Source organism: Bradyrhizobium genosp. SA-4 str. CB756, assembly GCF_000473125.1.
GTDB lineage: Bacteria > Pseudomonadota > Alphaproteobacteria > Rhizobiales > Xanthobacteraceae > Bradyrhizobium > Bradyrhizobium arachidis.
This window is the reverse complement of the sequence record NZ_KI421499.1, coordinates 1-115,343: the sequence shown is the minus strand read 5'-3', so window position 1 is coordinate 115,343 and position 115,343 is coordinate 1. Positions and strand designations below refer to the sequence as shown.

General features: G+C 62.9%; 97 protein-coding genes and 5 pseudogenes (1 of these 102 running past the window's edge). 38 read left to right on the top strand and 64 right to left on the bottom strand.

Annotated elements, in window-relative coordinates; translation table 11 throughout:
* From BRAGE_RS0100575 to BRAGE_RS0100545, 7 genes are all read right to left on the bottom strand, one after another.
* Window positions 1-530, bottom strand: partial view of an ABC transporter ATP-binding protein gene (locus BRAGE_RS0100575; protein ID WP_051378397.1) — the 5' portion only. It extends 277 nt beyond the left edge of the window; 530 of the gene's 807 nt are visible here — the first part of the coding sequence; the start codon lies at window positions 528-530; the stop codon falls past the left edge of the window.
* Window positions 509-1,264, bottom strand: coding sequence for an ABC transporter permease (locus BRAGE_RS0100570; protein WP_027564088.1), 756 nt, complete (start codon window positions 1,262-1,264; stop codon window positions 509-511). Before BRAGE_RS0100570 ends, BRAGE_RS0100575 begins: the two co-directional genes overlap by 22 nt.
* A gap of 5 nt (window positions 1,265-1,269) precedes the next feature.
* A complete protein-coding gene (locus tag BRAGE_RS0100565) occupies window positions 1,270-2,232 on the bottom strand; it encodes an ABC transporter substrate-binding protein (protein ID WP_027564087.1) in 963 nt (320 codons plus the stop codon).
* A gap of 47 nt (window positions 2,233-2,279) precedes the next feature.
* Window positions 2,280-3,008 (bottom strand): GntR family transcriptional regulator, encoded by a 729-nt coding sequence (locus BRAGE_RS0100560; RefSeq protein WP_027564086.1) that lies wholly within the window; start codon window positions 3,006-3,008, stop codon window positions 2,280-2,282.
* 88 nt (window positions 3,009-3,096) lie between these two features.
* Window positions 3,097-3,906: an N-acyl homoserine lactonase family protein gene (locus tag BRAGE_RS0100555; RefSeq protein WP_027564085.1), complete on the bottom strand. Its 810-nt coding sequence runs from the start codon at window positions 3,904-3,906 to the stop codon at window positions 3,097-3,099.
* An 11-nt stretch (window positions 3,907-3,917) separates the two neighbouring features.
* A complete protein-coding gene (locus tag BRAGE_RS0100550; protein ID WP_008557256.1) occupies window positions 3,918-4,307 on the bottom strand; it encodes a carboxymuconolactone decarboxylase family protein in 390 nt (129 codons plus the stop codon).
* 28 nt (window positions 4,308-4,335) lie between these two features.
* Window positions 4,336-5,712 carry an MmgE/PrpD family protein gene (locus BRAGE_RS0100545; protein WP_027564084.1) on the bottom strand — a complete coding sequence of 459 codons (1,377 nt, stop codon included), beginning with the start codon at window positions 5,710-5,712 and terminating at the stop codon, window positions 4,336-4,338.
* A 226-nt stretch (window positions 5,713-5,938) separates the two neighbouring features.
* On the opposite strand from BRAGE_RS0100545, the gene BRAGE_RS0100540 reads away from it, so the two are divergent.
* From BRAGE_RS0100540 to BRAGE_RS47580, 13 genes are all read left to right on the top strand, one after another.
* Window positions 5,939-6,832, top strand: coding sequence for an NAD(P)-dependent oxidoreductase (locus tag BRAGE_RS0100540; RefSeq protein WP_027564083.1), 894 nt, complete (start codon window positions 5,939-5,941; stop codon window positions 6,830-6,832).
* A 30-nt stretch (window positions 6,833-6,862) separates the two neighbouring features.
* Entirely contained in the window at window positions 6,863-8,254 is a 1,392-nt protein-coding gene (locus BRAGE_RS0100535) for an MmgE/PrpD family protein (protein WP_027564082.1), read from the top strand.
* A 79-nt stretch (window positions 8,255-8,333) separates the two neighbouring features.
* A complete protein-coding gene (locus BRAGE_RS0100530) occupies window positions 8,334-9,269 on the top strand; it encodes a branched-chain amino acid ABC transporter permease (protein WP_027564081.1) in 936 nt (311 codons plus the stop codon).
* A 2-nt stretch (window positions 9,270-9,271) separates the two neighbouring features.
* Entirely contained in the window at window positions 9,272-11,044 is a 1,773-nt protein-coding gene (locus BRAGE_RS0100525; protein ID WP_027564080.1) for a branched-chain amino acid ABC transporter ATP-binding protein/permease, read from the top strand.
* Entirely contained in the window at window positions 11,031-11,738 is a 708-nt protein-coding gene (locus BRAGE_RS0100520; RefSeq protein WP_027564079.1) for an ABC transporter ATP-binding protein, read from the top strand. Before BRAGE_RS0100525 ends, BRAGE_RS0100520 begins: the two co-directional genes overlap by 14 nt.
* Before the next feature lie 34 nt (window positions 11,739-11,772).
* Window positions 11,773-13,008, top strand: a complete 1,236-nt coding sequence (locus BRAGE_RS0100515; protein ID WP_027564078.1) for an ABC transporter substrate-binding protein — start codon at window positions 11,773-11,775, stop codon at window positions 13,006-13,008.
* A 35-nt stretch (window positions 13,009-13,043) separates the two neighbouring features.
* A complete protein-coding gene (locus tag BRAGE_RS0100510) occupies window positions 13,044-14,282 on the top strand; it encodes an ABC transporter substrate-binding protein (RefSeq protein WP_027564077.1) in 1,239 nt (412 codons plus the stop codon).
* A 39-nt stretch (window positions 14,283-14,321) separates the two neighbouring features.
* Entirely contained in the window at window positions 14,322-14,702 is a 381-nt protein-coding gene (locus BRAGE_RS0100505) for a carboxymuconolactone decarboxylase family protein (RefSeq protein ID WP_027564076.1), read from the top strand.
* A 7-nt stretch (window positions 14,703-14,709) separates the two neighbouring features.
* Window positions 14,710-15,489, top strand: coding sequence for an SDR family oxidoreductase (locus tag BRAGE_RS0100500; RefSeq protein WP_231164110.1), 780 nt, complete (start codon window positions 14,710-14,712; stop codon window positions 15,487-15,489).
* Window positions 15,490-15,513: 24 nt separating this feature from the next.
* Window positions 15,514-16,254 (top strand): SDR family oxidoreductase, encoded by a 741-nt coding sequence (locus BRAGE_RS0100495; RefSeq protein WP_027564074.1) that lies wholly within the window; start codon window positions 15,514-15,516, stop codon window positions 16,252-16,254.
* Window positions 16,255-16,277: 23 nt separating this feature from the next.
* A complete protein-coding gene (locus tag BRAGE_RS0100490; protein ID WP_051377659.1) occupies window positions 16,278-16,994 on the top strand; it encodes a GntR family transcriptional regulator in 717 nt (238 codons plus the stop codon).
* Window positions 16,995-17,017: 23 nt separating this feature from the next.
* Window positions 17,018-17,992: a tripartite tricarboxylate transporter substrate-binding protein gene (locus BRAGE_RS0100485; protein ID WP_027564072.1), complete on the top strand. Its 975-nt coding sequence runs from the start codon at window positions 17,018-17,020 to the stop codon at window positions 17,990-17,992.
* A 1,388-nt stretch (window positions 17,993-19,380) separates the two neighbouring features.
* Window positions 19,381-21,939 carry an arylsulfatase gene (locus BRAGE_RS47580; RefSeq protein ID WP_084334945.1) on the top strand — a complete coding sequence of 853 codons (2,559 nt, stop codon included), beginning with the start codon at window positions 19,381-19,383 and terminating at the stop codon, window positions 21,937-21,939.
* Window positions 21,940-22,679: 740 nt separating this feature from the next.
* Here the strand turns inward: BRAGE_RS47580 and BRAGE_RS0100470 are convergent.
* The 9 genes from BRAGE_RS0100470 to BRAGE_RS0100430 form a co-directional block, all read right to left on the bottom strand.
* Window positions 22,680-23,618, bottom strand: coding sequence for an SMP-30/gluconolactonase/LRE family protein (locus BRAGE_RS0100470; protein ID WP_027564071.1), 939 nt, complete (start codon window positions 23,616-23,618; stop codon window positions 22,680-22,682).
* A gap of 12 nt (window positions 23,619-23,630) precedes the next feature.
* The gene (locus tag BRAGE_RS0100465; RefSeq protein ID WP_027564070.1) at window positions 23,631-24,368 is read right to left on the bottom strand and encodes an ABC transporter ATP-binding protein; all 738 of its coding nucleotides are present in this window, start codon (window positions 24,366-24,368) and stop codon (window positions 23,631-23,633) included.
* A complete protein-coding gene (locus BRAGE_RS0100460) occupies window positions 24,361-25,146 on the bottom strand; it encodes an ABC transporter ATP-binding protein (RefSeq protein WP_027564069.1) in 786 nt (261 codons plus the stop codon). Before BRAGE_RS0100460 ends, BRAGE_RS0100465 begins: the two co-directional genes overlap by 8 nt.
* Entirely contained in the window at window positions 25,143-26,117 is a 975-nt protein-coding gene (locus BRAGE_RS0100455; protein WP_231164111.1) for a branched-chain amino acid ABC transporter permease, read from the bottom strand. The genes BRAGE_RS0100460 and BRAGE_RS0100455 overlap by 4 nt, the downstream gene beginning before the upstream one ends.
* Window positions 26,110-27,006 carry a branched-chain amino acid ABC transporter permease gene (locus BRAGE_RS0100450; protein ID WP_027564067.1) on the bottom strand — a complete coding sequence of 299 codons (897 nt, stop codon included), beginning with the start codon at window positions 27,004-27,006 and terminating at the stop codon, window positions 26,110-26,112. The genes BRAGE_RS0100455 and BRAGE_RS0100450 overlap by 8 nt, the downstream gene beginning before the upstream one ends.
* Window positions 27,003-27,908 (bottom strand): NAD(P)-dependent oxidoreductase, encoded by a 906-nt coding sequence (locus BRAGE_RS47575; RefSeq protein WP_035729227.1) that lies wholly within the window; start codon window positions 27,906-27,908, stop codon window positions 27,003-27,005. The genes BRAGE_RS0100450 and BRAGE_RS47575 overlap by 4 nt, the downstream gene beginning before the upstream one ends.
* Before the next feature lie 4 nt (window positions 27,909-27,912).
* Complete coding sequence (locus BRAGE_RS0100440) at window positions 27,913-28,662, bottom strand: SDR family NAD(P)-dependent oxidoreductase (RefSeq protein ID WP_027564066.1); 750 nt, start codon at window positions 28,660-28,662, stop codon at window positions 27,913-27,915.
* Window positions 28,663-28,764: 102 nt separating this feature from the next.
* Window positions 28,765-29,970 (bottom strand): ABC transporter substrate-binding protein, encoded by a 1,206-nt coding sequence (locus tag BRAGE_RS0100435; RefSeq protein ID WP_027564065.1) that lies wholly within the window; start codon window positions 29,968-29,970, stop codon window positions 28,765-28,767.
* Window positions 29,971-30,050: 80 nt separating this feature from the next.
* A complete protein-coding gene (locus BRAGE_RS0100430; protein WP_027564064.1) occupies window positions 30,051-30,857 on the bottom strand; it encodes an HpcH/HpaI aldolase/citrate lyase family protein in 807 nt (268 codons plus the stop codon).
* Window positions 30,858-30,969: 112 nt separating this feature from the next.
* Between BRAGE_RS0100430 and BRAGE_RS47570 the strand changes: the two genes are divergently transcribed.
* Window positions 30,970-31,653 carry a GntR family transcriptional regulator gene (locus BRAGE_RS47570; protein ID WP_051377657.1) on the top strand — a complete coding sequence of 228 codons (684 nt, stop codon included), beginning with the start codon at window positions 30,970-30,972 and terminating at the stop codon, window positions 31,651-31,653.
* The gene (locus tag BRAGE_RS0100420; RefSeq protein ID WP_027564063.1) at window positions 31,650-32,225 is read left to right on the top strand and encodes a cysteine hydrolase family protein; all 576 of its coding nucleotides are present in this window, start codon (window positions 31,650-31,652) and stop codon (window positions 32,223-32,225) included. Before BRAGE_RS47570 ends, BRAGE_RS0100420 begins: the two co-directional genes overlap by 4 nt.
* A gap of 59 nt (window positions 32,226-32,284) precedes the next feature.
* Here the strand turns inward: BRAGE_RS0100420 and BRAGE_RS0100415 are convergent, their stop codons facing one another.
* The 9 genes from BRAGE_RS0100415 to BRAGE_RS0100375 form a co-directional block, all read right to left on the bottom strand.
* Window positions 32,285-33,304: an ABC transporter substrate-binding protein gene (locus BRAGE_RS0100415; protein WP_084334943.1), complete on the bottom strand. Its 1,020-nt coding sequence runs from the start codon at window positions 33,302-33,304 to the stop codon at window positions 32,285-32,287.
* Window positions 33,305-33,342: 38 nt separating this feature from the next.
* Window positions 33,343-34,134 carry an ABC transporter permease gene (locus tag BRAGE_RS0100410; RefSeq protein WP_051377656.1) on the bottom strand — a complete coding sequence of 264 codons (792 nt, stop codon included), beginning with the start codon at window positions 34,132-34,134 and terminating at the stop codon, window positions 33,343-33,345.
* Window positions 34,131-34,958 carry an ABC transporter ATP-binding protein gene (locus tag BRAGE_RS0100405; RefSeq protein WP_027564060.1) on the bottom strand — a complete coding sequence of 276 codons (828 nt, stop codon included), beginning with the start codon at window positions 34,956-34,958 and terminating at the stop codon, window positions 34,131-34,133. Before BRAGE_RS0100405 ends, BRAGE_RS0100410 begins: the two co-directional genes overlap by 4 nt.
* Window positions 34,959-35,026: 68 nt before the next feature.
* Window positions 35,027-35,878, bottom strand: a complete 852-nt coding sequence (locus BRAGE_RS0100400) for an FAS1-like dehydratase domain-containing protein (protein WP_027564059.1) — start codon at window positions 35,876-35,878, stop codon at window positions 35,027-35,029.
* 23 nt (window positions 35,879-35,901) lie between these two features.
* On the bottom strand, window positions 35,902-37,092 hold the full coding sequence (locus tag BRAGE_RS0100395) for a CaiB/BaiF CoA transferase family protein (RefSeq protein ID WP_027564058.1): 1,191 nt from the start codon (window positions 37,090-37,092) through the stop codon (window positions 35,902-35,904).
* The gene (locus tag BRAGE_RS0100390) at window positions 37,089-38,288 is read right to left on the bottom strand and encodes a CoA transferase (protein ID WP_027564057.1); all 1,200 of its coding nucleotides are present in this window, start codon (window positions 38,286-38,288) and stop codon (window positions 37,089-37,091) included. The genes BRAGE_RS0100395 and BRAGE_RS0100390 overlap by 4 nt, the downstream gene beginning before the upstream one ends.
* Before the next feature lie 88 nt (window positions 38,289-38,376).
* A complete protein-coding gene (locus tag BRAGE_RS0100385) occupies window positions 38,377-39,582 on the bottom strand; it encodes an FAS1-like dehydratase domain-containing protein (RefSeq protein ID WP_027564056.1) in 1,206 nt (401 codons plus the stop codon).
* A 35-nt stretch (window positions 39,583-39,617) separates the two neighbouring features.
* Entirely contained in the window at window positions 39,618-40,508 is an 891-nt protein-coding gene (locus BRAGE_RS0100380) for a succinate--CoA ligase subunit alpha (RefSeq protein ID WP_027564055.1), read from the bottom strand.
* Window positions 40,505-41,641 (bottom strand): ATP-grasp domain-containing protein, encoded by a 1,137-nt coding sequence (locus BRAGE_RS0100375; protein WP_027564054.1) that lies wholly within the window; start codon window positions 41,639-41,641, stop codon window positions 40,505-40,507. Before BRAGE_RS0100375 ends, BRAGE_RS0100380 begins: the two co-directional genes overlap by 4 nt.
* Before the next feature lie 492 nt (window positions 41,642-42,133).
* On the opposite strand from BRAGE_RS0100375, the gene BRAGE_RS0100360 reads away from it, so the two are divergent.
* A complete protein-coding gene (locus BRAGE_RS0100360) occupies window positions 42,134-42,643 on the top strand; it encodes a hypothetical protein (RefSeq protein ID WP_027564052.1) in 510 nt (169 codons plus the stop codon).
* Between the two features lie 77 nt (window positions 42,644-42,720).
* Here the strand turns inward: BRAGE_RS0100360 and BRAGE_RS0100355 are convergent, their stop codons facing one another.
* Window positions 42,721-43,233: an Lrp/AsnC family transcriptional regulator gene (locus BRAGE_RS0100355; protein WP_051377655.1), complete on the bottom strand. Its 513-nt coding sequence runs from the start codon at window positions 43,231-43,233 to the stop codon at window positions 42,721-42,723.
* A 32-nt stretch (window positions 43,234-43,265) separates the two neighbouring features.
* Here BRAGE_RS0100355 and BRAGE_RS54145 point away from each other — a divergent pair, with 32 nt between their 5' ends.
* From BRAGE_RS54145 to lpdA, 5 genes are read left to right on the top strand one after another with little or no spacing between them, the layout of a single operon-like run.
* Window positions 43,266-43,634 carry a hypothetical protein gene (locus tag BRAGE_RS54145; protein WP_141263155.1) on the top strand — a complete coding sequence of 123 codons (369 nt, stop codon included), beginning with the start codon at window positions 43,266-43,268 and terminating at the stop codon, window positions 43,632-43,634.
* Window positions 43,619-44,890, top strand: coding sequence for a 3-methyl-2-oxobutanoate dehydrogenase (2-methylpropanoyl-transferring) subunit alpha (locus tag BRAGE_RS0100345; protein ID WP_051378394.1), 1,272 nt, complete (start codon window positions 43,619-43,621; stop codon window positions 44,888-44,890). The genes BRAGE_RS54145 and BRAGE_RS0100345 overlap by 16 nt, the downstream gene beginning before the upstream one ends.
* A 3-nt stretch (window positions 44,891-44,893) precedes the next feature.
* Window positions 44,894-45,907, top strand: coding sequence for an alpha-ketoacid dehydrogenase subunit beta (locus tag BRAGE_RS0100340; RefSeq protein ID WP_027564048.1), 1,014 nt, complete (start codon window positions 44,894-44,896; stop codon window positions 45,905-45,907).
* Between the two features lies 1 nt (window position 45,908).
* The gene (locus BRAGE_RS0100335) at window positions 45,909-47,183 is read left to right on the top strand and encodes a dihydrolipoamide acetyltransferase family protein (protein ID WP_027564047.1); all 1,275 of its coding nucleotides are present in this window, start codon (window positions 45,909-45,911) and stop codon (window positions 47,181-47,183) included.
* Between the two features lie 4 nt (window positions 47,184-47,187).
* Window positions 47,188-48,582: a dihydrolipoyl dehydrogenase gene (lpdA, locus tag BRAGE_RS0100330; protein WP_027564046.1), complete on the top strand. Its 1,395-nt coding sequence runs from the start codon at window positions 47,188-47,190 to the stop codon at window positions 48,580-48,582.
* Window positions 48,583-48,967: 385 nt separating this feature from the next.
* On the opposite strand, the gene BRAGE_RS0100325 is transcribed toward lpdA, so the two are convergent.
* The 12 genes from BRAGE_RS0100325 to BRAGE_RS47555 all read right to left on the bottom strand — a co-directional run bounded on the left by BRAGE_RS0100325 (window position 48,968) and on the right by BRAGE_RS47555 (window position 61,355).
* On the bottom strand, window positions 48,968-50,446 hold the full coding sequence (locus BRAGE_RS0100325; RefSeq protein WP_027564045.1) for an aldehyde dehydrogenase: 1,479 nt from the start codon (window positions 50,444-50,446) through the stop codon (window positions 48,968-48,970).
* Between the two features lie 83 nt (window positions 50,447-50,529).
* Window positions 50,530-51,330, bottom strand: a complete 801-nt coding sequence (locus tag BRAGE_RS0100320; RefSeq protein WP_027564044.1) for an N-acyl homoserine lactonase family protein — start codon at window positions 51,328-51,330, stop codon at window positions 50,530-50,532.
* Window positions 51,331-51,338: 8 nt separating this feature from the next.
* Complete coding sequence (locus BRAGE_RS0100315) at window positions 51,339-52,298, bottom strand: Bug family tripartite tricarboxylate transporter substrate binding protein (protein ID WP_063617230.1); 960 nt, start codon at window positions 52,296-52,298, stop codon at window positions 51,339-51,341.
* A 73-nt stretch (window positions 52,299-52,371) separates the two neighbouring features.
* Window positions 52,372-53,265: an NAD(P)-dependent oxidoreductase gene (locus BRAGE_RS0100310; RefSeq protein ID WP_027564042.1), complete on the bottom strand. Its 894-nt coding sequence runs from the start codon at window positions 53,263-53,265 to the stop codon at window positions 52,372-52,374.
* A 32-nt stretch (window positions 53,266-53,297) separates the two neighbouring features.
* On the bottom strand, window positions 53,298-54,005 hold the full coding sequence (locus tag BRAGE_RS0100305; protein ID WP_027564041.1) for an ABC transporter ATP-binding protein: 708 nt from the start codon (window positions 54,003-54,005) through the stop codon (window positions 53,298-53,300).
* Complete coding sequence (locus BRAGE_RS0100300) at window positions 53,998-54,759, bottom strand: ABC transporter ATP-binding protein (RefSeq protein WP_027564040.1); 762 nt, start codon at window positions 54,757-54,759, stop codon at window positions 53,998-54,000. The genes BRAGE_RS0100305 and BRAGE_RS0100300 overlap by 8 nt, the downstream gene beginning before the upstream one ends.
* Window positions 54,756-55,742, bottom strand: a complete 987-nt coding sequence (locus BRAGE_RS47565; protein WP_141263157.1) for a branched-chain amino acid ABC transporter permease — start codon at window positions 55,740-55,742, stop codon at window positions 54,756-54,758. Before BRAGE_RS47565 ends, BRAGE_RS0100300 begins: the two co-directional genes overlap by 4 nt.
* A complete protein-coding gene (locus tag BRAGE_RS0100290) occupies window positions 55,739-56,608 on the bottom strand; it encodes a branched-chain amino acid ABC transporter permease (RefSeq protein WP_027564039.1) in 870 nt (289 codons plus the stop codon). Before BRAGE_RS0100290 ends, BRAGE_RS47565 begins: the two co-directional genes overlap by 4 nt.
* A gap of 68 nt (window positions 56,609-56,676) precedes the next feature.
* The gene (locus BRAGE_RS0100285; RefSeq protein ID WP_027564038.1) at window positions 56,677-57,834 is read right to left on the bottom strand and encodes an ABC transporter substrate-binding protein; all 1,158 of its coding nucleotides are present in this window, start codon (window positions 57,832-57,834) and stop codon (window positions 56,677-56,679) included.
* A 104-nt stretch (window positions 57,835-57,938) separates the two neighbouring features.
* The gene (locus tag BRAGE_RS0100280) at window positions 57,939-58,919 is read right to left on the bottom strand and encodes an MmgE/PrpD family protein (protein WP_027564037.1); all 981 of its coding nucleotides are present in this window, start codon (window positions 58,917-58,919) and stop codon (window positions 57,939-57,941) included.
* Window positions 58,920-58,930: 11 nt separating this feature from the next.
* Window positions 58,931-60,448, bottom strand: coding sequence for an FAD-dependent tricarballylate dehydrogenase TcuA (tcuA, locus tag BRAGE_RS47560; RefSeq protein ID WP_035729220.1), 1,518 nt, complete (start codon window positions 60,446-60,448; stop codon window positions 58,931-58,933).
* Between the two features lie 202 nt (window positions 60,449-60,650).
* Window positions 60,651-61,355, bottom strand: coding sequence for a GntR family transcriptional regulator (locus BRAGE_RS47555; RefSeq protein ID WP_051377652.1), 705 nt, complete (start codon window positions 61,353-61,355; stop codon window positions 60,651-60,653).
* 249 nt (window positions 61,356-61,604) lie between these two features.
* Between BRAGE_RS47555 and BRAGE_RS0100265 the strand changes: the two genes are divergently transcribed.
* Both BRAGE_RS0100265 and prpB read left to right on the top strand, forming a co-directional pair.
* A complete protein-coding gene (locus tag BRAGE_RS0100265) occupies window positions 61,605-62,783 on the top strand; it encodes a 2-methylaconitate cis-trans isomerase PrpF family protein (protein ID WP_027564036.1) in 1,179 nt (392 codons plus the stop codon).
* Between the two features lie 21 nt (window positions 62,784-62,804).
* Entirely contained in the window at window positions 62,805-63,725 is a 921-nt protein-coding gene (prpB, locus tag BRAGE_RS0100260) for a methylisocitrate lyase (protein WP_027564035.1), read from the top strand.
* Between the two features lie 574 nt (window positions 63,726-64,299).
* On the opposite strand, the pseudogene BRAGE_RS55645 reads toward prpB, so the two are convergent.
* The 3 genes and pseudogenes from BRAGE_RS55645 to BRAGE_RS47540 form a co-directional block, all read right to left on the bottom strand.
* Window positions 64,300-65,797 (bottom strand): annotated as a pseudogene (locus tag BRAGE_RS55645) (CoA-acylating methylmalonate-semialdehyde dehydrogenase).
* A gap of 42 nt (window positions 65,798-65,839) precedes the next feature.
* Entirely contained in the window at window positions 65,840-67,354 is a 1,515-nt protein-coding gene (locus tag BRAGE_RS0100250; RefSeq protein WP_027564033.1) for an ABC transporter ATP-binding protein, read from the bottom strand.
* Window positions 67,355-67,394: 40 nt separating this feature from the next.
* Window positions 67,395-68,325: pseudogene (locus tag BRAGE_RS47540) on the bottom strand (ABC transporter permease).
* Window positions 68,326-68,900: 575 nt separating this feature from the next.
* On the opposite strand from BRAGE_RS47540, the gene BRAGE_RS0100235 reads away from it, so the two are divergent.
* From BRAGE_RS0100235 to BRAGE_RS47530, 5 genes are all read left to right on the top strand, one after another.
* Entirely contained in the window at window positions 68,901-70,337 is a 1,437-nt protein-coding gene (locus tag BRAGE_RS0100235; RefSeq protein ID WP_027564032.1) for an ABC transporter substrate-binding protein, read from the top strand.
* 121 nt (window positions 70,338-70,458) lie between these two features.
* Window positions 70,459-71,322: a carbohydrate ABC transporter permease gene (locus tag BRAGE_RS0100230; protein ID WP_027564031.1), complete on the top strand. Its 864-nt coding sequence runs from the start codon at window positions 70,459-70,461 to the stop codon at window positions 71,320-71,322.
* Window positions 71,319-72,158, top strand: coding sequence for a carbohydrate ABC transporter permease (locus tag BRAGE_RS47535; RefSeq protein WP_051377651.1), 840 nt, complete (start codon window positions 71,319-71,321; stop codon window positions 72,156-72,158). Before BRAGE_RS0100230 ends, BRAGE_RS47535 begins: the two co-directional genes overlap by 4 nt.
* Before the next feature lie 10 nt (window positions 72,159-72,168).
* Window positions 72,169-73,269 (top strand): ABC transporter ATP-binding protein, encoded by a 1,101-nt coding sequence (locus tag BRAGE_RS0100220; protein WP_027564030.1) that lies wholly within the window; start codon window positions 72,169-72,171, stop codon window positions 73,267-73,269.
* Between the two features lie 31 nt (window positions 73,270-73,300).
* The gene (locus BRAGE_RS47530) at window positions 73,301-74,191 is read left to right on the top strand and encodes an SMP-30/gluconolactonase/LRE family protein (RefSeq protein ID WP_035729217.1); all 891 of its coding nucleotides are present in this window, start codon (window positions 73,301-73,303) and stop codon (window positions 74,189-74,191) included.
* Between the two features lie 68 nt (window positions 74,192-74,259).
* Here BRAGE_RS47530 and BRAGE_RS47525 read toward each other — a convergent pair.
* The 5 genes and pseudogenes from BRAGE_RS47525 to BRAGE_RS0100190 form a co-directional block, all read right to left on the bottom strand.
* Window positions 74,260-75,753, bottom strand: a pseudogene (locus tag BRAGE_RS47525) (TRAP transporter large permease subunit); the annotation flags it as partial.
* Window positions 75,750-76,775, bottom strand: a complete 1,026-nt coding sequence (locus BRAGE_RS0100205; RefSeq protein ID WP_027564028.1) for a TRAP transporter substrate-binding protein — start codon at window positions 76,773-76,775, stop codon at window positions 75,750-75,752. The pseudogene BRAGE_RS47525 and the gene BRAGE_RS0100205, both read right to left, overlap by 4 nt.
* Window positions 76,776-76,953: 178 nt before the next feature.
* Window positions 76,954-77,964, bottom strand: a complete 1,011-nt coding sequence (locus tag BRAGE_RS0100200) for a transketolase family protein (RefSeq protein ID WP_027564027.1) — start codon at window positions 77,962-77,964, stop codon at window positions 76,954-76,956.
* Window positions 77,961-78,800, bottom strand: coding sequence for a transketolase (locus BRAGE_RS0100195; protein WP_027564026.1), 840 nt, complete (start codon window positions 78,798-78,800; stop codon window positions 77,961-77,963). Before BRAGE_RS0100195 ends, BRAGE_RS0100200 begins: the two co-directional genes overlap by 4 nt.
* Window positions 78,801-78,824: 24 nt before the next feature.
* Window positions 78,825-79,574, bottom strand: a complete 750-nt coding sequence (locus BRAGE_RS0100190; protein WP_027564025.1) for an SDR family NAD(P)-dependent oxidoreductase — start codon at window positions 79,572-79,574, stop codon at window positions 78,825-78,827.
* 109 nt (window positions 79,575-79,683) lie between these two features.
* Between BRAGE_RS0100190 and BRAGE_RS0100185 the strand changes: the two genes are divergently transcribed.
* Both BRAGE_RS0100185 and BRAGE_RS56580 read left to right on the top strand, forming a co-directional pair.
* A complete protein-coding gene (locus BRAGE_RS0100185) occupies window positions 79,684-80,580 on the top strand; it encodes a LysR substrate-binding domain-containing protein (protein ID WP_027564024.1) in 897 nt (298 codons plus the stop codon).
* 2,479 nt (window positions 80,581-83,059) lie between these two features.
* Entirely contained in the window at window positions 83,060-83,527 is a 468-nt protein-coding gene (locus BRAGE_RS56580; RefSeq protein ID WP_231164112.1) for a S1/P1 nuclease, read from the top strand.
* Between the two features lie 27 nt (window positions 83,528-83,554).
* On the opposite strand, the gene BRAGE_RS56575 is transcribed toward BRAGE_RS56580, so the two are convergent.
* The gene (locus BRAGE_RS56575) at window positions 83,555-83,719 is read right to left on the bottom strand and encodes a hypothetical protein (RefSeq protein ID WP_231164113.1); all 165 of its coding nucleotides are present in this window, start codon (window positions 83,717-83,719) and stop codon (window positions 83,555-83,557) included.
* 423 nt (window positions 83,720-84,142) lie between these two features.
* On the opposite strand from BRAGE_RS56575, the gene BRAGE_RS56570 reads away from it, so the two are divergent.
* The 6 genes from BRAGE_RS56570 to BRAGE_RS0100140 all read left to right on the top strand — a co-directional run bounded on the left by BRAGE_RS56570 (window position 84,143) and on the right by BRAGE_RS0100140 (window position 92,234).
* Window positions 84,143-84,952: an effector protein NopP gene (locus BRAGE_RS56570; protein WP_283808052.1), complete on the top strand. Its 810-nt coding sequence runs from the start codon at window positions 84,143-84,145 to the stop codon at window positions 84,950-84,952.
* Between the two features lie 2,259 nt (window positions 84,953-87,211).
* Window positions 87,212-87,421 carry a hypothetical protein gene (locus BRAGE_RS56375; RefSeq protein WP_028146171.1) on the top strand — a complete coding sequence of 70 codons (210 nt, stop codon included), beginning with the start codon at window positions 87,212-87,214 and terminating at the stop codon, window positions 87,419-87,421.
* Between the two features lie 45 nt (window positions 87,422-87,466).
* On the top strand, window positions 87,467-87,607 hold the full coding sequence (locus BRAGE_RS56370; protein ID WP_181411720.1) for a hypothetical protein: 141 nt from the start codon (window positions 87,467-87,469) through the stop codon (window positions 87,605-87,607).
* Window positions 87,608-87,625: 18 nt separating this feature from the next.
* Complete coding sequence (locus BRAGE_RS47500) at window positions 87,626-90,355, top strand: DUF5695 domain-containing protein (protein WP_051377650.1); 2,730 nt, start codon at window positions 87,626-87,628, stop codon at window positions 90,353-90,355.
* Between the two features lie 836 nt (window positions 90,356-91,191).
* Complete coding sequence (locus tag BRAGE_RS47495; RefSeq protein WP_027564021.1) at window positions 91,192-91,386, top strand: hypothetical protein; 195 nt, start codon at window positions 91,192-91,194, stop codon at window positions 91,384-91,386.
* A gap of 524 nt (window positions 91,387-91,910) precedes the next feature.
* Window positions 91,911-92,234, top strand: a complete 324-nt coding sequence (locus tag BRAGE_RS0100140) for a hypothetical protein (RefSeq protein ID WP_027564020.1) — start codon at window positions 91,911-91,913, stop codon at window positions 92,232-92,234.
* 752 nt (window positions 92,235-92,986) lie between these two features.
* Here the strand turns inward: BRAGE_RS0100140 and BRAGE_RS56565 are convergent.
* From BRAGE_RS56565 to BRAGE_RS0100080, 9 genes and pseudogenes are all read right to left on the bottom strand, one after another.
* Window positions 92,987-93,803: pseudogene (locus BRAGE_RS56565) on the bottom strand (integrase arm-type DNA-binding domain-containing protein); the annotation flags it as partial.
* Window positions 93,804-94,160: 357 nt separating this feature from the next.
* Window positions 94,161-95,063 carry a terpene synthase family protein gene (locus BRAGE_RS0100110; RefSeq protein ID WP_027564017.1) on the bottom strand — a complete coding sequence of 301 codons (903 nt, stop codon included), beginning with the start codon at window positions 95,061-95,063 and terminating at the stop codon, window positions 94,161-94,163.
* Window positions 95,060-96,610 carry a hypothetical protein gene (locus BRAGE_RS0100105; protein ID WP_027564016.1) on the bottom strand — a complete coding sequence of 517 codons (1,551 nt, stop codon included), beginning with the start codon at window positions 96,608-96,610 and terminating at the stop codon, window positions 95,060-95,062. The genes BRAGE_RS0100110 and BRAGE_RS0100105 overlap by 4 nt, the downstream gene beginning before the upstream one ends.
* A gap of 279 nt (window positions 96,611-96,889) precedes the next feature.
* Complete coding sequence (locus tag BRAGE_RS0100100; RefSeq protein ID WP_027564015.1) at window positions 96,890-97,888, bottom strand: polyprenyl synthetase family protein; 999 nt, start codon at window positions 97,886-97,888, stop codon at window positions 96,890-96,892.
* Window positions 97,889-98,009: 121 nt separating this feature from the next.
* The gene (locus BRAGE_RS0100095; RefSeq protein WP_027564014.1) at window positions 98,010-99,353 is read right to left on the bottom strand and encodes a cytochrome P450; all 1,344 of its coding nucleotides are present in this window, start codon (window positions 99,351-99,353) and stop codon (window positions 98,010-98,012) included.
* The gene (locus BRAGE_RS0100090) at window positions 99,353-100,198 is read right to left on the bottom strand and encodes an SDR family oxidoreductase (RefSeq protein ID WP_027564013.1); all 846 of its coding nucleotides are present in this window, start codon (window positions 100,196-100,198) and stop codon (window positions 99,353-99,355) included. Before BRAGE_RS0100090 ends, BRAGE_RS0100095 begins: the two co-directional genes overlap by 1 nt.
* A complete protein-coding gene (locus tag BRAGE_RS52315; protein ID WP_084334933.1) occupies window positions 100,185-100,493 on the bottom strand; it encodes a ferredoxin in 309 nt (102 codons plus the stop codon). Before BRAGE_RS52315 ends, BRAGE_RS0100090 begins: the two co-directional genes overlap by 14 nt.
* Window positions 100,481-101,782 carry a cytochrome P450 gene (locus BRAGE_RS0100085; protein ID WP_027564012.1) on the bottom strand — a complete coding sequence of 434 codons (1,302 nt, stop codon included), beginning with the start codon at window positions 101,780-101,782 and terminating at the stop codon, window positions 100,481-100,483. Before BRAGE_RS0100085 ends, BRAGE_RS52315 begins: the two co-directional genes overlap by 13 nt.
* 93 nt (window positions 101,783-101,875) lie before the next feature.
* Window positions 101,876-103,078, bottom strand: a complete 1,203-nt coding sequence (locus BRAGE_RS0100080) for a cytochrome P450 (protein ID WP_027564011.1) — start codon at window positions 103,076-103,078, stop codon at window positions 101,876-101,878.
* 1,199 nt (window positions 103,079-104,277) lie between these two features.
* On the opposite strand from BRAGE_RS0100080, the gene BRAGE_RS0100060 reads away from it, so the two are divergent.
* Together BRAGE_RS0100060 and BRAGE_RS0100055 are read left to right on the top strand one after the other, a co-directional pair.
* Entirely contained in the window at window positions 104,278-104,907 is a 630-nt protein-coding gene (locus tag BRAGE_RS0100060) for an FMN-binding negative transcriptional regulator (RefSeq protein ID WP_027564010.1), read from the top strand.
* A gap of 916 nt (window positions 104,908-105,823) precedes the next feature.
* Window positions 105,824-106,729 carry a TauD/TfdA dioxygenase family protein gene (locus tag BRAGE_RS0100055; protein WP_027564009.1) on the top strand — a complete coding sequence of 302 codons (906 nt, stop codon included), beginning with the start codon at window positions 105,824-105,826 and terminating at the stop codon, window positions 106,727-106,729.
* A 185-nt stretch (window positions 106,730-106,914) separates the two neighbouring features.
* On the opposite strand, the gene BRAGE_RS52310 is transcribed toward BRAGE_RS0100055, so the two are convergent.
* The 8 genes and pseudogenes from BRAGE_RS52310 to BRAGE_RS0100025 all read right to left on the bottom strand — a co-directional run bounded on the left by BRAGE_RS52310 (window position 106,915) and on the right by BRAGE_RS0100025 (window position 114,867).
* On the bottom strand, window positions 106,915-107,157 hold the full coding sequence (locus BRAGE_RS52310) for a DUF2274 domain-containing protein (RefSeq protein ID WP_084334931.1): 243 nt from the start codon (window positions 107,155-107,157) through the stop codon (window positions 106,915-106,917).
* Window positions 107,158-107,169: 12 nt separating this feature from the next.
* Window positions 107,170-108,372 (bottom strand): TrbI/VirB10 family protein, encoded by a 1,203-nt coding sequence (locus tag BRAGE_RS0100050; protein ID WP_027564008.1) that lies wholly within the window; start codon window positions 108,370-108,372, stop codon window positions 107,170-107,172.
* The gene (trbG, locus tag BRAGE_RS0100045) at window positions 108,369-109,403 is read right to left on the bottom strand and encodes a P-type conjugative transfer protein TrbG (RefSeq protein WP_027564007.1); all 1,035 of its coding nucleotides are present in this window, start codon (window positions 109,401-109,403) and stop codon (window positions 108,369-108,371) included. The genes BRAGE_RS0100050 and trbG overlap by 4 nt, the downstream gene beginning before the upstream one ends.
* Complete coding sequence (gene trbF, locus BRAGE_RS0100040) at window positions 109,400-110,083, bottom strand: conjugal transfer protein TrbF (RefSeq protein WP_027564006.1); 684 nt, start codon at window positions 110,081-110,083, stop codon at window positions 109,400-109,402. Before trbF ends, trbG begins: the two co-directional genes overlap by 4 nt.
* Before the next feature lie 93 nt (window positions 110,084-110,176).
* Window positions 110,177-111,274 (bottom strand): P-type conjugative transfer protein TrbL, encoded by a 1,098-nt coding sequence (gene trbL / locus BRAGE_RS47485; protein ID WP_231164115.1) that lies wholly within the window; start codon window positions 111,272-111,274, stop codon window positions 110,177-110,179.
* A pseudogene (locus BRAGE_RS56560) lies at window positions 111,196-111,492 on the bottom strand (SAM-dependent methyltransferase); the annotation flags it as partial. The pseudogene BRAGE_RS56560 and the gene trbL, both read right to left, overlap by 79 nt.
* Before the next feature lie 178 nt (window positions 111,493-111,670).
* A complete protein-coding gene (locus tag BRAGE_RS55640) occupies window positions 111,671-113,788 on the bottom strand; it encodes a ParB/RepB/Spo0J family partition protein (protein ID WP_027564005.1) in 2,118 nt (705 codons plus the stop codon).
* Window positions 113,789-113,916: 128 nt separating this feature from the next.
* Entirely contained in the window at window positions 113,917-114,867 is a 951-nt protein-coding gene (locus BRAGE_RS0100025; protein ID WP_027564004.1) for an ArdC family protein, read from the bottom strand.
* Between the last annotated feature and the right edge of the window lie 476 nt (window positions 114,868-115,343).

Genomic DNA, 115,343 nt, shown 5'->3' with positions numbered 1-115,343 from the left:
GGCTCATCCATCAACAGCACCGGCGGATCCTGCACCAGCCCGCGCGCGATCGAGACGCGCTGCTTCATGCCGCCGGAGAGTTCATGCGGATGGCGTTTGCCGAAACCTTCGAGCCCGACCAGCTTGAGCGCATCTTGCGCCTTGGCCCGACGCTCCGCCTTGGGCACGCCGCGCAGCGCCAGCGGAAACTCGACATTGTCTTCCGCCGTGAGCCACGGAAACAGGCTGGCCTCCTGGAACACCACGCCGACCCGGTCGGGGTCGGGCTGCGGAATCGGCGCGCCGCTGATGGTGATGGTGCCTGACGTTTGCTGGCGCAGGCCGGCCATCATCATCAGGAGGGTCGACTTGCCGCAACCGCTCGGCCCGACCAGCACGACGAACCGTCCCGGCTTGATCTCCAGCGAGACGTCGTCGAGCGCGACGACGTCCTGCGACCGGGTCTTGAACACCTGGCCGACATTCTTCACCTCGATCGCGCCGGCCCGCGCGGCGGGTTTCAATGGGGTCACGTTCGCCAATGGCTGCATCGCGTTTCCACCCATCTGACAAGTTCGTTGAAGGTCATGGCAATCGCCGCCACCATCACCACGCCGGCGAGGAGCTGCTTCATCTGGAAATTCTCGCCCCAGGTCGCGATCTGGTGGCCAATGCCGTCGCGCGAGGCGTACATCTCGGCAAGGATCACCCCCGTCAGGTTGAAGATCATGGAGATCCGCAAGGCCTCCAGCAGCACCGGCAGCATGCTCGGCAGATAGACACGAAACGCCGTCTGCCATGGCGTGGCACCGTAGGAGCGCGCCACCGTCAGATGCTCCACCTTGACCGACTCCACCGCCGTCGTCGTCGACATGATCACGATGAAAATAGTCGAGAAGAAGCCGAAGCCGACCTTCTGGGCAAAGCCGACGCCGAACACCAGGATGAACATCGGCAGGAAGATCGACTTCGGGATGCTGAAGGCAAAGAACAGCAGCGGCTTGGCGACATCCGCGAAGTAGCGGTTCTCGGCGACCAGGAAGCCGATCACTGCCCCGAAGGGCACGGCCAGCGCGAACGCGGCCAGCACCTCGGTCGCGGTCACCATCAGATCCTTCTGGACGGCCGCGCGCTGCAGGAGATCGCCGAGCGTCACGAACGTGTCGGACGCCGACGGCAGCAGGCGCGGATTGACGATGCCGGTGCGCGACAGCATTTCCCATAGCGCCAGGATCGCGACGATGATCGCGATCCGCGCGAGGTTGATGGCGAGCGAGCCCTGCATCGCTGCTACTTGGTCGGGACGGGTTTGAACTTGGTCGAGATGACGTCCTCGACCGGCACGATGTCCTTGAGGCCACCGAGCTTGGCGAGATCGAGCGACAGCTGCACGGCCGCATTCACGCCAGCGGCGCCCATATCACCGCTGGTCTCGAGCTTCATGATCGTGTTGTCGTATTCGAGCGCGGCGATCTCCGGCGGCATTTCGTAGAGCTCGGCGATCAGCTTGACCGTGACGTCGCGGTTGGCACGCATGAACGCGACCGCGCCATAGAGCGCGTTCACCGCCTTCTGCACCAGCTGGGGCTTTGCATCCGCGAATTTGTCGAGCACGATCCACCCCGCCGTGAGGTTCGGCGGAACCGCGGTCGCGTAATCGAGGATGGTCCTGGCTTCGCCGGACTTCGAGATCTGAAAGCTGAGCGGCGAATAGACCACGGCCGCCTCGACGTTGCCGGCCAGCAGGTTCGGCACCAGGCCACCGCCGCCGACGGGAACGCGGGTGAAATCGATCTTCTTGTCCTGGATGGTCCACAGCGCGAGCAGGTCGGATCCGGAGCCGGCCGCGGTGATCGCCACCTTCTTGCCGTTGAGATCCTTGACGTCGAGCGTCGATTTGGTTGGGACCATCAGCTGCCACCCGAAATTGCCCATCGCGGCATTGGCGACGATGCGCGACATCACGCCCTTCTTGCGGCCGGCGGAGACCAGCGACGGCGGATCGAGGATGATGTCGGCAGCGCCCGCGGCCATGCCTTCGAAGGTCTCGGCGCCGCTACGATAGATGGTCAGCTCGGCCTGGATGCCTTCCTTCTCGAACAGCTTTTGCCGCACGGCCGTCTCGGCGATCGTCGTCGGCCAGTACGTCTTGGTGGGCAGACCGACGCGAATGGTGTCGGCGGCGCTCGCAGGGCCGGCCAGCATTGCGGCGGCAACGAGCGACATGAACGCATGACGGCGATTGATCTTCATTGTTTCCTCCCGGACTGTATTTTTTTGTGCCGAATTTCTAGGGATCGTCAGGACGAGCGGCTCACCTCCGCAATGCGCGAGGCGGCGAGCTCGACGAATTCTTTGGTGATGCCAAAATGCTTTGATAAGGCGCGAACTGCCGCATCCGCGTCGCGCTTCACCACGGCGGCGACGATCGCCTTGTGCTCGGCCTCGACGTCGCGCGGCTTACTGCCGAGCTCGCGACGGATCGAGAGCCGTCGATAGCGCTCACTCTGTTCATGCAACACATCACGGAAGCCGAGCAGCCACGGCGAGCCGCAGGCATTGACCAGCGCACGATGGAAGATGCGGTGACGGATCACCCATTCCTCGTAGTGCACGGTGGGATCATCAGGATAGTGATAGGGAACGGCCTTGAGATCTACCCAGGCGGATTTGACCGACGCGAGCCAGGCATCATCGCCGCGCTCGATGGAGCGGCGGAGCGCAAGGCCCTCGATGTCGATGCGCGTCTGCGTCACGTCGGCGAGATCGGCGAGCGAGACCGGGCTAACGCGAAAACCGCGCTGGTCGGATGCCTGCACGAGACCGTCGGCGACGAGACGCGACAATGCCTCACGCACGGCGGCAAGGCTCACGGAAAACTGCTTTGCGAGGCCTGCGATATGCAGCTTCTGCCCCGGCAGCAGCCGCGTCGCCAGGATGTCGGCGCGCAGGCGTTCGTGCAGCGCCGACGTCAGGCTGCGCGGACCATCTCCGGGGCTTCCGGACAACTGGAACTGAAGCGGACCCATGCCGGGATGATTGCAAGGGAGGGCGTGCGGGTCAATAGAAAATCGAAAATCGATTTTTTGGTCGTTCCGCTATCGCGTGCTCGACGTCCTAGGAACGAGCGGCTCCGGACGGCGCGACGTCGAGGCGAACGGCGACACCGTTCAGCTCAGGGCTGGGTGCCGGGTAAAGCTTCATGACCAGCGGATCGTGGCCGGGGATGATGTGGTCCGCGCTGGACGCTGCGGCGCGCAGCTTGTCGAATCCAACCAGCATGTCGCCGACATGAAACGCCGTCGTGAACGGACGCTCGCTGGTCATGTTCTCGTAGAAATGACTGACATCGGAGGCGAGCACGACGGGGCCACGTCGGGTGTTGACGCGGACGAACTGAAGGCCGGCGGAATGGCCGCCGGCAGCATGAACGCTCAGTCCGGGCGCGATCTCGGCGTCCCCGTCGTAGAACAGCACCCGCCGCGCGTAGTTCAGCCGCACGATTCCGCAGATATCCTCGACCTCGAAGGAATGCGACAGGCGCGGATAGTGCATATAGCGCCCGGTGGCGTAGGCAAGCTCGCGCTCCTGGAGATGAAAGTGCGCATTCGGAAACCGGTCGAAATTGCCGGCGTGGTCGTAGTGCAGATGCGTGAGGATGACGTCCTTGACGTCGGCGACGTCGACATCGAACGCGGCCAGCGTCTCCACGGGGCAACGCAGGAATGTCCGCCTGCGCTGCTTTGCGATTTCGCTGTTGAACCCGGTGTCGATGACGAAGGTGCGCCCGCCGCCCTTGGCCAGCCACATGAAATAGTCCATCGGCATCGGCCCGTCATGCGGGTCGCCACCGATGAAGTGCTCGCTCCGCTGCGCATCGCGGGTGGCATAGCGGATGGCGAAGAGCTCGTATTCCGGGTCAGCCATGGGGCTCTCGCTCAGGAACCGGCCGCGTCGACCTCGTTAAAGGCCTCGCGCGCGTTGCGGAAGGCGTCGATGCCGGCGGGCACGCCGCAATAGACGGCGACCTGAAGCAGGATCTCCTTGATCTCCTCCTTGGTCAGGCCGTTTTTCAGCGCGCCCTTCACGTGCAGCTTCAATTCGTGCGGACGGTTCAGCGCGCCGAGCATCGCCAGATTGACGATCGAGCGCGTACGACGGTCGACGCCGGGCCGCGTCCACAAGGCACCCCAGCAGAACTCGGTCGACCATTCCGCCATCGTGCGCGTGAACTCGTCGGCACCGGCGATCGACTTGTTGACATAGTCCTCGCCGAGCACCTCCTTGCGAACCTTGAGGCCTTTTTCGAACAGTTCGGTCTTGCTCATGATCGTCCCTTTCAGGTCTTGAGAGAGTCTAGTTGGAAGTTGTTCGGCGCGTCGCCGGCGGCGGGCGCAGCGATCGCAGGAGTTCACCGACGTCATCAACCGCATCGAGCCGCCAGACAGCGTCGATGACGCGGTCCGGATCCCAATCGCTTCGACCAGTCCGTACGCCTTCGCGCAGCTTCTCCTCGATGTCGCGGTCCGACAGCGGCGCAGCCTGGCTGCCGCGCGGCGACGTCACGGTCTCGGTGAGCACCTCACCGGACGACAGGCGCAAGGCGACGCGCGCCGCGCCGTCCGGCATCTGAGCATCGAGCTCCGCCCTCACCTTCCGCCGCATTCGCACGATATCGGGCCGGACCACGGTCTCGTGCATGAACTCGGCCACGCCCGCCGTGCCGAGCAGCAGTCCGCAGGCCACACAATGATGGATGCTGACGCGCGCATCGCGCTCGTTGTTGACGGGACGATCGCCGCGCGCGAGCAGCAGCGCCGAGCCCTGCACGGTCACCGCCTCGACCTGATCGACGTTGCGGCCGATCCGCTCGCGCAACATGAGGCAGGCATCGATGACCGAATGGAACACGATGCCGGCGGGATAGGGCTTGTAGGTGTTTTTTGCGATTTCCCAGGTCTTGCCCAGGCCATCGAGCAAACGCGCAAGATCCGGCTCGTCGCCCATGGTGCGCGCCCAGCCGAGCGGACCTTCGATGGCGTGCGGCGCGGCCTCATAACCCTGCTGGGCCAGCAGCGCCGCGAACAATCCGTTACGTGCGGCATTGCCGACGCTGACATTCTTGGCGGCGCTCGGCAGGTTCTCGACATTGCCGGCCGACTGGCTCGCCGCAACTCCGATCGCGTTCGCAATGTCTTCCGCAGGCAGGCCCAACAGCTTCGCGCTTGCTGCGGCGGCACCAAAGATCCCGCAGGTGGAGGTGATATGCCAGCCGCGCGCATAATGGCGCGGCGAGACTGAATTGCCGATGCGGCATTCCACGTCCACGCCGAGAATGAACGCGGTCAACACCTCGCGCCCCGACAGTTTTCGCGTCTCCGCAAGCGCGAAGATGCTAGCTGCGACCGGGGCGGCCGGATGAATGATCGTCTCGAGATGGGTGTCGTCGAAGTCGAGCAGATTGGCCGAGATGGCATTGAGAAACGACGCGCATAGCGCGTCCATCGGCTCGGAGTGACCGATGACCGTCGATGTCGCGGCACCGCTGAACGGCGACAAGGTCCGCATCGCGGCGACGACCACCGGATCGCGCGCGGAGCCGAGCGCGGTCGCAAAGAAATTGAGGATCGATCGCCGTGCCTCGACGCTCTGCGCCTGCACGTCCGCCCATGACGAGGTCGCGACGAAATCGGCGAGCGTCCAGCTCACACTCGGAATTGGATCTTGCGGCACGCGGGGCGTCTTCCTCGTTTTCCCGGACCATAGGACGATCCGCGGCAAACTGTCGATCCCAAATGTTATGCTTGACAGCTTGTCTGACAATCATAACAATCCGGCCGCTGGCGCGGGATCCCGCTGCCACGACGACGGCGGCCGACAAGGCCAGCCGGCGAGAGCGTTCGACCAACGAGATCAAGAAGGCGCATCCGGTACGGGATCGCGCGACAGGGAGTAGACGATGGCGGGAGAGATCCTCGGCGTAATCGGCACGGGCCGCATGGGCGGCCCCATGGCGGGGCGATTGATCGACGCGGGCTATTCGCTCGTCGTCTACGACACCCAGGCCGACGCAGTGCAGCCGCTGGTCAAGCGCGGCGCGCAACTCGCAAAGTCGCCGGCCGACGTCGCCTCGCGCGCCGACATCGTGCTCGTCAGCCTGCCGACGCCCGACATCGTCAAGGCGGTCACACTCGGCCAGGACGGCATCAGCAGCGGTAACCGCGCCAAGATCGTCATTGATCTCTCGACGTCCGGTCCCGGCGCAGCGAAGCTCGTTGCGGAAGGTCTGAAGGCCAAGGGCATGACGCTGGTCGATGCGCCCGTGAGCGGCGGCATCAAGGGCGCCGTCAACGGCACGCTGGCCGTGATGGTGTCATGTCCGCAAGCGACCTACGACACCGTGCAGCCGATCCTGAAGAATTTCGGCAAGCTGTTCTACACCGGCGACAAGCCCGGCGTGGCGCAGACCGCCAAGCTCGCCAACAATCTGATGGCGGCTGCCGCGCTCGTGATTACTTCTGAAGCGGTGGCAATGGGCGTCAAGGGTGGCGTCAACGCAAAGGTCCTGATCGACATCATCAACGCCAGCAGCGGCCGCAACAGCGCCTCCGAAGACAAGTTCCCCCGCGCGGTGCTGCCCGGCACATTCGATTTCGGCTTCGCCACCGGACTTTCCTACAAGGACGTCCGGCTCTGCGTGGACGAGGCCGAGGCGATGGGCGTGCCAATGGTCTGCGGCGCGGTGGTGCGGCAGATGCTCGCAATCACCAACGCCAAATATGGCGCCTCGTCCGACTTCACCTCGATCGCAAAGGTGCTCGAGGAGTGGGCCGGCGTGGAAATGCGCGGCTGATCGCGCAAGCCTCGAGGGAGAGCGATTGCGATGACGATCGGCCCGACCGGATCAGGCAAGGTCTCGCTCGCGCGCCAGATGGCGCGGAGCGTGCTTGCGCTGGACCTCGGTGATTTCGGGCCTGACGTCGTCGCCAAGGCAAAGCTCTGCCTGCTCGATTTCCTCTCCTGCGCGTTCGAGGCCGGCCAGCATCCCTGGAGCCGCCAGGCCGTTGCGGTTGCACAAGGCGGCGGCAACGCGACCATCATCGGAACGTCGCAACTCTCCTCGCCGGCCGATGCCGCCTTCGCCAATGCGGTGATGGGGCACGGCCTCGTCCGTGAAGACATGCACGCGGCCAGCATCGCGCACCACGGCGTCGTGATCTGGCCGACATTACTCGCGCTGTCGGAACAGGCGCCGCTGCACGGCGCAAGGCTGCTCGCCGCTGCCATCATCGGCTATGAGACCGGCGCACGGATCGGCCGCGCGTTGCTGACCTCCGATCTCGCCCGCCTCTATCGTCCGACCGGGCTCGTGGCCCCTCCAGGCGCGGCGCTCGCCGGAAGTTTTGCGCTTGGCCTCTCCGAGGACGCAGCAACCAGTGCTATCGCGATCGCGGCCAACACGTCCAGCGGGCTGAACGAGTGGCCGCATGCCGGCGGCTCGGACATGTATTTCCATCCGGGCTTTGCGGCCAGCAACGCGATCAAGGCGATCGGCCTGGCCGCGGCCGGCGCGTTCGGCTCGGAAACGATCCTCGAAGGCGAAGCCGGCCTGTTCGCCGCCTATCGCCGCCAGGCCGCGCCGGACAGCATTGCGCTCTTCCCGGATGGCGAGTGCGAGATCATGGCCGTCTACAACAAGCCTGTTCCCGCCTGCAACTTCGCGCAGACCGCAGCACAGGCCGCGCTTCGCGTTTCGCTTGAGCTCGCCAGCGCTGATGAGATCGACCGCGTCGTCATTCGCGCGCCGGATGCGGCCGTGCGTTATCCCGGCTGCGATTCGATGGGACCCTACCGCAACGCGCTCCAGGCCAAGATGAGCATTCCCTTCAGCGTCGCCGCGACGCTGGCGCGGGGCGAGATCGAGGAAGAGAATTACTCTGAGCCCGACGATGCCGACATCATTCGCCTCGTCGCGATCACGGATCTCGAGGCCGATCCCGGCTTCACCGCCGCCTTCCCCGGCAAGCAGGGCGCCGACGTGAGCGTGCATCTGCGCAGCGGCCGGGCCATCCGGCACGCGCTGCCCGACGTCATCGCGGCTACGCCTTCAGAAATTCGCGCGCGCTTCCGCGCTGCCGCTGCCGGAGTCCTCGGTGAGGATCGCGCGCACCGGCTCGAGCAACTCATCGACGATTGCGAGCAACTCGGCAGTGCCGGCGCCATCGCCGCACAATGCCGTCTGGAGACGGAACGGGTCTTACGATCGGCATCATAAGAAATGCCGGAGAGTACGGGGGAAACATGGTCGACTTGGAGGCCAGTCTAGCATCGTCGGCAGCGCGGAGGCGTAGCTGATGGAAGGATTTCTGCAAGCGCTCGCCGCGGGCCTGCTGATTGGCGCCGTTTACGGCCTGATGTGCGTCGGGCTCGGCCTGATCTTCGGCGTCATGCGTGTCATCAACTTCGCCCACGGCGATTTCATGATGCTCGGCATGTACACGGCCTTCTATCTCTTCACCGCCGCCGGTGTGCAGGCGATGTTCGGCAATACCGTCGGACCGTTCGTCTCCATCCTGCTGGCCGGGCCCGTGCTTGCCGTGTTCGGCTATTTCGTCCATCGGACGCTGATCTCGCACGTCTCCGGCACGCGCACCGCTTCGCTCGAAGGCGAAGGCCATTACGCCCAGCTCATCCTCACGCTCGGCATCGCGCTGATCCTGCAGAACGGCGGCCTCATCGTGTTCGGCTCGGTGCTGGCCTCGATCCGCACGCCGCTGTCGAGCTCAGCCTGGGAGCTCGGCCCGTTCTTCGACATGAGCATCTTCCTTAACAAGGCCCGCAGCATCGATGCGGTCGTGTCGCTCGCGATGATGATCCTGCTCTCGCTGCTGATCACGCGCACGCGGATCGGCAAGTCGCTGCGCGCGGCCGCCGACAATCCGACCGCAGCGACCTATATGGGCATCGACGTCGACCGCGCGCACCGCACCGCCTTCGCGCTCGGCTGCGGCATCACCGCGATTGCCGGCGGCCTGCTCGCCACCAACTATCCGTTCCATCCCTTCGTCGGCCTCGAATACGTCATCGTCATGTATGCCGGCGTCGTGCTCGGCGGCATGGGCAGCATCATCGGCGCATTCTGGGGCGGCATGACGATCGGCCTCGTGCAGCAGATGTCGACGCTGATCCTGCCGACGCAATTGCAGAACGCCGCGATCTTCGCCGTCTTCCTCCTCATCATCTTCTTCCGTCCGCAGGGCTTCTTCGGGCGCATGGTGGAGAGGACGTGATCATGCTCCGGATGCGTTCCTTCCTGCCGCCCCTGCTCTTCACGCTCGCTTACGCCGGGATCTCGCTCGGCGTCACCAACTCCTACTACCAGCTGATTCTGACGCTGGTTCCGGTATGGGCGGTGTTCGGCCTGTCCTGGAACCTGCTCAGCGGCTACACCGGGCTGATCTCGTTCGGTCACGCCGCCTTCTTCGGCATCGGCGCCTATGCGACCGCGCTCGGGCAGATCTATTTCAACATCTCGCCCTGGCTGCTGATCCCGATCGCCGCCATGCTCGGCGGCATTGCCGGGCTCTTGATCGGATTTCCGACCTTCCGCCTGCAGGGCCACTACTTCGCGCTGGCGATGCTCGCCTATCCGCTCGCCATTCTCTACGTGTTCGAATGGCTCGGCTTCCAGGAGGTGACGCTTCCGATCAAGCGCGACGCGCCGATTGCCTTCATGCAGTTCACCAATCCCCACATCTACACGCTGCTGGGGCTCGCCATCATGCTGGCCACCATCGTGCTGACGCAGGTGATCGAGCGCTCGCGCTTCGGCATGGCGCTGCTCGCGATCAAGCAGAACGAGGCCGCGGCCGAAGCGGCCGGCATCAATACCCTGGCCTGGAAGTTGCGCGCCATCACCCTGAGCGGCGCCATCGCCGCCGCCATCGGCGGTTTCTACGCGCAGGTGCTGTTGGTCGTGACCCCGCAATCGGTGTTCGGCATGCTGGTGTCGGCGCAGGCGCTGACGGTCGCGATGTTCGGCGGCGTCGGCACCGTCTGGGGTCCGGTCATCGGCTCGGTGATCCTGATCCCGCTCGCCGAGATCCTCCATGCGGAGGCCGGCGCACGCATCCCCGGGATTCAGGGCGTCATCTTCGGCATCGCCATCGTCTGCGTCATCCTGCTGGCGCCGGAGGGCCTGTTCTGGAAATTGCGCGATCTTCTGCGCAAGCGGAACGCATCGACGGCAACCGTCAGTGACGCGACGGAGGCAACGACCACCAACGTCACATCGCTGAAGCCTGCCGCGCGGCAGCGCGCCGCGACCGGCGAGGTCGTGCTCGAGGTCCGCAATCTCTCGCGCTCGTTCGGCGGCCTCAAGGCCGTGCAGGATGTCAGCTTCAAGCTGCACCAGAACGAGATCCTCGGCATCATCGGCCCCAATGGCGCCGGCAAGACGACGCTGTTCAACCTCCTCAACGGCTTCCTGAAGCCGAGCCAGGGCGAGGTCCTGATCGATGGCCGCAACATGTCCGGGCAGCGGCCGCACGTGATCTGCGAGGCCGGCATCGGCCGCACCTTCCAGGTGATGCGGCCATTCCTGCGCATGTCGATCCTCGACAACGTCGTTGTCGGTGCCTATGTGCGCGCACGTTCCGACGAGGAGGCCCGCAGGCTGGCCGCCGACGCGGTTGCGCGCGTCGGACTTTCCGCTGTGGCCAGCCGTGTCGCTGGCGAGCTCTCGACCAAGGAGTTGCGGCTAATGGAACTGGCTCGCGCGATCGCCGGCCAGCCGCGCATCCTGCTGCTCGACGAGACGCTCGCGGGCCTCGGCCATGGCGAAGCCGACGAGGTCGTCGCCGTGATCCAGCAGCTCGCGCGCGACGGCATGACCATCGCGATCATCGAGCACACCATGCAGGCGATGGTCCGCCTGGTCGATCGCTTCCTCGTGCTCGACCACGGCGCCGTCATCACCGAGGGCCTGCCGGAAGTGGTGACGCGCGACGACCGTGTGATCGAGGCCTATCTCGGCAAGAAGTGGGTGGGCCATGCTGCGAATTGAGGGATTGAGCGCGGGCTATTCCGCAAAACCCGTCCTGAATAACGTCTCGATCAATGTCGGCGCCGGCGAGTTCGTCGCGATCGTCGGGCCCAACGGCGCCGGCAAGACCACCCTGTTCAAGACGATCTCCGGCATCGTGAAGCCGAGCGGCGGGGCAATCACCTTCGATGGCGTCGATCTCCTCGCCGTACCGCCGCCGCAGCGCGCCCATCTCGGCATCGCCCACGTCCCCGAGGGCCGCCAAGTGTTCCCGTCACTGACCGTGATGGAGAACCTGGAGATGGGTGCGATGACCGAGAGCGGCCGGCGCGACTGGCGGGCCAATATCGAGCGGATCTTCGAATGGCTGCCAGTGCTGAAGGAGCGCCGCAACCAGTTCGCAGGCACGATGTCGGGCGGCCAGCAGCAGATGCTTGCGATCGGCCGCGGCCTCGCCTCTTCGCCGAAGCTGCTGATGCTGGACGAGCCGTCGATGGGCCTCGCGCCATCGACCGCGGACTTCATCTTCGATCGTCTGATCGAGATCCGCCGCCAGTCCGGGCTGACCATGCTGCTGGTCGAGCAACGCGTCGCGGAAGCGCTGGAATCGGCCGACCACGGCTACGTCCTCGAAGCCGGACGCGTCGTGCTCGAAGGCAACAATGACACGCTGCGCGCGGACGACCGCGTGCGCAAGGCCTATCTCGGCATGTGACCAACATAAGAACAAGGACAAGGGAGAGAACACAATGAACAAGACAGCGAAGGGACTTTCGCGCCGGACCGTGCTGTCCGGGGCCGCCGCCGTCAGCCTTGCCGGCGTGGCACGCGCGCAAGGACCCGCCGAAGTGAAGGTCGGGCTGATCGTTCCGCTCTCGGGCATCTACACCCGCCCCGGCCAGGTGATGAAGATGGGCGCCGAGATGGGCATCGAGCACATCAACGCGCAAGGCGGCATCAAGACGCTCGGCGGCGCCAAGCTGAAGCTGGTCGTGATCGATTGCGGCGACACCACCGAGAAGGCCAAGAACGCGGCACAGCGCATGGTCGCGCAGGAGCCGGATCTCGTCGCCGCTACCGGCTCCTATCTCTCGTCCTTCACGCTTGCGGTCACTGAGGTCACCGAGCGTGCCGAACTGCCGATGCTGACGCTCTCTTATTCGGACCTTTTGACCGACCGGGGCTTCAAATACATCTTTCAGACCGCCGCGACCGCGAGCCGTCAATCCGAGCTGGGCCTGCCGACATTGATGAAGCTCGCCGAGAAAGCGTCCGGCAAAAGGCCGAAGACCGTGGCGATGCTGATGGACAACACCGCAACCTCGGTCGCCACCGCCAAGGCGCTGAAGGAGAGACTGTTCGCGCAGGAGGGCCTCCAGCTCGTCGTCGAAGAAGTCTGGACCCCACCCCTCTCGGATGCGACGCCGCTGATCCAGAAGGTTCGTTCGGCCAAGCCCGACCTGCTGCTGTTCATGCCGAACGCGGTGTCGGACGCCAAGCTCGGGCTGGAGAAGATCAGCGAGTTCGGCCTCGGCCAGGGCAAGATCCCGACCGTGTCCTTCAGCATCACCATCGCCGAGCCCGACATGCTCCAGAGCGTGAGCCCGGAGATCGTACAGGGCATCATGACCATTGTCGCCAGCTGGGGCGCGAAGGGTCACGAAGCGCTGATCGCCGAGCTCAAGGCCAAGTACAAGGAGCCTTGGGCGACGCAGAACGTCATCTCGACCTATGGCGACATGTGGGTGATGAAGGAAGCGCTTGAGAAGGCCGGCAAGGCCGACCGCAATGCAGTCGCACAGGCCTTGCGGACTCTGGATGCCGGAGATTCGAAATATTATCCGGGCGGCCAGCTCAAATTCGACGAGAAGGGCCGCCGCGTCGGCGCCGGCGTCGTCATCGTGCAATGGCAATCGGGCGTGCCGGTCACCGTTTATCCGCCCGAGCTCGCGCAGGCAGAGCCGTTCTGGCCGAAGAAATCCTAACAGCGTCGCGCGACTTTTCAGGGAGGAGAATTGTCATGACTGCAAAGAGCAAGTTCACGATATCGCGGCGAACATTGCTTGCCGGCGCCTCCGGCACGCTGATCGCATCCCGCGCCGGCTGGGCGCAGCAGCCTTCTGAAGTGAAGGTCGGCCTGCTGGTGCCGATCTCCGGGCTCTATGCCCGTCCGGGCACGGTGATGCGCGAAGGCGCCGAGATGGCGATCGACCACATCAACGCCCAAGGCGGCATCAAGGCGCTCGGCGGCGCCAAGCTGAAGCTCGTCGTGCTCGATTCCGGCGACACCACGGAAAAGGCCAAGAACGCGGCCCAGCGCATGGTGGCGCAGGAGACCGATCTGGTTGCGGCCAGCGGCGCCTATTTGTCTTCGTTCACCCTCGCGGTGACCGAGGTGACCGAGCGCGCCAATCTGCCCATGCTCACCCTCTCCTACTCCGATCTCATCACCGAGCGCGGCTTCAAATACGTGTTCCAGACCGCGGCCACCGCGGGTTCGCAGGCGAAGCAGGCGTTGCCGCAGCTGATCAAGCTGGCGGACACGGCCTCCGGCAAGCGGCCGAAGACGGTCGCGATCCTGACCGACAACACGGGCGCCTCGATCGCCTCCGCAAAGGCGATGCGCGAAGGTCTGCTGTTGGAAAACCAGCTGCAACTGATCGTCGACGAGACGTTCACGCCGCCCTTGGCGGACGCGACGTCGCTGGTGCAGAAGATCCGCTCGGCGAAACCCGATCTGCTGTTCTTCCTGCCGACGGTGATCTCGGACGCAAAGCTGCTGCTCGAGAAGATGAACGAGTTCGGCCTCGGCCAAGGAAAGGTTCCGACGATCTCGTTCGGCATCGCGATCGCCGAGCCGGACATGCTGCAGACCGTCAGCCCCGAACTGCTTCAGGGCGTCTTGACGTGCGTCGCGAGCTGGGGCGCCAAGGGACATGAGGCGCTGATCGCCGAATTGAAGACCCGCTACAAGGAGCCGTGGATGACGCAGAACGCGATCTCCACCTATGGCGACATGTGGGTGATCAAGGACGCGCTGGAGAAGGCCGGCAAGGCTGACCGCGTCGCCGTCGGCGAGGCGCTGCGCACGATGGATGGCGGTCCCTCCAAATATTACCCGCTGGGCGAGATCAAGTTCGACGAGAAGGGCCGCCGGGTCGGCGCCGGCATGACCATCGTGCAGTGGCAGTCCGGCGTGCCGGTGACGGTATTCCCGCCCGAGCTCGCGCTGGCAAAGCCGTTCTGGCCCAAGAACTGACCTGAGTGCTGACGACACCAACAAGAAACGGAGAGCAACATGGACAAGGCGACCTACGACCGCGGCCTCGAAATCCGCAAGAGCGTGCTCGGCAGCGAGTTCGTCGACAAGGCGATCGCGTCCGCCGACGAGTTCAACCGCCCGATGCAGGACCTCACCACGGAATATTGCTGGGGCTACGTCTGGGGCCGCGAGGGCCTGACACGCAAGACCCGCAGCTTCCTGAACCTGGCGATGCTCTGCGCGCTCAATCGCCCGCACGAGCTGAAGACGCATGTCCGCGGCGCGCTCGCCAACGGCGCCAGCAAGGAGGAAATCCGCGAGGTGTTCATGCAGGTCGCGATCTATTGCGGCGTGCCCGCGGGCGTGGATGCGTTCCGCAACGCCAAGGAAGTCTTCGCAGAGCTCGACAAGAAATAGCGGAGCGATGGCTGTGATGAAGGGCAAATGGGCACTCGTGACCGGCGCGACCGCAGGCCTCGGACGGGCCATGGCGGACGGCCTTGCCGGCGCGGGCGCCAACATCGTCCTTCACGATCTCATCGCGCCGAAGCAGGCCGCGGACGAACTGCGCGACCGCTTCGGCGTGGAGGTTATCGCGGCTGGCGCCGATCTCGCCCAGCGCGAGGCGATCGAGACCATGATGGCCGATTTGCTCGACCGCTGCGGCGCCATCGATATTCTCGTCAACAACGCCGTCATCAGGCATTTCTCTGCCATCGAGCAGTTTCCGCCCGAGAAATGGGAACAGGCGCTGGCCGTGAACCTGTCGGCACCGTTTCACCTGATACGCCTGGCGCTGCCGGCGATGAAGCAGCGCGGCTTTGGGCGGATCATCAATTTGGGCTCGATCTATTCGAGCCGCGCGGTCGAGGAACGTATCGATTACGTCACCACCAAGACCGCAATCCTGGGTATCACCCGTGCCGTCGCCATGGAGACGGCCCGCAGCGGCATCACCTGCAACACGATCTGCCCCGGCACGCTGCCGACGCCCGCCATTCTCAACAAGATCGCCGGCATTGCCGCGAATAGCGGCCGTCCGGTCGATGACGTCACGCGCGAATATCTCGGCGAGCGCCAGCCGACGCGGCGCTTCATCGGAATGGACGCGGTCGCCGCCATGGTCGTTTTTCTCTGTAGTCCGGCCGCAAACGACATCACCGGAGCCAGCTTGCCCATCGACGGCGGCTGGTCGGTCGCATGAGGACCTTCGAATGGGAGTGCTGCGATGACTGAACAATCGGGCCAGAGCGTCGTGCTGACGGGCGCCGCCGGCGGCATGGGTCGCGCCATCACCAAGGCGCTGCTGGAGAGCGGCCGCCGCGTCGTGCTGGTCGACCGCGATGCCAAGGCGCTGCAGGAACTGGCGACGACGGGCGGGGACGCGGTGTTTCCGATCCAGCTCGACATCAGCGACGCAAAGGCTGTGGACGGCCTGCCGGATGCGATTCCCGGTCATTTCAAGCCGGTCGACGTCCTCATCAACAATGCCGGACACGATATCGGTGGACGGACCCGCTTCGACATCGGCTCCGCCGACGACTGGTCCAACATCATCCAGACCAATCTGATCGGCCTGATGCGGGTTACCCGCGCGATCCTCCCCGGCATGGTCCTGCGCAATGCCGGCCATGTCGTCAACATCAGCTCGATCAACGCCGTCCGTATCGTCCCTGACATGGCCGCCTACAGCACCAGCAAGGCGGGCGTGCACATGTTCACCGAGACCCTCCGGGGTGAGCTCGCGGAAACCGCAATCAGGGTGACCGAGCTCCAGCCCGGCCTGACCCGGACCAATATCATCCTGACCCGCTACCGCGGCGATACGCGGAAGGAAAAGGACTATTTCGACCAGTTCAGGATGGCGCTCGATCCGGCCGATATCGCCCGCTCCATCGTCTTTGCGCTCGACCAGCCGCCCCACGTTCAAATTGCCGAAATGATGATTCTGCCTGTAAACCGGTACTGACTTTTCCCGAACAGGACCCGGACATGGAAAGACGTAGCGAATTGCAGTCGACACTCCGCATCGAGGACGTCCCGACCGTCCGGGCGATGGTCGCGCAAAAGCTGCGCGAGGCGATCATGTCGGGAACGCTGAAACCCGGCCAGCGCCTGGTCGAGCGCGAGCTCTGCGAGATGATGGGCGTCAGCCGCCCGTCGATCCGCGAAGCGCTGCGCGCGCTGGAGGCCGACGGGCTGGTCAATACCGTCCCGCACCGTGGCCCCGTGGTCTCCACGATCAGCCTGGAGGAGGCCCGGCAGCTCTATGCGGCGCGTGCGGTCCTCGAAGGCTTCGCGGGCCGCGAATGCGCCAGGCTGCATGACCCCGAAGTGGCACGCCGGATCGGGGAGGCCCTGACGCGGCTGAAGGCGGCCGCGGCCAAGCAGGATCTGGTCGGCTGCCTGGAAGCCAAGACCGATTTCTACGCCGCGCTGATCGCCGGCTGCCGCAATGCGTTTATCGAGCGCATGCTCAAGCCGCTCCACGACCGCATCCAGCTGTTGCGCATTACGTCGATGTCGCAGCCGAAGCGGATCAACAAGAGCCTGCGCGAGGTCACCGCGATCTGGCGCGCGATCCAGAGCGGCGATGCGGATCTCGCCGAGCGCTGCTGTGTCGACCACATCAACGCGGCCGCAGTGGCCGCGCTGGACATGATTGAAAAATCGTCGGCGGCCAAGGAGGCGGCGCCTTCCGACGACTAAAAAACGCCGCCAGGGAGTGTTCGATGACGTATCTCGTACGATCGCTGATCCTGTTTCTCCTATTCTCCCCTTGCGGCACCGCGATCGCGGACGACTACCCTTCCCGCCCGGTCACGATGATCGTGCCGTTCTCGGCTGGCGGTCCTGGCGACGTCATCGCGCGCATCCTCGGCAACGCCATGAGTGCGACGCTGAAACAGTCCATCGTCATCGAGAATGTCGTCGGCGCCGGCGGTACGCTGGGTACCAACCGCGTCGCCAAGGCCGCGCCCGATGGCTATACGCTGCTGCTCATGCATGTCGGCCAGGCCACAGCGCCCGCGCTCTACGCAAAATTGCCGTTCGACCCGGTCGGCGACTTCGCCATGATCGGGCTCGTGACCGACGTGCCAATGATTCTGGTGGCCCGGCCGAACTTTCCGGCCAAGGATTTGAGCGAGATGATCGCACGCATCCGCGGCGAGGGCGACAAGATGACCTTCGGCAATGTCGGCCTCGGCTCGGCCTCGCAGCTCTGCGGCCTGATGTTCATGAGCGCCACCAATACAAAGCTCTCGCAGATCTATTACAAGGGGGGCGGACCAGCGCTGAACGACGTCATCGCCGGCCATATCGATGTCTATTGCGATCCCGCGACCGGACCGACGCCGTATATCCAGTCAAAGACGATCAAGGGCTACGCGATCACCAGCAAAGCGCGTGTCGCGACCCTGCCTGACGTGCCGACCTCGGCAGAGGCCGGCGTTCCCGAATTCGACGTCACGACCTGGTACGGTCTCTACGCCCCGCGCGGCACACCGAAGCCGGTGGTCGACCATCTCGTCGGCGCGCTGCAGACGGCACTGAAGGATCCTGCACTGATCAGCCGCTTTGCCGAACTCAGCATGGCGCCGGTCGAATCCAACCGCGCAACGCCGGAAGCCCTTGAAGCCTTCTTGAAATCTGAGATTGGCAAGTGGGGGCGGATTATCAAGGCGGCAGGAATCGAGCCGCAGTAGGCGTGTTGGCGTCGTCGAGGCGATCGCGCGACAGCAGACTCTTTTCAAGCGGCAGACACTTTCAAACAGCAGACACGCCTTCGCGCTCTCGCGGCCCAATCCGCTCGAGCTTTGCTTCATCGCTCCACCCTCGAAGCCAAGAGGGCGCAGGGAAGACCGGGTGCTGACCTCGCACCCGCGGTCCGCTGCGCGAAGATGGTGCGCAAGAGAACCGCACAGCAGCATACAGGTGGAGCCAATCACTCGGCCCTCCCTGCGCAATGGTTGGACGGCTTATGCCGTGCTCTCCCGGGAGCCGAGTTCCCTTTGGCCTCCCTCACTCCCGCGGAAGTCGCCGGCACCGCGCCGGTTGACGCAAATGCCGCATCCGCAAGAGCTTGACCGTAGCAACGACGGCCAGGACCACACGTCTATATTTTGGATCTTGGTGAAACACCGTGAAACTACAAAAACCCTTTAAAACAAGTGCGTTATGCGTAGGCTTGTTTCGGGCTGTTCCTGCGGAGTTCGCCAAATCTAGGGCGGGGACCTAAACGCTTCAGCGTCCGCACGACAAACTGAAAGCTCAAATCCCGGCCCTTTGGTCTCAAGCGTAGGAGCCGAAACCACATGGAGACTACCATTGCCGCTGCCCCCTCGGGCAAGCGGGGCCGCAAGAGCAGCGTCATCCTGACCGACCGCATGTGCGCCCGCCCCCTTTATGCCCAGCCTAAGATTGCACACAACGGTTGGGTGATACAGTAGCCACTCACATCTCAGCGATCCTCCGTCCGGGATCCCCCTGGGGGCCGGACCCTTCGCGGGGTACACGCGACCGCCCGCCTTCGGCATATTTGCAATTTCCGCTTTTCGGGTTTCGTATGCTGAATTCGTTTTTGAGGTTCACGCGAGATGCGGCGCACTGATCTGACTGAGGCAACGTTGGAAGGCTGGGCGCGGCTCGACGCTGCGCAGCACGAGAGATTTTTCCAGGCGTCCCTGGCGGCGGCCCGCGGCTCGACAGGCTTGAGCTGCGAGCTTGGCTTCGCGGCGTCTCAAAAATCCGCCGCTCGCCCCTCCGTTCGATCCAGCTCGCTTGATGTTGGGGGTTGCCGACATCAACCTGGGGACCGCGCGCGAACCTGCCGCCGGGCCGGACAGGGACGGGGGCGATGGCAGCTCGGACAACCGCCATGGCTATTAGCCCAAGGCAGTGAACTCACTTCCGGTTTCGGCGGCATAGTGGTCCGTGCCCAGACTTACCGCTGGCCAACCCCGTCGCGAATGACCCGAAGGCGACGTTTCGGACCTGTGGGCATCGTCTTGATTTAGATCAACAGAAGCGTTGCGGCGTTGTGTCTGGGGTAGGCGTGCAGAGAGTTCTGACATCCGCTAGAGGGGAGGCTCGAATGACCCGTGCCCGCCAGGATGACGATAACTCAAAGCCAGAAAGCCGCTTACTAGACCGCCGCAAATGGCTGCTTTGCGGTACCACGCTCAGCGCCGCTTGTTTGCTGTGCACGCTGGGAACGACCAGTCTCGCGCAACAAACCACTGGCACGCCGGGCTCACCGGGGGCCACCACGACGATAGATGGAAAGTATCTTCCGCCGCCGCCACCGAAGTTCGGCGGCGACATCAACCTTCAAGCCAGCCAGTCCAAACCGTATTGGCCCGCGCGCGTGGTGCCGCCAAAGGGCGCACCCAACGTGCTCCTCATCATGACTGACGACCAGGGCTACGGAGTATCGGGGACGTTTGGCGGCGTCATTCCGACACCTGCGATGGATCGCATTGCGCAGATGGGCGTGCGCTACACCCAATTCCACTCCACGGCCCTTTGCTCGCCGACACGGGCAGCGCTGATTACCGGCCGCAACCACCACTCGGTAGGCTTCGGCACCATCTCGGAGCAAGCGACCGGCTATCCGGGCTACGACAGCGTCATCGGACCGGAGAACGCCACCATTGGCACGATCCTGAAGCAGAACGGCTACGCCACGTCATGGTTCGGCAAGAACCACAACACGCCGAGTTATCAGTACAGCGCGGCCGGTCCCTTCGACCAATGGCCCATCGGCATGGGCTTTGACTACTTCTACGGCTTCATGGGCGGCGAGACCGACCAGTGGACGCCATACCTGTTCCGCAACACCACCCAGGTTTTCCCCTGGGTCGGAAACCCCGGCTACAATCTGACGACGGACATGGCGGACGATGCGATCGCCCACCTGCGACAGCTCAATGCGGCGGCACCGGATCAGCCGTTCTTCCTCTATTACGTGCCCGGCGGCACCCATTCGCCGCATCAGCCGACCAAGGAATGGATCGACAAGTTCAAGGGCAAGTTCGACATGGGCTGGAACGCCCTGCGCGACCAGATTTTCGCCAATCAAAAGCGCCTTGGCGTGATCCCCGCGAACACGCAGCTCACAGCCTGGCCGGACGACCTGCAGAAATGGGAGGCTTTGACGGCCGATGAGAAGAAGCTGTTCGCGAAGCAAGCCGAGGTGTTCGCCGCTTATGTCGCCTACACCGACCACGAGATCGGGCGCGTGATCCAGGAAGTTCAGGATGAAGGCAAGCTCGACGACACGCTGATCATCTACATCAGCGGTGACAATGGCACGAGTCCGGAAGGCACCGCGCGCGGGACTCCGAATCAATACACCGCTTACAACGGCATATTGGATCTTCCGATCGCCGAGCAGTTAAAGGCGTATGACGCTTGGGGCTCGGCCGCGACCTATCCGCACATGGCGGTGGCCTGGTCATGGGCCTTCGACACACCATTCAAGTGGACGAAGGAGGTCGCGTCGCACTTCGGTGGCACCCGCCAGGGCATGGCGATCTGCTGGCCGAACCGCATCAAGGATGCAGGCGGCATCCGCACCCAGTTCCACCACATGATCGACATCGTACCGACCATCCTTGAGGGAACCGGCATTCCGGCGCCGCTGATGGTCAACGGCATCGCGCAGAAGCCGATTGAAGGTGTCAGCATGACCTACACCTTCGACAAGTCGAGCGCCAACGTGCCGTCCGCGCGAACGACGCAGTATTTCGAGATGTGGGGTAATCGCGCCATCTATCACGACGGCTGGATCGCGGCGACAACGCCACCTGCGCCGCCCTGGCTCATGGGCACCGCCAAGCTGCCCGAGGACGTGGTCAACGGCTACAAGTGGGAGCTCTACAACATCGCCGAGGACTACTCGGAGAACAACGACCTCGCGGCGAAAATGCCGGACAAGCTCCGCGAGTTGCAGGAGTTGTTCATCGTGGAAGCGACGAAGTACAATGTGTTTCCGCTGGACAACTCGGTCCTTTCGCGCGTCATAGCACCAAGGCCAAGCGCGACCGCCGGTCGGAATACTTTCACCTACTCGGGTGAGTTGTCGGGTATCCCCACAAGCGATGCACCAAGCATTCTGAACAGGTCCTTTACGATCACTGCGGAGCTCGACATTCCAGGCGCGGGGGGCACCGTTGGGAGTACGGGCTCACAGGACGGCAGCGAAGGGATGATCGTCACCCTCGGCGGCCGTTTCGGTGGCTATGGCTTGTATCTGCTCAAGGGCAAGCCGGTTTTCGTCTATAACTTGGCCGACCTCGAACGCTTCCGCTGGGAAGGCAAGGAGGCGCTCACGCCGGGCAAGCACACCATCGTGTTCGATTTCAAATACGATGGACCCGGTTTCGGCAAGGGCGGCACGGGCGTCCTGAAGGTGGACGACAGGGAGGCTGCGACCAGCAAAGTCCCGCACACCCTTCCATTCATCATGTCAATTGACGAAACCTTCGACGTGGGTGTCGATACCCGTACCCCGGTTGACGACAAGGACTATCAGGTCCCCTTCCGCTTCGGCGGCAAGCTCGACAAGCTCACCTTCAAGGTCGGGCCCGTGCAGCTCAGCAGCGAGGAGCATCAGGTCACTCGGCACGCGCGCGCTGGCGCGAACAACTAATGCCACGGCAAATCCGGCCTTGCGTCCTTTCCTCGGGGCCCGGCCGGACGTTTGACGTGCCGGTATCCAAGCGAAATCCGTCGAACATCAGTGGCGCATCATTTCGGGGCACTGAGCAGGAAGCGCCAGCGCATACGTGTGAAACTAGGGCCTATTGGGGCCCAGCAGGTTCGGACGGTGCCTCTCGCCAGTCCGGCAACAACAGGAATATGCTTTTATCTTAAGGTGCTTACATCGATTTCAACAAGCTAAAAAAATCGGTTGCAGCAAGGACCACACGGTTTTGCCGTACGCACGGCTCGCTTGTTCACCGCAGTTTTCCCAGCCCTGTCGACAGAGCCGGAAACTTACAGGCGAGACGAACCTGTCAGCGCCGTTCGTCACGCGCGGTTTCGGGCTCACGGAGAGCAATCCGCCCTGCCCTCAACCCCTCGCGCCCGACGCTGCCGCGTCCACCGCAACCCCCGCTCGCGAAACGTGACGACCTCACGATCGCCCCTCAAGGATGAGCCGGGATGGGCGACACATACGATATTTCCGAATTTCGGTAAAGTGGAATATTCTTGTGGAGAGGGGTTGACGGGGTAAGAGGTGTGTTGCCCGACGGGCATCAGACTAGAATCCCCCTCGCCCTCTTGACGAGAGCGAGAAAAGGTCGCCCCCACGCGAATCAAACCTACGATTTCTTATCCAGTCATTTGCATAGGAGGCGGCGGCGTTTGTCGGCGGGGTCGGCGCAGCTATCTGCGCGCGGTTCGAGAATCGTTCAGCGCAAGGCCTGGCCGCGGCCATTCCACGGCGATCAACCGTCCGGTGCCGGAGAGCGTGATGAAGGCAGTGCGCATGTCCGCACCGCCGAAGCAGATGTTGGTGCAATAGACCTCGTCGGCTTCGTGGAATTCCACGAGCTGTCCGTCCGGTGAGAACACGCTGATCCCGCCGCGCACGAGCGTAGCGACACAGATGTTGCCGCCGGCCTCCACTGCGAGCGAATCGAAACGCTGATAGCCGGGCAGGCCATGCAGCAGGCGGCCGCCGTTCGGCGACGGCCATGGCTCCTTCGCAACCTCCCCTTCGCCGATGACCGGATAACTCCAGATCCGGCTGGTTTCAGTTTCCGAGACGTAGAGCGTGCGTCCGTCCGGCGAAAGTCCGACGCCGTTCGGCGTCATGATCGGAAAGATCGCTTCCTTGATCATCGAGCCGTCGGTGCGCGCGTAATAGACCGCGCCGCGGTCCATCAGGCGGCCATAGGTCTTGCCGAGATCGGTGAACCAGAAGCCGCCCTTGGCGTCGAACACGATGTCGTTCGGTCCCTTCAGGCTGATCCCGCCGCAACTGTCGTAGAGGGTCTTGAAGGCGCCGGTGTCGAGGTCGACCTGCTCGATGCGGCCCGTGGTGTAGTCCTCGGCCCGGCCGGTCGGGCGGGCAAAGTTGCTTGCGTCCCTGTGCCAGGAGAAGCCGCCATTGTTGCAGACATAGCATTTGCCGTCCGGGCCGATGGCCGCGCCGTTCGGACCGCCGCCGAGCTTCGCGATCACCTCTTTCTTGCCGGATGGCAGCACCCGCGTCAGCCGGCCGCCCTCGATCTCGACAACGATCACGCTGCCATCGGCGAGCGCAATCGGCCCTTCCGGAAAGGCCAGTCCGTTCGCGATTTCCCTGCCTTCGAGGCGCATGTCATCACTCCCTCATGCCGGTGCCGGCTGGCCCGCACCGAGATAGGCGTCCACGACCTCGGCCCGGCTTGCCGCGGTCGCAAGGTCCGCCGCGCTGCGATGGCCCACGATTGCGCCGTTGCGGACGAAATAGAGCTCGTCGGCCACCTTCATCGTCATGCGGAAATTTTGTTCGACGAGCATGATGGCAAGCCCGGTGTCTTGCTTGATCGTGACGAGTCGCTCGAACACGCGCCGGATCAGAAGCGGCGCCAGCCCGAGCGACGGCTCGTCCAGAAGCAACAGCCGCGGCGCGCTCATCAGGCCGCGGCCGATCGCCAGCATCTGCTGTTCGCCGCCGCTCAGCATCCAGGCCGGCGATTTGAGCCGATTCGCGATCTCCGGGAACAGTTCCAGCATGAGGTCGCGCCGCTGCCGCTGCGTGCGCGCGTCGAGAAAATAGCCGCCGAGCAGGAGATTTTCGGCGACCGTGAGCGAGCCGACGACCTGACGGCCCTCGGGGACATAGACGATGCCGCGCCGGACGCGCTGCCGTGCGGCAAGCGCGCTGATATCTTCACCGGCAAAGCGCATCTCGCCTTCCGCCGGCACCAGGCCCGCGACGGCCTTGAGCACCGAGGACTTCCCCGCGCCGTTGGCGCCCAGCAAAGCGACGACACCTCTCTCGGGTACCGAGAGATCGACGTTTTCGACCGCGCGCGCCGCACCGTAGCTGACGCAGAGACCGCGCGCGGAAAACAGCTCAGTCATCGGCATCGTCTCCGAGATAGACGCGGATCACATCCGGATGCGCGCGAATTTCCACCGGCGTACCGTTCGCGATCATCTTGCCGAAGTTGAGCACGTAGATCTGCTCGCACAGCTCCATGATCAGGTCCATGTCGTGCTCGACGACGAGCAGCACGAGATCGGACCGCATCAGGCGCTTCAGCGCGCGCATCAGGTCGCGCGTCTCGACCGCATTCAGTCCCGCCGCCGGCTCGTCGAGCAGGATTGCCCTGGGCTCGCTGACGATCGCGCGTGCGATCTCGGCGAGGCGCAGCGTTCCCGGCGGCAGATCGGACGGCGTCTCGTGAGCGGCGGAGGCAATGCCGAGTTCGTTCAGCGCCGCCATGGCGCGGCGTTCCGCCTCCTGCTGCTCCATCCGCTGCGCCGGGGTCGGCACGAAGGCGCTGAACCAGCCGGAGCGCCGCTTCAGGGTGAGACCAACCAGAACGTTTTCCAACAGCGACAGATCCGGGCACATCGCCAGGTTCTGGAAGCTACGCGTGATGCCGCACGCGGCGCGCTGTGCCGGGCCGAGGCCATTCAACGGCATGCCGTCAAAGCTGCTGATGCCGCGCTGGCCGTGGTAGAGCCCGGTCAGGCAGTTGAACAGGCTGGTCTTGCCGGCGCCGTTCGGCCCGATCAGGCCGGTGATGACGCCGGGCCGCAACGTCATCGAGACGTCGCTCAATACCTGGAGTCCGCCGAAGCCGAGCGAGATGCCTTCCGCGACGAGCCCGTGACTGCCTGCGGCTTGCATCATCGTCCTCTCCTGCGCGGCCGGAAGCGGCGCAGATCGCCGGCATTGGCTATGAGCGTCACGACGACGAGCGCGACGCCATAGAGGATCGGAACCCAGTCACCAGCCTGGGCGAGATAGGTCGGCACCAGGGTGATGAAGGCGCCGCCAACGAGCGCGGCGGGCAGCGACAGCCTGTTGAGACTGACGACCGAGCCGACCAGCAGGAAGACGCCGCTGAAGAAGGTGAAACTGTTGGGCGAGACGGTCGAGGAGGCAAAGCCGGTCAGCGCGCCGGCAAGCGCGGCCAGCGCTGCACTCAAGGTGAAGATCGAGATCCGCGCCCAGCTTCGCGTGATCCCCATCGCTTCGGCCGCGCGCGGCTGCGCCCGCGCCATCAAGAGCGCTAGGCCCTGCGACGACTTGCGGAAATGCGCGAGCGCAAGGCAGACGAGCACGAGCACGAGCAGCGCGATGTAATAGCGCTGCAGCGCCTTGGGGATGCCGGGGATCAGGTCCTGCGCGATGTAGAGCCCTTCGAAACCGCCGGTGAATTTCTCGAATCCGATCAGGATTTCCGGCAGCGCCAGCGCAAGCGCCATGGTCGAGACCGCGAGGTAGATTCCGGACAGCCGCCGCGAGGGGAATGCAAAGACGAAGCCGGCACCGGCGCCGAGCAAGATCGCCAGCGGCAAGCTCACCACAATCGACAGGCCAAGGCGGTGCTCGACGATCGCCACGGCATAGGCCCCGAGCGCCACGAAGAAGCTGTGCCCGATCGACACCTCGCCGCCGTAGCGCACGAGCAGGCTGACCGAGAGCACGGCCAGCGCGTTCGCAAAACACAGCGACAGGCTGTAGAGCAGGAAGCCGCCGGCGATGATCGGCAGCAGCGACAGGGCCACGACCAGCCCGAGCATGGACAGGCGCACAAGATCGAGGTGACCGCCGCGGGCGGACAGGCCGGCCTTGGACGGGTGCGCGAGATCAGACACGGCCACCGATCGCCCTTTCCAGCAGCCCGTTGGGGAAGAAGTTCAGCGTCAGCAGGATGACGCCGAGCAGGAACGTGTTCATGAACTCCGGCGAGACGTAGAACGAGAACAGGTTCATGGCGATGCCGACCAGGATGCCGCCAACCGCGGCGCCCGGCAGGCTCGAGAAACCACCGACCACGGCCGCCGTGAAAGCCTGCAGCATGAAGGACGGCACGGTCGTCGAGCTCAGGAACGTCGTCGGCACGATCAGCAAGGCGGCGACGAGGCCAAGCACGGCGCCGGCAAGCCAGGAGAACAGGTGAACCGAGCGCAGGTTCAGCCCACAGACCTCGCAGGCGAACGGATTGGTCGACACTGCGCGGAAGGCGACACCGAGCCTGGTGCGCTCGATGATCACGAACAGTCCGCCGACGATCGCAAGCGTGACAGTGAGGACGGCGAGATCGTAGGAGGAGATGCGGATTGCGCCGAGACTGAAGCTGAGGCGTGGCACAGGCAAGTCGAGATTGACGATGTCGGCACCGAAGACGAGCTGCACGGCGCCTTGCAGGATCAGCCCGACCCCAAGGGTTGCGATCGTCGAGGCGAGATCGGACTTGAAGACGATCGGCGCGATCAGGACATAGCTGATCACCGCGACGGCGCAGGCGATGCCGAGCGCCAGCGCCACTGCGCTGCCCCAGGACAGGCTGAGCAGGCTGCCGCTGGAGAAGCCGTAGACCACGAAGGCGCCGAGACAGGCGAGATTGCCGTGCGAGAAATTCACCACGCGCGAGCTCTTGAACACCATGACGAGCCCGAGCGCGCCGACGCCGTAGAGACAGCCGGAGATGATGCCGGACCACAGCAGCGGCAGGATGTCCCTGATGAATCCCGCCACGCTCACGCCTTTGTCTGCCCGTCGTCGGGCACGCCGCCCTGCTCGATGAACTCGATCACGCCCGGGAAATAGCGCCCCGAGAGCCCGTGCCGGCACGCAGCGTCGTAGTAGCGGCGCGCAAGCTCGGCGACGCCAGGGCGAACGCCGGTATCGGCGGCGAGCTGGAGCACGTAGTCGAGATCCTTCAGCACGTATTCGGGCGGGAACGCCTTGTCCGGGAAATTGCGCGGCAGCATCGCCTTGGTGCCGTGATTGCGCAGCACGAAACTGTCGCCCGAACCTTTCGACACCGCGCTCAGCAGTGTCTCGGGTTTCACGCCGGCACGTTCGCCGACCACCATCATCTCGGCCAGCGCCAGCGTATGCTCGAACACCAGCGCGTTGTTGATCAGCTTGACGACCTGGCCGCAGCCGACCTCGCCGCAATGCGTGACATCGGACCCCATGTAGTCGAGCAGCGGCTTGACCTTCGCGAACACCGCCGCGTCCGCGCCGACCATGATGCTGAGCTCGCCGCGCTGCGCGGCCTCACGCGTGCGCGCCACAGGCGCGTCGGCGAAGTGGAAGCCTTTCGCTTTCAGCCGTTCGGCGACGCTGCGCGCCAGCGCGACGGGCGTGGTGCTGAGATCGACAATCGTCGTGCCCGACCGCGCGGCCTGCGCGATCGCGGTCGAGACTGCTTCCACCTGCGGCCCGCCGGGCAGCGACAGAAAGATCACGTCGGCGGTGGCAGCGAGTGCCTCGAGTGAAGCGGCCGCCTCCGCCTTGGTGTCGGACAGCGCCGAAACGGCCGCCGGATCGCGATCCAGCATCAGCACGCGGCCGGCATGCTTCTTCGCCGTATTGCGGCACATCGGCCCGCCCATGACGCCGAGGCCGATGAAACCGATGGTCTCTGCTGCGCTCATGGCATCAATCCATCAACATGCCGCCGTTGACGTCGAGCACCGTGCCGGTGATCCAGTTCGACGCCGGCGAGCAGAGGAAGAGAATGCTCTGCGCGATGTCCTCGGGCTGGCCGAACCGTCCCAGCGGCACGTTGCCGTTCGCCGACGGCGCGGCGCGATCGGTGACGGTGGCCCACATCGGCGTCTCGACCGGGCCGGGTGCGATAATGTTGGCGTAGACGCCCTTGGCCGCGCCGTTCTTGGCGACCCATTTCATCAGGCCATGCACGGCGGATTTCGCCGCGACATAGGCGGGCCCCGAAGCGACGCCGCCGATCTTGGCGGCGATCGAGCCGAGCGCCACGATCTTGCCGAAGCCGCGCTCGGCCATGACGGGATAGAGCTTGCGGACAGGATTGACCGTGCCCATCAGGTTGACGGCGAGGATCTTCTCCCACTCCTCGTCGGTCGATTGCGGCAGCGGCGTGTTGGCGATCGTGCCGGCACAGAGCACGAGGATGTCGATCTTGCCGCGTGCCTTCAGCTCGTCGTCGATCAGCTTCTCGGTCGCCACACGATCCGTCACGTCGCAGCGGCGATAGCTGGCCTTTGCGGGAAACTTGCCGCCGTCTTCGACAATATCGGTGGCGATAACGTCGGCACCGGCTTCACAGAACGCGGCGACCACGGCGCGGCCGATGCCGCCGGCAGCTCCGGTGATGAGGGCAGTTTGTCCGTCGAGGCGCGAGGGGCCGCTCAGGGGCGATCCAGCCATGTCGTAGATTCCTTGTTCTTCTTCAGTTTTCTTGTTGGCGTCGGCAATTAACATGAACAGCGGGCGATCGCGTCTTGCGATCACCCGCTGAAGGGGATCGGCTCAGGCCGGCTTGGCGTCGAAGGCCACCGCCGGATAGGGCTTGAAGTCGCGCACCATCACGAAGGAGCCCTGCGCCTGGAGGATCGCCTCCTGGCGCGTGCCGCGGTGATCGGCGCCGGTGAAGGTCACCTTGCGTGCGCCGCCGACGGAAGCATTGCTCAACGTGTTACCTGCCTCGATCAGATTGGCGCGCGTGATCGGCTTGCCGCTGTCGATCAGCGCGCCCAAAATGCTGCCGAACAGGGCGGCGTTGCTCCAGCCGTTGAGGCCGAACACGCCGACCGGATCGTTCGGATAGTATTTCGACACCGCCTCGCGGTAGGCCTTGATCTCCGGCTCGGCGCTGTCGACCGGCAGCAGCCATGAGGAGAAGTAGACGCCGTTGAGGAGATCGCCGGTCAGCTTGTAGGTCGCGGGATCGGCGGTGAAGAACGGCGCAAACCAGGTCAGCTTGACGCCCTGGCGGTCGGCGGCCTTCAGCGCGGCCGCGAGGTTGGCGTTGGAGCCGAACAGGATCGCGGCCTGCGCCTCCGAATTGGCGACGCGGCGGATGTGCGGCGTGAAGTCGGTGGTCTTCACCTCGAACGGGACCGACTCCGCCGGCGTGAGCTTGTTCGCCTCCATGAAGAGATCGAAGCCGCGCTTGGCGGAACGGCCGAGCTCGTCGTTCTCCCACAACAGCGCAATCTTCTTCAGCTTGAGATCGTTGACGGCGAACTCGGCATTCGAGGCCGCCGACCAGCCGTAGTCGGGCAACAGCGGAAAGATATTCGGCTCGGCGAAGAAGGCGCTGGCGCCGCCGATCGGTCCGATCATCGCCAGGCCGTTCTCCTTGGCATAGGGAATGACGGCGACATTGGTCGCGGTGCCGACTGCGGCGACGAGCGCAAAAATGTGGTTGTCCTCGACGAGGCGCCGCACCGCGGCGACGCTGCGGGCCGGATCGTAGCCGTCGTCGAGCGTCACGTAATTGATCTTCCAGCCCTTGATGCCGCCGGCCTCGTTGACGCTCTTGAAATAAGCGTCCGCCGCGTGGGTCAGGATGGCGTAGAACGGGACCGGTCCCGTGATCGGGGTGAACCCGCCGATGGTGATGGTCTTCGCGGCGGCGTCGACGCCGATCTCGTCGGCGCGGAGCGCTGTGCCGGGATAGGCCGATGCGAGCGCGGCGGCGCCCGATAGCTTGAGAAAGTCGCGCCTCTTCATAGGCCCTCCCCGATATTTGTTTTTCTCCGACAATCTTTAGAGGGCGGAACTGACTTGGTCAAGAAAAAATGCATTATGCATTATGTTGCAATACGAACCTCTCCCGCCAGGATCAGCTCGGCGCGACGGATGACAGGAGCATCGATCATCTTGCCGTCCAGCGCCACCGCCGCGCCGGCCTTGGCGACCTCCATCACCCGGCGGGCCCAGTCGAGCTCGTCGGCCGTGGGCAGGAAGGCATCGTTGACCGGCTTGACCTGCGCCGGATGGATGCAGAGCTTGGCGCCGAAACCCAGCGCCTTTGCGCGGCCGACCGCCGCACCGAAGGCCGCAGCATCCGTCCACGACGTCGTCACCCCATCGATCGGCGGCGCCAATCCGGCCAGCCGCGATTCCAGAACGATTTGCAGACGGACCGGATCAAGCTCCTGGGCGGTCTCGGTCACGCCGGCATCGATGCCGAAGTCGAGATTGCCGAACGCCAGCTGCGAAACCAGACCGCTTTTGCCGATGCTGCGCAGCTCGGCATATCCCCTGACGGTTTCGATCAACGCGATGATCTGGCACGGCCGGTCCAGCAACCCCACCACACGATTGAGCGCTCCGGGCTCGGCCTTCGGCAGCATCAGTCTGGTCACGCCGGCGCGGCGGATCATGTCCATGTCGGCGGCGAAGAACGGACCGTCCGCACCATTGACGCGCACGACCGCGTCCGTCCGCCCGCTCCACTGCGCGATCGAGCCGCGCGCCGCATTCTTGTCGGCCGGGGCCACCGCGTCTTCGAGATCGAGGATGACCTGGTGGGCGCCCGACGTCGCCGCCTTGTCGAAACGCTCGGGCCGGCTGGCGGGGACGAACAGGAAGGAACGCGACAAAGGGCTGGACATGCGGCGATGACCTCGATTATGCATGATGCATTATCGTTTGTACTTCTATCCTCCCCGGTGGGCCGCGTCTATGGTAGTCGCGGGGCAATCGGTCGGGGGCAGCGGCATCGACATGGAATACCGGACGAAAGAGGAGCAGGTCGCCGACTATCTCCGCGAGGGCATCATCTCGGGGCGGTTGCCGCGCGGCGCCCGGCTGAAGCAGACCGAGATCGCGCAGGAGCTCAAGATCAGCATCACGCCGGTGCGCGAGGCGCTGAAGCTGCTCGAGGCCGAAGGCTATCTCGCCAGCGACTCCTATCGCGGCGCGACCGTGGCGCCGTTTGACGTCGAAGCCTCCACCGAGATCCTGAAGCTGCGGATCACACTCGAGACCCAGCTGGTCGAAAGCGCCGTGCGCAACATCACCGCCGAGGAGATCGCGGAACTGCGCGAGCTGGCGCGGCAGTTCGAGGAGGCCGCGCTCGCCAACGACAGCACGGCCGCGCGCGGCATCAACTACCGCTTCCACCGCCGCATGTACGATTTCGCGCGGCTTCCGAAGACGCTGCATTTCGTCCAGGTGCTGTGGGCGCAATATCCGTTCGACGTCATCAACCGCATCGGCGGCCGCGCGCTGCGCGCCGCAAGGGAGCACAGCGAGCTGCTGAAGAACGTGATCGAGGGCGATGCCGCAAGCGCGATGCTGACGATGCGTCAGCACATCGAGACCGGCTGGACCGAGCTGCGCAACAGCATGCCGGCCAAGGCCGAGGATCCCGTCAAATCGAAGAGCTCTGAGAAGGAGACGCTATGAAGCCGATGCTGCTCGTCATGGACATGCTGAACGATCTCGTCCACGAGAACGGCAGCGGGGCCAAGACCTACGTCCCGCTGATGAAGGAGCGCGACGTGCTCGGCCGCACCAAGGCTGTCATCGCCAAAGCGCGCGCGGCCGGCGTGCTGGTCGGCTACGTCCGCGTCGGGTTCTCGCCCGACTACCGCGAATGCCCGCCGAACTCGCCGATCTTCTCCCGCGCCAAGGGCGCCGGCCTGTTCAAGCTCGGCACCTGGGGCACCGAAGTGCATCCCGACCTCACCCCGGAAGCGGGTGATTTCGACATCGTCAAGCATCGGGTGAGCCCGTTCTACGGCACCTCGCTCGAGCCGATCCTGCGCGCCCACGGCGTGACCGACCTGTTCCTGTCCGGCGTCTCCACCAACGGCGTGGTGCACACCGGCGCGCGCGAGGCGCACGACCGCGACTATGCCTGCACGGTGCTGGAGGATTGCTGCGCGGGCGGGACGAGCGACGAGCACGACAGCGCACTGCGCTGCCTCGCCCGCTTCGCTGCGATCAAGAACAGTGCCGATGTGAGCTTCGCCTAGCGCTTTCTTCCTTCTCCCTTGTGGGAGAAGGTGCACCGTCTGCAAGGTAAGGATGAGCTCTACGCCCCCAGCCAGCGCGGATTGATCGCTTGCTGATAGGTGACGCCGCGCACGGCTTCGCTGAACTTCAGCTCGAACTCCATGTTGTGCGCGAATTGCTGCTCCGACAGCGTTGGCGGCACCGAGACGGTCATGCGCTGATCCGACACCGTGTGTTTGATCAGCTCGGTCGACGTCTGCTGGAAATACCGGTCATGCAGGATCTGGCCGGCAGCATCGGGATCGCTCCGGATCAGCTCCGACGCCCGGGTCATGCCGCGGACGAGCGCGGCGGCGACCTCCGGATTCTTGTCGAGGAAATCCGGCCGTCCGCACAGCACCGTGTAAAGGAAGTTCTCGATGCCGGGCACCTCGCCATGCGACGGGCGCGCCGCCCAGACCGCAAGACCGTCCTCCACCGCCTGGTTGTTCGCGGGCGCGGTGGTGTTGAAGCCGTCGATCTGGCCGGAGCGCAGCGCCAGATACATCTTGTCGAGCTTGACCACCGTGAGGCTGACATCCTTCTCCGGATCGAGCCCGCCGAGCGACAGCAGATAACGCCAGATCTTGTCGGTGCCGCTGCCGCGGCCGGAGATCGCGAGCGTCAGGCCCTTCATGCGGGCCATGCGCTCCTTCAAGGGCATCTCCGGCACAAGACCGATCTTCTCCGCCGTCTTCCGGCTGATCACGGCGTCGCTCGCATATTGCGACATCAGCGGCGCGAAGGCGTTGATCTTCTGGCCTTTGGCGACCGCCAGGATCACGTCGCTCATCACGAGGCCGGCGACGTCGACACTGCCGCCGAGGATCGCGGCCATGCTGTTGGTGCCGCTGCCGGTGTCGATCAGCGAGACGTCGAGGCCTGCGTCCTTCATGAATCCGGCAGCCGTCGCCACCAGCAGCGGCAGGTAGGCGAAGGTGTAGCCGCCGATCGCGATGGTGACCGGCTTGCCGCCCGCACCCTGCGCCAGGGTCGGCGTGACCGAGCCGGTGAATGCTCCTGCCGCCATACCGCCCAACATCGTTCGACGCGTGATCATGATGTCCTCCCTTTATTCTTGTTTTGACATGGTCTCCGTTAGCGCCAGCGGAAGATCCAGCTCTCCAGCCGTCCGAGCGCTTCGTTCAGCAGGGTGGTGACGACCATCAGCGCGAACAGCGCGGCGAACACGCCGGCGGTGTCGAGCTGGCCCGCCGAGTTCTGCGTGAGGTAGCCGATGCCGGCATTGGAGGCCATCATCTCGGCCGCGACCGCGCCGACGAAGCCGTAGGGCAGACCGAGCTTCAATCCCGTGAACAGCCATGGCAGCGCAGACGGGAAGATCACCATGCGCTGAACCGCGAATTTGCCCGCGCCCATCGTCCGAAGCGCATCGACCATCTTGAGGTCGACCTCCCGCACGCCACGCAAGGTCGAGAAGAACACCAGGAAGAACACGCTGATCGCCGCGAGCACGATTTTCGGCGCGAGCCCGATGCCGAACCACATGATGAAGAGCGGCGCGAGCGCGACCTTGGGCACGCCGTAGACCGCCGTGACGAACGGATCGACGGTGCGATGCAGGGTGTCGTTCGCGCCGACCAGCAATGCGAACGCAACGCCCGCGGTTGCGCCCAGCACGAAGCCGGCGAACGTTTCCTTGAAGGTGATGAGCAGATGATAGGCGAGCTGCCCGCTCGCCGTCCACGCGACCAGCGTCTTGAATACGGCGACCGGGCTGCTCACCCAGAACGGATCGAGCAGCGGGCCGGACGCAGCCTGCCAGGCCGCCAGCATCGCAACCGCGAAGATCGCGCGATAGAGCCAAACACGACTGGATGGACTTAAGGCCGGCTCGGCCCGCGTCTCCGACAGCGCCTGCGTGCTCATGACGGTCGCCTCACGGGGGATTCGAGCGCGGCCCAAAGCCGCCGGTAGTGTTCTTCGAACGCCGGATGGAAGCGCACCTCGTGCACCTCGCGCGGCCGCGGAATGGTGATCGGCTCGTCGAGCCTGATCCGGCAGGGACGCGGCGAGAACACCAGAACGCGATCGGCGAGCGTGATCGCCTCGACGATGTCGTGGGTCACGAACACCACGGTCTTGCGCTGCGCCGACCACAATTTCAGCAGCTCGGCCTGCAGCACCAGCTTGAGCTGGGCGTCGAGCGGCCCGAACGGCTCATCCATCAGCAGCACCGGCGGATCGTAGATCAGCGTGCGGGCCAGCATCGCGCGCTTGCGCATGCCGCCGGAGAGCTGGCTCGGATAGTGCTGCTCGAAGCCGTCGAGGCCGACCTGCGCGATCTGCTCGTGCACGCGCGCCGCGATCTCGGCGCGGTCGAAATTGCGCAGCTCCAGCGGCACTGCGATGTTCTGCTCCACGGTCCGCCACGGCAGCAGGCTGTCGTGCTGGGTGAGATAGCCGATCCCGGTGTTGACCGCAGCAACCGGCTCGCCCTGGCACAAGACCGAGCCTGCGCTCGGCTGATCGAGACCAGCGAGCAGGTTCAGCACCGTCGACTTGCCCGAGCCGCTCGGGCCGACGATGGCGAGAAACTCGCCGTTCTCTAGCGAGAAATCCAATCCGCTGAGGACATCGACCCGGCCGCTGCGCGAGCTAAAGGTCTTGCCGACGCCGCGCAGCTCGACCGCAGGCGCGTGCGGCGCCTCGCAATCCTGCGCAGGGACAACAGACAGGTGCGCCGATCTCATCGCCTTCGCCTCCCCTGTATTCTTCTTGTTCTCGATCCCGCCCTGGTCTCAATCCTGTCCTGGCGTCCTCAGACCTGCGCCGCCGCGCGCATCGCGAGCGCGCCGTTGGCACCGCTGGCCCAGAGGTCGAGCGACTGTGCATCGCCCTTTCCTTCCAGCTTGAGCGCCGAGCTCACGAACAGCGGCGAGACGCCCCTGAATTCGAAAGACTTGAGCGGCTGGCCGGCGCGCCTCTCCGCAAAGCCTTGCAGCAGCGTCGCCGTCAGGGGACCATGCACGACGAGATCGGGATAGTTTTCCTCGGCTCGCGCATAGGCCTGGTCGTAATGGATGCGATGCCCGTTCGACGTCAGCGCCGAATAGCGGAACAGCAGCACCGTGTCGGGCCGGAATTCTTCCGACCACGCCGCATCCTGCGGAGCGGGCGAGGCCGGCGGCGCGGGCGATCCGGGCGCTGCCGCCTCGCGATAGACGATGTCCTGCTCCTCGGTGATGCAGGCCGTTCCATTGCACGTGACGCTGTGGCTGACGGTCACGAAGACGAGCTTGCCGGCGCGGCCGGACTTGGCCTCAACCTTGAGAATGGTGCTTTCGCGCACGCCTTCTCCGCCGATGGTCAGTGGTGCGTGATAGGTGAGCCGCCCGCCGGCCCACATGCGGCGCGGCAGCGACACCGGCGGCAGGAAGCCGCCACGCTTGGGATGCCCGTCGGTCCCGAGCTCATGGCGCGGCACGAAGCGGTTGAAGAAGATCCAGTGCCATCCCGGCGGCAGCGGCGCGCCGGATGCATGGTTTCCCGCGATGCCGAGCGTGGCGCCGAGCGCGGCGACACGGTCCGGTGCGATCAGCTCCCGGATCGTTTCCTTGCGGCCGACCCAGGCGTGCCAGTCCTGTTCGACCGATGCTGCACTCTCGCTCATGGCGGCAACTCCACTTGAAACGGTCAGTAAATCACGCGCTGCTCGATCAGGCTGTCGCGTTCCGCGTGGCTCAAGCCCAGCAGCTCGCTGAACACATAATCCTCGTCCTCGCCAAGCCGCGGCGTGCCGCGTGCCATGCCGACCTCGGATCGCGAGAACCGGATCGGCGCCTTCAGCGCGGCACGACTGCGGCCCGTCGTGTCTTCGACGTCGACGACGGTTCCGCGCGCGCGCAGATGCCGGTCGTGCGCAATGTCTTCCATGTTGCAGGACACATGCGCCGCGATCCCGGCAGCCTGCAGCATACGCTCGGCCTCACCGGCCTCGCAGGACATCGTCCAGTGCTCGATCTCTCCGTACAGCGGCCGCCGATGCTGATGCCGGCTTGCAGCGGTCTGAAACCGCGGATCCGCCAGGAGATGCGGTGCACCGATCAGCTTCGCCAAGCTCCGCCATTCGTCGTCGGAGCGCACCGCGATGGTCAGCCAGCGATCCACCTCGCGGGTCCGGAACACGCCATGCGGTGCCATGCGCAGATGATCATTGCCGATCCGCGCCGGACTTCCGCCCGCCGCGGCGAACAGCAGCGCCTCGCCGACCAGCGAGCAGGCGACCTCGCGCGCGCTGACATCGACATGTCCTCCGCGTCCGGTGCGGCGCAGGCGATACACCGCGGCCACCGCCGCCATCGCCGCATTCATGCCGACGCTGTGATCCATCACATGGCGCATCTCGACCGGCGGTCCGTCTTCGTAACCGGTGAGATAGCCGAGCGCGCCCCAGGCGCCGAACAGCGGCGCATAGCCGGCGAAATGCGAATCCGGCCCGCTCTGGCCCGACGAGGACACCGACACCATCACCACCGACGGCTTCAACGCGGCGAGCGCGGCATAGCCGAGGCCGAGCCGCTCCATCACGCCGGGCCGAAAGCTCTCGCAGACGAGGTCGCTCACCCCGACCAGCTTCCTGGCCAGCGCAATGCCCTTGGCGTCCTTCAGGTTGATGCGCACCGAGAGCTTGTTGGAGGCAACCTGGTCGAAGCTCGCAGGTCCCATCCGGCCATAGACCGGATGCGGCTTGCGGAAGATGTCGGGGCGCGCCGCGCTCTCGACCTTGATGCACTCGGCGCCGAGCTGCGACAGGATGTGGGTGCAGAACGGACCCGCCGCATGCAGCGTGAAATCGGCGATGCGAACTCCGGCAAGCGGTTTCATGAGGCCTCCGCGGCGACGAGCGGCTGGTCGCGGATGCGCCTGGCCGTGAGCAGGTGCTGATGTTCGCCGAGCCGCGGCGGCCCGGCTCGCAAGCGCAATGCCGCGCCATCGACATGAAGCGGCGCCGACAGCACCGGCAAGGAGCCGCGGCCGGGGATCTCGACCGGCTGAAACAGCTCCCGCGCGCGTTCATGCGCGCCGGCCAGCACCTCGGCGGGGCTCACATATTTCGCCATGGGGACGCCCAAGGCCTGCGCGCGCGCGACGACGTCCGCCGTCTGCTGTTCGAGCGCCCAGGCGCGAATGGCGCGATTGATCTCGGCACCGCGGCGGCTACGCTCCAGCGAATCCGCGAGCGCGGGATCGAGCATCCAGTCCGGGCGGCCCATCAGTTCGACCAGGCCGCGCCATTGCCGCTCCTCGAGAGTCAGCAGCTCGACATAGCCGTCGGCGCATTCGAGCACGCCACCATATTTGAACGAGCGGGTGTGGCGATGCTCGAGCGAGCCGTCGCCAAGGCGCTGCAGCGCGAATGCACCCACCGCAAGCGCGGCATCCTGCACCGAGACGTCGACGCTTTCGGCACCACCTTGCTCACGTCCGATCAGCGCCGACAACGCGCCGAGCGCAGCTACCACGCCGCCCTGATATTCGGCGAAGTGCCCGTAGACCTTGATCGGCGGACGATCGGGAAAGAGCTCGGCGGCAAGGCCATTCGGCAGCAGGAAGCCTTCGCCGGATGCGTGGATCAGGTTGATCTCCTCGCCCTGCCAGCCGGCCTTCGGTCCGACCGCGCCGAAGGGCAGCACCGAGACATCAATCAGTTTCGGATAGCGCAAGCTCAGAGTCTGCTCGTCCAGATCGAGGCTCGCGCGTTCGTCAGTGCGAAGGTCGTGGATCAAGATGTCGGCGGCCGCCAGCAGCACGGACAATGCCGCCCGCCCCGACGCCGTCTCGACATCGCATGTGACGCTTTTCTTGCCGGCCGCCAGGAAAGCGAACAGTGCGCTGGCTTCGCCCGACGGCGGAAGGAATGGCGGCTCACGGCGAAGCGGATTGCCATCCGGCGGCTCGATGAGAACCGTCTCGGCACCGAGGGTGGAGAGAAGCCGGCCGGCATGGCTCGCCGCAACACCGCGCGAGATCTCGACGACGGTCACTCCCGCCAGCAGCGGCGCAACGGCCCCGTCCATCATGGCAACGCTTCCCCTTATTGTTCTTGGTCTCGTCCGAGGCGTGGTGCGCCAACGCGCACCACGCCTCGGTTGTTGGCTCGGGCTGCCGTTAGCGGATCGTCGGCAGTTCCAGCTCGAGTGCCGATCCGTCGAAGAACACGCGATTGTCCACGTTGCGCGATGGCAGCATCACAGTGGCGAGGCCCGGCGTGGTCAATTCACCGCGCTGGTTCTCACCCCAGATCTCGAGATCGACCAGCGCAAAACCGTCCTTGACGTATTTCTTGCTGACCTTGCCCTTGCACCAGGTGGAATCACCCATGGTGTTGAAGCGCCGCATCTCGGTGCGCACGCGCTTCAGGAACGCCGCGTCGCCCATCCAGTTGGTGACGAGGCTCGCGAGCCACGACGAGCGCTGCGGGCCGTAATCATAGGTGCCGGGAACGCCGACCTCCTTGGCGACCGACTCGCGGTGATGGCCGATGCCGGTATATTCGATGCCGCCGCCGGCCTCCGGATTGCGGAAGAAATGGCCGGGATGCTTGACCGCGGATTTCAGCACGATGCCGTGGGTGTGGCCGCGGCCGCAGCCGACCAGGAAGCCCATCGTGTCCATCAGCGAGAGCGGGCCGCGGACGATCGGCGGCAATTCGTCGCCGACATTGACATCCTCGAAGTAGCGAACAGCGGTCCCCTGCATCCGCTCGTCTTCCTTCAGGATCGCTTCATCGAGCGCCGCGAATTCGTCCGCGGTGTATTCGTAGGGCTTGACGTCCTTGTACTTTCCGGCGTCGCGCGCGGCCTTGCGCTCGTGACGTGTGCAGGTGCCGAGCGCGCGGGCCACGAGGTCGCCGCGCTGGTTGGAATAGGTCGCCTCGACATATTGCAGCACGAGGCGTCCGGAGAACTTGCTCTCCTTCTCCTCGATGCCGACGACGCGCTCGATCGCGGTGATGCGGTCGCCCGGACGGATGTGGCGGAACAGCTCCCAGTCGTTGCCGGCGTAGAAGCCGTGCACACCGGGCAAGCCCCAGCGGGTGCGGCCGATCCAGCCGAACGCCATCGGAAACATGGGATGGGCGACATTGGTGCCGTAACGGCTCTGGCGGCCGTGCTCGGCGTCGCGATAGAGCGGATTGAGATCGCCGATGCCGTTGCAGAAGTTGCGAATGGTGTCTTCGGTCGCGTCCTGGAGATACGGCCCTTCGGGGCGAAGCTGCAAACCGATCATGCCGCGCGCCTGCGCGATCGCCTCGTCGGTGATCTTTCCTTCCGCCGGCGCGTGACCGACCTCTTTTTCCATGACGTCTGCCATTGTGGTCTCCGTTCCCTGTATGAGTTGAGGTTTTTCTAGGCTGCGGGTTTCATGGCGCGGGCCAGTGCCGATGCTGCCGCAGCCGCAAGGCCATCGAGGTCGCGCGAGATCACGACGCCCGCGCGATCGAGTGCCTCGACCTTGGCGGCCCAACTCTCGGCGTAGGAGCCGATCATCGCGGCCGCATGTCCCATCTTCTTGCCGGCGGGCGCGGTCCGACCAACCAGAAGCGCCGCCGAAGGCTTTGCATCGGGTCGCTTGGCATATTCGGCGAGCGCGTATTCTTCCGAGCCACCGATCTCACCGAGATAGATGATGGCGCGCGTCTCCGGATCATCGTGGAACAGCGCGATGGCCTCGGCGGCATTGACGCCGCGCACGGGATCACCGCCGATGCCGACGACGCTGGTTTGGCCGAGGCCGGCCTGCGAGAGGCGGAAGCAGGCCTCATAGGACAGCGAGCCGCTGCGCGAGATCACACCGATCGGACCCGGCGTGTAGCAGAACGACGGCATGAAGCCGAGCTTGGCCTTGCCCGGCGAAATCAGGCCCGGCGAATTCGGTCCGACCAGGTGCGCGCCGTGCTCGATCGCCGCCGCGCGCATCTCCATCGCATCGAGCACAGGCAGGCCGTCGCCTGGATAGGCGATCAGCGGGCAGCCGGCCTCGATCGTCTCCAGCACCGCATCGAGTGCGACCATGGCCGGCACGTAGATCAGCGCCGCATTGGCGTGCGTTTCCTGCATCGCGGCCGCGACGCTCGAGAACACCGGGATGCCCTCGATGGCCTGGCCGCCGCGCCCCGGCGCGACGCCGGCCACAACGCGGGTGTGGCTCTGCGCGAGATCCTTGACCGAGAAGGTCCCGAACTTGCCGGTGATGCCGACGATCAGCACGCGCACGTCGGAGTCGAGGAGAATGCTCATGACCGCGCTCCTGCAACCTTCTGCACGATGTCGGCGACGGCCAGCTCCAGAGTCGCATGGTTGCGATGGCCGGCCTCGCCGAGAATGGTTGTCGCCAGGTCGCTGCGCGTGCCATTGAGGCGGACGGTTACCGGCTTCGGGGACGCTCGCTTCGCCAAGAGCTCAACGAGCGTTTTAGCCACACGATCCGTGTGCAGCCCGCCGCCGAACATGCTGACCAGAATGCCCTTCACGTTCGGTGCGCGGTCGAGGAGATCGAAGGCGAGCCCGAAGCCTGCGGGCGTCGGATTACCGCTGACGTCGAGAAAGCAGGCCGGCTGCGCGCCGGCGCCGTCGATCGCATCCATCGCGGCCATCGTCATGCCGGCGCCGCCCGAGATCAGGCCGATCTCGCCATCGAGCCAGACCAGCATCAGATTGGCCTCTTCACACAGCCTGATCTCGCGTTCCGCCTTGTCGCGCGAGCTCGCAATGGCCGACGCTGTGGCGGCTCTGCGAAAGGCCGCGGCTTCGTCCAGGACAATCTTGGCGTCGGCAGCGATCAGCGCGCCACCCTTGGCAACGACCAGTGGATTGATCTCGACCGTCGTGCATTCGTTCGCCTGCGCGATCTCGAGCAGCCGGCGCGCCGTGGAGATCACGCGCTCGCGCACCTTCAGATCACTCTCGACCGGTTCGAGCAGCGCGCGAAAGGCGTGAGCGCGAAAATTGCGGGCGAGTCCGACCGGATAGCTCAGCGGCGGCGGACCGTCCTCGATGTTGACGCCACCGTGCGGCGAATAAAGCACGTTGAAGCCGCCGACGCGGCTGTCGATCGCCACGGCGAGATACAGCTCGCGCTCGATGTCGAGCCAGGACTCGACGAGCACGGACTCCGGCGCCTCGCCGGCGAAGCGCATCGCCATGATCGCGTCGAAGGCCGCTTCGAGTTCTGTGGCCGAAGCCGCCTTGCGGATGCCGCCGGATTTTCCTCGGCCGCCGGCGGCCACCTGCGCCTTGACCGCAACAGGAAAGCCGACCTGGCAACCGCGAACCTCCTCGAGCGAATGCAATTCGCAGCTTGAGGGAGTGGGAACGGCAGCGGCGCGGAGCAGCGCCTTGCCCTGAGCTTCGGTGACCAACATGAAATGCATAATGCATTCTATTTTCAGGCGGTCAATGGCTATTATTTGAAGATCGGCGTCGATTTGGCGAGAAATGGAGCAGAAAAGTCGATCTGGCGATGGGTTTTCTCAATTTTTTCGCCGCGCTCCCGCCAACGATAATGCATTATTATTGCGGCATGCATTGCGCGTAGCGTTGCAATGGGCGTCGTTGGGGCGCGGTTCGCTCGCTCAGCCTCGCGGTAGTCGGGACAAGCAGCCGGCCGGTTGCTGCGATGAGCATCGCAGCCATAGCCCCCTATGACGCCAAATCGCGAAATAGACCTTCGTCATGCCGTTGGTGAGAGCGCCAACTAGGATCGTGCCGACGATCACGTGGCGGACGCTGCCCTGCCCGCCGCTGAGGTCGATTCCGCCGAGCACGACGACAAGGAGCGCGTCGTAGATCAACGTCGAATGGTACAGGCGCGGTATTAATCACAACGAAGCCAAGTCGACTTGGCCAATCGGGGAGGTCTAATCGTGAAAATTCGCAAATTGCTGCTGCTTGGGGGTGCGTTCTTTGGCATGAGCACCGTTGCGTTCGCTCAAAGCCCGGCAGACGACGAGTGCGTAAATCCCGGAAACGACGAGCTGTTGAAGCAGGGATGCGCCTATCTCGACGAGTTCATGAAGGCGTTCAACTCGCGCGATGCAGTAGCCTGGGCCAAGACCGTCCATTATCCGCATATTCGGATCGCCGGCGGGCAGGTGCAGATCTGGAACACGCCGGAAGAATATGCGCAATCGAACGACGCGAGGCAGTTGGCGGAGGCATCGACATGGGCGCGTTCGGCCTGGACTTATCGCAAGCTCGTTCAGAAATCCGACGACAAGCTCCACTTTGTCACGCGCTTCACGCGCTATGACGCCAACGACAAGCCGATATTGTCGGCCGATTCCCTCTATGTGATCGTTAAGAAGGACGGGCGCTGGGGTGCCTTGGTGCGATCGAGCTATGTCGGCATCATCGGCAAGAAGACCGCCTTCTGACGCGCCGCATCTTCAACTCGAACACGAGAGGACGTCCCACCGGGTGACGTCTTCTCGTCGCCACGAACGCATTTTGCCTAGACCTGCACCGAGGTCAGCTTCTTCAGGCAGCGCAGCGCGAACGATGACCGGCTGTGGCGGATGCCCGGAATGCGGTAGAGCTTTTCGCGCAGGAAGCGTTCGTAACCGGCGGTGCTTTCGACCGCGACCTTCACGACGTAATCATAGTCACCCGTGGTGAGATAGGCTTCGATCACCTCGGGCAAGTTCGTGAGCAGCTGGCCGAAACGTTCGAGCATCTCCTCGTCGTGGCGATCGAGCGTCAGCTCGATGATGACTGTTTCAGGCAGACCGAGCTTGTCCTGATTAAGAAGCGCGACGTAGCCATCGATATAGCCCTGCGTCTCCAAACGCTTCAGCCTGTTCCAGCATGGCGTCGTGGAGAGGCCGATCCTGTCGGCGAGTTGCGCCGTCGTCAGGCGCGCGTCCTGCTGCAAGGCGCGCAGAATCTTGCGATCGATCTCGTCGAGCCGAAGCGCGTCCTTGCGCGGAGCCTTGACTGGCGTCGTGGCACGTCCGACCGGCGACATACTAAGAACCTCATTCTCGACTTGAAGCTATAATGCAGAACCCCTTTATCGCTTTTCCAGCCTATACCCAGAAGAAAAGAACAACAATCCTCAATCTTGCCAGTAAGCTATACCAACAAAATGAGACCATTGCGGTGTTTCTTCTCGAACTCCAGACCAGCGATATGCACGCTGCACTCGGCCGCCTGCTCGACCAGACGCGTGTTGCAGGGCTCCGGCTCGCTGCCGTCAGCGCGCAGGTGGACGCGAACGAATGCCGCATCTCGGCTTCCATAGACATCGATGATCGCGACCTCGTTGACCGGCTCGCTCGCCGCGTCGGCGCGTTGTTTTGCATCGATGCGATCGAGGTGAGAGGTGAAAGTCAATGCGCGACCCCAACCTCATGCGTGACGCTGTGAGCCCCCAAAGCGGCGCGGCGCCGTCCGCGGAACATGCGCCGCTCAAGCTCCACGTACCGGAGCCGGCGGTGCGCCCGGGCGGCACGCCTGATTTCTCGAACATCCGCATCCCCCGTGCAGGCCAGGTCGATCGTCCCGACGTCGACGTGGACGCCGAAACGATGCGTGACCTCGCCTTCTCCGTCATCCGCGTGCTCAATCGCGATGGCGAGGCGGTCGGTCCCTGGGCCGGCGCGCTCTCGGACAGCGAATTGCTCGAAGGCTTGCGCCACATGATGACGCTGCGCGCGTTTGACGCGCGCATGCAGACAGCACAGCGTCAGGGCAAGACGTCGTTCTATATGCAGCATATGGGCGAAGAGGCCGTGAGTTGCGCCTTCCGCAAGGCGCTTCTTCCGGGCGACATGAATTTTCCGACCTATCGCCAGGCGGGGCTTTTGATCGCCGGCGGCTACTCGCTGGTCGAGATGGCCTGTCAGATCTACTCCAACACGCATGATCCCCTGAAGGGACGCCAGCTACCGGTGATGTATTCCTCCAGGGAGCACGGCTTCTTCTCGATCTCCGGCAATCTCGCCACCCAATACATCCAGGCGGTCGGCTGGGCGATGGCGTCCGCGATCAAGAACGACACCAAGATCGCTGTCGCTTGGATCGGCGATGGCGCAACTGCCGAATCCGACTTCCATGCCGCGCTGGTGTTCGCCTCGACCTATCGCGCGCCGGTCGTGCTCAACATCGTCAACAATCAATGGGCCATCTCGACCTTCCAGGGCATCGCACGCGGCGGCTCCGGCACGTTTGCGGCGCGCGGTCTCGGCTTCGGCATTCCGGCGCTACGCGTCGACGGCAACGACTACCTTGCAGTCCATGCGGTCGCGAAATGGGCCTGCGAGCGCGCACGCCGCAACCTCGGCCCGACCCTGATCGAGCACGTGACCTATCGCGTCGGTGCGCATTCTACCTCGGATGACCCCGCGGGCTATCGGCCGAAGACAGAATCCGAAGCGTGGCCGCTCGGAGATCCCGTGATCAGGCTGAAGAACCATTTGATCGTCCGCGGCGCCTGGTCGGAGGAGCGGCACAAGCAGGCTGAGGCGGAGATCCTCGACTCCGTGGTTTCGGCACAAAAGGAAGCCGAAAGCTACGGCACGCTCCATTCCGAGCAGCGGCCTACGGCACGCGACATGTTCGAGGGCGTGTTCGCCGAGATGCCGGCGCATCTGCGCCGCCAGCGCCAGGAAGCCGGAGTCTGAACCATGACACGGCGGACCATGATCGAGGCCATTCGGGACGCCATGGACGTGATGATGTCGCGCGACGACGGTGTCGTCGTGTTCGGCGAGGACGTCGGCTATTTCGGCGGCGTGTTTCGCGCAAGCCAGGGACTGCAGGCGAAATACGGAACGAGCCGCTGCTTCGATACCCCGATCAGCGAACTCGGCATCGTCGGCATCGCGGTGGGCATGGCGGCCTATGGCCTGAAGCCCTGCGTCGAAATCCAGTTCGCCGACTACATGTATCCGGCCTATGACCAGATCGTTTCCGAAGCCGCGCGGCTACGCTACCGCTCCAACGGCCAGTTCACCTGCCCGCTGGTGGTGCGCATGCCGACCGGCGGCGGCATTTTTGGCGGACAGACGCACAGCCAGAGCCCGGAGGCGCTGTTCACCCATGTCTGCGGTATCAAGACGGTGGTGCCGTCAAACCCGCGCGACGCCAAGGGTCTGCTGATCTCGGCCATCGAGGACCCCGATCCCGTGATCTTCCTCGAACCCAAACGACTCTATAACGGTCCGTTCGATGGCCATCATGACCGACCGGTGACGCCGTGGTCGAAGCATGATCTCGGCGAGGTCGACGACGGACATTTTGCAATTCCGCTCGGCAGCGCCGCGATCCGCAGGCAGGGCAACGCCGTCACCATCCTGGCCTACGGCACGATGGTTCACGTCGCCGAGACCGCCGTGACCGAGACCGGCGTCGATGCCGAAATCATCGATCTCCGTTCGCTGTTGCCGCTCGATCTCGACACCATCGAAGCCTCGGTCAGGAAGACCGGACGCTGCGTGATCGTGCACGAGGCGACGTTGACCTCTGGATTCGGTGCTGAGCTCTGCGCACTGGTCCAAACGCGATGCTTCTACCATCTGGAAGCGCCCATTGCGCGTGTCGCCGGCTGGGACACGCCCTACCCGCATGCGCAGGAGTGGGACTACTTTCCGGGCCCATCGCGCGTCAGCCGTGCATTGATCGAAACGCTGGAGGCCTGAGATGGCCGAGCGCGTGGTCAGGCTGCCCGACGTCGGCGAAGGCATTGCGGAAGCCGAGCTCGTGGAATGGCACGTTAAAGTGGGCGACATCGTGCGCGAGGACGCCGTGCTCGGTGCCGTCATGACCGACAAGGCGACAGTGGAAATCCCCTCGCCGGCGGACGGACGTGTCGTCTGGCTCGCCGGCACGGTGGGTGACGTGCTCGCCATCGGCTCGGATTTCGTTCGGCTGGAGGTGGACGGCAAGAGTGAGCCGGCGACGGCGGAAACGCAGCCGGCGCCGCGCGCGGCAAGCTCGCCGCCCCAAAAGCCTGACGATGCCGCAAGCACCGCGAGCCTGCCGGCGAGCGAGCCGCCCAACGCATTGAGGTCGCGGTCCTCCACGGCGCCGCTCCACCACGCCAGTGATCGGCCTCTGGCTGCTCCCGCGGTCCGGCTTCGCGCGCGCGAAGCCGGCGTCGACTTGCGCCAGATCCGCGGCACGGGCCCCGCTGGGCGGGTCACCCACGATGATCTTGACGCCCATATCGCGCGCGGCCTTACCGGAACGACAGCGGCGCAGTATCGGACGCAAACCGCGGTAACCGACATCAAGATCGTCGGCTTGCGCCGCAAGATCGCCGAGAAGATGTCGATTGCGAGCTCGCGCATTCCGCACATTACCTATGTAGAAGAGGTCGATGTCACCGCGCTCGAGGATTTGCGCGCGAAGATCAACAGCCAAAAGCAGCCGGGCAAGCCCAGACTGACATTGTTGCCGTTCCTGATGCGCGCCATGGCGCGCGCGATCGCCGAGCAGCCTCATCTCAATGCCCATTTCGACGACGAGGCAGGGATCGTTCGCCAGCACGCAGGCGTTCATATCGGGATCGCCACGCAGACGCCGACCGGCCTGGTGGTCCCCGTCGTTCGACATGTGGAAGCGCTCGACCTCTGGAGTTGCGCCGCCGAGGTCGCGCGGCTCGCCGAAGCGGCTCGGAACGGCAACGCCAGCCGCGACGAACTCTCCGGTTCGACCATCACGATCACCTCGCTCGGCGCGCTGGGCGGGCTTGCCACGACGCCCATCATCAATCACCCGGAGGTCGCGATCATCGGTGTCAACCGGATCGCTATCCGTCCGCATTGGGATGGCGCTGCCTTCGTGCCACGTCAGATGATGAACCTGTCGTCCAGCTTCGATCACCGGGTGATCGATGGGTTCGATGCCGCCCGGTTCGTGCAGCGCATCAAGCTGCTGTTGGAAACGCCGGCCATGATCTTCATTGAAGGCTAAGCCTGTGAACGAACTTTCCTGCAAGCTTCTCGTCATCGGCGCTGGCCCCGGCGGATATACCTGCGCGATCCGCGCTGGCCAGCTCGGCATCGATACGATCGTCGTCGACGCCCAGAAGCCCGGGGGAACCTGTCTCAATGTCGGCTGCATTCCGTCGAAGGCCTTGATCCATGCAGCCGGCGAGTATGAGACGATTGCACGCGCCGCCGAGAACAGCCCGCTCGGTATTTCCACTGCAAAGCCATCGCTCGACTTCGCCAAGACCATCGCCTGGAAGGACAGCATCGTCCGGCGTCTGAACAGCGGCGTGGCCGGTCTGTTGAAGAAGGCCGGGGTCAGGCTCGTGGCCGGGTACGCCCGCTTCCGCGACGGCAAGACCATCGAGGTCGAAACGCAATCCGGCCGGCAGGTGATCCATGCCGCAACAGTGGTGATCGCGACAGGCTCCGCACCGGTCGCGTTGCCATTGCTTCCCTACGGGGGCCGCGTGATCTCGTCGACCGAGGCATTGGCGCTCACCGAAATCCCGAACAAGCTCGTCGTGGTCGGCGGCGGCTACATTGGCCTGGAGCTGGGCACGGCGTTCGCGAAAATGGGTTCGACCGTCACCGTCATCGAGGCCGCGCCACGTATTCTCCCGCAATATGATGGCGACCTGAGCGAACCCATCGCCAGACGCCTTGGTGCGCTCGGAGTCACCGTTTTGACAGGCGCGAAGGCGACGGCGCTGGTTGCGGATGGCACGGCACTCGCGATCGAGACTGCTAGCGGCGAGCAGACATCACTTGAAGCCGATAGGATCCTCGTTACCGTCGGTCGCGAGCCCGCGACGAACGGTTTTGGCCTCGAGAACCTCGATCTCGATATGGACGGACCGTTCATCCGAATTGACGATCGATGCCGCACTTCGATGCACGGCATCTTCGCGATCGGCGACGTCACGGGAGAACCGATGCTGGCGCATCGCGCCATGGCGCAAGGCGAGATGGTGGCCGAGATCGTTGCCGGTCGTCGCCGCGCCTGGGACCGGGTTTCGATCCCGGCGATCTGCTTCACCGATCCCGAGATCGTCACCGTCGGCCTGTCCCCGAGCGAGGCGGCCGGAAAGGCTTTTGAGATCAAGACAGATCTCTTTCCGTTCAAGGCCAACGGTCGCGCACTGACGCTGGAGCGGGAGGACGGCTTCATCCGGACCGTGGCGCGGGCGGACAACCATTTGCTGCTTGGAATCCAGGGTGTCGGAGCCGGCATAGCAGAACTGTCAGCAGCCTTCAGCCTCGCGCTGGAAATGGGTGCACGCCTCGAGGACATCGCGATGACCATCCACGCGCATCCAACTCAAAGCGAAGCCTTGCACGAGGCCGCGCTGAAGTCGCTGGGACATGCAATTCATATCTGAACGTACAAGCATCGCCACCATGGCCGCCGTTCGTGCGCGTTTCTCGTCGTCTCGAATGATCGACCAATTGCAGCTGGTCCTCGAAGCGCTCACGCAACATCAATAAGTTAGAGAGCTCCCAAGTTACGGGCGCCATATCATTTGGGCTTCAAGGCGCTAACCCAGCAGAATCAATGAGCTTCGGTCCATCGAGCGAGCTGCTCGAAATTCGTCGGCATCGATTTCAGCAAATACGTTACGCCAATTTTGCATGGGTTGACGTATTTGCCCGCCAGTCTCCGGAAGACCAACCCCGTCTCCGGGGATCGCAAGGAGCAGTACATTCGCGCCGCTCTGTTGGCGGGATGCGTTGCGCTTGCCTTTCAGCCGACGAGCGATGCTCGCCTTACGTCTTGAGGGCAAAGGGATCACGCTCTTCGTTTGAGAAATCGATCATGACGTTCTTGGTCTGCAGGAATTCGTCCAACGCCGCCACCCCGCGCTCTTTACCGAATCCCGACTCCTTGAACCCGCCGAACGGAGCCATCGCACTGGAAGCACGGTAGGTGTTCACCCAAACCGTTCCAGCGTGGACCGCCCGCGAGACGCGCAACGCGCGCGACAGGTTCGTGGTCCAAATTCCGGACGCCAGCCCGTATTTGCTATCGTTCGCGATGCTGATCGCCTGTTCCTCCGAGTCGAAGGGAATGATCGAGAGCACGGGCCCGAACACCTCTTCCTGGGCAATCGTCATCCTGTTCTCAACGCCGGTGAAGATGGTCGGCTCGATGAAAAGACCTTTGCCCAGGCCATCGCCTGTCGCAGGCTTGCCGCCGCAAGCGAGGACCGCGCCCTCCTTCTGGGCATCACCGATGCATTTGAGAATCCGATCGAACTGCGGCTCGTTCGCCACCGTTCCCATATCTGTTGTCTTGTGCAACGGATTGCCCAACCTGATCTTTTGAGCGCGGCCGACGAGCCGCTTCACGATCTCATCATGAATCGAACGCTGAACAAGCAGCCGCGAGCCCGCGATGCAGGTTTGTCCGGTTGCGCCGAAAATGCCGGCGAGAGCACCAACCGTCGCCTTATCGAGGTCCGCATCCTCGAAGATCACGTTGGGCGACTTTCCCCCCAGCTCAAGCGTCACCGGGACTAGCGAGCGGCCCGCCTCCGCTGCAATCTGTCGACCGACATTCGGACTCCCCGTGAAACTGACACGGTCAATTCGGCCGCTCGTGAGCAGCGCCTGCCCGGTCCTGTAGTCGCCGGTCACCACGTTGACGACGCCCGCCGGAAACCCGGCCTCCCGGACCAGTTCGGCGAACTCCAGCGTCGTCACGGATGCATGCTCGGATGGCTTGATGACGACGCAATTGCCTGCCGCGAGCGCCGGAGCGAGCTTGTTGGCGAGCAGGCCCATCGGGGAATTCCACGCCGTGATCAGAACCGCGACACCGATCGGCTCCCGACGCGTGAAGTCGAAGACGTCGCGCTGGTCCAGCGGAATGGTGTCACCGAAAATCTTGTCGGCGCAGCCCGCGAAAAACCGGTAGGCGCGCGCGGCAAAATGCATCTGACCGTGCGTCTCGCGGATGATCTTGCCGTTGTCGGAGCTCTCCATGATGGCTATGCGCTCAGCCTGCGCATCGAGCAGGTCGGCCAGACGGTTCAACAAATTCGCCCGAGCAAGCCCGGTCGTTTTACTCCAGACGGAGTCATACGCTCTCCTGGCCGCCGCGATTGCATCGGCGACTTGCGCCGGGGTCGCCTGCGGCACCAGCGCCCATTCCTCGCGGGTATAGGGGTTTATGGCGGACAACCATTCCTGGTTCGGTGCGCTCACGATCTCATTGGCGATGGCAATTCCGTACTTCTTCGGCATGATCGATGATCTCCGCGACTGGCGAACCGTTGTGTGTCTGATCTAGAGAGTGTGTCCTGCGCCGGCCTTCTTCCGGCTGAGGCTTAGGCCGGCTTTCCGCAAGCGTCGGCGTCCAGCCGCGCGATTCCGTCGAGCCCCGCGCGCGCGGCAGGAAAGAGGGACAGCACCTGCCGGTCGTGGCCTGGAATGATGTGGGACGGACCATCGGCGAGCTGCTGGATGACAGCGAAGCCGTTCAACATCTGCTTGGTGTCGAACAACACCGGGAATGGTCGCCGCTGCAGGATGTTGGCGTAGTAGTGCGAAGCATCCGAGGCCAGCACCACGTGACCTCGCCGCGTCTTCACCCTCACGACCTGCAGTCCCGCGGTATGCCCGCCCAGCCAGTGCAGGGAGATTCCGTCGTCGAAATCGGAATTCGCATCGTGGAGCGTCACGCGCCCTTCGAAGTTCCGCCTGACGATGTGACTGACGTCTTCCACATTATAGGCCTTCTTCTGCTCGACATCGCACATGCAGCGGCCCGTGCAGAAATGCATCTCACGCTCCTGCACGTGATACCGGGCTTGAGGAAACAGATCGTGGTTGCCGGCATGGTCCCAGTGCATATGGGTCAGGATGACGTCTTTCACGGTGTCGGGATTGATCCCGATCTGCTTCAGCCCCTCAGCGACCGGTCGCGTGACGGCATAGTTGCGCGCCTTGCCGGCCTTCTCGTCGAAGCCAGTATCGACGATCACCGTGCGGTCCCGGCCGACCAGTGCCCAGACGAAGAAGTCCATCGGCATCGGGCTGTCCGGCGCATCGTGCTCGATGAAGTTCTCCGATGAGCGGCGCTCGTCCTTCCTGGCGTACCGGATCGCATAGATTTCATACTCGGACATGTCATCACTCACTGGCGCTCGATGCCGGCTTCCCTCGTTGTCGTCGCCCATAGATCCATGTCGTCCTTGACATGCTTGGCGAACTCTGCCGGCCCGATCCACTGAGCCTCGAAGCCGATATCGGCGAGGCGTTTGCGTATCTCCGGTTCTGCCAGCACCTCGCGCACGCCTTCGGCGAGCCTGGCAACGATCTCGGGCGGCGTGTCCTTGGGTGCGAACAGTCCCGACCACGCGGAAATGTTGATGAACGCGAGCCCTCCCTCCTTCATGGTCGGGATATCGGGGAAAAGCGAGGCGCGGTCCGGATTCGTGGTCGCGAGTGCGCGTGCCTGGCCGGCCTCGACCTGAGAGACCGCAGGCGCCATGTCCATGAATGTCATGGAGACACGCTGCGCGATGATATCGGTGACGACCTGCGGGCTGTTTCGATAAGGCACGGCGGCAATGTCGATCCCTGCCCGCCGCTTGAAAGCTTCGCCGGACAGTTGGCCAAGCGCATTGGCATAACCAAACGTCAGCGTGCCCGGCTTGCTCTTCGCGAGAGCCACGAGGTCGGCCACACTTTTCACGGGCAGGCCGGGATCGACGATCAGGAAGTACGGAAACAGGCCGAATTGCGAAATCGGGGCGAAATCGGCGATTGGATCATATTGGATCGATTTCAGCAGACTGGGATTGGCGGCGTGCGTCGACGTTCCGCCGACAAGCAACGTGTATCCGTCGGGCGCAGAGCGCGCAGCTGCCGTCGCCCCCAGCGCGCCATTTGCACCGACGCGGTTATCGATGATGATCGTTGTCTTCAGCAATTCCGACAGCCGCTGAAACACGATGCGCGCAACTCCGTCTGTTCCGCTGCCAGGCGCAAATGGGGCAATGACCGAAATTCGCTGCGAGGGATAGCCATCCGCTGCTGCCGCCGGGCTCCAGTGTGAAAGGAGCAGCGTTATCGTCAACAACAACACCCGCACAGAACCCTCCCATTGATCGTTTTTGCTATTTCCTGATCTCGAAAGGCGAGGCTCGATCGCCCTCACGCATCGATCATGACTTCTTCGAAGAGCGTTCGATGATCTTCACGATGACCGGCCAGTAGTTGGCTCCAAAGCCGGCCTGAGAGGCCTCAGTCAGAAGCCTGGCGCCGAGTGCGGCTTCCCTCGCTTCGATCCCGGCGTCCCTTGCCATATCGAGCGCGTAAGACACGTCCTTGTGCATGTAGTCGGTCGAAAACACCCGCTCGGGAAACTCCTGCGCCAAGACCGCCTTGTAGCCGTGATTGCGCAAAGCAAAACTGTCCGCGGAGCCCTTGGAGAAGGCGTCGAACAGGGTCGCGGTCGACACACCCGCCGAATTTGCGATCGCGGCGGCTTCGCACAGCGCGGTCACGGTCCCGACCACGACCATGTTGTTGAGGATCTTGACCACCTGGCCCGATCCGACGTCGCCACAATGGGTCACCTCGCTCGCGAAGCAACGCAGCAGCGGCTCGATGCGCGCGAACACGTCCGCGTTTGCTCCGACCGAAATTGCAAGCGTCCCCGCCTCGGCCGCCGCCCGCGTCCGGGCCACGGGCGCATCGGCATAGTCGGCTCCCTTTGCGGCGAAGGCGCCGGCCAGCTCACGGGTCAGTTTCAACGGGCTGGTCGAGAGATCGACGATGCTCTGGCCCGCGCGCGCGAATTCGAGGATCCCGCCGGGCATCTCGCAAATCTTCTTCAGGTGCTCGCCGCTGGGCATGGAAATGAAGACGACATCGGCTTTCGCGAGCCCCGCGATCGAGCTGGCATCGACTGCGCCGGCTTGAACCAGGCGCGCCACGGGCTCGGGGTTGATGTCGTGAATCAGGACCCTCTGCTTCGTCTTCTGCACGAGGTGCCGGCACATGGGTTCGCCCATGACGCCCAAACCGATGAAGCCGAAAGTCGAAGAGCCAGTCATAACAAAACTCCGGAATTTTTGGACAGATACATTCAGATGCCGAGATAGGCACGCCGGACGTAGTCGCTGGCCAGGAGGTCCTTGCCCTTCCCGCTCAGCGCGACCGCGCCGGTCTCCAGCACATACGCCTCGTTGCAGAGATTCAATGCAAGCTTTGCATTCTGCTCAACCAGGATGATCGACATGCCGATATCGCGGTTGATCTCGACGATGATGCGCGCGATCTCATCGACGATGATCGGAGCAAGCCCGAGCGACGGCTCATCCAGCAGCAACAGGCGGGGCCTCGCCATGAGTGCGCGGCCGATGGCCACCATTTGCTGCTCGCCGCCCGACAGCGAACCGGCCATCTGGCTCCTTCGTTCCACGAGACGGGGAAAGTATCCGTAGATCTGGTCCAGCGTCTTTCTCTGGTGCGCCTTATCCCTCTGCGAGTAGCTACCTACCAGCAGATTGTCGAGCACGCTCATCTGCGGGAAGACACGGCGTCCTTCGGGTGACAGCGCGATCCCGCGCCCGACGCGCCGAGGAGCCGATGCGCCATCGATGCGCTCGCCGTCGAAATAGATTTCTCCGCCGCTCACAGGCTTGAGGCCGATAATGGCCTTCATCGTGGTGGTCTTGCCCGCACCATTTGAACCGATGAGAGAGACGATCGCTCCGTCAGCGACGGAGAGGCTCAAGTTGCGGACCGCCGTGAGCGGACCGTAGGCGACGCTGATCCCGCGGACATCAAGCATGGACCGCTTCCTTGCCGAGATACGCCTCGATGACGACTGGGTTCGACACGACTTCCGCCGGCGTTCCCTGCGCGATCAGCGTCCCGTGATCCAGCACCACGACGCGATTGCAGAGGCCCATGACCGTGCGCATGTGGTGCTCGACCATCACCATGGTCACGCCGCGTTCCGACTTGACCCGGCGGAGAACCGAGGCGAGTTCAGCCGCCTCCTCCGGGTTGAGGCCGGCGACCGGCTCGTCGAGCATCAAGAGCCTGGGCTCGCTGGCAAGCGCGATTGCAACGCCGAGGCGCCGCTGCTCGCCATAGGACAATTCGCGTGCCTTCAGGCCGGCACGGCGCGTCAGCCCGAACAGATCGAGCACACCAGACGCCTTGTCTTTCGCTGCCACCCGCCATTTGCTCGAGAGAAACCCTCCCCACAGGCCGCTCACGTTCGAAGCCAGCGTGCCGCGCGCGACATTTTCAATGACAGTCGCTTCCGGATAGATGGTTGCGGCCTGGAAGGTCCGTGAAAGCCCCTGGCGAACCGTTTGATTGGCTGGCTGGCCGGAAATGTCTCGTCCCTGGAACCGCACAGTGCCAGCCGATGGACTGAGAACGCCCGAAATCACGTTGAACAGCGTGGTCTTGCCGGCGCCGTTCGGTCCGATAAGGCCGAGAAAGTCGCCCTCGTTGACCTCGAAGGATACGTTTCGAACGGCGACAAGCCCGCCGAAGGAGCGCTTCAGGCTTTCGACTTGGAGCATGCTCATGGCACTTCCTCGGCCACGCGCGCGGCGCCGGTTGTCGCAACCCGTTGGCGCGAACGCCAGGTCTGAATGAGGCTTGCGAGGCCGTTCGGAACGAACATCAGGCAGAGCACGAGCACGGCCCCGTAGATGATGTGCTGCAATCCTTCGGTGGAGCGGAGGAGCTCCGGCAGAGGCGTCAGCACGAGAACACCGACCACGGGCCCCAGCACCCCGTCCCGTCCGCCGACGACCAGCATGGTCAGGTAGGAAACCGACTCCCAGAACGTATATGAGTCCGGCGAAATGAAACGGAGATAGTGCGTCGACAACGCGCCCGCGAAGCCGGCGATGCCCGATCCGACCGTGAAGGCAATCACCTGGACGCGATGCGTATCGATGCCGCTCGATTCGGTGAGCCGCTGGTTCTCGGCGGTGGCCGCCATCATCGTGCCGAGCGGCGAGCGATAGAGTAGCCAGGTCAACAGCAGCGTCGTCAGCGCACACACGAGCGCGAACGGATAGAATTGCGGCTTGGCGCGAAGCACGTAACCGAAGATCGAAATCGGCGGCACACCGACGAGGCCGTTTGCTCCGCCCGTGATCGAGCTCATGTCCAGCGCCAGCAGCACCGCGATCTGGCTGAATGCAAAGGCGACCAGCACGAAATAGACGCCGCGCAAACGCAGGATGACCCAGCCAAGCGCGGCCGCGATGACGGCCGCAACCCCCGCAGCGATGAACAGGGTCAGCAGCGGCGGCCAGCCCTTGATCGACAACAACGCCGAGACATATCCGCCGACCAGCGCAAAGCCACCATGGCCCATCGACAGCTGCCCCGCCCGGGCAATGATGGCAAGGCCGAGCACGAGCATCAGGTTGATGCAGCCGACTGTCGCCAGATGGACGTAGAACTGGTTCGGTGCGAACCAGGGCAGCAGCACGGCGAGACCGACGGCCACTGCGATCCCGACATAAGACATCGGCTTGGTTGTGGGAGGATTCACGCCTCACGCTCCTTTCGGCCCAACAGGCCCTGCGGACGCAGCAACACGACGGCGATCACGACCAGGAATTGAAGGATCTCGGACAATGAAGCACTGACGAAGGTGCCGGCGAAGCTCTCGATCAAGCCGATGAGCAATCCCCCCGCCACGGCGCCGGGAACGCTGCCGAGCCCGCCGATGACGACGATCACGAAGGCCTTCAGCGTCGGCGCCAGGCCGATGAACGGCGAGACCGACAGCACCGGGGCCATCAGAACGCCGGCGAATCCCGCAAGGCTCACGCCCAGCACGAACGCGACGGGAAAGATGACGTCGACGCGAATGCCCTGCACCTGCGCAATCTCGGCGTCCTGCGCCACGGCGCGCATGGCCCGGCCGATCCTTGTGTGGCCGATCAGGAGGTTGAGCGACACGACGGCGACGATCGCTCCGATGATGACCACCAGCCGCGACCAGGGGAATACGATGCCGCCGACCGATAGCACCCCCGATACGACCGGCGGCACGGTGCGTGCCGAGGATCCCCACATCAGAAGCGCACTGTTCTGGAGGATGAGAGCGACGCCGACGGATGCGATCATGCCGTTCAGCTCGTTGCCGCGAAACTTGCGGAAGACGATCCGCTCCATCAGCAGTCCCAGCAAGGCCGTGGCGCCAATGGCCAGCAGAACGCTGATGGAGAACGGCAAGCCGTTGCTGCCGTAAAGGATCGCGAACAGGAACGCGCCGGCCATGTAGAACTCGCCATGCGCAAAATTCACGATGCGCATGATGCCGAACACCATGGTGAAGCCGATGGCCATCAGCACATAGATCATGCCGACCATGAGGCCGTTCACGACGGTCTGGACCAGAATGATATCCATGCTCACGGGATGACGACTCCAATCGTGTGAGTGAGGCGCAGGCGCGCCCCACCTGTTCCAGCGGTCGCTTATTTGCAGGCGTTGACGTCGCAGGTTGCCACCTTGGTCACGACGCCGTCTTTCATCTGCCCGACATAGAACGGAAGATCGATCTGGTGCTTGATCCCGTACTTCTGCTCGCCCGTCCAGCCCGCCTTGCCCATCGCGGTCGGAACGTCGGACAGTCCATCGAGCGTCGTCGCGATCTTGGTCGTATCGTCAACGGTCCCGGCCTTCTTCATCGCAGTAAACAGCATCTGCAGACCGGCATAAAAGAAGGGACTGAACCCGTTCATGTTCGGCCCATACTTGGCCTTGAAGCGGGCGACATAGGCTGCCGTATCCGGCAGGCCGGTATCGATGGGCAGGTGCACGTAGACGCCTTCAGCCGCGTCCTTGCCCGCCACCTTCAGCATCTCGGCGGCAACATCGCCGCCCGTGACGAACACCGGACCGCGGTAGCCGAGTTCGCGGGCCTGCTTGAGAATGAGTCCCGCGGTGGTCGGAGAGTTGCCGCCAAGCTCGAGCCCGTCGGCCTTGGTCAGAAGGCGGGTCAGAATGGGCACGAAGTCGACGCGCTCGCGCTCGAAATACTCGACCTGCAGCTTCGCGCCGGCCTTGGCGTAGGAGTTGAAGTTCGCCACACCGATTTGCTGTCCGGTTTCGTCATTGGGCAACAGCGACACGACCTGCTTGGCCGACGTGTTCTTCATCAGCCAGGCCACCTGCGGATCGGAAAATTCGCCGGTGGTGATCACGGGCCGGTAAGCAAACGGCGCATCGGCCCCGAGCGCGCGGGGCGTGAAAGCCAGCGTCATGGTGATGACTTTTCCAGACGTGGTCTGATCCTTGGTCGCCACGGCCGCCGCCGAGCCCATCGGACCGACCACGAAGCGGATTCCGTCCTGGATCATCAGGCGATCCATCGCGGTGACCGCGTCGGCGGCGCGATAGCGGTCGTCATATTGCTTGATCAGGATCTTGTAGCGCTTGCCGCCAACTTCGAGGCCGCCGCCCTTGTTGACATCCTCGGCAGCAAAGTCGGTGGCGGCGAGCATGCCCTCGGCAAACGCGGCACCGGCACCGGAAAAACTGGCGTGCACGCCGATCGTGACACTGTCTTCGGCCCGAGCCGCAGAACACATGACGGATGCGGCGAGTACGGCAACCAACTCAAGACGCTTCATTCCAATCTCTCCCCAGATGATATTTTTGTCGGCCTTGCTCTTGTTGTGTCAGGTAAGGCTTGTCGTTGCGACGCGGCTTGGCCGCCTCGCATTCATTTGCGGGTTCAGGGAACCCAAGTCGTCTCCTCCGGCTCGTGCGTTCCTCGCGCGGCAAAGACGACCTTCTTTGGCGCCTCCTCCTGCGCTCCGCGGCCTTGCAACAGACGCGACACCGTCGCGAGGTCGCTCACCTTGTCGATCGTCTCGAGCCGTTCGAATAGCGGAGCGATGTGATCGCGCGGCAGAACGGCGCCAGCCCGCTGCTCGAACTGATCCCAGAGATCGGCTGCTGGCGGCGATTGAACTGCGAGAAGATCGAAAGCGGCCTCTCCCGGCGCTCCGCTGTCCGTGGCCGGACTCGGGATCGTGTTTGCTTCGCTCCCGATCATCTCGGCGCAGGACACTTCGTCCAAGGCTTCGGCGAGCAGAGCGGCCAGCAATCCGCTGCGAAGGCTCAGACCAATCATAAGCGACCTCGCTCCGACCGGTCCGGCAGGAGGACTGTCGACGTTCGCCATCCCTGCCATGAGCAGCGCGGCTGCAATCTTCGGGCGGCTCAATTCGAGCACACGGGCGGCCGCCGCGACCCCACCGAACAAGGCATATCCGAGCTCGCCGCCCGCGGGCGACAGCATCGGCGCGAGAAGAGGAGAGATCTCAGCGGCCGACATCAACGCATCGAGGAAATGCTGCCCCGTCTTTCCACGCTCCTCGCAGAGCCCGAACAGCGTCACGATACACGCCGCATTCGCTGCATCGCGTGAAGCTTCGGCTCCGGCGACTGCAGCTGTGGCGTTGATCAACGCGGCATCGACGGCGCTTGTGCGCCGCTCGGTCCCAAAGACAAGCGCCGGCCCGCTTGTCGCGACGCCGGAAGTACCCAGCAGCGCTTTCGTGATGGCGGCTGGCGCGCCGGACAGCGCCAGGCCGAACGCTGTGATGATCGCCGCCTTGGCCTTTGCTGCAGCTTTGGCATCTCGCCGCCGTGAATCGTAAGAGCCGATCCGCTCCGCCAGGCTTTCGGCCCAGCCGCCTGGTCTTGCCATCGTGGCGCTGGTCACGATGCCACCGCTTGGGCTCGCGCGACGCTCTGCTGGGCCGCAGCGTTTCGGCCCGCGATCCTGCCGAAGGTGGCACCCGAGACGAGGCCGGTGCCAGCCGGATAGTTGTCATAGAACAGACCGCCGACGAGCTCGCCGCAGCAGTAGAGACCCTTGATCGGGCGCCAGTCGGTGCCGATCACCTCGGCGTTCTCGTTGATCTTCAGGCCGCCGAACGTGAAGGTGATTCCGCCCGTCGCGCTGTAGGCATAATAAGGTGCCTTGTCGAGCTTCAGCGCCCAGTTGGTCTTTTCGAGATCGAGGCCCTTGGTCGAGAGGCCGTCCTTCTTCGTGGGATCGAAGCCTTCGTCCGGCGCGCGGGCATGATCGTTGAATTGCTGGACGGTCCTGAGCGCCTGCGCCTTGTCGTCGATATCGAGTTGCTCGATCAGGTCTGCCAGCGAGTTCGCCTTGATCGGGTCGCTGGTCGAATAGCGCGGCTCGAGCAGGTGGATCACCTTGCTGTCGAACAGCTGATATGCCTTGGCGCCCGGCTCGGCCAGAATGGCTCGGCCGAATTTCGCGTAGGTGAAGAGCGCGCCGTCTTCGCCTTCATCGACGAAGCGCTTGCCCTTGCGATTGATCATCACCGAATAGACGTAGGACAGACGATTGCTGCGATCGGTCATTTCGCGCGGCGCGAAGTCGCCCCAATCCGCGCTGATCGGCGTTGCATGGCAGCCGCTCCACTGTCCCCACGGCATGGCGCCGATGGCCAGGGCCATCCGCAGGCCGTCGCCCTGGTTGTGCGGCGTGCCGCGAACCTTTGCGGCGCCGACCAAGGGACCGATGTGCTGCGTGCGCATCTGAACGTTCGCCTCGAACCCGCCGCAGCCGAGCACGACGGCTTTCGCGCCGAGCGAACGAACGCCTTCGTCGTCCTTAGTCTTGACACCGACGACGCGGCCATTGTCATCGACGAGCAACTCCGAGACGGCGTTGCCGTACCGAACCTCGATCCCCATGCGTTCGCAAGTCGCGAACCAGCTGCGCGAAAGGCCGACGCCCTCGTGCGCCGCGCGCACCACGAGGCCGCGCGCCCAGACCATGACGTTGTCTTTCTTGACGGCGGACAGGCTGATCGCCGGCTCCATCTTGATGCCGCCGGTGTCCTTCATCCAGCGAACGGTCGCCTGCGAATTCGACACGAGCAGACGCGACAAGGCCGGATCGGTGCGTCCGTTGGTGACGCGCACGAGATCGCCGTGAAAATCTTCCTGCGTGTAAGGAGAAATGCCGTCGTAGAAATTCTCGAACTCGTCTTCGATGCCCGGCAGCAGGGCGCCGATCTCGCGCGGCTCGTCATAGGCGAAGCGCAGAACACCGCCGCTCCAGTGCGTGTTTCCGCCTCGCATTTCGCGGGGGGCTTTCTCGAGAACGACGACACGATCGGCGCCGTTTTCTTTCGCTGAGACTGCCGCAGCCAGAGCGGCATTTCCCGCGCCAACGACGATCACATCGAACTCTTCGTGCATTTCCGTTCCTTCCCGCCTGCGCCTTCTGGGCTTATGTATGCTCGTGAATACTAATGTATACATTCGAATGCAAGATAATTCAGACGGCGCCATTTCCGAGGAAAAACCCCATGAAAACAGTCTGATACGGAAAGTGATAAGGTCAGGAGGCTGAACGAAGCGCCGTTGGAAGCAAAAAGATCAGCGGCGCTCGCGGATCAGTTCAGACACCATCCTGCTCGCGGCGCGCTTCCAGCTCACGCTCTTTCGCCAGGATCGCTCGACGGGTCTCGAGCGCATTCAGAACGTGGGTGCGCGCCAGGCGGTCAGCCTTCTCGCCGTCTCTCTGCGAAATCGCCTGCACGATGGCTGCGTGCTCGGCCTGAGCGACCGCAAAGCGGCCCTTGTCGGCCAACGTCGTCGGCCCCAGAAGCGCGATCGCATCCTGCAGAGCCGACAAGCTCTTTTCGAGATAGCGATTGTGAGCAGCGACCTGAATGGCGTCGTGCAATTCCCTGTTGTGCCGATAGAGCTTGAGCGGATCGCGATCGAGCTTTTCACCTTCGGCGACAAGTCTGGCCAGCGCGGCAAAATCTTTCGGACTCGCGTGCTTTGCGGCCATCGCGGCCGCGGTGCCTTCGAGTGCCGCGCGCATCTCGTAGAGCTCTTCGACCGCATCCATGTCGAGAACGGACACGACAAGCCCGGTTCGCGGGCGAAGATCGAGCAGGCCCTCGAGTTCGAGCCGCGTCAGCGCCTGGCGGGTTGGCGTTCGGCTGATGCCGAGATGTTCCGCCAATTCAACTTCGCGCATGCGCCGCCCCGGAGCAAAGCGCCCTTCGACGATCTCACGCCGTAGCGCCGCGTAAGCATAGTCGGCAGCAGATGCGAACTTCGTGCGGTCCGGCAACACCATGTCGTCGTTCATGAGGTCTTCCTGATCTCATTCGGCGTGAGCTGCTCATGCGAGCGAGACGCGCCAAACCGTCCATCAATGATCTGCGTCCGATTCATCCGACCGTACACGGCACGTGAACGGCGCAAGATATTCGGCGTAGCGCCGCCTGTCTGGAACGAGGCCCTCAGCGTCCACCGAATAGAATAAGGGTAGCAGTCCGCTCCATGAATGTATACAGTGGTATCCAAAGTATACATACGTATGCAGAGGGTAGGTTTAATGCCGCAGAACAAGCTTAAGGCCGCTTTCATGCGCGGGGGCACGTCGAAAGCTGTCGTGTTCAACAGACAGGATCTGCCGGCGGATCCCGCACAATGGGATCCGATCTTCCTGGCGATCATGGGATCGCCCGATCCCAACGGCCGCCAACTCGACGGGATGGGCGGCGGGCTGTCGTCTCTTTCGAAGGTTTGCGTCGTCGGCTCGCCGACGCGGCCGGATGCCGACATCGACTATACGTTCGCGCAGATTTCCGTGAAGAGCGCTGACGTCGACTACAGCGCAAATTGCGGCAACATGTCTTCGGCGATGGGCCCGTTCGCCGTCAGCGAAGGCCTGGTGAAGGCGCCAGCGAACGGCGAGGCCGTGGTGCGCATTCACAACACCAACACCGGCAAGATCATCGTTGCACGTTTCCCAATGGCGGACGGGGATGTCGAGACCGACGGCGAGATGACGATCGATGGCGTCGGCGGACAGGGAGCACCGGTCCGGCTCGAATTCGTTGATCCGGGCGGCACCCGAACCGGGCGCCTGCTGCCGACCGGTCGCGCCTGCGATCATTTCGATATCCCCGGTCTCGGTTCGATCGAGGCGTCACTCGTCGATGCCGCCAATCCTTGCGTCTTCGTCGCCGCGAGTTCGGTCGGCAAGGACGGCAGCGAGATGCCCGAGACTCTCGAAAGCGATCCGGTGTTTCTCGAACGGATGGAGGCGATTCGCTGCGCGGCGTCCGTGGCGATGGGCCTTGCCCCTGATGTCGCCGCGGCAGCCAAGATCCCAAGCGTGCCCAAGGTCGCGATGATCGTAGCGCCGCGCCAGATGACGACGTTGTCCGGTCGGCGGCTTGAGGCTTCCGACATGTCACTGGGCATCAGGATGATTTCGATCGGTCAGCCGCACCGCGCGGTCCCGATCACAGGCGCCACCTGCCTTGCCATTGCGGTGCGCATCGAACGCACGCTTCCGAACCGGATGGCCCGTGCCGGCGACGGCCCGATCACCATCGCACATCCCTCCGGTACGACCGTGGTCGATGCAGCCGTGGAACATGCCGATGATCCCGTAAAGGCGCGGGCCATTCATGGCGCGGTGTACCGCACCGCCAGACGGCTGTTCGAAGGAAGCGTGTTCTATCGAACAGCGAAATCCACCGCGCAGGCACGACGCAGCGCGTAACGATCCCGGAGCTCTCTTAAGATGACCTATCTCGTTGCCGCCGACCTTCCCCGCGAATCCGCCGGCCGCCGCTTCCGCGAGCTGCTGAAGCGGCCGGGCATCCTGCAGCTGCCGGGTGCTCACAACGGCATGGCGGCGCTGCAGGCCAGGGCGGCCGGCTTCGACGCGCTTTATCTTTCGGGCGCCGCGATGACGGCGTCGATGGGCCTGCCCGATCTCGGCATCATCACTGTGGATGAGGTCGCCTTCTTCGTCCGCCAGATCGTCCGCGCGACGGGATTGCCCCTCCTCGTCGACGCCGACACCGGCTATGGCGAAGCCTTGAACGTGATGCATGCAACCCGCGTCTTCGAGGACGCCGGCGCTGGCGCGCTTCACCTTGAAGATCAGATACTGCCCAAGAAGTGCGGCCATCTCAATGACAAGAAGATCGCCGACGCGCGCGACATGGCGGCCAAGGTTGCGGCTGCATCAAAAGCACGTCGCGATCTGGTGATCATTGCCAGGACCGACGCCGCCGCAAGCGAAGGCCTCGACGGGGCGGTCGCCCGCGCAAAGCTCTACATGGAGGCGGGTGCCGATGCGATCTTTCCGGAAGCGCTCAACACGGCCGAGATGTTCCGCGCCTTTGCGGAGCGCATGCCCGGCGTCCCCCTGCTGGCGAACATGACGGAGTTTGGAAAGACGCCGTTCTTCACGGCCGCTGAATTCGAGGCCATGGGCTACGCAATGGTGATCTGGCCGGTCTCTTCATTGCGCGTGGCGAACAAGGCCCAGGCTGAGCTTTACGCGGCGATTGCGCGTGACGGCGGCACGCACAAGTTGGTCGAGCGGATGCAGACGCGCGCTGAGCTCTACGCGACAATCGCTCTGCACGACTACGAAGCTCTCGATTCATCGATCGTTCAAACGATCGTTCCGGCCGGCATGCCTCAACGCTAGCGACGATGCTCTGCGCCGACCGCGTCCGCCTGGCCATCGCAAAGTCCATGACGCTTGCCTTGATTTGAAGAGCAACGCGCGTATGGGATCGCAGAAAATCGTAGGTTGGCGTGCAAACTCGTAGATTTGGTAGCGGGGGAGCGCTACCGCCTTTCCCCACACCAACCAAATCTACGATATCTCATCCATTCCTTAGCATGAGGCAGTTCTTGAGCCCGAGGGTAAGCGCAGTTCTAAGCTCGTACGAAGCGATGTTGTAGGAGGTCTTGCCGGCGGTAGCGTTGAAGCGACCCTTTCTCGCGAGAAATCGAAAGCGCGCTATTTCGGTCTCGCTATCGGCTACGACTAGGACGCCGTAGCGGCCAATGGTTACCAAATAGGGTGACGAAGAGCGGCCTAGGAGCGGAATCAGCTTTGCGAGATTGCGGAGGTTTGCGCCGTTGCGGCAAGGAGGAACTCGTCACGGGCGCCGAAGTGGTTTTTTGGCGGATGAAGTCGCCTGAAAAGAAGCGAGGGCCTGAGGCCCTCGCAGTCAGGGAGGAACTAGCGTTCAGAGATTCGATGGGGACTTCTCCTACGACATTGTCGGCGTGACGAATTCGGCACCGGCTCGCATCCCAGTTGGCCAGCGGCTGGTGACCGTCTTCATTCGAGTATTGAAGCGAACGCCCTCGGGGCCGTGCATGTGATGGTCGCCGAAAATCGACGCTTTCCATCCACCGAAGGAGTGAAAGGCCATTGGCACCGGAATTGGAACGTTGATGCCGACCATTCCGACCTTGATCTGATGGGCGAATTCACGCGCGGCATCGCCATCACGCGTGAAGATGGCGGTACCATTGCCAAATTGTGTTCATTGATCATGCGCGCGGCTGTCGCGTAGTCCGGGGCTCGAACCACTGACAGCACAGGTCCGAAGATCTCTTCCTTGTAGATCTTCATGTTCGGCTTGACATGATCGAACAGGCTGCCGCCCACGAAGAAACCATTCTCGTAGCCCCGCATCCTGAACTTGCGTCCGTCAACCAGCAACTTTGCGCCCTCGGCGACGCCGGCATCGATATAGCTGCGGACCTTCTCCAGATGTTGCTTCGTCACGAGAGGCCCTATCTCCGCTTCGCGGTCGGTACCCGGCCCGACCTTCAGGCCTCGAACCTTGGGTTCGAGCGCGGAGATCAGCTTGTCCGCGGTCCCCTCGCCGACCGGCACGGCAACCGAGATCGCCATGCAGCGTTCGCCAGCGGAGCCATAGGCGGCCCCTATCAACGCATCGACCGCCTGGTCCATATCGGCATCGGGCATCACGATCATGTGGTTCTTGGCGCCACCAAGGGCCTGACAGCGTTTTCCGGTGTTTGCGGCCGTCGAATAGATGTACTGTGCGATCGGCGTGGAGCCCACGAAGCTGATCGCCGAAACATCCGGGTGATGCAGCAGCGCATCGACCGCCTCCTTGTCGCCTTGCACCACGTGAACACGCCGTCCGGCAGACCTGCTTCCTTCAACCACTCCGCCATGACGAGCGACGCCGAAGGGTCGCGCTCAGAAGGCTTCAGAATGAACGCATTTCCGCAGGCGAGGGCGACCGGAAACATCCACATCGGAACCATGACCGGGAAATTGAAGGGCGTGATTCCGGCGACAACACCGAGCGACTGGCGGGTAGAATAGCTGTCGACGTGGGTACCGACATTTTCGGTAAGCTCGCCCTTGAGGAGCTGGGGAGCGGCCGTGGCAAACTCGACCACCTCCATTCCGCGCTGAACTTCCCCGAGCGCGTCGGAGTGAACCTTGCCATGCTCGGAGACGATCACGTCCGCAAGCTCACCTGTGCGATCCTCGAGGATTCGCAGAAACCGATTGAGCACACGTGCACGCCGTAAAGGCGTCGTTTCGGCCCATCCCTGCGCTGCCCTGCTGGCGGCGGACACCGCGTCTGCCACCACCGCCCGGCCGGCGGCAACAACACGGCCCGTCTGCTCGCCCGTTGCCGGGTTGAAGATGGGCAAACTGCGTTCAGTGCCGCCCGGGACCTGCTTGCCATTGATGAAATGATTGATTTGCGTGATCACGAACGTCTCCTTCCTATTTCTGATCAAACACGCGCCCTCAAGTCAGGCGGCTTTCATTCCCGCCATGTACTTGCCAATCAGGCGCTTGTCGGCGCCCTCGGCTAACACTTCATGGACGATGCGACCCGCGCTCATGACGAGGACCCTGTCGACCAAGCCAAGCAACTCGTCGAGATCCTCCGAGATGAGCAGCACTGCGGCTCCGCCATTCCGGGCCTCCAGGATCCGACGGTACGTTTCTTCGCACGCAACGAAGTCAAGACCGAACGTCGGATTCGACGCGACCAGCAATCGAACGTCCTGCGTGAGCTCTCGCGCCAGCACAGCGCGTTGAACATTGCCACCGGAGAGCGCGCTCATGCTTGCGTTCAGGCCAGGGCCCTTGACACGAAATTTTGCGACCAGCCTCTCGGCCTGCTCTGCGAGTGCGCCGTAGTTCATTGCGATACCACGGCAGAGCGGCGCCCGATCGAAATTACGCAGAGCAAGGTTCTCGGCCAGCGACATGCGATCGATGCAGACGTTCTTCAGAGGCTCTTGCGGCAGTCCGTAGACGCCGAGGCGAGCGATTTCCTGTCGCGTACCGTTGAACGATGAGCCGGACACGGTCATCGTACCGCTGCGATCCCGCTGCCCCATCAGGGCCTCGACCAACTCCAACTGTCCATTACCGGATACCCCGGCAATCCCGACAATCTCGCCTGCCCGCACCTCGAGCGAGAGATCTTTCACGGCGGGAAGACCATTGTCGCCATTCACGCGGAGGTCGCTGATGGAGAGGACAATATCGGACTTCGGCGGTGATTTCGGCGCGTGCTGCACCATCTTGCTGACGGGTTCGCCAATCATAGCTTCTGCCAGAACGTCATCAGTCAAATCGGCGATGGCGCCCGTTCTCACTGACGCGCCTCGACGCAACGCCGTCACGTCGTCGGCGAATCGGCGCACTTCATGGAACTTGTGGCTGATCAGGATAGCGCTGAGTTCGCCCTTCCGTGTCAGGCTGCGAACATGGCCGAGCACTTCATCGGCTTCTGCCGGCGTCAGCACCGACGTCGGTTCGTCCAGGATGAGGAGCTTGCGCCCGAGATAGAGCTGCTTGACGATCTCGGCCTTCTGCTTCTCGCCCGCGGAGAGCTGCGAGACGCGCACGTCGAGTGGCACGTGAAAAGGAAGCTTCTTGGTGACTTCGGCCAGCCGCCTCAGCTCGCTTTGCCAGTTGATATAGGCCGGCAATCTCGCACCGCTGACGACGAGATTCTGTGCCACCGTCATCGACGGCACGAGAGTAAAATGCTGATACACCATGCCGATGCCGAGTGCATCGGCATCCTTCGGCGATTTCAGCCGGTGCTCGCGCCCATCCACCTGGATGTGACCCTCGTCCGGATGGTAAAAGCCCACCAGGCATTTGACCAACGTGCTCTTCCCAGCGCCGTTCTCCCCGAGCAGCGCGTGGACGGTGCCGGAGCGGATCAGCAGCGATACGTTGTTCAGGGCGAGGTTTGCCCCGAAACGCTTCGTCATGTTCTTGAGCTCGACTTGCGGAACGCTCATTGGACTAACCTTCGAGGATGAATTCTCGTCACGACGCTTCTCACCGGTGGAGCTTGAGCTCGCCCGGCGCATTGGCGAACGGAGCAGCCCGCGACGTCGACGCGATCATGATTGCAAGGGTCAGAATGTAGGGAGCCGCATTGAACAGGTAGTAATAACCGGTCACGCCAACGCCCTGGAGCGCAGGACCAAGAGCGCCCGCCCCGCCGAACAGCAGCGATGCGCCAAGGGCGTTGATCGAACGCCAGCGCGCAAAGATGACGAGCGCGACCGCCATGATGCCCTGACCACTCGACAGTCCTTCGCTCCAGCTCCCCGGATACGAAAGCGACAGGAAGCTGCCGCCAATGCCCGCGAGAAAGCCGCCCGCCATGGTCGCTATGATGCGCACCCGCAATACGGGAAAGCCAAGCGCGCGTGCCGCATCCTCGCTATCTCCCACCGTACGCAGCATCAGCCCCAGCCGGTCCTGTTCAGGAAGACGTAGACCGCAAAAGCCAATGCAATTCCGACGAAAAACAGCGCGTTGACGTCCAGCGCAGCTCGCACCTGCGGTGCGCTCGACCAGAATCCGAGTGCGATCGAGGGAAGCGGCGGCGCCTTGGGCTCTATCAAGGGTTTGCCCAGGAAGAACGCGAGGCCCGTACCCAGCACGATCAGGCTGATGCCGATCGCGGTGTCGTTGATGCGCTTCACACTGCACAGCAGGCCATGCAGGAGCCCGAAGGCCATTCCGGCAGCCCGGCTGAAAGCACGCCGAACCAGGGCGAGCCGGAGAGGTAGGAGATCGCGTATCCGGCCATGGCGCCGAGCATCAGCGTACCTTCGAGGCCCAAATTGATACGGCCCGATTTCTCGGTGATCAGCTCACCGATGCTGACGAAAATGAAGGGTGTCGACACACGGATCGCCCCACCCAGGATCGCGAGCGGCAGCGCAAGCCAGCCGATTGATGTAGCGTGAAGGCGCACATGGAGGAGGCGTCAGAATACGTGAAGCGGTTGGACGGCCGTCTCGATGGTCGACTGATCCTCGATTCGGAAATGGCGCCGCGCCCGCGACCGCTGTCCTGAAGCGGCCTGTTCCGCCGCGACTGCACCGATGCGAACTGCGCGAGCATTGCGCTTTGGATCGCGCGGCAAGCCTGTTCTCCACCCCGATCCGAGCAACCGCACGATCGACTCGTCTTCTCTGAAACCGAGACAGATAGGTGACTGCCGTTCACCGATGCTTGCAAAGTTCTCATTTGTCGGCCGGTTCCGCCTCGACGCAGACTAGCCCCAAAGTCAACGCTCTCGAGCGTTTTGGGGAGGATACGTGCTCTACAACGCCAACTGGCGTCCATTGAGGTTGCGGGCGACAAGCCCGGGCCCGCGATGCGCCTGCGCTGCAAATCCTCGACATAGATGAATTTGTTTCTCTCGGCCCGGTCACCGCCCACGGCGTCCGTTCACGCCGGCGGCTGACTAACCAGGCCAGGATCACGTGAGAAGCGCTCCGAAGCCGGCTCTTTCGGACTCCGGACGCCCAAGAGGAGGAGGAAGGGATGAAGTTCAGTACGTTTCTCGGCGCGACCGCAGTGCTAGCGCTGGCTGCTGGTTCGGCGCTGGCTGCCGACAAGGATGCCGCCGACACAGCGGTGGAAGCCGCGAAGAAGTACGCGGGTACAACGATCAGCATCGTCTGGGAGGCTGGTCTCCAGTCGCTCGACCCGCTTAACTATTCGGGCCCGCAATGGGAGAGGCTCACCGGCATCAAGGTGAAGGTGGTCGAGGTGCCAACCGACCAGATGTTCACCAAGATCATGCAGGACTTCAAATCGGGCGCCGGAGCGTATGACGCACTGAACGTAATCCCATCCTGGATGCCCGACCTTGCACGCGCGGGCGCGCTCGAGCCGCTCGACAAGTATGTCGACAAGTTTGGCTACCGCGACGAGCTGCAGGACATCGCGGCCGCCTATCGCGACAATCAGATGCAGTACGACGGGAAGATTTACGGCTTCCCGGACGACGGCGACGTGATGTTGCTCTACTACCGGAAGGACATCTTCGAGGATCCGAAGATGAAGGAGGAGTTCAAGGCCAAGTTCGGCTACGAACTGGCTCCGCCAAAGGACTGGAAGCAGTTCGATCAGATCGGCCAGTTCATCACCGACAAGATGGCGCCCAAGGTCTACGGCGCCGGCTTCTTCCGCACGGCGCCCTACCCGCAATACATGTTCCAGGAGCGCTTCCGCATGGAGGGCGGCAAGTTCTTCAATCCCGACACCATGAAGGCGACGGTGAATGGCGACGTTGGCCTCAAGGTGTTCAAGCAGATGCTGGCAGAAAACAAGTTCATGCCGCCCGGCGTCGAGCAGTGGAATTTCGTCGACAATCTTGCCGCCTTTCTCCAGGGCACGACTGCAATGACGATCTCCTGGCCACCTTACGGACGGTGGGCCGCGGGCTACGGCTCGGGCGAAGAAGCGCTGAAGTGGGTGCCGAAATCGCAAGTCGCCGGCAAGGTCGGCTACGCGCTCACGCCTCTCGGTCGCCCGGAGCTCGGCGTCGGCTTTGATTTGTCGGTGTCGGCCACCAGCAAGAACAAGGAGGCCGCCTATCTCTTCATCCAGTGGCTGAACAGCAAGAAGACCAGCCTCGAGCGCGTCCAACTCCCCTACACGCTGCGCGATCCGTTCAGACTCTCGCACTATGCAAGCGAGAAATATCTTGCGCTCTGGCCTGACGCTGCCGCCTATCTCGACACCATCAAGACGTCCGGCGACAAGGGCCTGCTCGACCTGTCGCTGCTGCAACAGGACAAGTACGACGAGGCGATGACCAAGGCGATCTCGAGCCTTTGGGCCGGCGAAGATCCCAAGGTCATTCTCGACCGCATGGCGCAGCAATTCGACGCGATCACCGAGAAGGTCGGCATCGAGAACCAGAAGGCCGTCTACAAGGTCTGGGCCGCAAAGCCCGGCGCCTACCCGCAATAATTGGCTGGATACCGCACGGGAGGCATCGCTCTCCCGTGCGGTGCCGATTCCTGGACTGATGATGACGCTTTCCGCAACTCTCAACGCAGCCGAGCAACGCCGCCCTAGCCGCTTTGGGCGCATGCTCGAGGATCGCCTGCCCTATCTCATCGTCGCGCCGGCCATTCTGATCCTCCTCCTGGTCGGGCTGTTTCCTTTGATCTACTCGCTGGTCGTGAGCTTCCAGCGCATAACGATGACCGAGAACGACACCTCCTTCGTTGGCCTCTTGAACTATGCGGAGCTGTTCAGGGATACCCGCCTCTGGGCTTCGCTCGGTCACACCGCCATCGTCACCGCGATCGCCCTCCCCTTGGAGCTGCTGATCGGCTTCCTGATGGCACAGCTCTTCATCGATCGCATGCCCGGTCGGCAGATCTTCGTCGCGCTGCTGGTGCTTCCGACGGTAATCTCGCCGATCGTTGCGGGAGCGACCTGGCGTCTGATGTTTGACGTCCGCTTCGGCCCGATTGGCCAGATTCTGAGCTTCTTCGCCGGCGAGCCGATCCGGATTCTGTGGACCGTCAATCCCGCCTACGTCTATCCGGCGATCATCATCTGCGAGGTCTGGCAGTGGTCGCCGTTCATGTTCCTCCTGCTGCTCGCTGCGCTGTCGAATGTGGACCAGTCGCAGCTCGAGGCCGCGGAGATCGATGGGGCGTCGTACCTGCGCGTGCTTCGGGCGATCGTTCTGCCGGCGATCGCGCCCGTGATCGCCGTCGCCTGCCTGATCCGCGGCCTCGATCTCGTACGCATCTTCGACATCATCTGGGCCCTCACCGAGGGCGGACCCGGCTCGATGACAGAGACCATCTCGCTCTACACGTATGTGCAGGGCTTCTCGCAATTCGAGACCAGCTACACGGCCGCGATCTCATTCCTGGTTATTGCGCTGCTGACGCTGATCACGACCCTGGTCCTCAAACGCATGGAGCTTGTGCGATGAGGATCGGCAGGCTTCCGGCCAGAAAAGCCCGCATTCTGGCCGTCCGGTATCTCGGCGCAGGCATCGTGACCCTGCTGTTCCTGTTTCCGGTCTACTGGCTGTTCATGATTTCGTTCAAGACACCGGACGAGATCTATCACGACCCGCCCTTGTGGATTCCCGGACAGATCCAGTTATCGAACTATTACGTCCTGTTTAGGGATGGCGATGTCCTTGCCATCTTGAACAGCCTGATCGTTGCTGGCGTTAGTTCCGGCATCGCAATCGTTCTGGGGACGCTGTGCGCCTACAGCCTCGCCCGTTTCGGTACCGGCGGCGAGAACCTCGCAGTGTGGATCATCTCTCAGCGCATGATCCCGCCGATCGCGGTCGTCTTCCCGATCTTCCTGATCTACGTGTATTTCGGTCTCGTCGACGGCTATTTCGGGCTGATCCTGCTCTACACCGCATTCAATCTTCCCTACGTCATCTGGATGATGCGCGGCTACATCGTCGACGTCCCGCTGGAGCTGGAGGAAAGCGCGCTGGTCGATGGCCTCAATCGATGGGAGGTGATCTGGAAGGTCGTTTTCCCGATGGTCCGCCCGGGCCTCATGGCAACCTCCGTCTTCACCTTCGTGTTCGCCTGGAATGACTTTCTTTTTGCGCTGGTGCTCACCCGCACCGAGTTCATCACCTTTCCGGTGATGCTGACGCACTACTTCGGCGGTCAATCGAATTTCTGGGCAAAGATTGCGGCGATGTCGGTCCTGGGGACGTTGCCGATTTTCGTCGCGGTCTCGGTGATGCAGCGCTATCTCGTGCGCGGCATCTCGCTGGGTGCCGTCAAGGGTTAGGGAGAGCGGAGTGGCTGACGTCAAGCTGTCCGGATTACACAAATATTACGGCAACGTGCATGCGGTCCGGGGAGTGGATCTCACCATCGCCGACGGTGAATTCGCTGTTCTGGTGGGGCCGTCCGGCTGCGGCAAGAGCACGCTGTTGCGAACGCTTGCCGGTCTCGAGGATCCGGATGGTGGAACGATCACCATCGGGGGCGCGGTGGTCAACGATCTGCGCCCGCGCGAGCGCAATATCGCGATGGTGTTTCAGAACTATGCGCTCTACCCCTATCTGACCGTCAGCGAGAACATCGCCTTCGGCCTGCGCGCCCGCAAGACTCCCGAGATCGAGATCAGGAAGCGGGTTAGTGAAGCCGCCGAGATGCTCGGCATCGGCAATTTCCTGCAGCGCTATCCGCGGCAGCTCTCTGGAGGACAGCGTCAGCGCGTCGCCATCGGCCGCGCCATCGTCCGCAAGGCCGACCTGTTCCTGTTCGACGAGCCGCTCTCGAATCTCGACGCCCAGCTGCGCGACGAGATGCGGACCGAGATCAAGCGCCTGCATCACGAGATCACGACGACCATGATCTACGTCACCCATGACCAGGTCGAGGCGATGACACTGGCCGACCGCATCGTGCTGCTGCGGGACGGAAACATCGAACAGCAAGGCGCTCCGCTCGAGCTGTTCGAGCAGCCGCGCACGGGGTTCGTCGCCGGCTTTCTCGGCTCTCCCTCGATCAATCTCATCCCGGCGACCCTCAGGACAAACGGTCCCGGCGCAGCAGTGGTGTTTCAGTCCGGCGGTGAACTGACGCTTCCGAGCACGAAGGCGAGGCCGCTGGCCAGTATGGATGGGCGAGAGATTCTCGTCGGCATTCGGCCCCAGCACATCAGTCGGGCGGGCGGGCCGTCGCGCGAAGGCGTGGTCTCCTATTCGGCGACTGCCGATCTCATTCAACCGACGGGGACACGCACATTCACCACGATCAAGGTCGGCGGCGTCGACGCGGTTGCCGAACTGCAGGCGCACGATGTCAGCAGCCATGGCGAGCGGATCGACCTCGCCATCGACCTCAATCGCGTGGTGCTGATCGATCCGGCCAGCGGCCTAGTCATCGCATAACGAGACCAACATTCGAAAACGGGAGGGATGAATGGCGTCGAGACTGTTTGCAACCGGAATTGGCGCACCGGAGGGTCCGGTGTGCCTGCCCGACGGCTCGATGTATGTCACGGAGATGTCCGCATCGACCCTTTGCGTCACGCGGCTCGATCCTCGCGGCAATCGCCGCGTCATCCGAACGACGGGTGGCCGTCCGAATGGACTAACGACCGATGGCCACGGCCGGATCTGGATCGCGGAAGCCGGCCTCCGGGCGCTGATCTGCATCGACGAGAGCGGAAACGAGATCCGGCGCATGCAAGGCGAAGGCGCGGTGCGCTTTCTGTTTCCGAATGACCTCTGCTTTGGTCCGAACGGATTGCTCTACATGACCGACTCCGGAATGGCCGCCGAGGATTTCATCAACGGCCAGGCCTTCGTCGACGGTTATATGGACCTCGACTGGGACGGCCGTGTGTATGAGATCGATCCGGTAGCCATGAAGGTGCTCCGCGTGCTCGATCGCAAGATCCGCTTCACCAACGGCATTGCCTTCGGCCCGGACAACCACCTCTACGCCAACGCATCCTTCACGGGCGAGATCTATCGATATGAGGTGCTTGGCGAGGCAGCGCCGAAACGCGTCGTTTTCGGTAACGTGCTGCAGCTGGATGCCAATCCGGACTTCAAAGGGCCGGACGGGATGGCCTTTGGCATGGACGGCAGGCTCTATTGCACGGTCTACAACCAGAAGAACGTCACCGTGCTGGACCAGCGGGGCGAAGTGCTCGATCGTCTAATCCTGGACGGACCCCAGCCGACCAATTGTGTCTTTGCGCTCGAAGGCAGGAAGCTACGCGTCACTGAGGTCGGCAAGGGCCAGGTCGAGGAGATTGACATGGCATGCGATGGCCTGCCGCTGCATCTGCCAAAATTCGCCTGACGAGATGCCCTCGCGATGTTTCCCGCGAGGGTGCCTCGCCCGTTATCAAAGGAAGCCGATCGATAGCCAGCCATGCCTGTCGCGGCGCCGATGATGAGCAGAATCGCCCCGGACAGTGAGGCTGTCTCGACCAACATCGGATAGATGCGACGCCAGTCGAACTGACGATAGACGAAGAGACCCGCACAGGCCGAATAAAGAATACCGATGGTCGAGACCTCCGTTGCCGTCGCGACGCCCTCAACGACGGCGGTCCGGATCACGAATGGCAGCGCGATGGCCGGTATGGCGATGACGAAGGCACGGCCAATGTCCCGGGCCTTCGCCCTTTTGACGTGAGAAAGGTCCTCGCGGCGATATCGCCACCACACCACGGCCGCGAGCATGACCGCGAGCACCACGCCGGGAAGCAAGCCGCCGGTGAACAGCGCCGAGATCGACACGCCCGTGACCGAGCCGATCGTGATCAGGACCAGCGAGGGCGGAATCGTCTCGGTCTGGGCACCGGTCGCCGCGAGAAGCGCAACGAGATCTCCCGGTTTGGCCCCACGCTGCCGCATCTCGGGAAACAGCACCGGAGCCACCGCTGCCATGTCCGCTGCCTTGGAGCCGGAAATGCCCGAGACCAGATACATCGCTCCGACGAGCACGTAGTGCAATCCGCCGCGCACGTGGCCCAGGAGGCTCGCCAGGAAACTGACCATGGCGCGCGCCATGCCCGTCATCTCGATCAGGAGGCCGAGAAAGACGAAGAGCGGCACGGCGAGCAGGATCAGGTGGCTCATGCCCTCGTCCATCCGTCCGATCATCACTACGTCGGGCGTGCTGGTTGTCAGAGCGAGATAGCCGACGGTAGCGAGGCCGAATGCGAACGCGATCGGCACGGCCGCAAAGACCATCGCGCCTACGACGAAAACGAAGAAGATCAGGAGATTCAGATTGCCTAGCGGCTTCAAAACGGGAGTGAGCAGAACGAAGGTTGCTATGATGCCTGCGACCATTGCGACCGAAGCCAGCAAGCTGCGCAGGCTTGCGATGCGGATCAGTCGAAGGACCGCTGCGATCAGCATCAGTCCCATTCCGATCGGCAACGCTGCCGCACGCCAACTGTTGACGATTTCGAGCGCGGGCGTCGTGACGAATACCTCATCTGCGGCGAATTCGTAGGCCGGCCAGACGACGAGCACGAGAAAGGCCAGCGATACTGCGGCCGCCAAGACATCCAGAAATGCGCGAACTTCCGCACTGAGGACCCCGACGATAGCGGTCATCCGCATATGCTCGCCGCGCTGGAATGCAATCACCGATCCGAGCATGGCGAGCCAGAGGAAGAGAATGCCGGCAAGCTCATCAGACCAGACGATCGGCGAGCGGAACACATATCTGCCCACGATGCCCGCGGACAACACCGCGATTTCCGCGAGCACGAGCAGTGCTGCAGGTACAGCGACGATATGGCCGAGCACAGTGTTCGCTGTCACGATCCAACTGCGCCGGCCCGCCTGCGACGCGACGGCTGCCACATCGGCATCGACGTGGGGCGTATGGCTCACGCTGCTCATGATAACTGGCCCGCGGCTTTCTCGAGCTGCGACCATGCCTCATCGCCAAACTTGGCTTTCCAGTCGGCGTAGAAGCTGGTCTTCGACAAGGCCTGGCGGAACGCGGCGCGATCCACGTCGATGAATTTGAGGCCCTTAGCCGAGAGATCGGCGCGAAGTGACTGGCTAAGCTTCGCGATGTCGGCGCGCTGATCGACCGCGGAGCGGTCGAGCTCGCGTGTCACGATCTCCTGCATGTCCTTCGACAGGCGCTCGAAGGCGCGCTTGTTGCCGAGGATCCAGTAGCCGTCCCAGACGTGCCCCGTCAGACTGCAGGTGCTCTGCACTTCATAGAGACGGGTGGTCGCAATGATTGGCAACGGATTCTCCTGCCCGTCAACGACCTTGGTCTGCAACGCGGAATAGACCTCGTTGAAATTAATCGGTGTCGGCCCGGCACCGAGCGCCTTGAAGAGCGAGGTCAGCAGAGGCGCGGGTGGCACGCGGATCTGGAAATTCTTCAGGTCATCCGGCGTCCGAATTTCGCGGCCAGAGGACGTCACCTGGCGAAAGCCGTTATCCCAGGTCTTCGACACCGCCATGATCGGCGTTTTGGCGATCTGCGCTCGGATGTAGGTGCCGAGGTCGCCGTCCATTGCCTTCCACACGCTATCGTAATCGGCGAATGCGAAGCCCGTGTTCACGATGCCGGCGCTCGGCACCAGGGTGGCGAGGATCGAGGACGATTGATTGAAGAACTCGACCCCACCGCTGCGAACTTGGGTCAGCAGTTCGGTGTCGGAACCGAGCTGATTGGCTGGAAACAATCTTATTTCAAGTCGGCCTCCGGTCGCTTCCTTGATGCGGTCGATCGCTTCCTGCACGCGAATATTCACAGGATGGGTCGGATCCTGTCCTGTCGCGAACTTGTAGACGAACTCGGCGGCTGATGCCGGGCGGGTCAGAATCCCGCAGAGAGGTACGGCGCTCGCGGCCATCAATAGCGAACGGCGGCTGATGCGTCCGGGCTTCGAGACAGTCATGTTTTCCTCCTGATCCTGTATTGACGTCGTGCCGGCTGCATGAGCCGACGCTGGTTTTCAGCTGTCCAACTCCTCGACCGCCCGCATTCGGGCAACAGCCATCGCTCCTCCACCGCAACATGCAGCGGGCGGAACTCTTCATTCGGATTTGGCCTGACTGGCGCTTAGTGCCGGTGCGCTAAAGCCACTGCTTGATCTGCTTTGCAACCTCGCCGGTGGAAATGCCGTAGCGGTCGTGCAGTGTCGGAAGTGCGCCGGCGTCAAGAAATTCGTCCGGCAATGCAATCTGGCGGAAAGGCGGATGAACGCCTGAACGCATCAGAAGTGCAGCTATGGCCTCGCCAAGGCCGCCGATTGTGGTGTGGTTTTCGGCAACGACGACCAGGCGCCCTGACTTGGCAGCTTCACGCAGTATCGTCTCGGCGTCGAGCGGCTTGATGGTCGGAACATGCAGCACCGCAGCATCGAGGCGGTCGTTCTTCAGAGTTTGCAAGGCCTCGAGCGCACGCATGGTCATGATGCCGGAGGAGATGATCAGGACGTCCTTCCCGTCGCGGATCAGCTTGGCTTTACCCAGCTCGAACTTGTAGTCGTACTCGTCCAGCACCACCGGTACCTTGCCACGAAGAAGGCGCATGTAAACGGGCCCCTGATGCGCTGCGATCGCAGGCACCAGCTGCTCGATTTCGTGGGCGTCGCATGGGTCGATGACCGTCATGTTCGGCATAGCGCGGAAGAGCGCGAGATCCTCCGCGGCCTGATGGCTCGGGCCATAGCCGGAGGTCAGCCCGGGCAATGCGCAAACGATCTTCACGTTGCGGTCTTCCTCCGCAATCGTCTGATGTATGAAATCGTAGGCACGGCGGGATGCGAACACGGCGTAAGTCGTCGCGAACGGCATGAAACCTTCGGCAGCAAGGCCTGAGGCGGCGCCGAACAGAAGCTGCTCCGCCATGCCCATCTGGTAATAGCGGTCCGGAAATTCCTGGGCGAAGATGTGCAGGTCGGTGTATTTGCCGAGATCGGCCGTCATGCCGACCACTTCGGGACGGCTGCGCGCGAGCTCGACCAACGCATGGCCAAAGGGTGCTGGCTTCGTTTTCTGTCCCTCGGCCGCGATCGAGGCGATCATGGCCGAGGTGGTCAGGCGCGGCTTGCCCGGTTGGGGCGCTGATCTGACGGTCTTCATGCCTGCCTCCCAGCTTCCAGCGCGGCCAGCGCGAGCTGCCATTCGTGCTGCTCGACGCGGATGAAATGGTTCTTCTCGCGCTGCTCCAGGAACGGAACGCCCTTGCCCATCAGCGTGTCGGCGATAATCATCCGCGGCTTCGGCGCAGGATGAGACTTGGCGGCATCGAACGCGGCAACCACGGCATCGAGATCATTGCCGTCGATCCGCTGCACGAACCAGCCGAAAGCCTGAAGCTTCTCGACCAACGGCTCGAACGCCATCACCTGCGTCGAAGGACCGTCCGCCTGCTGATTGTTGACGTCAACGATGCCGATCAGATTGTCTAGCTTGTAATGGCCCGCCGACTGGACGGCTTCCCAGACCGAGCCTTCATCGAGCTCGCCGTCGGAGAACAACGTGTACACCCGTGCGTCCGATTTCTTGCGCTTCAGCCCGAGGCCCATGCCGACGGCGATGCTGAGCCCAAGCCCGAGCGAGCCGCCCGACATTTCCATTCCAGGCGTGTAGGAGGCCATGCCCGACATCGGCAGGCGGCTCTCGTCGCTGCCATAGGTTTCGAGTTCTTCTTCAGGGACGATCCCCGCCTCGATCAAGGCCGCGTAGAGCGCGATGGCGTAGTGCCCGTTGGAGAGCAGGAAGCGGTCCCGCCCCTCCCATGACGGATCTTCAGGCCGGTAGCGCATCGCGTGAAAATAGGCCACGGCGAGGACGTCCGAGATGTCCAGCGCCTGGGCGATATAGCCCTGGCCCTGGACCTCGCTCATGCGCAGCGCATTGCGGCGAATGTTGTAGGCGCGGTCAGCCAGCTTGGGCGTGTTGGTCAGCGTTTCCATCAATCTGGACCTCGTCTTGCCGGCTCAGTGGATCAGCATGCCACCGTTGACGTCGATCACGGCACCAGTCACGTAGGCGGAGAGATCCGAGGCCAGGAAGGTGTAGATGCCGGCGACGTCGTCCGCCGTGCCAAGACGATTGAGGGGAATGCCTTCCAGGATCTTCGTCCTCATCTCGTCGGTCAGCTTGCCCGCGGTGATGTCGGTGCCGATCAGACCGGGCGTCACGCAATTGACGCGGATGCCGTCCGGACCGAACTCACGGGCCATCGCCTTGGCGAGACCGAGCACGCCAGCCTTGGCCGCCGAATAATGCGGGCCGCCAAAGATTCCGCCGCCGCGCTGGGCCGAAACCGAGGACATGCAGGCGATTGATCCGGACTTGCGCGCGCGCATGTGCGGGATCACCGCCTGGGAGAGGAACAGAATGCCCTTCAGATTGACGTCCTGGATGCGACCCCAATCAGCCGGCGAGATATCCAGGAACTTCACCGGCTGGGTGATGCCGGCGTTGTTGATGAGAATATCGATGCTTCCGAAGGATTCGATCACGCGAGCGACGGCCTGTTCGCAGGATGGTTTGTCGGCGACGTCGCATCGCAGCCCAATGTGGGACTTGCCAAGCGATACCGCGGCGTCCGCCGCCGTGCTCGCGTCAATGTCGAGAATGGCGACCCGAGCACCCTCGGCGGCGAACCGCCTTGCCGTGGCCAGCCCGATGCCGCGCGGCGATGCCGCGCCCGAAATGATGGCCGTCTTACCGCTGAGCAGCATCAGTTCCTCCCGGAATTGTTTTTCATTGGCAAGGCTAGGAATGCCTCGCGGACGCGCAACAGACAAACGCACAGTTGTCACGGATGGATGAATCTGGTTCACTTATGGAATGCTGTCAAACGTCCCGATATCGGCAATTCGCGCCTTTGAAGCCGCCGCCCGCACCGGATCGTTTCGCGATGCAGCGAATGAGCTTCACCTGACACCGAGTGCAGTCAGTCATGCCATCCGCAAACTGGAGGACACGCTTCGGACTGTTCTGTTCGAGCGCAGCGCGCGGTCAGTGCGGCTCACGCCGGCCGGCGAAAACCTGATGCGTCACACCGGAGCCGCTTTCGATCAGCTCCGCCGCGGTCTCGAGGAAGTCGCCGCGCGCGGGCCGCAATTGGTACGCGTTCATTCCGCGCCGAGCTTTGCCGCGCAATGGCTTGCCCCGCGACTTGCACAGTTTTTCGCCACTTACCCGAAGCTCGAAGTCCGCCTGGCTGCGAGCACCGACTACGCGCGCTTCAGCAACGACGATTTCGATGTCGACATCGTCTACGGTCCGCCGCGCGCGGAAGGAGTGGAGGTTGTTCCGCTCCCAGAGGAGACGGTCACGCCCCTCTGCTCCCCCGCGCTTGCAAAATCAATCAGGAAGGCTGCCGATCTCCTCGATCAAACGCTCATCCGTTCCGACGTGAAGCAGGTTCAGTGGCACCAATGGTTCACGGCGAACGGATTGGAAGCACCTGCGCTCCACGGGATGAGGTTCGATCGCAGCTTTCTTGCAATCGCAACGGCTGCGGAGGGATTGGGAGTAGCGTTGGAATCAACGCTCCTGGCCGAACGCGAACTGGCGAGCGGGCGACTAGTTGCGCCGCTAGCAGGGCGCGCCAACGATATCCGCTACGTCGGCCATCGCCTGATCTACCCGCGCGCCAGTCGACAGAGGTCTGCGGTACGAGCCTTCGCGGATTGGCTCGTGGCGCAACTCGCTGGCGAGACCGTGGGTTCCTCGCACTAATATCGAAGTCAAGCCGAGCAGCCCTCAACCAACCAAGCGTGCGGCTATTTTGCGTCTCGAGTTCCGATGTTCGCGTCTTCAGCGCATCGAAGTCGGCGCCCAAGCAAACGGGCCTCCATAAATCCTCACAATCGTATCATTCGTGCCCATTATCCGAGGTGCCACCATCGGGGTGGCGGAAGATCGTAGATTGGCGTGCAAAATTGTACGATTGGTAGCGAGCGCCGCGAGGGCACTTGCTCTGAGACGTCGTTTCAAAGCATCGCGGAGCAGCTCAATGCACCAGGTATCGAATAGCTGGATCGATGTGTGAAAGATTGAGGCTGAGCGAGCGCTGTTCGTCGGATATAACCGGGCGCTGACGAACTACTATGCGCGTGCTGAAGGAGGAGCGGGGCCGCGACCAACTGCCGAAACAGGAATTGGGAATGGCCAAGGTCGTCTGTATTGAGGGCGCGTTTCACAGCGGCGGGCTGCCGAGCTTTTGGAGTGAGCCCAGCGAGCGTACTCCGATGACGAAGGCGCGAGCGGGAGCACGGCGCGGTGCTCTGCCAAAGGCCCAACGGCCTCGGAAATCGCACCGGGTCGAGGCCCATCGTGCGACGATCATGGCTGTGCTCGAGGCCTCGCCCGATAGCGCCATCGATGAACTGCGGCACAGCTTGAGCAAAGAGGGCCTTTGCTTTGGCTATGGCACGATCCGCCGCTCTTCGAGCGTCACAAGATCACGCGCAAAAAGAGACTCCCATGACGCAGAGCAAGACCGTCCGGACGCTTCGAAGGGCGACGAGGCTTACGCGAGAGTCACGACAAGGTCGATCGGGATCGTCTCGTCTTCATGTGTGAGACCTGGGCATCGACCAAAATGGCGCGAACACATGGTCGCTTCAGGCGCGGCGAACGCCTGCGGGCACCGTACCTCATGGCCACTGGAAAATGTGTCGTAGCCGCTCTCGCCAGATATGGCATCATCGGTCCTTGGGTGCTCGATGGCGGCGGGACTCCCATCGGCGTCCAAAAGGGCCTCCTTTGATCAGCGTGCTCTGCTGGTAGCGCGGTAGAGCCGCATCACCGTGAAACATGGTATTACTCGTGCGAGATCGACCTGGCATTTAGGCGGTCCGCGCTGCTGCGACGATCGTTGCCGACGATCCCGTCTTTGGGAAGGTTTGTCACGGCGGCATCATGGAGACGTTCGCTAACAGCCTGCGTATCTGGCCACGTGATGGCGTGCGGCGACGGCTCAACGTGCGGCTCCGGTCTCTCCGATTGGACTTGGTGCTGCTCGACGCCCGACTCCGGGCGGATCGACCGATCATTCTGAATTTGGGGGAGGGGTGGATCAGCCTTACGCCTGAGCCCTTTGCCCCATCTGCATCGGGAGTGACGGTCGAATTGCGGTACAATGACGGGAGGAAGCGCAAGGAAGTCGTCGACATCACGGACAGGCGGACTCGTCCGCTTGCCTGCGGCGCGCTTACGCGGGGGGGTTCAGGTTCGCTAGATGTTTAGCCCCTGCCTTTGATGGTGCATCCTTATCGCACCATTGCAAGGAAGCGCCATGGGACATGATCTGAGACCGGAAAACTGGACCATTTATGACCAAAGTATTCGAAACTCTTGCGTCATGACGCTTTGCAACGATTACTTCGCGTGGCCTGGCCGAAATAGGGACTTCGTCTCACGCAGGCTTCAGGACGTCGCGGGAATACGATCCTTTAGGAGCACTATATAGTGGACCAAAGGCAGCCGGCCCAGGAGCACAGAGGCAATCCCCGAAGCTTGGAAAAAACGCTGTGGAAGCGCCGTCAAAAAATGCTTGCGCTATCACCGTCAGTCAAAGGTCGTTCAAGCACGAAATTCGCTGGAGCCGGTCCCCAGCACGTCCTCCAAAACAGGCGGCACAAAACTGACGACGGGAGCTCGGTAACACTCGATGGTGTCGTACCGCTGAAGGAACACACCGTGCAGGATATGAAAAAACGTCGGCTATTCACGCGGCACATCGGCCGCTTCGTTCGGGAGGCATCAATGCGTTCGCTTGCTGCGTCAGTCGCCTTCACGTGCTTCTCATTTTCGCCTGCCGCGGCTTGGTGGGACGAAGGGCATATGCAGATCGCCTATCTCGCTTACAAGCAACTTGTCCGGTGGCCAAAGAACACGCCGACATACTCCTGAAACTACCGGATTACGCAAACTGGATCGCAGGCGCGCCCCAGGGCGCGGAAAAGCTGTACGCCTTGGTGCATGCCGCTACATGGGCCGATGATATCAAAACGAAGGACGATTACTACGACGATCAAGTTAAAGATTCCAAGGCAAAACAGATCGTCCCATATGGCCACCTCAAGCATGCCTATTGGCATTTCAAAGACGCTCTGTACACGCCGGACGGCACGTCCCTCCCGCAGCCGGATCCGGTTGATGCTGTCACGCAGCTCAAGGCTCTAGTCGCTAAGCTGCCAGCCTCAGAGAGTGCTTGGGATGCTATGCGTTCCTACAGTCTCGCCTGGACACTTCATCTGGTTGGCGACTACACCAGCCGGATCATGCAATTGCCTGTTACACTGCGCAACTGCCCGACAATGGTGGCGATCGCGGCGGTAACGCAGAAAACGTCATACCAGCCACGGGAGAGACGATCCTGCTTCATGCTTATTGGGATAGCTTGTTCGGCGGCTATTCGCCAGTGTTCGGAGCGATCACCGACGACGAGGACAAATTCAACGGCCTCAAAAATGTCGCGCCAGATTCCGCGAAGGCTCAGATTCTCGATCCTGCCACCTTGGCCCAAGAAAGCTTCGAGCTGGCCAAGCAGAATGCTTATGCAGCTCCCATACCGAATGACACGACACCGGTTCAACTAACTCGAGATTATGAGACCAACGCTCGCAACGTAGCTCGCAATCAGGCTGCGCTTGCCGAGGACGATTGGCCAATCTGCTGAACCAGATATTGAAAATGAATTCGACCGTCACACGCTGCGCTGCCAGGCGTTCGCCAAAGGAAAGCGGCGAGGCGGGTAGTCGCGCTGAGTGTTCGGCGCATATCGCCTTCGCTGCAAGTGTTCCTGGTATTGCGAAACGTAGGGTGAAGAATACTCCTCCTCCCCAAGCACGAGGCCGTGGGCGGTTTGCATGCTGATCTCCTATCGAGCTGATTAGGCTCGATAGGAAAGACCGAAATTATGCGCAGTTCGCCAGCCGGACGCCGTCCGAGAATCCCATAGATACAGGCTCCTGTTCCTGCGAGCTGCGCACAATCACGGGGTGTTCCTAATCCCGCTTGTGTCGAGATTTATATAAGCGCGACGACCGGCCCTTCGCCGGGTTCCCGCCGCCGGCAGCGGTGATTACGCCTCGAGCGACCGACGAAGCGAGGATCCACAGATGCATCTGGCGATCTTCGCCGGCGTCCTGCAAGCCGATTGCTACAAAGCAGATCAGAGAATTTTGCTTTCCGTTTATTGTCGGCGTCAGCTTACGGACAGCTAAGCTGCTTATCGGCGGGGTCAGGTCTAATGACCTGAACACAATGCAACAGCCATAGGAGTGTGGTCGCCATGGGCGGTCGAATTAACAATTGGTCGGATGCTCCATCCGCTGATGAGTATCATTACGCGAGCTCCCCGGAGCACAGGAATGCTGACTATTTCGCGGACGCGTTCGGTAGAATGGGATTGCAGGATTCGGGTGCCAGCTCATCCTCGCAGCCGAGTTATTACCTCACTTCAAGATCTCCCGTTGTTGAGATCGACCAAGCCGAATTCCGGGAACGGGTGAGGAGCTTTCATGGTGACGAGATCAATCATATCGCCAACAATCCGCAGGAATACTCAGAATTTGTATCCGAAAGAGCCAGGCGCACCGCGGATGTCGCTAGCAGTTACGCGATCCGAAGGGATTCTGATGCCGCCCGATATTACAGCTACCAACTGGGAAATAGGAGCGTCGGCCTCCAAAGAACGGAAGCCGGATTTCCTATGGCGACTGAGTTCACCAGCCAACGGTGGCGAGAACAGTTCCCCGGACGAACTGACGTCACATCAATCGTGGATTTTCAGGTTGCTCATCCGCTCGTCGGCAACGCGGGCGATATTCTGCTTGAGCACCAACTACAGCAAGACGGCGAACGGCCGCTGGTGAACTGGCGGCCTGCTAATGATGAAGCGAGAACCCGTGCAGAACAAATGGGCTTCGTTGATGTAGATCACAATGATATGGTACTCGATCCCACCCAGTCCAGACAGTGGAGATACAGGGATGGTGAATGGCAACGTGCAACCAATTCTCCGATGTATCTCTCCAAAATCAAAACGCCGAGTGATGATGAACCTTCACCAGAGTCCGATTCGGATGGAGACTTTATGTGACGTGAGATCTCCATCAATCGATTGAGGTGGAGCAGGAGCGCAGACCAACCGACACCTGCGGCTTACGATCGAGCGTTGGACGGAACGAAGCCGAAGTCAAATTTGGCTCAATCCATGAGGTGCGCTGTACTGACCGCACCGCGGCGGTTTAGGAGAGTTGGTGCCTGTAATAGCACAAAAGAAAATCCCGGCTTCCAACCGGGGTTTTCGACTGTGGCCCGGGCGGGAGAAGCGAATTGCCTATGGCATGCGCGAGCGTCATTGCGTCCGCGCCATCAGAATTGCTTGGGACTTCCCGGGTTCGCTGGGTGAGGAGGGCTTCGTTGGCCGTTTTCTTCGTAGGCGGTAATCTCGAGAAATGTCGGGCCAACTCATCGAGCAACGAGACCATCCACGCGGCTCGCCGGCGGTGGACGCATGGCAAGATCAAAAAAGGAGCAGATGCCAGGCAGACCCACCTCATTCTGCTCCAGGATGAGGTTGATCTTGCGCTTGCGGTTTCCTGTCCGTTTGGGTCGGTGCCCCTCCGATCTGGCTCCGAACCGGTCATGGTCTCGTATCGCACCGCCAAATCGAGCCACTGCAATGCTCTCGATTGCGTCAACAAACATCCTCGATCTATTCTCATCACAATGGCTGGGCCGGTCCGGCATGCAATGCTTTCGTTGGCCTCACGTGCGCATCGTCGGATGCTGCTCCGCCATGCCAACATGTCCGGGTAGGCTCCGATCCAATTCGCCACGAAGACTATCAGCACCTATGCGAAGTCCGGCCACGCGGGTGTTCTACAGGGCGCGGCGTTGGTTGACAGAGGAAGCTGTTCTTCCCGCTGGCCGCGTCTTCAGCGAGGGGCAGTTGCCAAAATGGCGGACCTTCGGAACTTTTGCACCGTCGCACTCTTTTTCGAAAGCCTCGACGCTCCTCATCCTTGACGGCACCGCAGCGCGGCAATTTCCCCGCGGTACGCCCGTCCTCATGCGCCCAAGAGCTGAACGATTGAAAAGGTTCGTTCGGGCTATGCTTGAACGGGATGCAAGAACGAGCGCCACCGCCGAAGGTAGGTCGGCCGCAAAAGCGCGGCGTTCAAAGGCAGCCGCGGCGCGGGAAGATCACTATCTTGTCACCACAGATTGCCTGATCGTACGTTCTGCCAATGCTCGAAGGGGCGCCTAAGTCCACCGCGAGTTGATGAGCTACGCGCGAGACGCCGACGAGAATATCGGCAACTGCGCGGAGGTCCACGTTGGGTGTGCGCATCCGCGATGTAGCGGGCAACAGAATAAGCGCCCTCTTATCGTTAACCGGGCCGTTCCCGGTGGAGCGCCGTGCGAATCGCGCATCTCCGTCCGCGGTAGAGTCGCACTCTGATGACCGCTTAGCATTCCGTGTCGTGATTCCTAGCGCGTCGGCCTATCCGAGCGGCTGCAATTCCACGGTCGTCCAGTACGCGCGTAAGGTGGTAGGGCAGCAGTTCGTAGGGGCGTCGTCCGTTGGGGGCGCTGTGTGCCCAAGAAAGCTGAAGAAGATGCGTTCGTGTTGCGGGTAGTTGAAAGTAAATTCTGGAATGCCGGAGCACGGAGACTAGCTCGAAACGGGCAGCTGTTCGGCCCGCCGGTCGGCAGTTCCTCTCTCTCGACCGGAGGCCGCGCTCTCCGCAGTCGGCGGACTTGGTATTTTGATTCAGAGGGTGATGCTGCTTGCGGTTGAGGAAGGACTTACGATTCTGGCACAGTCGTTGCTAGTATGGTGCGGCAGCACTGAAAGTGCTGAGCGCACCAAACGCGAGACCAGCGATGCTCCCTGTTCTGGAATCGATGTGGCCCTCTTGTGAGAGGAAGGAGCTTGTTGCTTTTGACTTTGTGTGTCGTCGCGCTTAGCACGGCGACACCGACATTCGCTGCGGATCTCGCTCGGCGGCGCATCTACACCAAGGCAGCACCCCACTTGATCGTGGTCGCGATCAAAATCAGCGAGCGCAGAACATCGCGCAGCCTCTGACAATAAGTTTGGAGAGTAACATGGCGCTGGCTTAGAATCCCCTGCTCCCCCGATCAAGGTGGAGAACTGGCTGCGTGGTCAGCCCGTCACGAGCTTCCAGCCCGGGAAGGTGTACATCGTTGAATTTTGGGCAACATGGTGCGGCGCTGTCCGATCTGATACAGCTGCAAGAGAAATACAGAGATAGCGGAATTGAGGTCCTCGGAATAGCAGCTCAAGAGCGCGCTCAAATAGCGGAAGAGGCCCGAAGTTGGAAAGTGGTTGACCGAAAGATTGCCAAATCTCAACTATCGGATCGGGTTCAACTACACACGCGAAATGAACAAGCTTTGGATGGATACCAGCTTTTCTGTCGGGATTCCGACGCCGTTCGGGGTCGACCGTGATGGCCGCATCGCCTCTATCGGTTCGCCGACGCAACTCGATGACGTTATGCCGAAGATTCTCACTGGCCATTGGCGCATCAGATGAAGCGAAGCCGCCGAGTCAGGGCGGATCGCCAAGGGCGAAAGCGCAATGCCGATCTTGGCTAAACTAAGGCTGGCGATGGAGGCACAGGATTGGGCGAGAGCGCTTTCGGTGGTCGAAGAAGCCGTCGCTGCTCTGCCGGATGGCCGGAACTTCCACAACCGCACGCCTTTCATCATCCATGCGTAGCGATACGGGATATGGTTGATGACTAAGATCAAAGGCATGTCTAAAGCCTGGACGTATACGCGTCGTACGATGCTGTTGGGCAGTAGGTTCTTGGGTAGCGCGTTGTTCGGGGGCGCTGCGGTGCCTACACGCAATCAGCCGCAACGCAAGGTCGCTATGGTGTTGAAGGCGCCCGACTCTCCCTTTGTCGTTGGGTGCACACAAGACGGTATCATCTCGTTGCGTTATCGTTACGATGCGTATGACACGGACTATGTCCTGCCTGGAGCCGTGCTGGGGACGGCTCACGCTAGAGTTCGGCGTGCCGGATCCGAGTGGCATACGCTTCGAACTGGCGTTAGTGCAACGAAGCCGATGCATAGCGCTGCCCTTGAACTAGCAGCCCACGATGCGGGCGTCCTTCTCACGAGCCGCCTCTCAGTTTACGAAGCTAGATTGACGTGGGAGATCATGCTGCGGAACGACGGCATGGCGAGCGTGGAGGTTGGCGACCTCTATCTGCCCATGCCGATGAACACCGAATTTCCGGCGGGGCAACCGGTATCGGCGGCTGTTTTGAAGCACAGCTTCGTGTCGGGGCATGGGTCGCACATCCTCTGGATTCGTGGCAATAGCACCGGTCCCTTCCTCATGCTCTTGCCGGAAGCGGATACGTCACTGGAATATTGGAATGTTCACAAGGATTCGGCAGAAGCCAGTGGGACGTGGTGCGCCTACATCTTGGGCGGGGCGGCCGCCTGCGAGGCAGTGGCGGGCGGGACTCGCTGGCGACAGCCGACCCATTCCCTCTCCCTCTCGCCGGCCGAGCAACGGCGTTACCGTCTCCGTTTCCAGTGGGTTGCCGATTATGAGGCGGCGCGCAGGGCTATCACGGACGCCGGTCTGGTGGACGTGGAAGTAATGCCAGGCATGACGGTTCCCAACGACCAGCATGTCGACATCGCACTCGCGTCCTCCATTCCGGTGGAGCGAATCGAAGCGGAATTTACCGGCGACACGGTGGTGCAACGGTTGCCGGATCGGGCCGGCAGGCGACTGTGGCGGATTCGCTTTTCGCGATTGGGAGAGAACCGGCTGACCCTGCACCAGGCGGGTGCGCGCCAGACCTTTCTTGAATTCTTCGCTACCGAGCCCGTCGAGACGATGATGAAGAAGCGCGCTACCTTCATCGTGAAACGGCAGCATCGTGATCCGTCCAAATGGTACGACGGTTTGTTTGGCGAGTGGAATATGGAGACGCAGGTCCTGCTTGGCCCGGACAATTACGACCGGATCAAGGGCTGGCGCATCTACGAGGTGACGTGCGACGACCCCGGGCTGAGCAAGCCCGCTTACCTCGCGACCAAGAATGCCGAGCATCCTGATGTGGCCGAAGTGGCGGCGTTGGATCGGTATATAGATACGTTCGTCTGGGGCGGGCTGCAACGTACCACACAGGAGGCATATGCCTACGGCATCTACGGCATACCCGATTGGAAGCAGAACAGGGAAAGTAGCGATCCCGGCCCAAAGGGCCGCCTGCATATCTGGCGGCCTTATGACTATCCGCACATCTTCGCGATTTATTTGGCCATGCACCGCATCGCGCGTGACCATCCCGCGATACCCACCCGCCAGAGCGCACGAGATTATCTGGTACGCGCCTACGGTACGGCGTTGGCCATGTTCACGGTGCCGATGCGCGTGGTGATGTGGTCTGCCTATCGCACCGGCTTCTGCAACGAATGTGTGATCCCCGAACTGGTTTCGGCGCTTACGACCGCGGGCTTGACGCGCGAGGCAGCGACTTTGGAGGCGCACTGGGCGCGTAAGGTGCGCGCCTTCGTGGATGCAAAGGCGGACCTTTTCAAGTCGGAATATCCGTTCGATTCCACAGCCTTCGAATCAACACAGGCACTGGCGCGCTCGGCCCTTGACGACCCTGCCGCCATGGGAGTTTCGAAGGCGGCGGCGCGTGCCTTCGCGGCGCGTCAGCTCGCTGCAAATCTGTTCTGCCGTGGCTGGCTGGAACCTGCTTATTACTACCTGGGCAGCGATTATCGCCGCACTGCGGGCGACGCCTATACGCTGACTTACATGGCGCAAATGGGAGGTTGGGCGCTGCTTGATCATGCGCTGAACGATGCAGACGACCCGCATCCGCTCCTTCGTCTCGGCTATGCGTCACAACTCAGCGCTTGGGCTTTGCTGAACAGCGGCCCTGCGTCGGCCGGTCATGGCTATTGGTATCCAGGCGAGGAGAATGACGGCGCGGCCGCTGGCGGCTTCGAGCCGGCGCCGAGCGGGACCACATGGCTCGGTCAGCCGCATCACCGTGGAACGTGGTATTACTCGTGCGAGATCGACCTAGGATTTTGTGGGGCGGTCCGCGCCGCGGCGACGATCGTTGCCGACGATCCCATCTTTGGGCAGGTTTGTTACGGTGGCACGATGGAGACGTTTGCTCACACCCTGCGGATCTGCCCACGTGATGGCGTGCGGCGACGGCTCAACCTGCGGCTCCAGTCTCTCCGATTGGACTTGGTGCTGCTCGACGCCCGATTTCGCGCGGATCGACCGATCATTCTGAATTTGGTGGAGGGGCGGATCAGCCTGACGCCTGAGCCCTTTGCACCATCTGCATCGGGAGTGACGCTCGAATTGCGGTACGATGATGGGAGGAAGCGCAAGGAAGTCATCGACATCACAGACAGCCAGATCCTCGTCCGCTTGCCTGCGGCGCGCTTACCGCGGGTTCAGGTTCGATAGATGATTAGTCCGGCCTTTGATGGTGCATCCGTATCGCACGATTCGAAGGAAGCGCCTGGGACACATTTTACACGGCTGCGCCACCGTGACGGAGGCGGTCCGTCGAGCAATACAAATAGTCAAGAGAGCTTAAGAGCGCTGGCTAAGCGCTACGGCATCACTCCCAAAGACGGTTCATCAGGTGGAAAGGCAGCGGCTCCGTTAGTGACGCGAAGACAGGCCCCCGGGAGCCTAAGTCCACCTTCCGCATTTCTGGGCGCATTTGCTCCGCATCCGCTGCCACATTTCTCCGATTTGAGAAAGTCTAATCCGAACTCTTTGGCTGCGCCTGGCAGCGAGATGATCGTCACAGAGCTCTACGCATCTTAAGCAACCGACCTGCCAACGATGTTGTACGAGAGTTCCTCAACGAACAAGGCGCTGTAGCCGTAATAGAGAAGCTTTACTGCGCGACTTGAGACATCGATGTCGTGAACAAGACACAGCTCAAACAACAACACCGAGGACAGGGTGCCGATCACCGAAACAAGCAACTGCCTGGGCCAAGATGCGCGCCCGCGACAACACCTTTCCTATCGAAGTCGATTGTCCTCAGAAATATCGGGGCGCTGCAGCATCACCATGGCGCTGCTTGGATAAATCAAGCAAGTTTCATCTGCCCGTTGGCCAGTCTCCGGTATCGAAAAAGTGGCCTCCTGGCGAATCGGGATACTATCCCGGCGCGGCCAACGGAAGGATCGCTGAGGTTTCTGCTTATCCGTTTGCTGAACATGTCGCCGAAGATCGCGCGGGCCTTCGCGACTTCGCCATAGGCTTCACGGCGTGGCTACACGCGGATGCTGATGCGCCGAAAAAGTGGTGACAGTACGCCAAAGCAACAACAACAAATGCCGGCGGAGCAACCGGCGCTGAACGAGAGCATCGAGGCGTTATTCGCCTCGTGCCAACACGTCGTCGACACTCAGCACGAGGTCATGGCGCTCAAGGGGGAAATAGGAAAGCTGCCAGCGCTGCCGGACGAAGGATATTAGCAGAGGTGACTGGCAGGCGAACTCGACGACGAGCTGAGGCGCTTGGGGCTCCCCCTTGAGGTCTGAAGCGCGCAGATTTAAGCCGCGCCACGACAGTTCGGCTGCGCAATGCACGGCTGCCACATTCGCCTATGCGCCCCCTGAATCTCGGCAATGGAACTTGCTTACCGGCGACGGGATATTGCGCGAGTTTGCCCTCGGCCGAACAGATCAGATCCATGCGTCTTGTTGTTCGATCAGCTCGCTGATGGAGATCATGTCACTATCAGGTGATTGCACGAAAGGCTTGAAGACTCTACTCCGCCCATCCAGATGCCGCCTGCCTGTGCAGGAAGTGCGCCGACGATTGGCTCGCTTCGCAGCAACAGATTCGCCAGGGCTAGATCACGTCCCCACGAAAAACCTATCCCGCACGCGCCGCCGCGGATGGGGCAGCTGACGGTGCCTCAACATGCCAACCATGTATGGGCCCTCGACCACAAGGTTGGATCCGACTAGGTGACGGCTCTCGCATTGAACCGTTCATGGTGACCGATGGCTTCAGCCGCTATTTGATTAGCCTGGCGGCGACGGGCAGCACGCAATATGCCGAGTGCCAGCCGCTGCTCGGGAGTACTGTGATGACCATCAGCATGCTTGATCAAAAGATGTTCAAACTCGCCTGTGGCCACGAGGTGGTCCTTGGTCGACTATCCAACATTGATAGATGGGTTTGCGAGACTTGCGGGCGGCCAACGGCTCTGACCTCAGACCCATTTAAGTCACTCCCTTTGAAGGAGCTCGACACCGCTCAACAGATCGATTTGCAAGCGAAGGAGCGAGGTGAGGAGGTGATCCGTCTGACCTGAATAGAAGCCCTGGCGCTCCGCAATGCGGATCTGGCCGCGCTGTCACTAGGACAGAGGCCGCAGCGAACTCATCGCTGCGGTCCGCGCACGGTCAGATGAACCGGGTGAAACGGTCTCTAGGTGAACTATTCGGCCAGCCCCGGTGTGGCAGTATCCCGCGCTCCATTCCGGATGCATCGTCAGTGTGACGATCAAGTCGGGAAAAATAGGCAACGGACCAAGCGAAAGCGAACAGAGCAGGCCTTCATCCTGTGAGTAGGCTCGCGTCCGCTTGGTGCAACGGAGACTAAGCACAGCGGCCCACCCCCAAATGCCCCGCCGGCTGGGGCCGTCTGGCGGTTTTGACGCTGATAGTGCGGCTCGTCATGACGCTTGACGGCAGCGCCCTGGTAGCTGCCTTTTTCTATGCCTAATCTGCCCTTGCGTATCAATTTGACACGTTGTGATCCAAAGGGGCCATGCTACTATTTCCCGATCAGAGGGGCAGCGATGGATCGGCTGAAGAACGCGTTGGGGCATCTCGAACTTCCGGGCTGTCCGAATTGCCGGATCGTCATGAGATGGTTTCGCTCGGAGATAGTGCGAGACACTCCGGAATCGATAATTGCCGACCTTTTTGTCTGCCCAAATTGCAAGCGCGCTCAGCGGACCGATACAACGTTCACGCCGGTTCCCGTCCCGCCTTACAAAACTGGCGGCCCTCATTTCCGTGTGATTCAAGTGGGACAGTAAGGCCGCCGCCTCAGCCGTTTATCGGCCTCGGTCCACATCGGACCGATCACCTCGCTCCTCCGGCAGCCGGTTAGTGCTATCTGGCGGATGATGTCGGCCCTCGTGACGTACCTTTCGTCCTTCTTGGCATTTCGCATTATCTCGCCAATGATCCGATATTCGGATTCTCTGACCCGGCGGCTCCGCACGTTGTCCGGCTTTCTCATACCATGGGCGGGATTGATGGCGATGAACCCGCATCGACGGCGCACGTGAGAATGCCGCCAAGAAGCCCGGCGGTCCGCGTTGCCGTTCCCGCGCCACCGCGAACAATGACTTTCCCGCGTAGCTTTTTCGTCTTGACTAAGGCTCGCGTCTTGCCGGCCATGATATCCTTCAGGACCTTGTTGATATCGGCCCTGGTTAGGTCCTTCACGCGCCACGTGCTGAGAAGCGGGATGATATGGCGCTTGAATGCGGCCGGTATCGGTGATGATGGTAGTGGGCTTCTTGGGGCGTCGACCCTTTCCCAGGATGAGGCCGGCGTTCAGATCGTTTAAAGAACGCAGAGCTCCTTGACGGTGATCGCCTTGCGATCGAGCTGGCGTTCCTCCGCGGGATTGTCGCCCTGTGCGACACGCCCCAATTGGACCTATCGCCTTTTGGGCGGTTCAGACGCCATGCAAGCCGATGGTGTAGCGGCGCGAGCGGCCCTGTGATCTGTATTGGATGACGTAGCTACGCTTGGCCAGAAGTGAAGAAGCGCAGACCGAAACCAGGTAGCTCTTCATTCCAGATGACACAGTCCCTGTCGCTGCTCTCAGCGGCGTCTACGACCCTCTTCGTGAGCTTAGCCATGGGCAATCTCCGACAGAACACCCGTTCTCGCGTAAGCACCACGTAAGCAGTCGGACACAAATCAGGGCGTATCTGAGGATACCGAAGACAAGCTAAAATTTCAGTTTGTTCAGCTGAAACAGCAGGATAGCACATTGGAGCGAAGCCCATCGAAAACGGTCGAAGGGCACGTCAAGTGCTCCGAAGGCAAAGGTCACACGTTCCAATCGTGTCGCGGTTCCAACACGATCTCCAGATCGTCGTCCTTGCGCCGGCTCAGGGCGGTGTTGCTCATGCTCGCTCCGTCCGTGGCATCGGGCGACGGCGTTGCGTCGGACCAGACCGTGGCAGCGCGCGCACGCCGCGCCTCCTCCGCGTTCAGGCCGGCGAACGCTGGCCTCGCCCCTGAGGGTCGCTTCGGTAGCGGCTGGCCGAGGTCTGGTAGTACCGCGCGGAGATGGCCGCCATGGCCTCGATCAACGATCCCCACGGCGCCGGAAAGCACTCTTCCGCCATCACCCGGTACAGCATGCGCGTATAGCCGGCCAGCTCGTCATTGAGGAACTCCACGGCAGGCATAGCTGGATAGCGCTGAAGCAGCAGGATCGCCGCGTTGTCGGCCTCGCCGGCCAACGTGTCCTTGTCGCGTCCGTGCAGATCGTTCTGCAGGCGCCCTATCGCGGAGATGAGCCGCAGGACCTGGCGAAACGCCGGACGCGCGCGCAAGGTCGCCATGTCCAGGCCCCACAGCAAGGACAGGCAACAGAACACGTTCGCGTAGGCTATCGAATCGATGCCGTTATGCAGGTACTCGGCGTAGGACCAGCGTTCCGGCCCTGCCGCCTGCGCGTGGCCGGCGCGCAGCGCCGCGCAGTAGCGCCTGGTATCGGCGAGAAGCTGAGCATAGTCGCGATGATCGTAGGCTAGCGCCGCCAGCGAAGCGCGCAGCACAGCGCAGCCCTCGAATCCGGGGAGCGCGCACGGCTCGCCCTGCCCCAGCGCCTGCTCCACCGCGGCGAGCTGCTCCGGCACGATCAGGCCAAGGTCGTTGCAATCGTCGAGCCAGAACAGCAGCGCCAGTTCGCGATAGAACGCCACGATGAGTGTTTCGTCCTGCGGATTGCGACCGGTGCGGGGGCTGATGTCACGCAGGCTCGGGCGGATACGCTGCAGAATGTACTGGCCGCCGCGGACCGCTTCCACGGCATGCTCGTCAGCGAACCCGGTCAGGGAACGCCCCCAGCCCAGCACCTGATGCAGCGCGCGTTCTGCCTGGATCATGGCGCCGCTCCTGCTCCCTCGGTCAGGACGCGCCGCCCCCAATGAAGCGCCAGCCACAAGCCGGCGAGTTCGGCCACACGCACGACCCGAGCGGGGCAATACAGTTCCTTGCCGATCCACAATGGCGTTTTCGGCAATGCATGCGCCGCATGGCGGGCGAGCATCCACTCTAGCGCACGCGCCACCACCTGCGCGATGCGCCGGCGCCCTGTGGTTTTTTCGCTCTCGTCCATCACGCGTAACGCGAACAACGCATAGGCGGTCTCCTCGAATGTGGACGCGCGACCGGCGCCCCAGCCGCCGTCGCCGCGCTGCGCCTGCAGCAGCGCCGCCAGCGCGCGCTCATCCCACCACTGGGGCTTGCCTTGCGCCAGCGCAGCGACCGCATGCGCGGTGGGATACAGCCACGAAACGTGCCATTTTTCGTTGTCCCATAGACCGTGCGGGTTGCGATTGGCCTCGACATAGGCGCTGGTGCCGGCGGCGGGCTTTCCCAACAGTCGCAACGCATGCAGGGCGTGGATGTTGGTCGACAGCGAGGCATTGCGCTCGCCGGGAAAGGTGACGAACAGCTCGCCGATTTCAAAATGGCGCAACGCATCGACCGCCGCGTCGCGGCCTGCAATGTGCAGGACACACAACGCAACGGCGGTGTCGTCCGCATCAGCCGCGAAATGCAAGGCCGGACCCAGACCGCGCACGCTCAGGCGAGCGTCGAGCTGCGCGACAATCACGCGGACCGGCTCGGCGAGCGCGGGATGCGCGAACAGCCCGGCCAGATGAAGGGTGTACAGCGACCAGCATGGCTCGAACACATTGATCGGCCACACGTTGGGAACGACGCCTTCGATGCCGCTGCGCGTCGCCCGCGATGCCATCTGGAGATACGCATCCGCGCGCCCGACCTGTGGCGTGCTTCCCCGCGTCACGGCGTACGCACGCCACGCGGCGGTGGCCGCCGGACTGATGCCGATGCTGCCCTCGTCATCCGGGTATGCGGTCGTCGGCGACGTCCCCCAGGCTTCCCAGGAGTGCAGCAACGGATGACCGCTCGGCAACATCGCCAATGCCCGCAGCTTGTCCAGGCACGCTTGTCGCAACGGCAACAGCGCTGGATGGCGCGGAAACGCCGCGTCACCCAGCAAGGATGCGGCCTCACCGCAAAACTGCGGCAGGATCAACTCCGCGCCGATCGGCGCGTCTTCTGGCACCGCATGCGCGTAGGGATCGGGTTGGACCTGGAGGAACCGGATTGCAGCCCGAACAGCGTCGGCAGCACCGGGAAGAGGATCGGCACGCTGCAATGCCAATAACGCTGCCCAGGTGGGCGCATGCCGGAACAGCGGGAAGTCCGCGCTTCCCCATCCGCCGTCGGCCTGTTGCTGCGCGATGAGCCACGCGTATGCGTCCTGCCGACCGTTGACGTTGCCGTGGAAGCGCAGCGCCCGCGCCGTGTCGTAGACCGACGGACCGACGCTGCCGCCATCGCTCATTTCGCTCAGCAGGCCGCGCAATTCGGAAAGAATCTGTTCGGACAGCGCGTTCACGATGGATGTTCCTTATGCAGACGATTGAAGAGAACCGGGATCGGGCAGACGCAGCCCATGTCGCCCGCATGCTCGTCGCGTAGGCAGCGCCGGACGGCCGCCCTGCTCCGGCGCGGCGAGGTCCCCGATGCTCGCGCCGGTCCGCCGCGTAGGCTTGCGCGCGGGGCGCCGCGTGCGCCGGGGCGGGCGATCGGCACCGCGACTCGGACAAAGTGCAGCATGTATCTCTCGCCGGTTGATCGCAGCGGCACGAGGGCGTCTCCATCCGGACGGGCGCGCTCATGCGCATGGCGCGTGCTTGAAGAGATACGCGTTGGCCCGCTCTAGGAGTTGCGCCAACCGTTCCGCACGCGGCCCCAGCGGCGAAATGGCGTCCCCGGCATCGCGCAACAGATCCAGCGCGAACTGGCGTGCTGCCTGCAGTCCCATGATCGACGCGCAGGTCGGCTTCTGCGCCGCCGCGTCCTTGCCGGGGGTCTTGCCCAGCATCGCGGCATCCGCTGTCACGTCGAGAATGTCATCGATCACCTGCAACGCCAGGCCGAAACAGGCGCTGTAGTGATCGAGCGCACAGTACAGCGCAGCGTGCGCGGCATTCTCCGCGAGAGCGCATAGAGCGCCCATGCGAACGGACGCGCGCACTAGCGCTCCGCTCTTCATCCGGTGCATCGCCACGATCCTGTCCAGCTCGACGTGCTTTCCCACCAGAGACAGATCCATGGCCTGCCCGCCGGCGGCACCCTCGGCTGACACCGCCCGCGCCAGTTCGCGCACGAGCGCAATACGGTTGTCGCCCGGCGCGTCCAGGCTCGCCAGGGTCAGGAAGGCGTGCGCTTGCAGCGCATCGCCGACCAGGATCGCTGTAGCTTCGCCGAACTTGACGTGCACCGTCGGAAGGCCGCGGCGAAGCACGTCGTCGTCCATCGCGGGCAGATCGTCGTGGACCAGGGTGCAGGCGTGTATCATCTCGATGGCGGCGCCAACGTCATCGAGCATGTGCGCCGGCGCGTCGGCCAGTGTGCCGGCAGCCAGACAGAGCAAGCCGCGGGTGCGCTTCCCGCCATGCAAGGTGGCGTAGCGCATCGCCGCCATCAGCTCGGTCTCACCGTCGTGTTGGGCGCAGAGAAGACGCGCCAGCACCTGTTCGACCCGGTTTGCGCCCTCATGCATCCAGATCTCGGGCAGCAGCCCGCCGGATGCGCCCCGCGCCTGCGTGCCCAATCCGCCGAGCGCGGAATCACCACTTCTGTCATCCTGTGGCGTAGAACCGGTCTGCATGTTGTTCATGTCCTTGTCCCTGACAGGCGAGCCGCCGCGGTGTTGTCTGCGTCGCACCGAGTGCAGCAATCCCGCGCCTCGCCAGCGCCGCTGCCTCACCACAGGGGCATGTGATGCCAGCTCATGAGAATCCGATGCGGATAGTCATGGACGGATGTGCGGTCGGGTAATAGCGCCGGCCTTTTTCGACGCCGTTCAGCAACCGCGGCCGCGTCCCGCCCTCGTGCATGGTCAGCGCCAAGGCGATGCAGAACTGCACCAGTTCCAGACATGCCAGGTGGTAGCCGATGCAGACGTGTGGGCCGGTACCGAACTGCAGCATGTCCACCGGCCGGATAGGCTCGGTGCGTTCCAGCCAACGCGCCAGGCGAAACTGATGAGGCGCCTCGTACAGCAGCTCCGAGGTCGAGAAATGCAGCACCGGGATGCATAGATCAGTGCCCGCGGGAATGCGCCGTTGGCCGAGTCGCAATTCACGCACTGCGCGACGCACCAGGAGCGGCGTCGGCGGATGCATGCGCAGCGTCTCGCGGAACAGCGCTTCGGCGACCGGACACTGCGCCAAGTCCGCGTGCCGGGTCGGCACCGCGCCCACGCGTTGCGCCTCCTCGACCAGAGCGTCCCACAGCCCAGGCTGCCGCGCCAGCTCGATTACTATCCACGCCATAGTCGACGCCGTGGTGTCGTGACCACCGAGCAGCAGCAAGCGGATATTGGCGACTAGGATCTCATCGGAGGGCGCATCGTCGCTCCGATCGAAGGCGCTCACCATGTCGTTGATCAACCCGGTGGGCGCGGCATGTTCGCGCGCGTCGCGAACGAACTCACGCAACCGCGCATCGATCCAGTCTCGGGCGGCGCGGCCGCGCCGCAAGGGCAGTCCGGGCAGGTCGACCGGGGGCGCGACGATCAACTGCAGCAGTTGCCGGTACTTGCGACGCCATTCCGGCAGGTCCTGCGCGGGGATTCCCATGAGGCTGAAGATGAGTTTGAGCATTAGATCGCCGCTTTCTCGCAGGATGGTTACGTCGCCCCGGTCGCGCCACCTCTGCACCCGCGCCCGGATGATGGGCGCGAACAGCTCACCGATGCCGGCCTGGGTCAGCGCCGTGGGCAGGAACGTCGCCTGGATCGCGCCGCGCGCCTGCCGGTGCGCACCGCCGTCCTGGGCGACCAACGTTCCACAAAACAATTCGGGCGCGATATCTTCGATCAGCGCCGAGGACACGTCCTTGTGCCGGAGCAGTGCGATCGCATCCGGATCCAGACAGGTCACCATGTGTCCGGCAGGGCCGAAGTCCAGCCAGAAGTGGCTGCCCAGCGTCCGTTCCGCACGCCGCAGCAGGCGCGGCAGGTCGCAGACGATAGCGGGAAGGTGCCCGACCAAGGGGAAAGCGCCGGGCACGACCGGGATGTCGTGCCGCAGCCGATCTCGACGGTTCAGCGGGTTGAGCAGCATGTCCATCACCAGCGCGACGACGCAGCCGCTTCGGCGGTCTCGCCGGAAGGCGGCGCGGCGCGGCTGTTTCCACCGTCGGCGTACGTCGGCACATGCGCCAACATGCCGCCGTCGATGCACACCACTTGGCCCGTGATGAACGCAGCATCGTCAGAGAGTAGGAACGCCACCAGCGCGGCCACGTCTTCGGGGCGGCCGACGCGCGGCAGGAGCTGGTGCCGGCGCAGATGCCGTTGCATGCACTCGTCCAGTTTGGCCAGGAGACGCTCGGTCATGATGAGACCCGGCGCAACCGCGTTGCAGCGGATCTTCGCATGACCGTACTGGGTGGCGAGCGAGGCCGATAGCATGTTCATCGCCGCCTTCGATGCGGCGTAGGACGTCAGCGTGGTGTCACCGCTGAGCCCCTGGCACGACGACATGTTGACAATCGCGCCACCGCCGCGGGCGATCATCCCTGGGATGGCCCGCCGGCAGCAGAGCAATGTGCCGCGCAGATTGGTTGCCATGGTCTCATCCCAGACCGCCAGGTCCAGGTCGAGGATCGCCCGGTCACGCGGAGTCAGATGCATGGCGCCCGCATTGTTCACCAGGAGATCGACCGCACTGAAGTGCCGCTCCGCCGCATCGAACAGCGCTGCCACAGCCTGCGCCTCGGCGATGTTGATGGCCAGAGCCAGCGCGTGGCCCGCCTCGGCCGCGATTTGGGCGGTACAAGCCGTGGCCGCCGAACCATCAACGTCGGCGACCACCACTTTGCCGCCCTCGCGCGCGATTGCGAGGGCGCATGCCTTGCCGATCCCGGCGCCGGCGCCGGTCACCACGGCCACCTTGCCTTCAAACCGTCCCATCGTGTCCTCTTGGATTGCGTTGGTTTCTCGCGGCATGCCGCTCCGCGTCCGCCGGAGAAGGCGCACTGTCGGCGCTGGCGCGCTCGTCACGGCTAGCTTCGCTTCTGATGACCCGAATGGCGGCGACCGGGCACTGGCTGGCTGCGAGCCGCACGGCCGCGCTCAGCGCCTGCGGAACTGTCGCCCCGCACACTTCGGCCACGCCGTCCGATTCGCGCTGGCGAAAAATACCCGGTAGCGTCACCGCGCACTGTCCGCTGGTTCCGCACAGATCCTGGTCGACTAAGACTCGCATCGCAGCCCCTGCGCATGCAGCCGCACCGGCAGCGCGCGGAACGTCCTAAGGAATGCGGAGGGCTCCCGGGTCGGCAGCTCGGCCAATGTCAGCGTGGGGAAGCGCGCCTGAATCCGCGGCAAACTTTCGGCCAACTGCACCCGGGCCAGTTGCGCACCGAGGCAGAAGTGGATGCCGTGGCCGAAGCTCAGCATGATCTTCCCGTCGGTCGACATGCCGGGACTAGTGCCGTAGAACCGGGCAGGATCGAAGCGGTCGGGATCGGCGAAGGCGTCGGGATCGCGATTCCCAGACGCGATCAGCACGCGCACGTCCGCGTTCTTCGGGATCACCACGCTGCCTAATTCGATGTCGTGCTGGGCGATACGCGGAATGGAGCTGAACATGGCGGGCGCGTCGCAACGCAGGACCTCTTCGACGAATGCCTTCACCCGCATGGCGTCTCCCTGCAGCCAGTGCCGCTGTTCGGGATAGGCCAGCATCGCCAGGACCGCATGGTCGATGGTCGCAGCAGTGGTGACGAAGCCACCCAGCAGCATGCCCCACAACATGCTGATCAACTCCGCATCTGAAAGCGTGTCGGCATCATCGTCGTGTGCGAGGACCAGCATCGACACGATGTCGTGGCACGGATCGGTGCGCTTACGCTGTATGAGAGCGCCAAAGTAGGCCTTCACTTTGGCACTGGCCGCGTCCGCCGCGGCGAGCCGGGAATCGCTGGCGTGTGGGCTCAGGCCTTCCAGAATGGCGCCGATGCCCGCGGCGAGCCCGAACATATCGTCCTGAGGCATGCCGAACAGTTCGGCGAAGACCAGTATGGGCAAGGCCAGCGCGAATTCCCGATGCAGGTCCACGGCCTCCCCGCGCTCCAGCGCGGGCGCCATGCCGTCCAGCCGCGCTTCGACGATACGCGCGATGCTCGGCCGCAGGTTGTCGATCTGGCCCATGGTGAAATCGCGCGAGATCAGCCGCCGCAGACGCGTATGCGTCGGTGGGTCCTTCATCGCTAGCGTGGAGGCCAGCAGATTGAGCGACAGGCTGGTCGCCGCATGCGGAAAATAGCGCGCCAGTTCGCCCGGCGCCGGTCCCCGAAACGCATCGCCCGTGGCCTTGAGGGCCCAGTAGATGTCGGCGTGGCGGCTCAACAGAAAGAGGCCCGACGCCGCGCGATGCACCGGGTCGTGCTCGCGCAACCACCGCATGAACGGATACGGGTCGTGGATCCACGCTGGCGACGCCAGTTCGGCGAACGCGTCCCGGCATGCTGCCGTGGTTTCTTGCACGTCCATCTTCGTTACCTGTTGGCTGGCTGATCTGAGCGGTGCAGGCAGGTGCGCCGGCAAACCGCGGACACGATTGCGTCCCCCAGCGGCGTCCGCACATCACCAGAAAACCGGGAACTCCTCGAACCCGCCAGTGATGATCTCCTTGCGCAACTTCAATTGTTCGGGCGCGACGGCCAAGCGCAGCGCGGGAAAGCGCTGGAAGATCGAACCGAACACCGCCTTGAGTTCCAGCCTGGCTAGCTCTCCGCCGATACAGGAGTGCGGACCGTAGGAGAACGCCAGGTGCGGCTTTTCCTGGCGCCCGATGTCGAAGATTTCCGGCGCGTCGAAATGGCGCGGATCGAACGACGTTGCCGGCAGGCCGACCAGCACCTTGCTCTCGGCGGGAATATGCACGCCCGCGATGGTCACGTCGGTTTTCGGATAGCGCATGATGCCGTCCCAGCCCGCGCCCGGCGGATACATGCGCAGGATTTCCTCCACGGCCTTATCCACCAGGGATGGATCGCCGACCAGGCGTTCGCGCTGTTGCGGATGGCGGAACATGGCCAGCAGGCCGCATTCGATCTGCGCGACGGTGCTCTCGTGCCCCGCCACCAGCATGCCTGCCGCCAGGCCGATCGCTTCTTCCTCGGTAGCCTTGCCCTGGTCGACCGCCGCGAGCAGATCCGTCAGCAGGTTGTCGCCCGGATTCTGGCGCTTGTCCCGCATCTTGTCTCGAATGTAGGCGCGCAGTTCTTCCCAGGCCAAGCGCGACGCTCTGCGCGGGCCGCTTTCATGCTGGTGCGTCATCACCTCGTCGGACAGCGGAGCGAAAAAGGCGTGATCCTCGTAGAGCAGGCCCATCAGGGCGCTGATGACCATCGCCGGAAGCGGAAACGAGAGGTGGCGCCGCAAGTCGGCGGGCTGGCGCTGGGCCGCCAGGTTCTCGAACAACTGCGCAGCGATCGCCTCGACATGCGGCGTCAGCAGCTTCACCCTGCGGCTGCTGAAGGCCGGCGCGACGAGCGTGCGTAGCCGGACATGCTCGCCCCCCTCGTGCGACACGAGCCACCCCGGCGAGCCAAGAATCACCGAATCCGGGGTGAACGCCGTCGGCGGCATTCCCGCCGGCCGGAACGCCGCGTCGGACAGCGCCGCCTTGGCCTCGTCGTAGCCTGTCACCCACCAGCCTTCGTGCCCGGACGGGAAACGCACGCGGTGTATCGGACCGTTGGCGCGTAGCGCCAACATCTCGGGCGAGGGCTCGACGTGATCGACGCGCCACATCGGCAGCATCGGCAGGGGTTGTTCGGACACGGTAGCACTTCACTCTCTAAGCGACGGAGGGGGCGCAAGGTGCCCACAGGCGCCGCGGTCACCGACTTTACGTGCGCTTGTGTTCACTTCTGTTGGTCGATGATGCCGCGGGGAAGGAGACCGAATCCTAGGGCGTCAAGTTGGCTTTAGCCAGCTACCAAATCTTGTAGTAGCCTCCTAAGCTAAGCGCCTGGTGCCACAAAACATATGCGGAAACTCTGTCGCCACGCGCTACCATACGGAAACCTATTTCAGATGGGTATCCGCCTATGTTGGTTGGCGTCATGCGCGTCTCAGAACACGGACCTGCAGCGCGATGCGCTGCTCGGCTCGCCATCCTCGCTCGAAGGACAATCGGGTGGCGTTCCACTCGCTGACCGAGAACCTGCACACGGCGACGCCCTCGGGCGAATTCCTGTTCCGGCTGCACCGCGCAAGCACAGAGCGCGCTTTAATCTAGGACCATGTTGCCAGCTACTTGCGCACGTTCGCGTTGGCACCATTGCCAAACTCGAGAACCGCGTTCTCGTCGATGAAATACGCGGTTGCGGAATCCGGCGCGGCGCAACCTCGCCCGCCTCAGCTTCGTCATCGAACCCAAGGGCCGGGTAGCTCTGCCAGCGCCCGCTTCAGACACCGCGGGAGATACGGGCACCTTCGCTACGGCTTATTCGAGCGCGGCCTCAACCTGATCGCGCGTCGACGGTGGAAAATCCTCGACAACCTCCTCGGCCGATTGCCCATGAGCGAGGGCGTCCCCCATAGACGGGAACTCTCGTGTTTTAATGATGGGTTGGTTGCGATCACCTCCGACTTGTACCCATCGACGCAGTTCAGACGATGAACACGCCTTTGCGGGCGGCGTCGATCTTGCCAAGATCAAGGACTAATTCGCCAAAACGCAATTCGGTGCAAATCGAACGACAGCTGCCGGATCGCTTCATACAGGCGAGCCGGGGTAAGATCTCTGAAGGTCCATGAATGCCCGGCTCAGCCCGCAGGAAATAGCTACGGAAACACCAACCCAACGGCAGCTCGACGGACTGAAGCGGCTGAGTGGAATTGCCCGCGTCCCGAATAAATCCGAAGCCGTCACGTCAAAAGAGGAAGCGGAGAAGCTCTACGGGAGCGACTAAAACTGGCAGTTTTCTCGCATATTGACTTGCGTCTATCTCGACGACCTCCAACGGAGAGCCTTCATGTACATACCAACCCACTTTCGAGATGACGACATCGAGAATATTCGAGCGACAATCCGCCGCGCCCGATTGGCCAACCTAGTCACAGCGACATCAGATGGGCCACTTGCGACGCCTCTTCCGCTCTTCCTCGACGAGAGCGAAGGCGAACACGGCGCACTATACAGGCACCTGGCGAAGGGCAATCCGCAATGGCGCACGGCCCCGATCGGAGAAGCTCTGGCGATCTTTACTGGCGCAGAGGCTTATGTGACGCCATCCTGGTATCCTAGCAAGCGACAAGCTGAACATGTGGTTCCGACATGGAATTACATCGCGGTCCACGCCCATGGGCCGATTGAGTTCTTCGAGGATCCCACTCGCCTGCTTGAGGTTGTGACGCGTCTGACGAATATCCATGAGACATCACGTGCGACGCCCTGGGCCGTCAGCGATGCTCCCGCGGATTTCATCGGCGCCCAGTTGCGTGAAATCGTCGGCGTGCGCATCCCGATCACCATGGTCGAAGGCAAACGCAAGATGAGCCAAAACCGCCCCACGCCTGATCGTATTGGTATCGCCACCGGCCTAGCGGCCAGCAAACTGGCACGGGACGAGGAAGTTGCAGCTCTTACCTTGGTTCAGGACTGAGACGAAAATGTGCATGACCAGCAGTGCCGCAGCCATCTTACATCTACAGCTCTCACGAATCCCAGCGGTCGGGCCATCAATTAACTCGCGAAATTCACGAACGGAAACGTCAGCTCGGGCTTGCCGCACTGTGCAGGCACTTGTCCGTATTCTGACAGCGGCACAATCTGGTGTCAGGTCCAGCACAACGCGCATAGTAAGTGTCCAGACTTTCGAAAGCCCATCCGACTCTGCGGCTCCCTGCGCCGCCCGGGATGGCCATTGCTTAAAACAAAGCAATCCAGAAAAGAGCCGCGGAGGCAGCAATGCTCACGCTCTGCAAACTCCATCTCGCCCCCGGAAGCAATTACATTGTTGAACCAAGTCGCGCACAAGTGACAACGACTTGGAATGGAGACTCACGTCAGCGACAGTTTGACAGTTGCGCGCCGCGCATCTCAGTCTAGAAGCATGAGCAAGCAAGAGCCGCGACGCTTGTATATGCACCAATGATTTGTCCCCAGAAAGAACCGTCATCGTCTAGTGAGCGACATGCCAGTTGAGACGGAACTTGCCCGCAATCTCGGTCTCGTCAACGTATCAATCGTGGGATGATATGTTTTCGAGGCGCGCTTCCGCGCGGCAGGGCCGGACTACATAATTCATGAGCACCATAAACTATTGCCAACTCAAGATCTGCCGTTTGCTCGCTCCTGCTGTCGCTTCGCGATTCGACATTCGAAGGGTTGGCTCGGTGAGCGAATTCTTTCGTCACTCGGCCCAACCACTGGCTCAGTTCGAGTGACTCGCGCCAAATGCCACGATTCGTTTACTGCCCATGATCGAGTACATGCTAGCCTTTTGCTTGGCACGATGCTTGCTGAAGATCATTTATCCCAAGGGGTGAGGAAGAACTGCAAGGGCTTGGAAAAGTAAGATGAGCACAAACGCTTTGATCGGAGGCGCCATTCCGAGCACCGATGTTGTGAAACGTGCAGCGCGCATCGGTGCCGAAGTCAAAAATATCAAGCTATCAGGCGACCTACCGGACCACACGATCGCCGCGATCAACAGCTTACTGCTCGAGCACAAGGTGATCTTCTTCCGCAATCAAGGACATCTCAATGACGCTGAGCATGAGCGCTTTGCCGCTCGTCTCGGAAAGCTAGTGCCACATCCGATGCTCGGTGCTACCAAGGGGATGGCGTCGCTCCTCGAACTGGACTCCACTCGCGGCGGCGGTCGTGCCGACGTTTGGCATGCGGATGGGACCTTCGCCGACGCCTATCCCAAGATTTTGGTCCTGCGGGCCGTTGTAATGCCAATGTTCGGAGGCGACACCGTATGGTCGAACACCGCTGCTGCTTATCTTGATCTGCCGCCGCCGCTACAACGGCTTGCCGAGGCCCTCTGGGCCGTTCACAGCAACGTCTTCGATTACGCCGGGATCGCGCGGGTCCGCGAGGTCGACAAGAAACATTTTGACGAGGTGTTCACCAGAACAGTTTTTGAGACCGAGCATCCCGTCGTACGCGTCCATCCCGAAACGGGCGAGCGGACGCTAGTGCTCGGCGCTTTGGTGAAGGACTTTATTGGAATCCGGAAATACGATGGACAAAAGCTGTTCGATCTGCTCCAGTCTCACATCACTGCGCCCGAAAACACTGTGCGTTGGAATTGGTTAGAGGGCGATATTGCGCTGTGGGATAACCGCGCAACGCATCATTACGCGGTCAACGATTACGGGAACCAGCATCGAGTCGTACGTCGGGCCACGATCGAGGGTGACGTGCCTCTCAGTGTCGATGGCCGGAGCAGTGTAACGCGAAAGATGACCGAATAACTGCACGTCGACGCCTAGCGCCCCCCGGCTGAAAACTGGGAAAAATTGGTAATCGGAGTTGTTTCGGGCAAACTCGAAAGCACACTTTGCGTCGCCATATCTCAGCTCTTGATGCCAACTCGGCAGCGCTTCGCTGTGCTGGCAACTATTTAGCGTGGGCAATGGCTTCGAGGAAACCACGAGCATCACTGTCCTTCGCCGGCGGCCGGTACGTGACCTTCACGTTTCAGTTTAGAAAATCCGCGGTCAGTAGCCATGAAACGCGCCAGCATGGGCGCGATCAGCTTCGTAGGATCGACGCGTTGCCCGTTTTCGCGTGCCAAAGCCACTGCATAGGCAACGAGATCCCGATGCACCGCTGCCGGAAGCTCAGTGGTGACCTTGACCGGCTTGTCGTCTGGAAGCGCTCCTATTCTAAGTTTCGGCATCGCTCATCGTCCCTATGGCGCAAGTATGAGGTCGCGATTGACGAGAACGCGAACCGGGAAACCAGGTCGTACGGTCAGCGTGGGCTGGATGTTGAGACTGCGCCGAACCACCTGCTGTCCGGTCTGGTTCAGCGAGTCCGAGGCGCCGTGCCGCAATGCTTGGATGATTGCGCTGTCGTTGCTGTTGGTGTCCGAGCCGGCACCCAGTTCGGTCCCGACAGCCAAAAACGTCGAAAGTGCCGCAGCCTTGAACAGCTCACCCCAGTGATTGTCGACCTGGTCTTCGAGGCCTGCATATCCGGCAGTGTCAGCGCCAGGCTGACGCTCGAGAACGATAGAACGTCCGTTCGGCATGATCAGCCGGGTCCAGACCAGCTGGACGCGGGATTGGCCGAAAGCGACCTGACTATCGTAGACCCCGATCAGACGCGCTCCCTGGGGCACAAGCAGAAAGCGGCCCGTCGGTGTGTCAAAAAGGTTCTCGGTGATCTGCGCGGTCACTTGGCCTGGAAGGTCCGATCGGATTCCGGTGATCAGGGCTCCCGGAATAACCGTCCCAGCCTGCACGATATACGGTGAGACTGGCTTGGTGACGCGATCAGGGCTGACTGTGCGGCGGTCCACAGAGGCGTTCACGAAGGCAAGCTTGCGGTCCTGACCATTCTGCACAAATCCGTCGTCATTGGCACTCGTCGGGCTTTGTGATACGATGCGATCGCCCCCTACACCTGCAGCCGTGGGCTCACGCACTTCTCTCCCATTGGTCGAAGCGAACAGATGGCTGATGCGGGCTGCTTCGATCTCTTGATCCCGGCGCTGCCGTTCCGGATCAGCGCCGATCGTGGGCGACTGGCCTTGGGCGGCAAGGATCGGCCGACCGAGGTCCCCGGGAAGCGGCGGACCCAGTTGCGGGATTGGCTGGCGTGGAACGCCAGCATAGTCCTTCGGCAGCCCTGTAATACCGTCGGCGACATTGTGATGGTCGGTACTGTAAAGCTCATCGGCCGCCTGGTCTCGAGGGCCAGTCTTCTGCAGCGACCACAGCACGGCTCCGCCGATGACAAGGAGGGCGACCGCGCTCCCTCCCGCCAGTACTTTCCGCGACAACCGCGTCACGCGCGGGTGCTCCGCTCTCAAGCGAAAGCTTCCGGACTGATCCTCTTGGGTCTCAGGCTGCGCCGCTTGCTCCTGATCGTTTCCATTTCTGACATTCATGACGACGGCCTCCCGTCGGTCCGGACAATACGGACCTTCTGCTGGTGCTCGCCGCCAAGCCGCAGTTCGGCGGCAGCAAAAAGCCGATCGACGATCAATACGTTGCCGTAAGCGCGATAGTTGACGAGTTCAGTCTTGCCGTCTGGACCGATGACGAAAAGCGGAGGCATCTCGCCCTGCACGATGCCTTGCGGGAATTCGACATAGGCCTTGCGGCCATCGTCATATGCGGCGAGCGGCCGCCAGGGAGGCCTGTCGCCTTCGATGGCATAGCGGAAGATACGCTGTGCCGGATCGGGAAGAACGGGTTTCAGAGCGACCGAACGCGATCGTTCGCGTACCGTTTCAGGATAGTACCAGATAACGGATGGCATGTATGGCCGCTCGCGGGAGCGGAGCTCAATCAGGTACGTGCGCCGGTCGGTGTTGACGACAAGATTGGTCTCGATCGATGCGCGGGTCGGCTTGACCAGGATATGGACGCGTCGTGTATCGCCGCTCCCGCTCTCGGTGTCGCCCACGACCCAGCGGACAGTATCTCCGGCCGCGATCGGCCCCGATCCCGTCAACTGCTCTCCTTCCTCGAGTGCGATATCCGTGATCTGCCCGGGTGCGGCATAAATCTGATAGAGGGCACCCGGGCTATAGGCGTAGATCTGGGCTGCGTTGAAATACCCTCGCTTGCGCGGTTCGACCCGGGCTGCGCTGTTTGCGGTCTCGACCCGGCTCACGGGTTCAGCGTCTTCCTTCCCTCCCGACTTGCCGCCGAAAGCCGGCTTCCAGAGGGGTGGAACGTGAAGCGGTCGCGATCTGTCGTCGAGAGCCACCGGCGTCGCCGGCAGCGCCGGGACCTCCGCGTCATAGCTGATCTCCGGCGGTATATAAGTCGCGCACCCAGCGAGCGCCGATGAACAAAGCAAGAGCACGGACAGAAGCGCTCGTTTTGAGCTGACCAACTCGGACCGAAGCGAATTGAGCTTGCTGTGCGAGAGGAAACGTTTCAAACGAAACTCAGATGGCGTCTTGGTCACTGACTCAACTCCTTTGACCAGTTGATAGCGCGGACATAGACCCCAAGGGGATTCTTGCGCAGGCGTTCGGCATCGCGCGGCGTCTCGGTCACGATCGAGAGAATTGCAGTCCAGCGTTCGGTCGAACTCAACGAGCCGTTGTCGTAGACACGCTCAGTCCACGCGACGCGAAAGCTTTCTGAAGAGGCGCGAATGACGCTCGAGACGTCGACTGAGATTTGCGCCTTACCTAGCTTGGCAAAGGGGTCATTGCTGCGCGCATAGTCATTCAGCGCAGCCGCGCCACGATCCGTCGTAAAATCATAGGCCCGGAGCCAGTTCTGGCGCAGAACGATACCGTCGGCCGGCAGCCCTCTGACGTCCTCGATGAAGCGCGCCAGATGGTAGGCGATCTGAGCGTCAGTCGGTTGATAGTCGATGCTGGCCGGCGCAACCCTTTGAGCCTGGCCGAGATGGTCGACTTCGACCACCCACGGCGTAATCGCGCCCCTGCTCGATTGCCAGACAAGGCTACCTGCGAGACCGCCTGACAGCACCAGGCAGCCGAACGCCATCAGGCGCCAGTTCCTGGCTTGCACGCGCGCCGATCCGATGCGTTCGTCCCAAACCTGCGCTGCCTTTTGGTAAGGCGTGATCGGCTCGGGCATGCGCCCGTAGTGTACGGAAGATCGTTTGAACATCGATAGTTGCCCCTGAGATCAAGTGATCGGTTTCAAGTCGTGCGATGGAAGGGTTTGGGCGCGGCTGTGCGGCAGAGGCGCAGTGGCTGCGTCTCAGCGCTCTCCTTCGGATAAATCGACGGAGGAGCCGCTGCCGCCATGATCGCCGGAGCGGACGGCGTGGCCAGCGGCCGAGGCCCCATGCCGAATGGTCTCGGCGCGCTTCATGCGTCGCGCCCAATCGGGCCGTCCTTCGGCCGAAGTGCTCGCGGCCTGCGCGCCAGCGTCGCCACCTGCGCCGAGCGCAGCAGCTGCGCGACGCAACGGGCTCATTGCAGCCGAGCTACCCGCCTCCGTAACGCCAGCAATGCCTCCGCTCCGATAGGCGGCGGACGCTCCACTCATGACAGCGCCGCCACCGCGCGCGGCACCTGCCATCGCGCCGCCAGCGAGACCAGCACCGCCGGCGGCGAGGCCTGCGCCGGCGGCAACAATACCGCCAGCGGCAAGGCCCGTTCCAATCGCCGCACCGGCGCCGAGCTGAGGTCCGCCGGATACCAGGCCATCGGCGATTCCTGGACCGAAGATGCCCAAGCCCAGCAACGAGAGTGCCGCGAGCACCAGAGTCATCGCGTCCTCAATGGTTGGCTGATTGCCGCCAAAGCCGGCGGTGAACTGCGAGAACAGGGTCGATCCAATCCCGACGATGACGGCCAGGACCAAGACCTTGATTCCGGAGGATATGACATTGCCCAGGACCCGTTCTGCTGCGAAGGCGGTTTTGCCAAACAAGCCGAAGGGAATGAGCACGAAGCCGGCGAGCGTCGTGAGCTTGAACTCGATCAGGGTGACGAAGAGCTGGATCGCCAAAATGAAAAAGGCGAGCAGCACCACGACCCAAGCGAACAGGAGAACGACGATCTGGACGAAATTCTCGAAGAAACTGATGTAGCCCATCAGATTGGAGATCGAGTCGAGCAACGGTCGGCCGGCGTCGAGTCCAACTTGAGCGATCTTTCCCGGCCTCAGGAAATCGGATGCGGACAGGCTTGCACCCGATGCTCTCAGTCCAAGGCCGGCGAAGCTTTCGAAGACGATGCGGGCCAGGCTGTTCCAGTTGCCGATGAGGTAGGCATGGCAGCCGTCGAGCCAGCCCTGGCCCGTATGGCCGGTCCGAACTTGCGAAGAAACAGAACGGTTGCCGCCTCGCAAACGTCATAGGCGGTCTTCCAGTTCCAGGCCCCAGTCGTGTCCGAGGCGCCGAAGGCAGCCTCCATGGCGCTACGCAGAACAGCGGCGTCGATGCGCCGGCCGCGTTCGAGCTCGGTCAGGAGCTGTCGCGCGGCCCTGACAGCGGCGGAGGTGAAAGTTGCAGCGGCGCGCAACGAGAGCGGCGCGGCGGCAGCGCCGCCGGCGAGAGATTCGGTCATGGCAGGATGTCTCAGGAGAGCAGGAAGGGGTCGAACCGCCAGGCGCTCTCCTCTGACCTCGACGGCTCAAACCCTTCCCGGCCCGGCTCTCCCTCTCAGACCTCGGGCATAAACATAGGGACCGGCGCTGCACGCCGGTCCCCACTGCGGGACGGCCGTGCCATCCCGCTCCTTAATGTCATTCAGCCGCGTCGAGCTGTTGCGGATCATCGTCGCTGGCGCTCTCCTGATCCTCATCGTCGGCGAGGAATTCGGGCAGCGGGCCAGCTTCGCCCTCCTGCCCCACTGGCGCCGCATCCGGATCGACGAGACGCAGCGGCTCCGGCAACCAGCCCGAGCCATCCAGAAGGCGCTCGGCCTCCTTGGCCATGTCGGCCTTCTTCAGATGGTCGATCAATTGCGCCGACGACTCGCCCTTGGCTTCCCGCACCGCCTCCAGAATTCGCGGCTTGGTGACCCGGCCGAGATAGTTGTCGACGGAGGGCTTCCACCCTGCCTGAACCATATCGAGCCCGACCGCGCGCGCCAGCACATCGGCTTGGTCGAGACGCGTGCGGACACCGTGAGCGGAGACACGGCCCTGATTGTAGCGATTAGCCGGTTCATAGACAGCGTTGACCGCAAATGATGCACAGTGGGCGAACAGCGACGCCTGTGCACCACCATCGAGAGCCGTCAGCGCATCCCAGAGATCGTTCTCGCTCTTCGGCAACCGTGCCTTCCAGGCCTCATGCCGCGCCTCGACGACCTTGGCGGAGACGCTTTCTCTCAGCCCCGGAGCTTGAGTTGGAAAGTTCGGCGTGCGAAGGCCGATCTCGAGACAGCTTCCGGATGACGCGAACCGGTAAAAAGCCGTCAGCACGAAATTATGCAGCACCGCCTGGAACGCGATCGCAGGATTTTCTGCCAGCGCATCGCGCAACGCCAGCGTGCGATGCGCCGTCAGCTCGGTGATCAGCCGATCCGGCAGAGGCTTGGCCGCGTCTTCATCATCATCCTCGGCATCGGGAGCACTACCAGCGACCGCGATGACCGTGCGCGGGACGGAAGGGCCCTCCTCTTGACCTTCGCTCGACGACACGTCGGCGTCCTGCCCGACATCAGGATCACTTGCCTGCACCTCGTCCTCCGGCCGGACGTAACCCCGATCCACGGCGAGGCGCCCTTCGGAATCGATGCTGATGAAAACGCCTGCTCGGGCGATCTCCGTCGGATCGTAAAGCATTGGCCGGTCTTCGAACGCCGCCAGCGCCGCCTCGATTTCGCCGAGACGCTGATCGATCTCGTCGGGCAGCTCGTCGGCATCCTGATATTCGGTTTCGAGCTTGGCTTGCTCGGCGCTCAGAGCATCGATGGTGGCCTGTTCCTCAGGCGAGAGATCGACAGGCTTGCCTTCGATTTCTCGCAGGCCTTGAGTGTGACCGTAGGAGAACTCTACGGCGACGGAGATCCACTTCCAGCCTTCGGTCGCAATCGTCTCAGCTTGGGCTTTGAGCTTTTCGGTTACGAGGCGATCGAGCAATACGGCGTCCTGCAGCCAACCGCCGTCGTCGTGCTGAAACAGGTCGCGCAGCACGAGGCCACCGGCCTGCTCATACGCATCGAGCCCGACGTATTGGGCCCGTCGGTCGGAGGCGCGGACCGTCTGTTCCGTAAGCATCCGGCGGATCTGGTACGGCTCGTCGTTCTGGGAGCGGCTCACATTATCCCAAACCTGCTCCTGACGCGCATGATCGCCAGTGACTGCAAAGGCCATGAGCTGCTCCAGCGTCATGCCGTCGTCGGCATAGACGTTGTGCAGCTTTGGCGAAACCGACGCCAGGCGCAGGCGCTGCTTGACGATCGCCGGCGCCACGAAATGCCGCGCGGCGATCTCCTCTTCGCCCATACCGCCATCGCGGAGGATCCGGAACGCGCGGAATTGATCGAGTGGATGCAGGCCGATGCGCTCGTCGTTTTCCGCAAGCGAGTCGTCCTCGGCGACACCGCAATCCCTGACCACACAGGGGACCGCTTGGGTCTTCGCCATGCGCTTCTGCTTCACTAACAGTTCAAGGGCGCGGTACCGCCGCCCGCCCGCAGGAACCTCGAACATGCCGGTCTCCGTGCCGTCGGCATCGACGACGGCACGGACGCTGAGGCTTTGTAGCAAGGTACGCTGCGCAATGCTCTCGGCCAGTTGCTCGATCGAGACGCCAGCCTTGACCCGGCGAACATTGGACTGGCTCAAGACCAGCTTGTTGAAGGGAATGTCCCGGGATGGACTGAGTTTGATCTTCTGAATGGCGCTAGCCATGTCGGATTCTCCGCGACGGGCGGCCGAAAGACTCTCTCTCGACCTCCAACCCGTCACGAACTGCACCGCCCGTCCTCTCACTCTCTGAGGCCCGCCGCGAAGGCAAGCCGGAACATCCGGGGGACGCATTACGCGGCCTCCTCGTCGCTCTCGTCGACAGAGGCGATCGGCCGTTGCTGAAAGCCGAGCAGGAAATCGGCGGCCTTCGACGCCGCGCTCGCCGCCCGTACAACGGCGCGGTTGTCCTCACGCAGCACCTCCAGCCAGGAGCCGATATAGTCGGCGTGGCGCACGGTCGGCACGATGCCAAGTGAAGCGCAGACGAATGCACCCGCCATCTCCGCGACCAGTTCCTCGCGCGCGTAAGATTTGGAGCCGAACGACCCCGAAAGATCACGAGCAAGCCGGGAAACAGCTCCACTCCAATGCGACAGTTCGTGGAACGCGGTCCGATGCCAGTTGATCGGCTCGAAATACGCCGCCGGCGGCGGGACCTGCACAAAATCGCCGGTCGTATTGTAGTAAGCGCGCACCCCGCCAATCCGAAAGTCGGCGCCGGTTGCTGCGATCAGCGATTCCGCCAGCGGTTCGATCTGATCCGGTGGCGGCGGGACGACCGAGCCCGCGACGTCCTCGGGCAAGCCGTCACACTGCTCTATGTTGAAAACGGTAAAGCGCTTGAGAAACGGGATCGTGCCTGGCTCCTCCCCGGTCTCTGCGGTACGTCGACGCTCGTCCTCGGGAATGAAGCGATCCGCGTAGACGACGGTCGTACCTCGCTCTCCCTTCCTGACATGGCCGCCGAGCCCGAGCGCCTGACGAAAGGTCAGCCAGCTCTGGCTGGAGTAGCCACACTCGATAACGGCACCCCACAAAATCAGCACGTTAATTCCGGAATAACCGCGCAGCGTCGAAGCATTGCGCGGCATGGCAAGCGGCGCCTTGATCGCCGCCGTTCCCCATGGCTGCACCCAAGGGATACGGCCGGCCTCCAGTTCTGCGATGATCTTGTCGGTGATTTCGGTATAGATGTTCGCCCGGTCCTTGCCGGCGCGCGCGCAAGCGTTAGGGTTTGACATCGCGATTCTCCGCGACGGGCACCGCGAGCCTCTCTCGCAGCTTGTAACCCGTCACGGAAAAACCAGCCTGCACTCTTACTCTCAGCCTCTTCGCAATCTGCCTGAGGGCCGCAGGCCCGATTCAGGCGTGCGCCAGCGGCGCATCGCCTCAACGGAAAATGGCACCCGGAGAGCGTGAGCATAGCGACCCGAAGGGGCACGCGGGGCCGAGTGCAGCGACGAGACCGGTTCAATAGCGGCACCCGGGAACGGGGCAGTGATAGCGATCGCCGCAGGCGAGCCCCTTTCCCGAGTGCCCCCCGGCGAAGAGCACCAAAGCTCTAGCGCGAGGGATCGATGCCGCGAGGCCGAGACGCTGCGCGGCTCGGTTCATATGTGGACGTATATGGACCCCGCCCGATTGCAACGACCGGCTTGATCAGGATCGACGGTCACAACTGCAGACGTATATCCGGCTTCTTGATGCGGCTGGACAA

Bases quoted from the DNA above. Each gene is read 5' to 3' on its own strand.
- BRAGE_RS56370 (WP_181411720.1), top strand. From the start codon at position 87,467: ATGCCGATCTTGGCTAAACTAAGGCTGGCGATGGAGGCACAGGATTGG.
- BRAGE_RS0100140 (WP_027564020.1), top strand. From the start codon at position 91,911: ATGGTGACCGATGGCTTCAGCCGCTATTTGATTAGCCTGGCGGCGACG.
- BRAGE_RS0100395 (WP_027564058.1), bottom strand. From the start codon at position 37,092: ATGAAACCGCTTGCCGGAGTTCGCATCGCCGATTTCACGCTGCATGCG.
- BRAGE_RS0100230 (WP_027564031.1), top strand. From the start codon at position 70,459: ATGCTCGAGGATCGCCTGCCCTATCTCATCGTCGCGCCGGCCATTCTG.
- BRAGE_RS0100390 (WP_027564057.1), bottom strand. From the start codon at position 38,288: ATGATGGACGGGGCCGTTGCGCCGCTGCTGGCGGGAGTGACCGTCGTC.
- BRAGE_RS0100385 (WP_027564056.1), bottom strand. From the start codon at position 39,582: ATGGCAGACGTCATGGAAAAAGAGGTCGGTCACGCGCCGGCGGAAGGA.
- BRAGE_RS0100285 (WP_027564038.1), bottom strand. From the start codon at position 57,834: ATGAAGCGTCTTGAGTTGGTTGCCGTACTCGCCGCATCCGTCATGTGT.
- BRAGE_RS0100570 (WP_027564088.1), bottom strand. From the start codon at position 1,264: ATGCAGGGCTCGCTCGCCATCAACCTCGCGCGGATCGCGATCATCGTC.
- BRAGE_RS0100055 (WP_027564009.1), top strand. From the start codon at position 105,824: ATGAGCACAAACGCTTTGATCGGAGGCGCCATTCCGAGCACCGATGTT.
- BRAGE_RS0100540 (WP_027564083.1), top strand. From the start codon at position 5,939: ATGGCGGGAGAGATCCTCGGCGTAATCGGCACGGGCCGCATGGGCGGC.
- BRAGE_RS0100525 (WP_027564080.1), top strand. From the start codon at position 9,272: ATGCTCCGGATGCGTTCCTTCCTGCCGCCCCTGCTCTTCACGCTCGCT.
- BRAGE_RS0100400 (WP_027564059.1), bottom strand. From the start codon at position 35,878: ATGAGCGAGAGTGCAGCATCGGTCGAACAGGACTGGCACGCCTGGGTC.
- BRAGE_RS0100320 (WP_027564044.1), bottom strand. From the start codon at position 51,330: ATGTCCGAGTATGAAATCTATGCGATCCGGTACGCCAGGAAGGACGAG.
- BRAGE_RS0100565 (WP_027564087.1), bottom strand. From the start codon at position 2,232: ATGAAGATCAATCGCCGTCATGCGTTCATGTCGCTCGTTGCCGCCGCA.
- BRAGE_RS52315 (WP_084334933.1), bottom strand. From the start codon at position 100,493: ATGCGAGTCTTAGTCGACCAGGATCTGTGCGGAACCAGCGGACAGTGC.
- BRAGE_RS0100095 (WP_027564014.1), bottom strand. From the start codon at position 99,353: ATGGACATGCTGCTCAACCCGCTGAACCGTCGAGATCGGCTGCGGCAC.
- BRAGE_RS0100305 (WP_027564041.1), bottom strand. From the start codon at position 54,005: ATGCTTGATGTCCGCGGGATCAGCGTCGCCTACGGTCCGCTCACGGCG.
- BRAGE_RS0100515 (WP_027564078.1), top strand. From the start codon at position 11,773: ATGAACAAGACAGCGAAGGGACTTTCGCGCCGGACCGTGCTGTCCGGG.
- BRAGE_RS0100060 (WP_027564010.1), top strand. From the start codon at position 104,278: ATGTACATACCAACCCACTTTCGAGATGACGACATCGAGAATATTCGA.
- BRAGE_RS0100050 (WP_027564008.1), bottom strand. From the start codon at position 108,372: ATGAATGTCAGAAATGGAAACGATCAGGAGCAAGCGGCGCAGCCTGAG.
- BRAGE_RS0100310 (WP_027564042.1), bottom strand. From the start codon at position 53,265: ATGACTGGCTCTTCGACTTTCGGCTTCATCGGTTTGGGCGTCATGGGC.
- BRAGE_RS0100265 (WP_027564036.1), top strand. From the start codon at position 61,605: ATGCCGCAGAACAAGCTTAAGGCCGCTTTCATGCGCGGGGGCACGTCG.
- BRAGE_RS0100555 (WP_027564085.1), bottom strand. From the start codon at position 3,906: ATGGCTGACCCGGAATACGAGCTCTTCGCCATCCGCTATGCCACCCGC.
- BRAGE_RS0100550 (WP_008557256.1), bottom strand. From the start codon at position 4,307: ATGAGCAAGACCGAACTGTTCGAAAAAGGCCTCAAGGTTCGCAAGGAG.
- BRAGE_RS0100505 (WP_027564076.1), top strand. From the start codon at position 14,322: ATGGACAAGGCGACCTACGACCGCGGCCTCGAAATCCGCAAGAGCGTG.
- BRAGE_RS0100110 (WP_027564017.1), bottom strand. From the start codon at position 95,063: ATGATCCAGGCAGAACGCGCGCTGCATCAGGTGCTGGGCTGGGGGCGT.
- BRAGE_RS0100490 (WP_051377659.1), top strand. From the start codon at position 16,278: ATGGAAAGACGTAGCGAATTGCAGTCGACACTCCGCATCGAGGACGTC.
- BRAGE_RS47495 (WP_027564021.1), top strand. From the start codon at position 91,192: ATGCTGATGCGCCGAAAAAGTGGTGACAGTACGCCAAAGCAACAACAA.
- BRAGE_RS0100495 (WP_027564074.1), top strand. From the start codon at position 15,514: ATGACTGAACAATCGGGCCAGAGCGTCGTGCTGACGGGCGCCGCCGGC.
- BRAGE_RS55640 (WP_027564005.1), bottom strand. From the start codon at position 113,788: ATGGCTAGCGCCATTCAGAAGATCAAACTCAGTCCATCCCGGGACATT.
- BRAGE_RS0100440 (WP_027564066.1), bottom strand. From the start codon at position 28,662: ATGGCTGGATCGCCCCTGAGCGGCCCCTCGCGCCTCGACGGACAAACT.
- BRAGE_RS0100335 (WP_027564047.1), top strand. From the start codon at position 45,909: ATGGCCGAGCGCGTGGTCAGGCTGCCCGACGTCGGCGAAGGCATTGCG.
- BRAGE_RS0100435 (WP_027564065.1), bottom strand. From the start codon at position 29,970: ATGAAGAGGCGCGACTTTCTCAAGCTATCGGGCGCCGCCGCGCTCGCA.
- BRAGE_RS0100430 (WP_027564064.1), bottom strand. From the start codon at position 30,857: ATGTCCAGCCCTTTGTCGCGTTCCTTCCTGTTCGTCCCCGCCAGCCGG.
- BRAGE_RS0100025 (WP_027564004.1), bottom strand. From the start codon at position 114,867: ATGTCAAACCCTAACGCTTGCGCGCGCGCCGGCAAGGACCGGGCGAAC.
- BRAGE_RS0100510 (WP_027564077.1), top strand. From the start codon at position 13,044: ATGACTGCAAAGAGCAAGTTCACGATATCGCGGCGAACATTGCTTGCC.
- BRAGE_RS0100340 (WP_027564048.1), top strand. From the start codon at position 44,894: ATGACACGGCGGACCATGATCGAGGCCATTCGGGACGCCATGGACGTG.
- BRAGE_RS0100090 (WP_027564013.1), bottom strand. From the start codon at position 100,198: ATGGGACGGTTTGAAGGCAAGGTGGCCGTGGTGACCGGCGCCGGCGCC.
- BRAGE_RS47500 (WP_051377650.1), top strand. From the start codon at position 87,626: ATGACTAAGATCAAAGGCATGTCTAAAGCCTGGACGTATACGCGTCGT.
- BRAGE_RS0100290 (WP_027564039.1), bottom strand. From the start codon at position 56,608: ATGGATATCATTCTGGTCCAGACCGTCGTGAACGGCCTCATGGTCGGC.
- BRAGE_RS56575 (WP_231164113.1), bottom strand. From the start codon at position 83,719: ATGCAAACCGCCCACGGCCTCGTGCTTGGGGAGGAGGAGTATTCTTCA.
- BRAGE_RS0100325 (WP_027564045.1), bottom strand. From the start codon at position 50,446: ATGCCGAAGAAGTACGGAATTGCCATCGCCAATGAGATCGTGAGCGCA.
- BRAGE_RS52310 (WP_084334931.1), bottom strand. From the start codon at position 107,157: ATGCCGAAACTTAGAATAGGAGCGCTTCCAGACGACAAGCCGGTCAAG.
- BRAGE_RS0100235 (WP_027564032.1), top strand. From the start codon at position 68,901: ATGAAGTTCAGTACGTTTCTCGGCGCGACCGCAGTGCTAGCGCTGGCT.
- BRAGE_RS0100185 (WP_027564024.1), top strand. From the start codon at position 79,684: ATGCTGTCAAACGTCCCGATATCGGCAATTCGCGCCTTTGAAGCCGCC.
- BRAGE_RS0100560 (WP_027564086.1), bottom strand. From the start codon at position 3,008: ATGGGTCCGCTTCAGTTCCAGTTGTCCGGAAGCCCCGGAGATGGTCCG.
- BRAGE_RS47575 (WP_035729227.1), bottom strand. From the start codon at position 27,908: ATGAGCGCAGCAGAGACCATCGGTTTCATCGGCCTCGGCGTCATGGGC.
- BRAGE_RS0100195 (WP_027564026.1), bottom strand. From the start codon at position 78,800: ATGGAAACGCTGACCAACACGCCCAAGCTGGCTGACCGCGCCTACAAC.
- BRAGE_RS0100100 (WP_027564015.1), bottom strand. From the start codon at position 97,888: ATGCAGACCGGTTCTACGCCACAGGATGACAGAAGTGGTGATTCCGCG.
- BRAGE_RS0100485 (WP_027564072.1), top strand. From the start codon at position 17,018: ATGACGTATCTCGTACGATCGCTGATCCTGTTTCTCCTATTCTCCCCT.
- BRAGE_RS0100085 (WP_027564012.1), bottom strand. From the start codon at position 101,782: ATGGACGTGCAAGAAACCACGGCAGCATGCCGGGACGCGTTCGCCGAA.
- BRAGE_RS0100535 (WP_027564082.1), top strand. From the start codon at position 6,863: ATGACGATCGGCCCGACCGGATCAGGCAAGGTCTCGCTCGCGCGCCAG.
- BRAGE_RS0100355 (WP_051377655.1), bottom strand. From the start codon at position 43,233: ATGTCGCCGGTCGGACGTGCCACGACGCCAGTCAAGGCTCCGCGCAAG.
- BRAGE_RS0100465 (WP_027564070.1), bottom strand. From the start codon at position 24,368: ATGACTGAGCTGTTTTCCGCGCGCGGTCTCTGCGTCAGCTACGGTGCG.
- prpB (WP_027564035.1), top strand. From the start codon at position 62,805: ATGACCTATCTCGTTGCCGCCGACCTTCCCCGCGAATCCGCCGGCCGC.
- BRAGE_RS47580 (WP_084334945.1), top strand. From the start codon at position 19,381: ATGACCCGTGCCCGCCAGGATGACGATAACTCAAAGCCAGAAAGCCGC.
- BRAGE_RS0100205 (WP_027564028.1), bottom strand. From the start codon at position 76,775: ATGACTGTCTCGAAGCCCGGACGCATCAGCCGCCGTTCGCTATTGATG.
- trbF (WP_027564006.1), bottom strand. From the start codon at position 110,083: ATGTTCAAACGATCTTCCGTACACTACGGGCGCATGCCCGAGCCGATC.
- BRAGE_RS54145 (WP_141263155.1), top strand. From the start codon at position 43,266: ATGCAGAACCCCTTTATCGCTTTTCCAGCCTATACCCAGAAGAAAAGA.
- BRAGE_RS0100345 (WP_051378394.1), top strand. From the start codon at position 43,619: ATGCGTGACGCTGTGAGCCCCCAAAGCGGCGCGGCGCCGTCCGCGGAA.
- BRAGE_RS0100250 (WP_027564033.1), bottom strand. From the start codon at position 67,354: ATGAGCGTTCCGCAAGTCGAGCTCAAGAACATGACGAAGCGTTTCGGG.
- BRAGE_RS0100470 (WP_027564071.1), bottom strand. From the start codon at position 23,618: ATGCGCCTCGAAGGCAGGGAAATCGCGAACGGACTGGCCTTTCCGGAA.
- BRAGE_RS47555 (WP_051377652.1), bottom strand. From the start codon at position 61,355: ATGAACGACGACATGGTGTTGCCGGACCGCACGAAGTTCGCATCTGCT.
- BRAGE_RS47535 (WP_051377651.1), top strand. From the start codon at position 71,319: ATGAGGATCGGCAGGCTTCCGGCCAGAAAAGCCCGCATTCTGGCCGTC.
- BRAGE_RS56570 (WP_283808052.1), top strand. From the start codon at position 84,143: ATGGGCGGTCGAATTAACAATTGGTCGGATGCTCCATCCGCTGATGAG.
- BRAGE_RS0100190 (WP_027564025.1), bottom strand. From the start codon at position 79,574: ATGCTGCTCAGCGGTAAGACGGCCATCATTTCGGGCGCGGCATCGCCG.
- BRAGE_RS0100200 (WP_027564027.1), bottom strand. From the start codon at position 77,964: ATGAAGACCGTCAGATCAGCGCCCCAACCGGGCAAGCCGCGCCTGACC.
- BRAGE_RS0100415 (WP_084334943.1), bottom strand. From the start codon at position 33,304: ATGATCACGCGTCGAACGATGTTGGGCGGTATGGCGGCAGGAGCATTC.
- BRAGE_RS0100405 (WP_027564060.1), bottom strand. From the start codon at position 34,958: ATGAGATCGGCGCACCTGTCTGTTGTCCCTGCGCAGGATTGCGAGGCG.
- BRAGE_RS0100500 (WP_231164110.1), top strand. From the start codon at position 14,710: ATGGCTGTGATGAAGGGCAAATGGGCACTCGTGACCGGCGCGACCGCA.
- BRAGE_RS47570 (WP_051377657.1), top strand. From the start codon at position 30,970: ATGGAATACCGGACGAAAGAGGAGCAGGTCGCCGACTATCTCCGCGAG.
- BRAGE_RS0100300 (WP_027564040.1), bottom strand. From the start codon at position 54,759: ATGAGCATGCTCCAAGTCGAAAGCCTGAAGCGCTCCTTCGGCGGGCTT.
- BRAGE_RS0100375 (WP_027564054.1), bottom strand. From the start codon at position 41,641: ATGCATTTCATGTTGGTCACCGAAGCTCAGGGCAAGGCGCTGCTCCGC.
- tcuA (WP_035729220.1), bottom strand. From the start codon at position 60,448: ATGCACGAAGAGTTCGATGTGATCGTCGTTGGCGCGGGAAATGCCGCT.
- BRAGE_RS0100420 (WP_027564063.1), top strand. From the start codon at position 31,650: ATGAAGCCGATGCTGCTCGTCATGGACATGCTGAACGATCTCGTCCAC.
- BRAGE_RS0100530 (WP_027564081.1), top strand. From the start codon at position 8,334: ATGGAAGGATTTCTGCAAGCGCTCGCCGCGGGCCTGCTGATTGGCGCC.
- BRAGE_RS0100380 (WP_027564055.1), bottom strand. From the start codon at position 40,508: ATGAGCATTCTCCTCGACTCCGACGTGCGCGTGCTGATCGTCGGCATC.
- BRAGE_RS0100520 (WP_027564079.1), top strand. From the start codon at position 11,031: ATGCTGCGAATTGAGGGATTGAGCGCGGGCTATTCCGCAAAACCCGTC.
- BRAGE_RS0100410 (WP_051377656.1), bottom strand. From the start codon at position 34,134: ATGAGCACGCAGGCGCTGTCGGAGACGCGGGCCGAGCCGGCCTTAAGT.
- BRAGE_RS47530 (WP_035729217.1), top strand. From the start codon at position 73,301: ATGGCGTCGAGACTGTTTGCAACCGGAATTGGCGCACCGGAGGGTCCG.
- BRAGE_RS0100460 (WP_027564069.1), bottom strand. From the start codon at position 25,146: ATGATGCAAGCCGCAGGCAGTCACGGGCTCGTCGCGGAAGGCATCTCG.
- BRAGE_RS0100280 (WP_027564037.1), bottom strand. From the start codon at position 58,919: ATGGCAAGACCAGGCGGCTGGGCCGAAAGCCTGGCGGAGCGGATCGGC.